Annotated in this window: 111 protein-coding genes, 2 tRNA genes and 6 pseudogenes (2 of these 119 cut by a window edge); 59 read left to right on the top strand and 60 right to left on the bottom strand. The window is 70.8% G+C overall.

Annotated features, from left to right (window positions below; all coding sequences use genetic code 11):
- The 3 genes in view from glp to AB0B14_RS04090 are tightly spaced (at most 9 nt apart) and all read right to left on the bottom strand, a layout consistent with a single transcriptional unit that may run on beyond the window.
- Positions 1-30: the 5' end (the start) of a gephyrin-like molybdotransferase Glp gene (gene glp, locus AB0B14_RS04100; RefSeq protein ID WP_357075735.1), read on the bottom strand. It extends 1,284 nt beyond the left edge of the window; only the first 30 of its 1,314 coding nucleotides appear in the window; the start codon lies at positions 28-30; the stop codon falls past the left edge of the window.
- Positions 27-989, bottom strand: coding sequence for a UTP--glucose-1-phosphate uridylyltransferase (locus tag AB0B14_RS04095; protein WP_357075738.1), 963 nt, complete (start codon positions 987-989; stop codon positions 27-29). Before AB0B14_RS04095 ends, glp begins: the two co-directional genes overlap by 4 nt.
- A 9-nt stretch (positions 990-998) precedes the next feature.
- Positions 999-3,311: a diguanylate cyclase gene (locus AB0B14_RS04090; protein ID WP_357521174.1), complete on the bottom strand. Its 2,313-nt coding sequence runs from the start codon at positions 3,309-3,311 to the stop codon at positions 999-1,001.
- Positions 3,312-3,396: 85 nt separating this feature from the next.
- Here AB0B14_RS04090 and AB0B14_RS04085 point away from each other — a divergent pair, with 85 nt between their 5' ends.
- Complete coding sequence (locus AB0B14_RS04085) at positions 3,397-4,074, top strand: 5-formyltetrahydrofolate cyclo-ligase (protein WP_357521172.1); 678 nt, start codon at positions 3,397-3,399, stop codon at positions 4,072-4,074.
- A pseudogene (locus AB0B14_RS04080) lies at positions 4,071-4,277 on the top strand (FmdB family zinc ribbon protein); the annotation flags it as partial. The gene AB0B14_RS04085 and the pseudogene AB0B14_RS04080, both read left to right, overlap by 4 nt.
- Positions 4,278-4,291: 14 nt before the next feature.
- Here AB0B14_RS04080 and AB0B14_RS04075 read toward each other — a convergent pair.
- Together AB0B14_RS04075 and AB0B14_RS04070 are read right to left on the bottom strand one after the other, a co-directional pair.
- Positions 4,292-4,525, bottom strand: coding sequence for a hypothetical protein (locus tag AB0B14_RS04075; protein WP_357521320.1), 234 nt, complete (start codon positions 4,523-4,525; stop codon positions 4,292-4,294).
- A gap of 378 nt (positions 4,526-4,903) precedes the next feature.
- Positions 4,904-5,086, bottom strand: a complete 183-nt coding sequence (locus AB0B14_RS04070) for a hypothetical protein (RefSeq protein ID WP_357521170.1) — start codon at positions 5,084-5,086, stop codon at positions 4,904-4,906.
- Between the two features lie 93 nt (positions 5,087-5,179).
- On the opposite strand from AB0B14_RS04070, the gene AB0B14_RS04065 reads away from it, so the two are divergent.
- Positions 5,180-5,512 carry a hypothetical protein gene (locus tag AB0B14_RS04065; protein ID WP_357075749.1) on the top strand — a complete coding sequence of 111 codons (333 nt, stop codon included), beginning with the start codon at positions 5,180-5,182 and terminating at the stop codon, positions 5,510-5,512.
- A 19-nt stretch (positions 5,513-5,531) separates the two neighbouring features.
- Here the strand turns inward: AB0B14_RS04065 and AB0B14_RS04060 are convergent, their stop codons facing one another.
- Positions 5,532-6,014, bottom strand: coding sequence for a DUF2231 domain-containing protein (locus tag AB0B14_RS04060; RefSeq protein WP_357075751.1), 483 nt, complete (start codon positions 6,012-6,014; stop codon positions 5,532-5,534).
- Between the two features lie 205 nt (positions 6,015-6,219).
- Here AB0B14_RS04060 and AB0B14_RS04055 point away from each other — a divergent pair, with 205 nt between their 5' ends.
- Together AB0B14_RS04055 and AB0B14_RS04050 are read left to right on the top strand one after the other, a co-directional pair.
- A complete protein-coding gene (locus AB0B14_RS04055) occupies positions 6,220-6,645 on the top strand; it encodes a Fur family transcriptional regulator (protein ID WP_357521168.1) in 426 nt (141 codons plus the stop codon).
- A gap of 72 nt (positions 6,646-6,717) precedes the next feature.
- Positions 6,718-7,581 (top strand): oxygenase MpaB family protein, encoded by an 864-nt coding sequence (locus tag AB0B14_RS04050; RefSeq protein WP_357521166.1) that lies wholly within the window; start codon positions 6,718-6,720, stop codon positions 7,579-7,581.
- Between the two features lie 21 nt (positions 7,582-7,602).
- Here the strand turns inward: AB0B14_RS04050 and AB0B14_RS04045 are convergent, their stop codons facing one another.
- The 11 genes from AB0B14_RS04045 to AB0B14_RS03995 form a co-directional block, all read right to left on the bottom strand.
- Entirely contained in the window at positions 7,603-8,523 is a 921-nt protein-coding gene (locus AB0B14_RS04045; protein ID WP_357521164.1) for a PD-(D/E)XK nuclease family protein, read from the bottom strand.
- Positions 8,524-8,567: 44 nt separating this feature from the next.
- Entirely contained in the window at positions 8,568-9,182 is a 615-nt protein-coding gene (locus AB0B14_RS04040) for a MarC family protein (protein WP_357521162.1), read from the bottom strand.
- A gap of 41 nt (positions 9,183-9,223) precedes the next feature.
- Positions 9,224-10,096 (bottom strand): PHP domain-containing protein, encoded by an 873-nt coding sequence (locus tag AB0B14_RS04035; protein WP_357521160.1) that lies wholly within the window; start codon positions 10,094-10,096, stop codon positions 9,224-9,226.
- A 61-nt stretch (positions 10,097-10,157) separates the two neighbouring features.
- Positions 10,158-11,420, bottom strand: coding sequence for a hypothetical protein (locus AB0B14_RS04030; protein ID WP_357521158.1), 1,263 nt, complete (start codon positions 11,418-11,420; stop codon positions 10,158-10,160).
- Complete coding sequence (locus tag AB0B14_RS04025) at positions 11,417-12,208, bottom strand: SigE family RNA polymerase sigma factor (protein WP_357521156.1); 792 nt, start codon at positions 12,206-12,208, stop codon at positions 11,417-11,419. The genes AB0B14_RS04030 and AB0B14_RS04025 overlap by 4 nt, the downstream gene beginning before the upstream one ends.
- Before the next feature lie 103 nt (positions 12,209-12,311).
- Complete coding sequence (locus tag AB0B14_RS04020) at positions 12,312-13,187, bottom strand: PH domain-containing protein (RefSeq protein WP_357075775.1); 876 nt, start codon at positions 13,185-13,187, stop codon at positions 12,312-12,314.
- A gap of 6 nt (positions 13,188-13,193) precedes the next feature.
- Positions 13,194-13,352, bottom strand: a complete 159-nt coding sequence (locus AB0B14_RS04015; protein ID WP_170285364.1) for a hypothetical protein — start codon at positions 13,350-13,352, stop codon at positions 13,194-13,196.
- Positions 13,353-13,468: 116 nt separating this feature from the next.
- Entirely contained in the window at positions 13,469-14,146 is a 678-nt protein-coding gene (locus AB0B14_RS04010) for a DUF6758 family protein (RefSeq protein WP_357521307.1), read from the bottom strand.
- 81 nt (positions 14,147-14,227) lie between these two features.
- The gene (locus tag AB0B14_RS04005; RefSeq protein ID WP_357075783.1) at positions 14,228-14,851 is read right to left on the bottom strand and encodes an RNA methyltransferase; all 624 of its coding nucleotides are present in this window, start codon (positions 14,849-14,851) and stop codon (positions 14,228-14,230) included.
- Positions 14,852-14,903: 52 nt separating this feature from the next.
- Entirely contained in the window at positions 14,904-15,440 is a 537-nt protein-coding gene (locus tag AB0B14_RS04000; protein WP_357075786.1) for a hypothetical protein, read from the bottom strand.
- 84 nt (positions 15,441-15,524) lie between these two features.
- On the bottom strand, positions 15,525-16,040 hold the full coding sequence (locus AB0B14_RS03995) for a MaoC family dehydratase (RefSeq protein WP_357075789.1): 516 nt from the start codon (positions 16,038-16,040) through the stop codon (positions 15,525-15,527).
- A gap of 547 nt (positions 16,041-16,587) precedes the next feature.
- Here AB0B14_RS03995 and trxA point away from each other — a divergent pair.
- The 3 genes from trxA to AB0B14_RS03980 all read left to right on the top strand — a co-directional run bounded on the left by trxA (position 16,588) and on the right by AB0B14_RS03980 (position 18,549).
- Positions 16,588-16,950, top strand: coding sequence for a thioredoxin (trxA, locus tag AB0B14_RS03990; RefSeq protein WP_030329190.1), 363 nt, complete (start codon positions 16,588-16,590; stop codon positions 16,948-16,950).
- A gap of 145 nt (positions 16,951-17,095) precedes the next feature.
- A complete protein-coding gene (locus tag AB0B14_RS03985) occupies positions 17,096-17,536 on the top strand; it encodes a hypothetical protein (RefSeq protein ID WP_357521154.1) in 441 nt (146 codons plus the stop codon).
- Complete coding sequence (locus AB0B14_RS03980) at positions 17,533-18,549, top strand: HTTM domain-containing protein (protein WP_357075795.1); 1,017 nt, start codon at positions 17,533-17,535, stop codon at positions 18,547-18,549. Before AB0B14_RS03985 ends, AB0B14_RS03980 begins: the two co-directional genes overlap by 4 nt.
- Here AB0B14_RS03980 and AB0B14_RS03975 read toward each other — a convergent pair.
- Complete coding sequence (locus AB0B14_RS03975) at positions 18,513-18,932, bottom strand: DUF393 domain-containing protein (RefSeq protein ID WP_357075965.1); 420 nt, start codon at positions 18,930-18,932, stop codon at positions 18,513-18,515. The two genes, AB0B14_RS03980 and AB0B14_RS03975, sit on opposite strands and share 37 nt — an antisense overlap.
- Positions 18,933-19,025: 93 nt before the next feature.
- On the opposite strand from AB0B14_RS03975, the gene AB0B14_RS03970 reads away from it, so the two are divergent.
- From AB0B14_RS03970 to AB0B14_RS03955, 4 genes are all read left to right on the top strand, one after another.
- A complete protein-coding gene (locus tag AB0B14_RS03970; RefSeq protein WP_357075798.1) occupies positions 19,026-21,092 on the top strand; it encodes an intein-containing Rv2578c family radical SAM protein in 2,067 nt (688 codons plus the stop codon).
- Positions 21,093-21,311: 219 nt separating this feature from the next.
- Positions 21,312-21,896 (top strand): sigma-70 family RNA polymerase sigma factor, encoded by a 585-nt coding sequence (locus tag AB0B14_RS03965; protein ID WP_357075801.1) that lies wholly within the window; start codon positions 21,312-21,314, stop codon positions 21,894-21,896.
- Positions 21,893-22,855, top strand: a complete 963-nt coding sequence (locus AB0B14_RS03960; protein WP_357075804.1) for a hypothetical protein — start codon at positions 21,893-21,895, stop codon at positions 22,853-22,855. The genes AB0B14_RS03965 and AB0B14_RS03960 overlap by 4 nt, the downstream gene beginning before the upstream one ends.
- Positions 22,856-22,916: 61 nt before the next feature.
- The gene (locus tag AB0B14_RS03955; protein ID WP_357075807.1) at positions 22,917-23,324 is read left to right on the top strand and encodes a CoA-binding protein; all 408 of its coding nucleotides are present in this window, start codon (positions 22,917-22,919) and stop codon (positions 23,322-23,324) included.
- Positions 23,325-23,485: 161 nt separating this feature from the next.
- Here the strand turns inward: AB0B14_RS03955 and AB0B14_RS03950 are convergent, their stop codons facing one another.
- Positions 23,486-24,682, bottom strand: a complete 1,197-nt coding sequence (locus AB0B14_RS03950; protein WP_357521152.1) for an acyl-CoA dehydrogenase family protein — start codon at positions 24,680-24,682, stop codon at positions 23,486-23,488.
- Between the two features lie 176 nt (positions 24,683-24,858).
- Here AB0B14_RS03950 and AB0B14_RS03945 point away from each other — a divergent pair, with 176 nt between their 5' ends.
- On the top strand, positions 24,859-25,344 hold the full coding sequence (locus AB0B14_RS03945; protein WP_357075813.1) for a DUF4190 domain-containing protein: 486 nt from the start codon (positions 24,859-24,861) through the stop codon (positions 25,342-25,344).
- A gap of 24 nt (positions 25,345-25,368) precedes the next feature.
- Here the strand turns inward: AB0B14_RS03945 and AB0B14_RS03940 are convergent, their stop codons facing one another.
- Positions 25,369-26,274, bottom strand: coding sequence for an SDR family NAD(P)-dependent oxidoreductase (locus AB0B14_RS03940; protein ID WP_357075816.1), 906 nt, complete (start codon positions 26,272-26,274; stop codon positions 25,369-25,371).
- 119 nt (positions 26,275-26,393) lie between these two features.
- Between AB0B14_RS03940 and AB0B14_RS03935 the strand changes: the two genes are divergently transcribed.
- Positions 26,394-26,918 carry a DUF4190 domain-containing protein gene (locus AB0B14_RS03935; protein WP_357521150.1) on the top strand — a complete coding sequence of 175 codons (525 nt, stop codon included), beginning with the start codon at positions 26,394-26,396 and terminating at the stop codon, positions 26,916-26,918.
- A 76-nt stretch (positions 26,919-26,994) separates the two neighbouring features.
- Here AB0B14_RS03935 and AB0B14_RS03930 read toward each other — a convergent pair whose 3' ends face one another.
- The gene (locus tag AB0B14_RS03930) at positions 26,995-27,951 is read right to left on the bottom strand and encodes a CoA ester lyase (RefSeq protein WP_357075821.1); all 957 of its coding nucleotides are present in this window, start codon (positions 27,949-27,951) and stop codon (positions 26,995-26,997) included.
- Positions 27,952-28,076: 125 nt separating this feature from the next.
- Here AB0B14_RS03930 and AB0B14_RS03925 point away from each other — a divergent pair, with 125 nt between their 5' ends.
- Together AB0B14_RS03925 and AB0B14_RS03920 are read left to right on the top strand one after the other, a co-directional pair.
- Positions 28,077-28,901, top strand: a complete 825-nt coding sequence (locus tag AB0B14_RS03925) for an SDR family NAD(P)-dependent oxidoreductase (protein ID WP_357521305.1) — start codon at positions 28,077-28,079, stop codon at positions 28,899-28,901.
- A gap of 10 nt (positions 28,902-28,911) precedes the next feature.
- Entirely contained in the window at positions 28,912-29,187 is a 276-nt protein-coding gene (locus AB0B14_RS03920; protein WP_357075824.1) for a hypothetical protein, read from the top strand.
- Between the two features lie 31 nt (positions 29,188-29,218).
- Here the strand turns inward: AB0B14_RS03920 and AB0B14_RS03915 are convergent, their stop codons facing one another.
- Entirely contained in the window at positions 29,219-30,175 is a 957-nt protein-coding gene (locus AB0B14_RS03915; protein ID WP_357521148.1) for a DMT family transporter, read from the bottom strand.
- Between the two features lie 105 nt (positions 30,176-30,280).
- Between AB0B14_RS03915 and AB0B14_RS03910 the strand changes: the two genes are divergently transcribed.
- A complete protein-coding gene (locus tag AB0B14_RS03910; RefSeq protein WP_357521146.1) occupies positions 30,281-31,000 on the top strand; it encodes an HAD family hydrolase in 720 nt (239 codons plus the stop codon).
- Between the two features lie 88 nt (positions 31,001-31,088).
- Here the strand turns inward: AB0B14_RS03910 and AB0B14_RS03905 are convergent, their stop codons facing one another.
- Positions 31,089-31,619, bottom strand: a complete 531-nt coding sequence (locus AB0B14_RS03905; protein WP_357521144.1) for a hypothetical protein — start codon at positions 31,617-31,619, stop codon at positions 31,089-31,091.
- A 12-nt stretch (positions 31,620-31,631) separates the two neighbouring features.
- Positions 31,632-32,501: a PhzF family phenazine biosynthesis protein gene (locus tag AB0B14_RS03900; protein ID WP_357521142.1), complete on the bottom strand. Its 870-nt coding sequence runs from the start codon at positions 32,499-32,501 to the stop codon at positions 31,632-31,634.
- 33 nt (positions 32,502-32,534) lie between these two features.
- Between AB0B14_RS03900 and AB0B14_RS03895 the strand changes: the two genes are divergently transcribed.
- From AB0B14_RS03895 to AB0B14_RS03885, 3 genes are all read left to right on the top strand, one after another.
- Positions 32,535-33,821, top strand: a complete 1,287-nt coding sequence (locus AB0B14_RS03895; protein WP_357521140.1) for a CBS domain-containing protein — start codon at positions 32,535-32,537, stop codon at positions 33,819-33,821.
- The gene (locus AB0B14_RS03890; RefSeq protein ID WP_357521138.1) at positions 33,814-34,464 is read left to right on the top strand and encodes a DUF1003 domain-containing protein; all 651 of its coding nucleotides are present in this window, start codon (positions 33,814-33,816) and stop codon (positions 34,462-34,464) included. The genes AB0B14_RS03895 and AB0B14_RS03890 overlap by 8 nt, the downstream gene beginning before the upstream one ends.
- Before the next feature lie 76 nt (positions 34,465-34,540).
- The gene (locus AB0B14_RS03885) at positions 34,541-35,689 is read left to right on the top strand and encodes an Mrp/NBP35 family ATP-binding protein (protein WP_357075846.1); all 1,149 of its coding nucleotides are present in this window, start codon (positions 34,541-34,543) and stop codon (positions 35,687-35,689) included.
- Between the two features lie 259 nt (positions 35,690-35,948).
- Here AB0B14_RS03885 and AB0B14_RS03880 read toward each other — a convergent pair whose 3' ends face one another.
- Both AB0B14_RS03880 and AB0B14_RS03875 read right to left on the bottom strand, forming a co-directional pair.
- On the bottom strand, positions 35,949-36,374 hold the full coding sequence (locus AB0B14_RS03880) for a preprotein translocase subunit TatB (RefSeq protein ID WP_357075849.1): 426 nt from the start codon (positions 36,372-36,374) through the stop codon (positions 35,949-35,951).
- A 76-nt stretch (positions 36,375-36,450) separates the two neighbouring features.
- Positions 36,451-37,710: a trypsin-like peptidase domain-containing protein gene (locus AB0B14_RS03875; RefSeq protein WP_357521303.1), complete on the bottom strand. Its 1,260-nt coding sequence runs from the start codon at positions 37,708-37,710 to the stop codon at positions 36,451-36,453.
- Positions 37,711-38,203: 493 nt separating this feature from the next.
- Between AB0B14_RS03875 and AB0B14_RS03870 the strand changes: the two genes are divergently transcribed.
- Positions 38,204-38,854 (top strand): O-methyltransferase, encoded by a 651-nt coding sequence (locus AB0B14_RS03870; RefSeq protein ID WP_357075974.1) that lies wholly within the window; start codon positions 38,204-38,206, stop codon positions 38,852-38,854.
- 59 nt (positions 38,855-38,913) lie between these two features.
- On the opposite strand, the gene AB0B14_RS03865 is transcribed toward AB0B14_RS03870, so the two are convergent.
- Together AB0B14_RS03865 and AB0B14_RS03860 are read right to left on the bottom strand one after the other, a co-directional pair.
- On the bottom strand, positions 38,914-40,386 hold the full coding sequence (locus AB0B14_RS03865) for a leucyl aminopeptidase family protein (RefSeq protein ID WP_357521136.1): 1,473 nt from the start codon (positions 40,384-40,386) through the stop codon (positions 38,914-38,916).
- A 146-nt stretch (positions 40,387-40,532) separates the two neighbouring features.
- Complete coding sequence (locus AB0B14_RS03860; protein ID WP_007455245.1) at positions 40,533-40,700, bottom strand: DUF3117 domain-containing protein; 168 nt, start codon at positions 40,698-40,700, stop codon at positions 40,533-40,535.
- A gap of 190 nt (positions 40,701-40,890) precedes the next feature.
- Between AB0B14_RS03860 and AB0B14_RS03855 the strand changes: the two genes are divergently transcribed.
- Genes AB0B14_RS03855 through AB0B14_RS03840 form a run of 4 tightly spaced genes read left to right on the top strand, consistent with a single transcriptional unit; the run spans position 40,891 to position 45,119 of the window.
- Positions 40,891-41,709, top strand: a complete 819-nt coding sequence (locus tag AB0B14_RS03855) for a PaaX family transcriptional regulator C-terminal domain-containing protein (protein ID WP_357075855.1) — start codon at positions 40,891-40,893, stop codon at positions 41,707-41,709.
- Between the two features lie 4 nt (positions 41,710-41,713).
- Complete coding sequence (locus AB0B14_RS03850) at positions 41,714-42,505, top strand: enoyl-CoA hydratase-related protein (RefSeq protein ID WP_357521134.1); 792 nt, start codon at positions 41,714-41,716, stop codon at positions 42,503-42,505.
- A gap of 59 nt (positions 42,506-42,564) precedes the next feature.
- The gene (locus AB0B14_RS03845) at positions 42,565-43,863 is read left to right on the top strand and encodes a DUF1800 domain-containing protein (RefSeq protein ID WP_357521132.1); all 1,299 of its coding nucleotides are present in this window, start codon (positions 42,565-42,567) and stop codon (positions 43,861-43,863) included.
- Between the two features lie 14 nt (positions 43,864-43,877).
- Positions 43,878-45,119 carry a DUF1501 domain-containing protein gene (locus AB0B14_RS03840; protein WP_357521130.1) on the top strand — a complete coding sequence of 414 codons (1,242 nt, stop codon included), beginning with the start codon at positions 43,878-43,880 and terminating at the stop codon, positions 45,117-45,119.
- Here AB0B14_RS03840 and AB0B14_RS03835 read toward each other — a convergent pair.
- From AB0B14_RS03835 to AB0B14_RS03820, 4 genes are all read right to left on the bottom strand, one after another.
- The gene (locus AB0B14_RS03835; protein ID WP_357075867.1) at positions 45,116-45,739 is read right to left on the bottom strand and encodes a hypothetical protein; all 624 of its coding nucleotides are present in this window, start codon (positions 45,737-45,739) and stop codon (positions 45,116-45,118) included. The two genes, AB0B14_RS03840 and AB0B14_RS03835, sit on opposite strands and share 4 nt — an antisense overlap.
- Positions 45,740-45,764: 25 nt before the next feature.
- A complete protein-coding gene (locus AB0B14_RS03830) occupies positions 45,765-46,334 on the bottom strand; it encodes a DNA-3-methyladenine glycosylase I (RefSeq protein ID WP_357075870.1) in 570 nt (189 codons plus the stop codon).
- A gap of 69 nt (positions 46,335-46,403) precedes the next feature.
- Positions 46,404-46,901 (bottom strand): SRPBCC family protein, encoded by a 498-nt coding sequence (locus AB0B14_RS03825; protein ID WP_357075872.1) that lies wholly within the window; start codon positions 46,899-46,901, stop codon positions 46,404-46,406.
- Positions 46,898-47,542 (bottom strand): DivIVA domain-containing protein, encoded by a 645-nt coding sequence (locus tag AB0B14_RS03820; RefSeq protein WP_357521127.1) that lies wholly within the window; start codon positions 47,540-47,542, stop codon positions 46,898-46,900. Before AB0B14_RS03820 ends, AB0B14_RS03825 begins: the two co-directional genes overlap by 4 nt.
- Before the next feature lie 153 nt (positions 47,543-47,695).
- On the opposite strand from AB0B14_RS03820, the gene folP reads away from it, so the two are divergent.
- Positions 47,696-48,565: a dihydropteroate synthase gene (folP, locus tag AB0B14_RS03815; RefSeq protein WP_357075878.1), complete on the top strand. Its 870-nt coding sequence runs from the start codon at positions 47,696-47,698 to the stop codon at positions 48,563-48,565.
- Between the two features lie 72 nt (positions 48,566-48,637).
- Here folP and ndhC read toward each other — a convergent pair whose 3' ends face one another.
- On the bottom strand, positions 48,638-49,015 hold the full coding sequence (ndhC, locus tag AB0B14_RS03810; RefSeq protein ID WP_088986508.1) for an NADH-quinone oxidoreductase subunit A: 378 nt from the start codon (positions 49,013-49,015) through the stop codon (positions 48,638-48,640).
- Between the two features lie 128 nt (positions 49,016-49,143).
- On the opposite strand from ndhC, the gene AB0B14_RS03805 reads away from it, so the two are divergent.
- The 3 genes from AB0B14_RS03805 (at position 49,144) to AB0B14_RS03795 (ending at position 53,826) form a co-directional block, all read left to right on the top strand.
- The gene (locus AB0B14_RS03805) at positions 49,144-50,589 is read left to right on the top strand and encodes a hypothetical protein (protein WP_357521125.1); all 1,446 of its coding nucleotides are present in this window, start codon (positions 49,144-49,146) and stop codon (positions 50,587-50,589) included.
- 362 nt (positions 50,590-50,951) lie between these two features.
- Entirely contained in the window at positions 50,952-52,799 is a 1,848-nt protein-coding gene (locus AB0B14_RS03800) for a 2-oxoacid:acceptor oxidoreductase subunit alpha (protein WP_357521123.1), read from the top strand.
- On the top strand, positions 52,792-53,826 hold the full coding sequence (locus AB0B14_RS03795) for a 2-oxoacid:ferredoxin oxidoreductase subunit beta (protein ID WP_357521121.1): 1,035 nt from the start codon (positions 52,792-52,794) through the stop codon (positions 53,824-53,826). Before AB0B14_RS03800 ends, AB0B14_RS03795 begins: the two co-directional genes overlap by 8 nt.
- Before the next feature lie 70 nt (positions 53,827-53,896).
- Here the strand turns inward: AB0B14_RS03795 and AB0B14_RS03790 are convergent, their stop codons facing one another.
- Entirely contained in the window at positions 53,897-54,541 is a 645-nt protein-coding gene (locus AB0B14_RS03790) for an NAD(P)H-dependent oxidoreductase (RefSeq protein WP_357075891.1), read from the bottom strand.
- Between the two features lie 82 nt (positions 54,542-54,623).
- On the opposite strand from AB0B14_RS03790, the gene AB0B14_RS03785 reads away from it, so the two are divergent.
- On the top strand, positions 54,624-55,103 hold the full coding sequence (locus AB0B14_RS03785) for a MarR family winged helix-turn-helix transcriptional regulator (protein ID WP_357075894.1): 480 nt from the start codon (positions 54,624-54,626) through the stop codon (positions 55,101-55,103).
- A 27-nt stretch (positions 55,104-55,130) separates the two neighbouring features.
- Here the strand turns inward: AB0B14_RS03785 and AB0B14_RS03780 are convergent, their stop codons facing one another.
- On the bottom strand, positions 55,131-56,144 hold the full coding sequence (locus tag AB0B14_RS03780) for a potassium channel family protein (protein ID WP_357075897.1): 1,014 nt from the start codon (positions 56,142-56,144) through the stop codon (positions 55,131-55,133).
- A gap of 187 nt (positions 56,145-56,331) precedes the next feature.
- Here AB0B14_RS03780 and AB0B14_RS03775 point away from each other — a divergent pair, with 187 nt between their 5' ends.
- From AB0B14_RS03775 to AB0B14_RS03760, 4 genes are all read left to right on the top strand, one after another.
- Entirely contained in the window at positions 56,332-56,817 is a 486-nt protein-coding gene (locus tag AB0B14_RS03775; RefSeq protein WP_357521119.1) for a helix-turn-helix transcriptional regulator, read from the top strand.
- 135 nt (positions 56,818-56,952) lie between these two features.
- A complete protein-coding gene (locus AB0B14_RS03770; RefSeq protein ID WP_357521117.1) occupies positions 56,953-57,552 on the top strand; it encodes an ATP-dependent Clp protease proteolytic subunit in 600 nt (199 codons plus the stop codon).
- Positions 57,553-57,635: 83 nt separating this feature from the next.
- Positions 57,636-58,403 carry a hypothetical protein gene (locus AB0B14_RS03765; protein WP_357075906.1) on the top strand — a complete coding sequence of 256 codons (768 nt, stop codon included), beginning with the start codon at positions 57,636-57,638 and terminating at the stop codon, positions 58,401-58,403.
- 173 nt (positions 58,404-58,576) lie between these two features.
- Entirely contained in the window at positions 58,577-58,927 is a 351-nt protein-coding gene (locus tag AB0B14_RS03760) for a DoxX family protein (protein ID WP_357075909.1), read from the top strand.
- 116 nt (positions 58,928-59,043) lie between these two features.
- Here AB0B14_RS03760 and AB0B14_RS03755 read toward each other — a convergent pair whose 3' ends face one another.
- A complete protein-coding gene (locus AB0B14_RS03755; protein WP_357521115.1) occupies positions 59,044-59,415 on the bottom strand; it encodes a helix-turn-helix domain-containing protein in 372 nt (123 codons plus the stop codon).
- Positions 59,416-59,450: 35 nt separating this feature from the next.
- Between AB0B14_RS03755 and AB0B14_RS03750 the strand changes: the two genes are divergently transcribed.
- The 3 genes from AB0B14_RS03750 to AB0B14_RS03740 all read left to right on the top strand — a co-directional run bounded on the left by AB0B14_RS03750 (position 59,451) and on the right by AB0B14_RS03740 (position 61,227).
- Entirely contained in the window at positions 59,451-60,335 is an 885-nt protein-coding gene (locus AB0B14_RS03750; protein ID WP_357521113.1) for an NAD(P)-binding domain-containing protein, read from the top strand.
- A gap of 63 nt (positions 60,336-60,398) precedes the next feature.
- Positions 60,399-60,737 carry a hypothetical protein gene (locus tag AB0B14_RS03745; RefSeq protein WP_357521111.1) on the top strand — a complete coding sequence of 113 codons (339 nt, stop codon included), beginning with the start codon at positions 60,399-60,401 and terminating at the stop codon, positions 60,735-60,737.
- 343 nt (positions 60,738-61,080) lie between these two features.
- The gene (locus AB0B14_RS03740; protein WP_357521109.1) at positions 61,081-61,227 is read left to right on the top strand and encodes a hypothetical protein; all 147 of its coding nucleotides are present in this window, start codon (positions 61,081-61,083) and stop codon (positions 61,225-61,227) included.
- A gap of 418 nt (positions 61,228-61,645) precedes the next feature.
- Here AB0B14_RS03740 and AB0B14_RS03735 read toward each other — a convergent pair whose 3' ends face one another.
- Positions 61,646-62,248 (bottom strand): TetR family transcriptional regulator, encoded by a 603-nt coding sequence (locus AB0B14_RS03735; RefSeq protein WP_357075924.1) that lies wholly within the window; start codon positions 62,246-62,248, stop codon positions 61,646-61,648.
- Positions 62,232-63,848: an MFS transporter gene (locus AB0B14_RS03730; protein WP_357521107.1), complete on the bottom strand. Its 1,617-nt coding sequence runs from the start codon at positions 63,846-63,848 to the stop codon at positions 62,232-62,234. The genes AB0B14_RS03735 and AB0B14_RS03730 overlap by 17 nt, the downstream gene beginning before the upstream one ends.
- A 118-nt stretch (positions 63,849-63,966) precedes the next feature.
- On the opposite strand from AB0B14_RS03730, the pseudogene AB0B14_RS03725 reads away from it, so the two are divergent.
- Positions 63,967-64,077: pseudogene (locus AB0B14_RS03725) on the top strand (site-specific integrase); the annotation flags it as partial.
- 536 nt (positions 64,078-64,613) lie between these two features.
- Here the strand turns inward: AB0B14_RS03725 and AB0B14_RS03720 are convergent.
- A complete protein-coding gene (locus AB0B14_RS03720; RefSeq protein WP_357075930.1) occupies positions 64,614-65,300 on the bottom strand; it encodes a helix-turn-helix domain-containing protein in 687 nt (228 codons plus the stop codon).
- Positions 65,301-65,423: 123 nt separating this feature from the next.
- On the opposite strand from AB0B14_RS03720, the gene AB0B14_RS03715 reads away from it, so the two are divergent.
- From AB0B14_RS03715 to AB0B14_RS03705, 3 genes are all read left to right on the top strand, one after another.
- Positions 65,424-66,059 carry an NAD(P)H-binding protein gene (locus AB0B14_RS03715; RefSeq protein ID WP_357521105.1) on the top strand — a complete coding sequence of 212 codons (636 nt, stop codon included), beginning with the start codon at positions 65,424-65,426 and terminating at the stop codon, positions 66,057-66,059.
- Positions 66,060-66,209: 150 nt separating this feature from the next.
- Positions 66,210-66,893, top strand: a complete 684-nt coding sequence (locus AB0B14_RS03710) for an SDR family NAD(P)-dependent oxidoreductase (protein WP_357075936.1) — start codon at positions 66,210-66,212, stop codon at positions 66,891-66,893.
- 6 nt (positions 66,894-66,899) lie between these two features.
- Positions 66,900-67,049, top strand: coding sequence for a VOC family protein (locus AB0B14_RS03705; RefSeq protein ID WP_357075939.1), 150 nt, complete (start codon positions 66,900-66,902; stop codon positions 67,047-67,049).
- A 190-nt stretch (positions 67,050-67,239) separates the two neighbouring features.
- Here the strand turns inward: AB0B14_RS03705 and AB0B14_RS03700 are convergent.
- Together AB0B14_RS03700 and AB0B14_RS03695 are read right to left on the bottom strand one after the other, a co-directional pair.
- Positions 67,240-67,312: transfer RNA gene (locus tag AB0B14_RS03700), tRNA-Arg, on the bottom strand.
- Positions 67,313-67,416: 104 nt separating this feature from the next.
- Positions 67,417-67,991 (bottom strand): annotated as a pseudogene (locus AB0B14_RS03695) (transposase); the annotation flags it as partial.
- Positions 67,992-68,272: 281 nt separating this feature from the next.
- Between AB0B14_RS03695 and AB0B14_RS03690 the strand changes: the two are divergent.
- Both AB0B14_RS03690 and AB0B14_RS03685 read left to right on the top strand, forming a co-directional pair.
- Complete coding sequence (locus AB0B14_RS03690) at positions 68,273-68,839, top strand: hypothetical protein (protein WP_357521103.1); 567 nt, start codon at positions 68,273-68,275, stop codon at positions 68,837-68,839.
- A gap of 2 nt (positions 68,840-68,841) precedes the next feature.
- Positions 68,842-69,483 (top strand): annotated as a pseudogene (locus tag AB0B14_RS03685) (nucleotidyl transferase AbiEii/AbiGii toxin family protein); the annotation flags it as partial.
- A 95-nt stretch (positions 69,484-69,578) separates the two neighbouring features.
- Here the strand turns inward: AB0B14_RS03685 and AB0B14_RS03680 are convergent.
- From AB0B14_RS03680 to AB0B14_RS03670, 3 genes are all read right to left on the bottom strand, one after another.
- Positions 69,579-69,702: transfer RNA gene (locus AB0B14_RS03680), tRNA-Arg, on the bottom strand.
- A 270-nt stretch (positions 69,703-69,972) separates the two neighbouring features.
- The gene (locus tag AB0B14_RS03675) at positions 69,973-70,329 is read right to left on the bottom strand and encodes a hypothetical protein (RefSeq protein ID WP_357521101.1); all 357 of its coding nucleotides are present in this window, start codon (positions 70,327-70,329) and stop codon (positions 69,973-69,975) included.
- Positions 70,330-70,369: 40 nt separating this feature from the next.
- The gene (locus tag AB0B14_RS03670; RefSeq protein ID WP_357075948.1) at positions 70,370-71,164 is read right to left on the bottom strand and encodes a MerR family transcriptional regulator; all 795 of its coding nucleotides are present in this window, start codon (positions 71,162-71,164) and stop codon (positions 70,370-70,372) included.
- Positions 71,165-71,242: 78 nt separating this feature from the next.
- Here AB0B14_RS03670 and AB0B14_RS03665 point away from each other — a divergent pair, with 78 nt between their 5' ends.
- The 9 genes from AB0B14_RS03665 to AB0B14_RS03625 all read left to right on the top strand — a co-directional run bounded on the left by AB0B14_RS03665 (position 71,243) and on the right by AB0B14_RS03625 (position 85,567).
- Positions 71,243-71,605: a nuclear transport factor 2 family protein gene (locus AB0B14_RS03665; protein ID WP_357075951.1), complete on the top strand. Its 363-nt coding sequence runs from the start codon at positions 71,243-71,245 to the stop codon at positions 71,603-71,605.
- A gap of 37 nt (positions 71,606-71,642) precedes the next feature.
- The gene (locus tag AB0B14_RS03660; RefSeq protein WP_357075954.1) at positions 71,643-72,431 is read left to right on the top strand and encodes an SDR family oxidoreductase; all 789 of its coding nucleotides are present in this window, start codon (positions 71,643-71,645) and stop codon (positions 72,429-72,431) included.
- A gap of 397 nt (positions 72,432-72,828) precedes the next feature.
- Positions 72,829-75,528: an RICIN domain-containing protein gene (locus AB0B14_RS03655; RefSeq protein ID WP_357521099.1), complete on the top strand. Its 2,700-nt coding sequence runs from the start codon at positions 72,829-72,831 to the stop codon at positions 75,526-75,528.
- 49 nt (positions 75,529-75,577) lie between these two features.
- Positions 75,578-78,469, top strand: coding sequence for a glycoside hydrolase N-terminal domain-containing protein (locus AB0B14_RS03650; protein WP_357521097.1), 2,892 nt, complete (start codon positions 75,578-75,580; stop codon positions 78,467-78,469).
- A 482-nt stretch (positions 78,470-78,951) separates the two neighbouring features.
- Complete coding sequence (locus AB0B14_RS03645) at positions 78,952-81,810, top strand: glycoside hydrolase N-terminal domain-containing protein (RefSeq protein WP_357521095.1); 2,859 nt, start codon at positions 78,952-78,954, stop codon at positions 81,808-81,810.
- Between the two features lie 952 nt (positions 81,811-82,762).
- Positions 82,763-83,071 (top strand): WD40 repeat domain-containing protein, encoded by a 309-nt coding sequence (locus tag AB0B14_RS03640; protein WP_357521093.1) that lies wholly within the window; start codon positions 82,763-82,765, stop codon positions 83,069-83,071.
- Positions 83,072-83,189: 118 nt separating this feature from the next.
- Positions 83,190-84,275 carry a sensor histidine kinase gene (locus AB0B14_RS03635; protein ID WP_357521091.1) on the top strand — a complete coding sequence of 362 codons (1,086 nt, stop codon included), beginning with the start codon at positions 83,190-83,192 and terminating at the stop codon, positions 84,273-84,275.
- Positions 84,272-84,928, top strand: a complete 657-nt coding sequence (locus AB0B14_RS03630) for a response regulator transcription factor (protein WP_357521089.1) — start codon at positions 84,272-84,274, stop codon at positions 84,926-84,928. Before AB0B14_RS03635 ends, AB0B14_RS03630 begins: the two co-directional genes overlap by 4 nt.
- 57 nt (positions 84,929-84,985) lie before the next feature.
- Entirely contained in the window at positions 84,986-85,567 is a 582-nt protein-coding gene (locus tag AB0B14_RS03625; RefSeq protein ID WP_357521087.1) for a hypothetical protein, read from the top strand.
- Between the two features lie 51 nt (positions 85,568-85,618).
- Here the strand turns inward: AB0B14_RS03625 and AB0B14_RS03620 are convergent, their stop codons facing one another.
- The 7 genes from AB0B14_RS03620 to AB0B14_RS03590 form a co-directional block, all read right to left on the bottom strand.
- Positions 85,619-89,974 (bottom strand): hypothetical protein, encoded by a 4,356-nt coding sequence (locus tag AB0B14_RS03620; RefSeq protein ID WP_357521085.1) that lies wholly within the window; start codon positions 89,972-89,974, stop codon positions 85,619-85,621.
- Between the two features lie 29 nt (positions 89,975-90,003).
- A complete protein-coding gene (locus AB0B14_RS03615; protein WP_357072251.1) occupies positions 90,004-91,086 on the bottom strand; it encodes a hypothetical protein in 1,083 nt (360 codons plus the stop codon).
- Positions 91,087-91,247: 161 nt separating this feature from the next.
- Complete coding sequence (locus AB0B14_RS03610; RefSeq protein ID WP_357521083.1) at positions 91,248-94,082, bottom strand: tetratricopeptide repeat protein; 2,835 nt, start codon at positions 94,080-94,082, stop codon at positions 91,248-91,250.
- A gap of 296 nt (positions 94,083-94,378) precedes the next feature.
- Positions 94,379-94,876 (bottom strand): hypothetical protein, encoded by a 498-nt coding sequence (locus tag AB0B14_RS03605; RefSeq protein ID WP_357521081.1) that lies wholly within the window; start codon positions 94,874-94,876, stop codon positions 94,379-94,381.
- Positions 94,876-95,394, bottom strand: a complete 519-nt coding sequence (locus AB0B14_RS03600) for a SigE family RNA polymerase sigma factor (protein ID WP_357072260.1) — start codon at positions 95,392-95,394, stop codon at positions 94,876-94,878. Before AB0B14_RS03600 ends, AB0B14_RS03605 begins: the two co-directional genes overlap by 1 nt.
- A 52-nt stretch (positions 95,395-95,446) precedes the next feature.
- Positions 95,447-95,959 carry a hypothetical protein gene (locus AB0B14_RS03595; protein WP_357072263.1) on the bottom strand — a complete coding sequence of 171 codons (513 nt, stop codon included), beginning with the start codon at positions 95,957-95,959 and terminating at the stop codon, positions 95,447-95,449.
- Between the two features lie 321 nt (positions 95,960-96,280).
- Positions 96,281-96,595, bottom strand: coding sequence for a hypothetical protein (locus AB0B14_RS03590; protein WP_357072266.1), 315 nt, complete (start codon positions 96,593-96,595; stop codon positions 96,281-96,283).
- A 252-nt stretch (positions 96,596-96,847) separates the two neighbouring features.
- Here AB0B14_RS03590 and AB0B14_RS03585 point away from each other — a divergent pair, with 252 nt between their 5' ends.
- Positions 96,848-98,284, top strand: coding sequence for a hypothetical protein (locus AB0B14_RS03585; protein WP_357072269.1), 1,437 nt, complete (start codon positions 96,848-96,850; stop codon positions 98,282-98,284).
- 84 nt (positions 98,285-98,368) lie between these two features.
- Here the strand turns inward: AB0B14_RS03585 and AB0B14_RS03580 are convergent, their stop codons facing one another.
- Complete coding sequence (locus AB0B14_RS03580; RefSeq protein ID WP_357521079.1) at positions 98,369-99,889, bottom strand: carboxylesterase family protein; 1,521 nt, start codon at positions 99,887-99,889, stop codon at positions 98,369-98,371.
- A gap of 222 nt (positions 99,890-100,111) precedes the next feature.
- Entirely contained in the window at positions 100,112-100,561 is a 450-nt protein-coding gene (locus AB0B14_RS03575; RefSeq protein WP_357521077.1) for a GMC oxidoreductase, read from the bottom strand.
- Between AB0B14_RS03575 and AB0B14_RS03570 the strand changes: the two are divergent.
- Both AB0B14_RS03570 and AB0B14_RS03565 read left to right on the top strand, forming a co-directional pair.
- A pseudogene (locus AB0B14_RS03570) lies at positions 100,487-100,789 on the top strand (hypothetical protein); the annotation flags it as partial. The gene AB0B14_RS03575 and the pseudogene AB0B14_RS03570 sit on opposite strands and share 75 nt — an antisense overlap.
- Before the next feature lie 21 nt (positions 100,790-100,810).
- Complete coding sequence (locus tag AB0B14_RS03565) at positions 100,811-100,933, top strand: hypothetical protein (RefSeq protein ID WP_357521318.1); 123 nt, start codon at positions 100,811-100,813, stop codon at positions 100,931-100,933.
- A gap of 146 nt (positions 100,934-101,079) precedes the next feature.
- On the opposite strand, the gene AB0B14_RS03560 is transcribed toward AB0B14_RS03565, so the two are convergent.
- Positions 101,080-102,423, bottom strand: a complete 1,344-nt coding sequence (locus tag AB0B14_RS03560; protein ID WP_357521075.1) for a glycoside hydrolase family 6 protein — start codon at positions 102,421-102,423, stop codon at positions 101,080-101,082.
- A gap of 303 nt (positions 102,424-102,726) precedes the next feature.
- Here AB0B14_RS03560 and AB0B14_RS03555 point away from each other — a divergent pair, with 303 nt between their 5' ends.
- The 4 genes from AB0B14_RS03555 (at position 102,727) to AB0B14_RS03540 (ending at position 108,098) form a co-directional block, all read left to right on the top strand.
- Positions 102,727-104,325 carry a hypothetical protein gene (locus tag AB0B14_RS03555; protein WP_357521073.1) on the top strand — a complete coding sequence of 533 codons (1,599 nt, stop codon included), beginning with the start codon at positions 102,727-102,729 and terminating at the stop codon, positions 104,323-104,325.
- Between the two features lie 153 nt (positions 104,326-104,478).
- Positions 104,479-105,030: a hypothetical protein gene (locus AB0B14_RS03550; RefSeq protein WP_357521071.1), complete on the top strand. Its 552-nt coding sequence runs from the start codon at positions 104,479-104,481 to the stop codon at positions 105,028-105,030.
- 318 nt (positions 105,031-105,348) lie between these two features.
- Complete coding sequence (locus AB0B14_RS03545) at positions 105,349-106,731, top strand: lectin (protein ID WP_357521069.1); 1,383 nt, start codon at positions 105,349-105,351, stop codon at positions 106,729-106,731.
- Between the two features lie 128 nt (positions 106,732-106,859).
- Complete coding sequence (locus AB0B14_RS03540; protein ID WP_357521067.1) at positions 106,860-108,098, top strand: PP2C family protein-serine/threonine phosphatase; 1,239 nt, start codon at positions 106,860-106,862, stop codon at positions 108,096-108,098.
- 16 nt (positions 108,099-108,114) lie between these two features.
- Here AB0B14_RS03540 and AB0B14_RS03535 read toward each other — a convergent pair whose 3' ends face one another.
- The 6 genes and pseudogenes from AB0B14_RS03535 to AB0B14_RS03510 form a co-directional block, all read right to left on the bottom strand.
- A complete protein-coding gene (locus AB0B14_RS03535; RefSeq protein ID WP_357072296.1) occupies positions 108,115-108,462 on the bottom strand; it encodes an STAS domain-containing protein in 348 nt (115 codons plus the stop codon).
- A gap of 103 nt (positions 108,463-108,565) precedes the next feature.
- Entirely contained in the window at positions 108,566-109,189 is a 624-nt protein-coding gene (locus AB0B14_RS03530; RefSeq protein WP_357521301.1) for a hypothetical protein, read from the bottom strand.
- Between the two features lie 8 nt (positions 109,190-109,197).
- Entirely contained in the window at positions 109,198-109,830 is a 633-nt protein-coding gene (locus AB0B14_RS03525) for a hypothetical protein (protein WP_357521065.1), read from the bottom strand.
- Positions 109,827-110,120, bottom strand: a complete 294-nt coding sequence (locus AB0B14_RS03520) for a DUF6406 domain-containing protein (protein ID WP_357521299.1) — start codon at positions 110,118-110,120, stop codon at positions 109,827-109,829. The genes AB0B14_RS03525 and AB0B14_RS03520 overlap by 4 nt, the downstream gene beginning before the upstream one ends.
- 105 nt (positions 110,121-110,225) lie before the next feature.
- Positions 110,226-111,356: pseudogene (locus AB0B14_RS03515) on the bottom strand (alanine racemase); the annotation flags it as partial.
- Positions 111,353-111,396: the final stretch of an IucA/IucC family protein gene (locus AB0B14_RS03510; protein WP_357521063.1), read on the bottom strand. Its footprint extends 1,555 nt past the window's final position; 44 of the gene's 1,599 nt are visible here — the last part of the coding sequence; its start codon lies beyond the right edge, outside the window; its stop codon occupies positions 111,353-111,355. The pseudogene AB0B14_RS03515 and the gene AB0B14_RS03510, both read right to left, overlap by 4 nt.

Here is a 111,396-nt window from a genome sequence, read left to right as displayed (position 1 = left end):
GGCCGCCTCGGCGTCGGCCGTCGCGGTCATGTACCAGATCCGCCTGCCGCGTCGGCCTTGACGAAGTCGGCCAGCCAGGACCGGAACTCGGTGCCCAGATCCTCGCGCTCGGCGGCGATCTGCACCACCGTCTGGAGGTAGCCCAGCGGCATGCCGGTGTCGTAGCGGGTGCCCCGGTAGACGATCGCGTGCACCGGAGTGCCCTCGGTGCGCAGCAACTCCATCGCGTCGGTCAGCTGGATCTCGCCGCCGCTGCCCGGCTTGGTCCGCCGGATCGCGTCGAAGATCTTGCCGGGCAGTACGTAACGGCCGAGCACCGCGAGGTTGCTCGGGGCGTCCTCCGGCTGCGGCTTCTCCACCATCCCGGTCACCTTGACGACCTCACCGATGTCGGTCAGCTCCGCCTCGGCGGGCTCGACGGAGGCGATGCCGTACCGCTTGGTCTCGGCCGGGTCGACCTCGAAGAACGCGAGCACCACACCGCCGGTGCGGGCCTGCAGCTCCAGCATCGCCGGCAGCAGCGGCTCCGACGGCTTGACGAACTCGTCGCCGAGCAGCACCGCGAAGGGCTGGTCGCCGACGTGGGACTCGGCGTACCCGATGGCGTGGCCGAGCCCGAGCTGCTCGGGCTGCCGCACGGTGTAGATCTCCGCCAGCTCGCTGGGCCGACGCACCGCGGCCAGCCGCTCGGTGTCGCCCTTCTCCTCCAGCCTGGTCTCCAGGTCGGGGCGACGGTCGAAGTGGTCCACCATCGACGTCTTACCCCGACCGGTGATCAGCAACACGTCACCGATGCCGGCCTGGGTGGCCTCCTCGACGATGTACTGCAGAACCGGCCGGTCCACCACCGGCAGCAGCTCCTTGGGCACCGCCTTGGTGGCCGGCAGGAACCGGGTGGCCAGTCCGGCGGCCGGGATGACGGCCTTGACCGCCAGGGGACGGCCGGTCGCGGCGGCCGTCGATGAGGGGTTCGCTGAGTGCTCCGACATGCCGCGAGACTATCGGCCACGGCTCTGCCGCGGCGGGTGTGGCCCAGAAGACGCGCCGCCACCCGGCCCCGGCCGCGCCGCGTCCGGCCCGGTTCGGGCCGCATCCGCGTCGATGTCCGCCGGGTCGTCGGCCGAGTCGGGCCAGGCGTGCCCGGGCGACCCCTCCGGTACGCCCACCGCCGGCTCCGACCGGGCGGGCCCGCCCGGCTCCCGGTTGACAGGCCCGGGCTGGCCGGCGCGCGGCAGCCCGTCGGGCGGGCTCACGGCCCCCGCGAGCACCGGTATCTCCCGCGTCGCCGCCTCCGGGCGTACCTCGGCGACCCGGTACGTGTCGCGGCCGGCGGCCTTGGCCGCGTAGAGCGCGTCGTCGGCGGCCTCCAGCACCTCCCGCCCGGTGCTGCCGTTGTCCGGGTAGACGGCGATGCCCACCGACACCGTCACCAGCACCGGCCCGGCGTACGCCTCGACGGCGATCGGCGTCTCGCGGATCGCCGCGCCGAGCCGCTCGGCCACGATCGCCGCACCTCGCGCGTCGGTCTCCGGCAGCAGCAGCACGAACTCCTCACCGCCCTGCCGGAAGGCCAGGTCGACCTCACGGATCTCGCCGCGCACCCGCCGGGCGAACTCGGCGAGCACGGTGTCCCCCGCGGCGTGCCCGTAGGTGTCGTTGACGTCCTTGAACCGGTCGAGGTCCAGGGCGAGGACGCTGAGCATCCGCCCGAAGCGGCTGGCCCGTTCCACCTCCCGTCGGATCGACTCGCGCAGGTAGCGGTAGTTCCACAGCCCGGTGAGCGGGTCGGTGAGGGAGAGCCGTTGGGCCTCCTCGTGCACCCGGACGTTGTCGACCGCCACCGCCGCGTGGCCGGCGAAGGTACGCAGGGTGACCAGGTCGTCGTCGTCGAACTCGTCGGCACCCAACCGGTCGTACAGGGCCAGCACCCCGAGCGCCGCCGCCACACCGGTCTCGTCGGCGGCGCATCCGCCGAGGGCGGCCGCGACAGCTCCCGGGGCCGCGAACGGAACCGCCACGTACGTGCGGCAGCGTGGCTCGACCGACGGGGCGTCGGTCGGCTCCGCCCTGCCCCGCTGCGGTTCCCCGGTGGCGGCGACGGCGCCGACCACGCCGACGCCCACCGGCACCCGGAGCGTCGGCGACCCGTCCGCGTCCACCTCCGGCCAGCGCCCCTCCAACCCCTCGGTGCACTGTGCGACGAGCACCCCGCCGGTCTCCACCAGCAGCACCGCGCCGGCACGCGCGCCGGTGGCGCCGATGGCGCTGCGCAGGATCACCCGCAGGATGCGTTGCAGGTCGTGCGTGCTGGCCAGGGTGTCGCCGAGCACCGCGAGGTGACCGCGGAGCTGGTCGCGGTTGCTGGTCAGCGCCGCGACGTAGGAGCCGGTCTCCCGGGTCATCCGGTTGAACGCGGCGGCCAGCCGGCCCAGCTCGTCGCGGCTGCGCACCGGCACGCGGGCGGTCAGGTCGCCGTGGGCCACCCGGTCGACCGCGCCGGCCAACTCCATCAGCGGCCGGGTGGTCACCCGGGCCAGCCGCCAGGCGGTCAGCACGGCGAGCAACGCGGCCACCACGACCACCCCGATCAGCGTGACGTACAGCCCCGGCGGTCGCTCGCTGGGCACGGAGACCACCAGGGGCAGCGGCTGCGCGTCCGACGGCCCGATCCGGCGCACGTACCGGCCCTGGCTGGTCTCGGTCACCCGCTCGCCGTCGGCGGTGCTGGCGGCGGCCAGCACCGCGTCGCGTACCTCGCGGGACTCGGTCGTGTGGGTGACCCGCGCGGCGCTCGCTCCGCTGTCGAGCAGGGTGACCGCCACCCCGGTCACCGCCGCCAGCCGGGCCACGAAGGCCGGGTCGACGAGCTGCGCGGCGGTCACCGTGCCCAGCAGCGCGCCGGCGCGGTCGCGGAGGTCGACGTGGGCGGCCAGCGCGCGGACCGGACTTGTCGCGTCCGTGGTCGGGCCGGAGCAGTCCCGCCACGGGGTCGACGGCGCGCCTGGCGAAACGTAGCTGACCTGGCCGGCCACGTCGGTGATCAGCACCGCGGTCACCAGGCCCCGGCCGACCAGTTGCGCGGCGGCGACGGCCGGATCGGTGGTGAGGGCCACCACGTCCGCGGCGGCCCGGAGCTGCTGGCAGAGCGCGTCGACCGAGGTCCGCACGGTGGACGCCGCCACCGCCAGGCGCTCGGTGGAGCGGCTGCGGTCGACGGCGGTGACGGTGGAGGCGACGAAGAGCGCGCCGAGCAGGACCGGGCCGAGCACCACCACGAGGAAGGCTGCCGTCAACCGCCCGCGTAGCGTCACTCGGTCCCCCCGGAAGTTCCGCCTCCGTTGCTTGCGATGCTGACACAGTGCAACCGTGGGAGAGGCGTTGCGTCAGGAGTGTTGCGTGGCGGAATTTTCTGATGAAGCGGAAGTGACACGTGCGGCGAAGCGGGACGCCCGGGTCGAGCTGCTCGCCCGCCGCCGGTCGCTGAGCGGTCCGGCCCGGGCCGTCGCCGCCGGGCGCGTGCAGGCCGAGCTGGTCACGCTGGTACGCCGGCTGCGCCCGCGCCGGCTGACGGCGTACGTGCCGGTCGGCTCCGAACCGGGTGGCGCGGACCTGCCGGAGGTGCTGCGGGCGGCACTTCCCGCCGACGCCGAGTTGCTGCTTCCGGTGCTCCTCGACGACCTGGATCTGGACTGGGCGGCCTATACCGGGCCGGGGGCCTTGATCGCCGCGGGTCGGGGTATCCGGGAGCCGTCCGGGGCCCGCCTCGGGGTGGCCGCCGTGGCGGAGGCGGAGCTGGTGGTCGTACCGGCTCTCGCGGTCGACCGCCTCGGTCGGCGACTCGGGCGCGGCGGCGGCTCGTACGACCGGGCACTCGCCCGGGTGCCCGAGGCGACGCTGACGGTGGTGCCCCTGCACGACGGTGAGCTGGTCGAGGCGCTGCCGGCGGAACCGCACGACCGTCGTGTCCGCGCGGTCGTCACCCCCGCCGACGGGGTGCGTACGCTTGACGCCGGCCCGGGTGCCCCGCACGGTGTCGCGCCCCACACGTCCGCTGGACGAACCCGGGGCGAATGACGCACCATTGGCACTCGAATACGTCGAGTGCCAACTGGCTGAGCCCAGATCCGGAGGAGAACGTGCCCACGTACCAGTACGCCTGCACCACGTGCGGTCACCAGCTCGAGGCGGTGCAGTCCTTCTCTGACGAGCCGCTGACCGAGTGCCCGGCGTGTCAGGGGCGGCTGCGCAAGGTCTTCAACTCGGTCGGCATCGTCTTCAAGGGCTCGGGCTTCTACCGCACCGACTCGCGGGCGTCCGGCTCCGAGGCGACCGCCGGCGGCGCGACCAGCAAGCCGGCGAAGTCCGAGTCGTCGTCCTCGGGCGGCGACTCCGGGTCGTCGGGTTCGTCCTCGTCGTCGGGGTCGTCCTCGTCGTCGGGTTCGTCCTCGTCCGGGTCGTCCTCGGGCTCGTCGTCCGGGTCGTCCTCGTCGGGGTCGTCCTCGTCCGGCGGGTCGAGCGGCGGCAAGGCACCGGCGGCCAGTTCCGCGTCCTGACCCGCCGTCCTGACCCGCCCGCCCCGCCTCGGTCGGCAGCAAGACCTTGATCAACTCGGGTTCATGAAAGTCGCGCTATCCACGCCGGGCGGACACCCCGGTTTCCGTGAAGCCGAGTTGATCAGCGGCGCGGCGGGCAGCAGCGCGGAAGGCCGGGCGGGCAAGCACCGCGGCAGGCGCGGCGGGCAAGCAGCGCGGAAGGCCGGGCGGGCAAGCAGCGCGGAAGGCCGGGCGGGCAAGCACCGCGGCGGGCAGCGGGCTGGTCGAGCCGCCCCGGGTCACCTCGCGAATCCTGCCGGAACGCCGGGCCGACCTGCGCACCGCTGCCGACCCGACCAAGGGGCGAGCGGTCAGCCCCAGTGCGGAGGGCGTTCGGCGAGCAGCCAGTCGTCGTTGCCGTCCGCCCGCTCGCCCCAGCCCCGGTCGGTGTCGTCGGAGGTCTGCTCGGGCAGCACCACGAGGTCTTCGCTCAGATCGACGGTGCGGTCGTCGTCGCCGCGCGCGGCCGGGGTGCCGGGGTCCATGGTGCTCACGAGCGGCAAGACTAGCGCAGCGGACCGTCGCCGACGGTGGCACGCCGTGCAGAAACGGACGGGCCGCCGGCCGCGTTGGTAGCGTCGGACGGCGTGACGACCCCCAGCGGTGGCAGCAACCCGGACGACTACTGGCGACGGCCCGGCACCGGTGACGACGCGGTGGCCGACCAGCCCCCCGCCCCGTCCACCAACCCCCCTGCGAGCGGGTATGCCGGCCCGCCGCCGAGTGTGCCGCCGCCCAGCGGTTGGCGACCACCCGTACACCTGCGGCCAGCACCGCCGCGACGGCTGCCGCCGCAGGACATGGCCGACCTGGACGTGGCTGAGCAGCGCTCGCAGCGGGTCACCTACGGCTTCGGTGTGGCGGCCGGCGTGGTGCTGGTGGTCGTGGTCTGCCTGCTCTGCTCGCGGATCATCTTCTGAGTCACGCCCTGCCCGCCGGTCAGAGGGTGGTGCCCCAGACGGCCTCGGCGCCGCTGTGGCCGGTCAGGTAGACGTAGACCAGGGCGGCGATGGACAGCGCCACGACCGCCACCGCCAGCACGGGGGTGACGAGCGCCGGCAGTTGCGGCACCCGGGGGTGCCCACTTGTCGCCACCAGCAGGAGGATGGCCACGATCCCGAGCGGCACCACGATGCGGAACAGGATGTCGCCGTAGCGGGAGTGCTCGAAGATCTGGTCGAGGATCTGCCCCTGGAAACCCCGGGCGACAAGCGCGTCGGTGAACGCCTCACCCGACTTGACGGCCACGAAGGCGGTCACCGGCGCGGCCACGGCGAGGAGGCCCAGGGCCCAGTCCAGCCGGTGCCGCCACCGCGGCAGCCCCACGTACGCGATGGCCAGCGCCGCCAGCAGCGGCACGAACACGACAACCGCATGGACCACCATCACGTGCGCCGGTAGACCCAGGATCTCCTCGAACATCGAACCCCTCCAGGTGGATCATGGTCAGGAGAGGGTCAGCGTACGGTCCGCCGGCCGCCCCCCAGGCTCTCGACCGGTCACACGCGCGCGGCGTCGATCGGGTTCATCCTTGGAGGGCCGCGCCCCTGACCTTCGTGGCTGTGTCGGTGAGCACCCGAGCCGGGCGACGGTTGTCGATGCTGGTCGCGCGTGCTGTCATTGGCGAATGTCCGCCGAGGAGCTGCTGCGATCGAAGGGCCTGCGTGTCACGCGGCCACGCCTCGCGGTGCTCGACGTGCTGGCCGGCGGGGGCCACCTGGAGGTCGACGAGATCAGCCGGCGCGTCCGGGAACGCCTCGACTCGGTCTCCACCCAGGCGGTGTACGACGTGCTGGGTGCCCTGTCCCGGGCCGGGCTGTCCCGCCGGATCGAGCCGGCCGGCGGTCCCGCCCGTTACGAGGCACGCGTCGGCGACAACCACCATCACGTGGTCTGCCGGAGCTGCGGCGAGATCGCCGACATCGACTGCGCGGTGGGCAGCGCGCCCTGTCTGGAGCCGAACGTGTCGCACGGGTTCGAGGTGAACGAGGCGGAAGTGACCTTCTGGGGTCTCTGCCCGGGCTGCCGGGCGCGCCGCTCCGCTGACGTGTGAGCCGACGACCGAGCCGACGGCATCGACGGGACGTGCCCGGCGGCGTCGGCCCGCGCGTGGCACTCTTGGGCGGTGGACTCCGATGACCTCGGCCTCTTCGGTCCGGGTTCGGTCACGTGGAAGGTGCACGAGGAGCCGATCCTGATCGTCGCCGGCCTGCGCTCGCTCTACCTGCAGGCGTTGCATCCCCGGGCGATGGCCGGGGTCGCGCAGAACAGCAACTACCGCACCGACGCCTGGGGTCGCCTGGTCCGCACCTCGACCTACGTCGCGACCACCATCTACGGGACCACCGCCGAGGCGGAGGCGGCCGGCGCCCGACTGCGTCGGCTGCACGACCGGCTGCGGGCCACCGACCCGTTCAGCGGTGCGGAGTTCCGCATCGACGAACCGGACCTGCTGCGTTGGGTGCACGTCACCGAGGTCGAGTCGTTCCTCAGCACCGCCCGGCGGGCCGGGCTGCCGCTCACCGACGACGAGGTGGACGGCTACTACACCGAGCAGCGCCGCGCGGCCGCCCTGGTCGGTCTGGACCCGGCCACCGTGCCCGGCACCGCGGCCGAGGTCGCGGACTACTACGAGGCGGTACGCCCGCAGTTGCGGATGACCAGGGAGGCCGCCGAGACGGCGCTCTTCCTCACCGCCCCGCCGCTGCCGTGGAAGCTCAGCCTGCCGGCCCGGTTGGGGCTCACCCTCGGTCCGCCGCGCTGGGCGTACCTGGGCATCGCCGGCACCGCCTTCGCGCTGCTGCCGGCCTGGGCGCGCCGAATGTACGGCGGGCTCGGTCTGCCCACCACTGCGGTGTCGGCGGACCTGACGGTGCGCGCACTGCGGCTCGCGTTCGCTGCCGTGCCCCGTCGCTATCTGGAGGGGCCGTTGATCCAGGCCGCCAAGGAGCGGGCCGCCCGCCATGCCGCCACCCCGTTGGCCGGCTGACCCGACCTCGGCGGTCGGAGGTCAACCGTCGGCGGGCCGGTCCATGGCCGCCCACGGCTCCTTGCCCGGCACCTGCGCGCCGGTCGGGCAGTGCCGCCGGAAGTCGCACCAGCCACAGCGGGGGCCTGGTGCCACCGGGAACGCCTCGTCCGCGTCGGCACCGTCCGCGACCGCCCGTTCGGCGGCCATGATGTCGCGGGCCGTCTCCTCCGCGCGGGTCAACTGCCGGGCCAGCGACTCGACGGTGTGCTCGTGGCCGGCGATCGTGCCGGTCGGCAGGTGGTGCAGCTCCACCCGACGGCACGGCTTGCGGAACACCCGCTCGGCCGCGTACGCGTAGAGCGCCAACGCCTGCGAACCCCGGGCGTCGTCCGTGTCCAGACCGGTGCGACCGGTCTTGTAGTCGACGATGACCAGCTCGGGCCCTTCTGGCCCGGGCCGTGAGTCGATCCGGTCGGCTCGACCGTTGAACGCCAGCACGGCGGTCTTGACCGCCACCACCCGCTCCACGCCGAGCGGGTCGGCATCCGGCTCCAGGGTCTCGACGTAGCCCTCCAACCAGCCCAACGCCCGCCGGTAGGCGGCCCGCTCCTGCTCGTCGTCGCGGTAACCCTCGCGGACCCAGGTGCCCTTGAGCAGGGTGGCCAACGCTTCGGGGCGGCGCCGGTCGGCGGGCAGCGCATACCAGTTTTTCAGGGCGGTGTGCACGCTGGCACCGAGCGAGTTGTGCGCCCACGGCGGGCCCTTGGGCGGGGCCGGCCGGTCGACGTAGGAGTAGCGGTAGCGGCGTGGGCAGTCCGCGTACGCCCCGAGTTTGCTCGGTGTGCAGACGAAGAGGCGCTCCGGCATGCCCTCGAAGCCAAGCTGCTCGGCGCCGCCGGCGCGCTGTCGGGGAGCCCGGCCACCGGCCGCCGGCCGTCCCGCTGAGGAGGATCGTCGCACGCCTGCGATCCTGCCACCCACCCCCGACACCGTGCGGGAGCCGGTCAGGTCATGTTCACGTACTGGGTGACGAAGGCGAACACCGCGTCGGCGATGAGCTGCACGGCGATGGCCGCCAGCAGCAGGCCGGCGATCCTGGTGAGCACCTCGATCCCGCCCGGGCGCAGGATCTTCACGATGCCGCCGGAGAAGCGGAGGACGATCCAGACCGCGAGCATCACGGCGAGGATCGCCACGGCGATGGCGGTGAAGTCGCCGAACCCGTCGGCCTGCTGGACGAAGAGCATTGTCGCCACGATGGCGCCCGGGCCGGCCAGCAGCGGGGTGCCCAGTGGCACCAGGGCGATGTTCGAGGTGGCCTCCGAGCTCGGGCCGTCGGTCTTGCCGGTGAGCAGCTCCAGTGCGACGAGCACGAGCAGCAACCCACCGGCCGCCTGCAACGCCGGCAGGTCCACGTGCAGGTAGTCCAGCAGGGTCTGCCCCGCCACCGCGAAGACCACGATCACGCCCAACGCCAGCGTGACGGCCTGCCAGGCGGCCCGGTTACGGTCGCGGGCCGGCAGCGGGCCGGTCAGCGCCAGGAAGATCGGCATCATGCCCGGCGGGTCGGTGATCACCAGCAGAGTCACGAAGACCTCGCCGAACAGCTTCAGATCCACGTGATCAACCTAGCCGCGCCGCAGTGGGCAAAATACCCGGATCACCCCGAAGCGACCTCGGTCACCCCGGCGGCGACGATGCGCTCGTACGCATCGGCGCCCGTCGTGAACGCGCCGAGCTGGACGGTCTTGTGGGTGCCGTGGAAATCCGACGAGCCGGTGACGAACAGGCCCAGCTCGGCGGCGAGCGCCCGGACGTGCTCCCGTTCGGCCGGGCTGTGGTCCTCGTGGTCGGCCTCGAGCCCGGCCAGCCCGGCGGCGGCCAGCTCGGCGATCAACTCGTCGGGCACCACCCGACCGCGCCGGGTGGCCTGGGGATGGGCGAAGACCGGCACGCCGCCGGCCGACCGGACCAGGTGGATCGCCCGGAACACGTCGATGTCGTCCTTGGGCAGCCGGTAGCGTTCGCCCAGCCAGTCCGGGCCGAATGCCTCCCGGGTGCTGCCGACCAGGCCGGCCCGGATCAACGCCTGCGCGATGTGCGGGCGGCCCACGGTGCCGCCGCCGGCACCCGCCAGGATGTCCGGCCAGCTCACGTCGATGCCGTCGGCGCGCAGCAGCGCGACGATCCGCTCACCGCGCTCCTCCCGGGCGGCCCGCACCCGGCCCAGCTCGGCCACCAGCTCCGGGTGCTCCGGGTCGAACAGGTACGCGAGCAGGTGCAGCGGCACCGCCGGCCGGGTGCCGGACCAACGGCAGGACAGCTCCGCGCCCCGGATCAGGCGCAGCCCCGGCGGTAGCGCGTCCACGGCCGGCGCCCAGCCGGCGGTGGTGTCGTGGTCGGTGATCGCGAGCACGTCCAGCCCCGCCGTGGCGGCAGCGCGTACCAGGTCAGCCGGGGGCAGCGTGCCGTCGCTGGCCGTCGAGTGGGCGTGCAGGTCGATACGCGGGGCGGAGCCGGTACGCGAGGTCACCGCCCGACGCTACCGAGGAACAACCGAGCCCGGCTCACGGAGGCCACCTCGACCGCGCGGATCAGAAGTCGGCCACCAGGACCGGCTGGTCCCCGGCCGACACACCGGGCACGGCGGCGGGGCTGGCGGGTGTTCCGGCCCGCGCCTGGCCGACGTCGACCCGGACCAGCGCGCCGGAACCATCGAGGTAGGAGGCGTGGGACTCGTCGCTCCAGACGATCGCGCCGGTCATCGGCGGCCCGGCCGGGACGGCTGTCGTGTTCGGCCCGAGCCGCCGCAGGTCGACAAGCAGCGCCCGGGTGGCCTCGCCGACCCGCCCGTTCACCAGCAGCCACCGCCCCTCGGCGGAGACCGCGCCGACGCCGTCCTGGCTGAGGTTCGGCCCGCAGCCGGTCTGGACCGGGTTCAGCTGACGTGTCGGGTCGAGCAGGGCCAGGCAGGACCGGCCCGGGTCGGCCGTGGAGATCTGCCCGACGAGCCGCCCGTCGGGCAGCCGGCCGTAGACGTTGAGGCTTTCCTGGTCGACGGCCTCGGTCAACTGCCCCACGCCGGGCCGCCACAGGGTGTGGCCGGCCTCCGCCGGGTCGGGTCGGACCAGCACACTGTCGCCGACGAACCGGACGGGCACCGCCCCGGCGGGCACCGGGGTGCGCGCCGCCCCGATGAGCTGATTGCCGACCACGCCCGCCACCAACAGGTCGCTACCGTCTCGCCAGGCGACCTGACCGCTGTCCGCTGCCAGGACGATCGGACCGGCTCCGGCCAGCAGCACCTGCACGAGACCGTCGCCCTGCACCGTCCAGAGGGAGCGGCCGGCGGCGGTCGGCGTGCCGACCACCAGCCAACCGTTGCCACCGGGCAGGAGCTGGGCGCGTTCGGCCGGCCCGACGTCGTGCAGCACCAGCCGTCGACCGTCGGCGCTGACAAGCGTCTCGCTCCCGAGCAGACCCGCCGACGGCCCGGGTGCGGGATCGGTGCCGGGCACACTGGCCGTCGGGATGGGCCGGCTGGACGGATCCGGGTCACCGATCACCACGATGGGTGTCCCGTCGCGCCCGGTCTCGGCACCGAGCCGCGCCATGCCGGCGCTGAGCAGGACGGTGACGACCGCCGCGACGGCGACACCAGCCGCGGTACGCCGACGCCGGATCCGGTTCGCCCGGCGGATGGCCTGGCCCGCCGGGTCGACGCCCAGGGGGCGGGCAAGGGCGACCTGGTGCGAGAGGGTCTCCCGCACCGCATCTTCCAGCTCGTCCGGCCGCACCTGGTAAGAACGCCGCGGCCCGTCCGTCAGGTTGTCGGACTCGCCGGGAAAAACGCTCACTGCGGCTCCCCGGAGCCCGTGCCGACGGGCACGGCCGCCGGGGCGGAGGGGAGCACGACCTGCGGACCGATCGGCTGCGGCGCGGCCGGACGGGGCGCGGGTCGGTCGACCGCCTGCCGGGCTGTCGGCGTGGCGGCGGCACCGGCGGCCGGAACCCGACCGCTCGGGGCAGCCGAGCCACCGGACCGGGCGGCGCCGGCTGCCGACCGACCAGCACTGGCTGACGCCGCCCGAGGGGCGTTACCGGCGGTGGCCGACCGACCGGCGCTGCCGGCGGTGGCGGTCAGGTCCGGTGTGTCGGCGCCCATCCGACGACGCAGCGTGGCCAGCGCTCGGGACGCCTGGCTCTTCACCGTGCCCGGGGAGATGTCCAGCATCGCGGCGGTCTGCGCCTCCGACATGTCCTCGTAGTAGCGGAGCACCAGCACCGCCCGCTGCCGTTGGGGCAACAGCCGGAGATGCCGCCAGAGCAGATCCCGGTCGAGTTGCTGCGAGATCTCGTCGACGCCGGCCCGCTCCGGCAGCACCTCGGTGGGGCGTTCACCGTGCCAGCGTCGGCGCCACCAACTCGTCGATGTGTTGACCATCACACGTCGGGCGTACGGCTCGACGGCCTCGATCCCCCCGAGCCGCTTCCACGCCAGGTAGGTCTTGGTCAGTGCCGTCTGGAGCAGATCCTCGGCCGTGGCCCAGTCGCCGGTGAGCAGATAGGCGGTGCGCAGGAGCGCGGCGGAGCGGGCCGCGACGAACTCGCGGAACTGCTCCTCCAACGAGTCCCTGCTCGCCACCGCCCACCTCCACACCCCAGCCGTCCTGGCAGAGTGCCACGTCAGAGGCGGTCTGGTCCATGACGAAAGGTGCGCACTTGCTCCGATGTTCGGTCGAAAACCTTCACGCCCCGTCGTCGGCCTTGGCCTCGTCGGCCTCCTTGCCGAGCCGGGCCTCGACCGCCTGCGGCTCGTACATCTCCTCGACCACACGCAGGTAGAGCTCGTTCGGGTTGGGCAGATTCTTGATCTCGCGGAGCGCCTGCTCCTGACCGGCGGACTCCAGCACGAAGGTGCCGTAGTTGAGCGCGCGACCAGTCGGCGTCTGCTCATACTTCATGTCGGTGACCCGGACCAGCGGCATCATCGCCACCTTGCGGGTGACGATGCCGTTGACCACCATGACCCGCTTGTTGGTCAGGATGAAACGGTCATACCACCAGTCGGCGACCTTCCACGCCACCCAGCCCATCACCCCGAACCAGAGCAGCACGGCGATGGTGGTCAGCGCGCCGACGTCGTTGCCGGCGAGGAAGCCGGAGAGATAGCCGAGCACGAAGGTCGCCGCGACGCCGATGAGCAGCGGGTTGGTGAGGTGGATCCAGTGCCGCTTCCACTCACCCCGGTAGCGCTCGGTGGGGAAGAGGTAGCGGGCGACGAGCGAGCTGGGCTCGTCTTCCAGGGGCAGCACCCGCCGTGGAGTCGCACCTGTCGCGTCGGCGCGCAACCCGGCCAGCTCGTCCTCGGAGATCTGCGGCTGCTGGTAGCCGGCCTCCGGATCACGAACCCACGCTCGACCCGACCGGCCCTGGCCGGCATAGCCGGGCCCGTCGCCATAGCCGACGTCGTCCGAAAGGGACGGACCGTCGGACAGGCCGGGACCGGCCCCGTAACCCGGGCCGTCATCAGGCCCGATCCGCGGGATCGGCTCGGTGTCGCGCTCGCGACGCTCCCGGTCGGGGTCGTCCGGGTCGAAGGGTGGTCCGGAGGGGCTGCCCATCGGCGGTTAAGCGACGAGGCTGGTGAAGAAGTCGCCGAACCCTTGAGCAATATCCATGATCCCGCCGCCGAGCGACTTGAACACGTCTGCCGCAGAGTTTGGCCGGTAGGCGACGAAGAAGATCAAGAATGCAACTCCGGCCCAGGTGAGGACCTTCTTGACCATGGCGGGCCATCCTCTCGCGCGGCGCCGGGTCCCATTACCGCAGCGGCACCCAGAGTATCAGTGTGGTGTCGTACAGTGAATATCTGCGTCCGTTCTCCGTCAATCCGGATGGGTTGTCAAGCCCTACCGGGTAAGTACGGGGACGGTGCGCCGTACACGAGCTCGGGCGGAGTCCACTCGGTCAGGTCGTGTAACACGACATCTTCCGCGAGCAGATGACCCGCACTCGCCGGCCAGGCTATCGCATGGAGCCACATTCCCCGAGCCTCGCCGGCGTACGCGCTTCGATCTGTCGGAGAATTCACCAACCACAGTGGAGTAGGGTGCCCGCCGACCCTGATCCTGGCCTGGCCCACATGGTCGGGGTGACCCGGCCCCGGGTCGGTCAACGCGCCGGCCAACTCCGGCCCCGGATCCGGGCCGGCCAGTCCGGCGAGCCGGGTGCCCAGGCCGACGCCCGGCTCCTCGGCCACGAAGACCAGATCGGCCGGGCCGCCGCCGAGTGGCGCCGGGCCCGCGCACGCCACCGCGGTCGCCCGCACACCCGTCCGCTCGTCCCCGGCATACGCCACACCGGTGAGAGTCCAGCCGGTGGGCAGCGGCCACGGGCACCACAACGGTGTCACCGGCGGATCCGCGGCGGTGGTGATCCGTTCCACCACGCTCGCCACGATCTCCGCTCCGATGTGCTCGGGCACGTGCAGCGGCGGCACCGGGCCGCACCGCAGACACCTCGAGTCGGTGTGCATCAGATCCGGCGCCCGGACCGGGCCCCCGCATCTCGGACAACTCACCGCGACACTCACAACTCCACCGTCACCCCGCAGCGCCGGCACGTCAAGCCGGAACGTCCGATTCGGTCGCTGGGGCGAGGGTCAGTCCGGCGGCGCGCCGGCGTGCGCACGGATCCAGGCGTGCATGGCGATGCCGCTGGCCACGCCCGCGTTGATCGACCTCGTCGAGCCGTACTGGGCGATGGAGTAGAGCCTGTCGCACGCGGCCCGGGCGGGCGCGGAGAGACCGGGCCCCTCCTGGCCGAACAGCAGCACACAGTCCCGGGGCAGGGTGCCGGTTTCCAGCGGGCGCGACCCCGGCAGGTTGTCGATGCCGAACACCGGCAGCCGGCGCTCCCCCGCCCAGGCCACGAACTCCTCGATCGTCTCGTGGTGCCGCACGTGCTGGTAGCGATCGGTCACCATGGCGCCGCGCCGGTTCCACCGACGCCGCCCGACGATGTGCACCTCGGCGGCGTTGAACGCGTTGGCGTTGCGGACCACCGTGCCGATGTTGAAGTCGTGCTGCCAGTTCTCGATCGCGACGTGGAAGCCGTGCCGGTGCCGGTCCAGGTCGGCGACTATCGCCTCGTGCCGCCAGTAGCGGTAGCGGTCGACGACGTTGCGCCGGTCCCCCTCCGCCAGCAACTGCGGGTCGTACCGTGGGTCGTCCGGTGGGTCCCCCGGCCAGGGGCCCACACCCACCTCAGGCTGGTCGTCGGTCACGGTCATCAGAGGGTACGGACCGGGCCGGGGCGCGGTGCGACGGCCCGCCGGATCAGCCCAGCCCGAGCGCCGCACCGAGGTGGTCCAGGAAGCGCCGGTCCGCCGGGGTGGTGGGTTGGTCCTCCCGGCGCTCGCCGGGGCCGGGCACCGCCCGGCAGACCCGGGCCGCGACCGACTGCACCCACTGGCGGTACGCGGCCGAGTCCGCCGGGTCGGCGCGCCGCCTGAGGACCCGGCTCGCGGCCCGACAGGCGGCCAGCAGGTCCACCAGGTCGGTGAGGCGTTCGGCGGGCGGTGGGGTGCCGTCCGGACGGGCGTAGATCGCGGCGACCACCGCGCGGACCAGATCGCTGTCGAAGGCTCGGCCCGCGGCCACGGCGTCCAGGCCGGCCAGACCCGCCAGGACCCCCCGGTCCGTGCGACCGGGACCGGAAGCCGCCGCGGTCACGAGGACCCGACCGGGCAGGCTGATGAGCAGATCCCACTCGGTGGCCGAGTAGACAGCGGTGGTCAGGGGTGCGGCTCGGCGGCCGGCAGAGGGCGGCTCTCCGGCGACGGAGTGGCTCATCGGAACCTCCGGCGCCAGCATATGTCCCCCGCGACCCGGACAGCGCCCCTTCCCGGCAGACCCGCTGTCGGCAGAGGGCACCTGGAGTGCGGCGGCCCGGGCCGTTCAGCGTGGCTCGGGGAAGCTGGGCCGCTCCGGGTCCACTCCCTCGGGGACGGCGCTGGCCGCGTACTCCCGTTTGGGGACCATGACCTTGCGCCGGAAGACGCAGACCATCGTGCCGTCCTGGTTGTAGCCACGGGTCTCCACCGACACCACGCCCCGATCGGGCTTCGAGCCGGACTCACGCTTGTCCAGCACGGTGGTCTCGCCGTAGATGGTGTCGCCGTGGAAGGTCGGCGCGACGTGCCGCAGCGACTCGACCTCGAGGTTGGCGATCGCCTTCCCGCTCACGTCGGGCACCGACATGCCGAGCAGCAGCGAGTAGATGTAGTTGCCGACCACGACGTTGCGCTTGAACTGGCTGGCCGTCGCCGCGTAGTGCGCGTCCATGTGCAGCGGGTGGTGGTTCATGGTGAGCAGGCAGAAGAGGTGGTCGTCGTACTCGGTCACGGTCTTGCCCGGCCAGTGCCGGTAGACCGCGCCGACCTCGAACTCCTCGTAGTAGCGGCCGAACTGCATCCTGGTCCCCTTCGACGGGCGGCGATGGAGTTCGGCACAGCATGCCTTACCGAAGGTTAAGGAAACTGGCCGGGAGCGGCGCCGGCGGAAATGTCACACCGGTCACTCACCAGGGGGGAGACGCAATGAGCGGCGGGGCCCTCCCCGGCACCCGCCGCCCACGCTCTGATGGGGAGAATTCTGCCCTACGGAAGCGTAGGTCCGACAGAGATCGAGGTCACATTTATCTTTTTGTAACACTACTCTCGGTGACGAACCGGAGGTTGATCGGCGATCTTCGCAGGCCGGATACCTCCTCGTCAGGTGCCAAGTTACCGATTCGTAGTGCTCGAATGGGTGGATCTCCCTGGAACCGCTCCCATCACCGCAGGTCACGCAAGTGCGTCATGCATTTGCGTTCCTCAGATCGAGATGAACAGACGTGGGTCGATGACCCCCGGCGCCCACCGGCAGGCTGGGCACGTTTCGGGCCTGAGCGCCCGGGAATTCGATACGGTCAGCCCTGGTTCTACGGGACGTAGACAAACCGCGGTGATCGGAGAGTGCAATGGCAACCGTTGAGCTGACCTCGGCGAACTTCGACGAGGTGACCGGCAACGACGGCATCGTCCTGGTCGACTTCTGGGCCGACTGGTGTGGTCCGTGCAAGCGGTTCGCCCCGGTCTACGAGCGCTCCTCGGAGAAGCACCAGAACATCGTCTTCGGCAAGGTCGACACCGAGGCTCAGCAGGAGCTGGGCGCCAAGTTCGACATCCGGTCGATCCCGACGATCATGGCGATCCGCGACGGCGTGATCGTCTTCGCCCAGCCGGGTGCCCTTCCGGAGTCCGCTCTGGAAAACCTGATCGAGCAGGTCGAGGCCCTGGACATGGACGACGTTCGTAAGCAGTTGGCCGAGCACAATCACTGAGTCGTCGCCACGACGACATCCGAAGGCCGGGCCCCGACGCGGGCCCGGCCTTCGTCGTACCCCCTCCGATCACCTGCCTGGGCAGGCCCAACTGACCGTCGGAGGGACCCGACGCGGCCGGTACATCCCGTATCGTCACGACCTGATGGAGACCCTGACCGCCCGCGGGCGCGTGACCCGGCTGGGCGCGACCGCACTCGCTCTCGTCCTGCTGCTGGTCGGCACCTTCTGGGGCAGCGACGACGACTTCCCGTTCGGCCCGTTCCGGATGTACTCCACCTCCAACCCGCCGAACGCACCCGCCCCGGACACCCGCGTCGAGGGGGTGAACAGCACGGGCGCCGTGGTCGACCTCGACCAGGCCGCGACCGGCATCCGCCGCGCCGAGATCGAGGGGCAGCAGAGCCGGTACGCCGCCGATCCGGCACTGCTCGCCGAGGTCGCCGACGCGTACGCCGAACGTCACCCGGATGCCGCCGCGCTGGTCGAGGTCCGCATCGTCATCCGCTGGCACGGCATCCGGGCCGGCCGGCCAACCGGCCAGCACACCGACGAGACAGTGGTCCGCTGGCAGGCCCCGCGATGAGCCGTTGGCTGACCGAGGCCGTGCCGCGCGGTCGCATCGCCGCGTTCCGCACCGTGATCTACCTCTTCGTCGCCGCCGACCTGGTGATCTTCACTCCCTGGGTGCGCACCCGGGTCAGCGTGCCCGGCGACCTGTACCAGCCGCTCCTGATCGGCCGCCTGCTCCCCCTGCCGACGCCAACCGAGACGCTGGTGACGGTGATCTTCTGGGCGTTGCTGTTGCTGGCCCTTCTCGCCGCGACCGGACGGGCGCCCCGACTGCTCGGCTGGACGGTCTGCGCGCTGTACCTGCAATGGATGATCATCGCGATGAGCTACGGGAAGGTCGACCACGACCGGATCGGGCTGCTCGTCGCACTGGCCGTGCTGCCCACCGCCGGTCGAGCCCGGCACGGCGACACCACCCGCACCGAGGCCGGCGGCTGGGCGCTGCGTGCCACCCAGATCGCGGTGATCTGCACGTACTTCCTGGCCGCCTTCGCCAAGCTGCGCTACGGCGGCCTGGACTGGCTGACCGGCTCGGTGCTGGCCCGCGCGATCATCCGGCGCGGCACCGACCTGGCCGACCTGATCGCCCAGGTGCCGCACCTGCTGATCGTCGCCCAGTTCGGCATCGTGGCGTTCGAGCTGCTCAGCCCGGTGGTCTTCCTGCTACCGGCCCGCTGGCGACTCGCCATGGTCGGTTTCTTCTACTCGTTCCACGTGGTCACCATCGCGACCATCACGATCTCGTTCGCGCCGCACCTGGCCGCGATGACCAGCTTCCTGCCGCTGGAACGGGTGCGCCCGGTGGTGTGGGCCCGCCGACTCCTCGGCCGCGACCCCGCCGGGACAGCGACGGAAACCCCGGCCCCGACACACGCCGACACGGCAGCGCGCCTCGGCGACCAGGCCACGGGGCGGGCCGGCGCGGACGTCGCTCCGCCCGGAGATCAGGCGCCGGTGCGAGCCGGTGCCGATTTGGTGCCGCTCGGCGATCAGGCTCCGGTGGTCGGGCGTCCCGCCGGGCCGTAGAGCCGCTCCCGCGCCTCCTGCGGCAGCGAGCAGGCCGCCGTGCCGCCCGGCAGGCGGTGCCGGTTACGCGCCACCCAGCGGTACACCGGCCAGGCAGCCGCACGCACCGGCGGGAACCGCAGGCCCGCACCGGCGATCCGCCAGAGCGGGCCACTGTCGGCGAGCAGCTTCGCGATGGCATCCGGGCCGGCAGCACGCGCGCCGTCCGCACCGACCCACTGCACGGCCTCCTCGCACTCGGCCACGGTGAGGCCGAGCGCGTCCAGGTCGGAGAACTGCCAGGGCACCACCCGCGCGCCCGTGGGGATCCGGCGAGCGATGAACTCGGCGCACTGCGTGCAGAACGCGCAGTCCCCGTCGTAGACGAAGGTCGACGTCTCCATGGAGTCCATCCTCCCCTCCCCGACCACCAGAACCACCACCGGTGTACGGCGGGTCACTTGCACTCCACTCGTACGCGTGTTCGAATAGTGGTCATGCGCTGGGACAACCTCACCGCTCCCCCGATCGAGGGAGATCCCGAGCGGGCAGCGCCAGCGACGCCACCCCTGCCGCTGGCGCTGCCCGGCGCCGTCGCCCGCACCTTCGACACCCCCGAGTTCGCCGGGATGACCTTCTACGAGGTGCAGGCCAAGTCCATCCTCAACCGGGTGCCCGGCCAGTCCCGCGTCCCGTTCGAGTGGACCATCAACCCGTACCGTGGCTGTTCTCATGCGTGTGTTTACTGCGTCTCCGGTGACACCCCGATCCTGATGGCGGACGGCCGCACGAAGCCGATCAGCGAACTGGAGCCGGGTAACCGCATCTATGGGACCGAGCAACGAGGTAACTATCGTCGATACGTGATCACTACCGTCCTCGACAAGTGGTCCACGGTGAAGCCGGCCTACCGGGTCACTCTGGAGGACGGCACGACCCTCATCGCCAGCGGCGACCACCGGTTCCTGACGGATCGAGGCTGGAAGCACGTCACCGGCAGCATGTTCGGCACCGACCAGCGCCCCTATCTCACCACCAACAATCGCCTCATTGGCACTGGGGCCTTCGCGGCTACTCCGAAACAATCTCACGACTACCGTCGTGGCTACCTCTGCGGCATGGCTCGTGGCGACGGAACCATAGGCAGCTATGCCTCAGGCAAGAGCTGGAGTCATCAGTTCCGCTTGGCGCTCGCAGACAGCGAGGCCCTTGATCGGACCCAGCAGTTCCTGAGAGAGGCGGGCGTCGAGACAAGCCGCACCTCCTTCGGGCAGGCGAGGCCCGACCGACGGGCGATGGAGGCGATCCGCGCGTCGGGGAAGCGGAAGGTCGATGCCATCAGGGAACTGATCCGATGGCCGCAGCAAGCTACTTCCGAGTGGCAGAGAGGATTCATCGCTGGCATTTTCGATGCTGAAGGAAGTTGCAGCCAGGGGATCCTCAGGATCGCCAACTGCAACGATCAGATTCTTATCCACGCCGCCGAGGCACTACGCGCCCTTGGCTTCAGCACCGTTCTCGAGGATCGAGGGCGAACAAATCGACTGCGCTACATACGAGTGACCGGGGGCCTTCCCGCCCGGCTCAGGTTCTTCCACCTGACCGACCCGGCCATCACCAGGAAGCGTTCGATCGAGGGCGCCGCACTGAAGTGCAAGGCTGACCTAAGGGTTGTCGGCATCGAGGAACTCGGGCTGGAGTTGCCGCTCTGGGACATCACCACTGGCACCGGGGACTTCATCGCCAACGGAGTGGTCAGCCACAACTGTTTCGCGAGAAATACTCACACTTATCTCGATCTCGATGCTGGTGCGGACTTCGACCGGAAGGTGATCGTCAAGGTCAACGCCGGTGAGTTGGTCCGACGCGAGTTGGCCGCGCCGAAGTGGCGGGGCGCGCACGTGGCGATGGGCACCAACGTCGACTGCTACCAGCGGGCCGAGGGGCGCTACCGGCTGATGCCGCAGATCATCGGCGCCTTGCGAGACTTCGCCAACCCGTTCTCGATCCTCACCAAGGGCACGCTGATCCTGCGCGACCTGCCGCTGCTGCGCCAGGCCGCCGAGGTCACCACCGTGGGCATCTCCTTCTCGGTGGGGTTCGTCGACGAGCAGCTCTGGCGTTCCGTCGAGCCGGGCACGCCGCACCCACGCCGCCGACTGGACGCGGTCCGGGCGCTCACCGACGCCGGCTTCTCGGTCGGGGTGCTGATGGCCCCGATCCTGCCCGGCCTCAGCGACGGCGACGAGTCCATCGACGCCACGGTGTCGGCGATCGCCGCCGCCGGGGCGACAAGCGTGACCGCGCTGCCCCTGCACCTGCGTCCCGGCGCCCGGGAGTGGTACGCGCACTGGCTCGCCCAGGAGCACCCGCACCTCGTGCCCCGCTACCGCGAGCTCTACCGGGCCGGTGCGTACGCGCCGCAGGCGTACCAGCGGGAGTTGACCGCGCGGGTGCGGATCGCGGCCCGCCGGCACGGGCTGCACCGCGCCGAGGTGGGCGACAACCGCCAACTGCCCGAGCCGCCCCCTGCGCCGACCGCCGAGCAGCTGACCCTGCTCTAGCCTTGCGTGCCGGGCAGGGACGCCTCTACCTGCAGGAACGCTGATCGGTCGCACCTGCTTCGCGCGCCCGCGGCACGTGGCGGTCAACGGACAGTGGTCGGCGCGACACGCGGCGCCCGCCTCGGCCTCGGGCCGGAGGAAACGGGAACCTGGCGTCGGCTCCAGACAAGAACCAGGTATGAACACACCGTCGAACCAGGGGGCCGCCGGGACATGACTGTGACCGAGCGCTCTGACGCGCTGTTGGTAACGGGGGCGCCTGAACTGTTCGGGGAGCTGTACGAGCGGTACGGCGGCTGGCTGTACGACTTCAGCGCCCGGCGGGTCGGGCGGCAACTCGCCGAGGATCTGGTCGCCGAGACATTCCTGGTGGCGTTCTCGCGACGCGACAGGTACGACACGTCGGTGGCCAACGCGCGCCCGTGGCTGTTCGGCATCCTGAGCAACCTGCTGCGCAACTACCACCGTGCCGAGGTGCGGTGGCTGCGGGCACTGGAGAAGTCGGGTTCGGACCCGCTCGGCGGTTCCGGTCAGCACAACTTCGCCGACCGGGCCAACGAACGGCTCGACGCCAAGGCCGCCACGCAGGCACTGGCCGGCGCGCTCGCCGCGATGCCGCACGACCAACGCGATCTGCTCCTGCTGCATGTCTGGGCCGGCCTGGACTATCCGGAGCTGGCCTCCGCGCTCGGCCTGGCACCGGGCACCGTCCGGTCCCGCCTCCATCGGGCCAAGGCACGCCTGCGCCTCGCGATGCCCGCGCACTACGCACCGTCCACGTCTGCGAACGAGGGAACCGCATGACCATCAATTCTGACTCAGACAATTCGGGCGTCGACCTGCTTGTCGGCTTCCGGGAGAACCTGACCGGCGCTCCGGCGGACGCCACCGACCGGATGCGGCACGCGATCCTCAACGGGTCGGTGTACCGGCGCCCGGCCCCGAAGCGCTGGTTTCTGCGCCGGCCAGTGATGGCGACCGCGACCGCTTTCGCTCTGGCGGGTCTCGCCGTCGGTGGTGTCGCGCTGAGCACGCTTGACGGCGGCACCGGTCAACCGGGCGGAGCCTCCGCCAGCTCGACGGACACGTCCCGCCAGTCGCAGTTGCGCGACGTCGTCTACGTCAGCGCGCAGACCCAGGCCGCGCTTGGCGACGCGGACGACTACGTCGTGAAGGTGCGGGACGCCTACCCGGGCGGCCGGATCGACTACTGGACGGACAAGCAGACCGGAAGCTCCCGGGTCGACATGTACCGGGGCGACGGCAGCCCGGACTCCTCCCTGGTGACGGTCATCGCCGACGGGAAACAGCGCGGCACCCAGATCAGCCACCTCGAGCGGACGTACTTCGAGTTCGTCGGTTCCGCGAAGGACGCGACAGGCACGGTCTTCGTGCCGAACGACCCGGCGACCATCAGGGACTGGCTCGCCAAGGGGAGCCTGGAGATCGTGGGCCAGGAGAAGGTGGACGGGCACGACACCGTGCACCTGCGGTTGAAGCCGGGAACGGCGACCTACACCGCCGAGCTCTGGGTGGACGAGACCTCGTTCCTGCCGTACAAGACGGTCGCCGACAAGAGCGGAAAGGTGACAGGCAAGGCAGAGGTCAGCACCTTCGAGTGGTTGCCCCGCACGGCCGAGAACCTGAGCCATTTCGACCTGACGCCGCCCGCCGGTTACACGAAGTTCGAGGGCAGGACCAAGGGCGACTCGACGAGCACCACTGGCGCCGCCCCGACCCTTCCCGGCGGGCCGACCAACTGACGGTCCGGCCTGATCGGTTCTGCGTCTGCCTCCGGCGGGCGGACGGCGCTACATTCGGCGGGTGCGTACCGCTCAGCAGATCCTCGCCGAAGCCGCCGTGATCGCCGTCGTGGGCGCGTCCCGCGACCCCGGCAAGGCCGCGCACGGCGTGCCGTTGCAGATGCAGCGGTACGGCTGGCGCATCATCCCGGTCAACCCGACCGTCGACGAACTGTTCGGGGAACGGGCGTACAGGTCGCTGGCCGACATCCCGCACCCGGTCGACCTGGTGGACGTGTTCCGGCCGGCGGCCGACGCCGTGCAGGTGGTCCGGGACGCGGCGGCGATCGGCGCCCCGGCGGTCTGGCTGCAGTTGGGCATCGTCTCGGCCGAGGCGCGAAAGATCGCCGAAGAGGCCGGCATGGACTACGTCGAGGACCGGTGCCTGATAGTCGAACGCGCCGCCGCCAACCTGACCCGCCTCACCTAACCAGAAGCGGAGACGAGTGGTCCGTCGGCGCGGACAGCCTCGGTCAGGAGCGTGATGCCCGTGAGTCATCTTGATGCCTCACAGTCATCACGCTCCTGACCGACCGCGCGGCCAGACCGATCGGAGGACGACGGCACGGGCGACCGATCAGCAGGCGCTGATCAGAGCTTGTACTCCTTGAGCAGACCCCGGGAGATGATTGTCTTCTGGATCTCCGAGGTGCCCTCGCCGATGAGTAGGAACGGGGCTTCCCGCATCAGCCGCTCGATCTCGTACTCCTTGGAGTAGCCGTAGCCGCCGTGGATGCGGAACGCCTCCTGGACGACCTCGGCGCAGTATTCGGAGGCGAGCAGCTTGGCCATCCCGGCCTCGACGTCGTTGCGCTGGCCGGCGTCCTTGAGGCGGGCGGCGTTGACCATGAGGGCGTGCGCGGCCTCGATCTTCGTGCCCATCTCGGCGAGCTTGAAGGCGATCGCCTGGTGCTTGGCGAGCGGCTGACCGAACGTCTTGCGCTGCTGGGCGTAGCTGACGGCCAACTCGAAGGCGCGGATGGAGATGCCGCAGGCGCGGGCGGCCACGTTGACCCGGCCCACCTCGATGCCGTCCATCATCTGGTAGAAACCCCGGCCCACCCGGTCGGCCCCACCGAGGATGGCCGAGTCGGGCACGGTCACCCCGTCGAGGACCATCTCGGTGGTCTCGACGCCCTTGTAACCCATCTTCTCGATCTTGCCGGGGATGGTCAGGCCGGGGGCGGTCTCGCCGAAGCCCGGCTCCTTCTCCAGCAGGAAGGTGCTCATGTTGCCGTAGACGGACTCGGCGCCGGTGTCGGTCTTGACCAGGGTGGCCACCACCGAGGAGTACGCCCCGTTGGTCAGCCACATCTTCTGGCCGTTGAGCACGTAGTGGTCGCCCTCCCGTACGGCGCGGGACCCGATCGCCGCGACGTCCGAACCGCAACCGGGTTCTGACATGGAGAACGCGCCGCGCACCTCGCCGGTGGCCATCCTCGGCAGGAGGCGGGTCTTCTGCTCGGCGGAGCCGTGCTGGGAGATCAGGTACGCCACGATGAAGTGGGTGTTGACGATGCCGGAGATCGACATCCAGCCCCGGGACAGTTGCTCCACCACCAGCGCGTAGGTGAGCAGGGACTCGCCCAGCCCGCCGTACTCCTCGTCGATGGTGAGGCCGAACAGCCCCATCTCGCGCATCCCGTCGAGGATGTCGGTGGGGTACTCGTCGGCGTGCTCCAGCCGTTGCGCCTGCGGGATGATCTCCTTGTCGGCGAACTCCCGAACGGTCTCCAGGATCGCCTGTTGCACGTCGGTCAGGCCGGGTGTCTGGGCGAGTCGGGCCATCTCAGCCTCCGGGGATCCGCGCACTACTCGTGGGTAACTGGACGCTGGGTCAGTATCGGTCTCCGCGCCGACCGGGCCAAGGTGACCAGTCCTCACAACCGCTGTGAAAAGGTTCACCGCTGCGGGTAGCGTCCGGCAAGAGGGACTTTTCCGGCACCGGCAGGAGGAGTACAGCTGTGAGCCACCCGCCGCCGTCGGGACCGCCGGCAGACGACCAACCGCCGTCACCCTACGAGCCGCCTCGGGACCAGTCACCGTACGCGCCACCGCAGGGCGGCCAGCCACCGTACGGGCCACCAGCGGACGAATCGTCGCCGTACGGGCAGCAGGGTCCGCAGCAGTCGGCGCACTGGAGCCAACAGCCGTCGTACCCTCCGCAGGGCCCCTACGGCCAGTACGGCCCACCCCCGTCCGGCCCCGGCCGGGGCACCAACGTCCTGGCGATCCTGTCGCTGGTGTTCGCCTTCGTGTTCCCGCCGGCCGGCGCCGTCCTCGGCCACGTGGCGAAGCGGCAGATCCGCACCAGCGGCGAGGAGGGCGACCAGCTCGCCACCTGGGGGCTGATCCTCGGGTACGTGTTCACCGGGCTCACCCTGCTGGCCTGCTGCGGTTGGCTGGCCCTGGTGGCGCTGAGCAACAACGGCGACAGCGGCGGGTACTGACCGCCGGCAACACCCGGATCGCGGTCAGCGGAAGCGGGCCTCGCGGACGCTGTTGCCGCCGTCCACCACAAGCATCTGACCGGTGATGTACGAGGCGGCCGGCGAGCAGAGGAAGCTGATCGCGGCGGCTACCTCGTCCGGAGTGCCCGGTCGACCCACCGGCGTACCCAGCCCCTGCTTGATCTCGGCCATGGTGGACGCCGCGGTGTAGATGGTGCCGGGCGCCACCGCGTTGACGGTCACCCCGTCGGCGATCATCTCCATGGCCAGTGCCCGGGTCAGCCCGACCACCCCGGCCTTCGCCGCCGCGTACGCGGCCTCGGTGGGCAGGGCGTTGACCGGGCCGGCCGTGGCCGCCAGGTTGACGATTCGACCCCAGCCGCGCTCGGCCATTCCACCGATGAACGCCCGACTGCACAGGAAGGCGGTGGACAGGTTGCGGTCGATCTCGCCGCGCCACTCGTCGTAGGTCAACTGGGCGACCGGCCGGAGCACCCCCTGGCTGGCTCGACTGGCGAGGCCGGCGTTGTTGACAAGCACCTCGACGTCGCCCAACTGCTCGGCGACCGCGTCGGCCAGCGCGCCGACCTCGGACTCGTCGGTCAGGTCCGCGACGAAGCCGGTCACGCCCAGTTCGCCGGCCCGCTCGTGGATGCGCCGGGTGGTGGAGACGATGGCCACTCGCGCGCCCAGGTCGACGAGGCGCCGGGCGGTGGCGTACCCGATGCCGTCCGGGCTGCCCGCCCCGGTCACCAGGGCGACCCGCCCGTCGAGCCGCATGGTCACCGGGTCGGTGAGGGCGACCGGCTCGTCCGGGCCGGGGCTGCCCGCCGGCGTGGCCGCGCGGGCACGTCGGGCCCCACCCGGGCGGCTGACGTCCCGTCTGGGTCGGCTGCCGGAACGGTCCGCGGCGCGCGCGTCGAATGCCATGCCAGGATCCTGCCTGTTAGGACCGGCCCGAGCAACGCGGCACCCGGTAGTGGGGGCGTCGGGTTTGCGGTGTGCTGGCTACCCTGACAGCGCATCCCGACCTGACGAAGAGAGCTCGCATGACCAATCCCCCGCCACCCGGCAACTGGTCCGATCCCACGTGGCCGGCTCAGCCGTCGAGCCCCACACCGGATCCGACCCTCGTGGCCGGTCAGTCGGTGCCCGCCCAACCCGGCCCGGCCGACCCGTACGCGCCGGTCGACCCGTACGCCGGGGGCCAGCCGCCGTTCGGTGAGCCGATGAAGGGTTACGCCCCGCCCGCCTACGGCCCGCCCGGCTATCCCCCGCAGTATCCCGGCTACGGCTACCCGGCCGCGCAGAAGACCAACGGGATGGCGATCGCGGCGCTGGTCCTCGCGCTTGTCGGCATCGCGTCCTGCATCACCGCGCCGGTCGGCGCGATCCTCGGGCACGTGGCGCAGAAACAGATCCGGCTCAGCGGCGAGGGCGGTGCGGGGATGGCGAAGGCCGCCATCATCGTCGGCTGGATCCTCACCGGGCTGCTCGGGCTGCTGATCCTCTTCTACGTTGGCGCGATCATCCTCGCGGTCACCACGGGCGCGAGCAACGACAGCAGCTACTGACCCACGGGCGGGGTCGGCGTACCGCCGGGTTTCGGGCCAGGTCGACAGCCGGCGGCGGTCGTCCCGGCCCGACCGGTCACTCGGCCGGTGGGGTGAACGACGAGGTACGGGTCATCCCGGCGGCCCGGCCCTTCGCGGCGACGACGAGCGCCATCTTGCGCGACGCCTCGTCGATCATCTCGTCGCCGAGCATCACCGCGCCGAGCCTGCCGCCGGCCTCCGAGGTGTAGTGCTCGTACGCGTCGAGGATCAACTCGGCGTGGTCGTAGTCGGCCTGCGCCGGTTGGTAGACCTCGTTGGCGGCGTCGATCTGACCCGGGTGCAGCACCCACTTGCCGTCGAAGCCCAGCGCCGCCGAGCGCTTGGCCACCGCACGGAAACCGTCGACGTCCCGGATCTGCAGGAAGGGGCCGTCGATGGCCTGCAGGGCGTGCATCCGGGCGGCCATCAGGATCCGCATCAGGATGTAGTGGTACGGGTCGCCCGGGTAGTCCGGGATCAACGCGCCGACCACCAACGACCTCATGTTGATCGACGCCATGAAGTCGGCCGGGCCGAAGATGATGGTCTCCAGCCGCGGCGAGGCGGCGGCGATGGCGTCCACGTTGACCAGGCCGGCCGCGTTCTCGATCTGCGCCTCGATGCCGATCCGGCCGACCTCCAGGCCGAGCGTCTTCTCGATCTGGGTGAGCAGCAGAGCCAGCCAGTGCACCTGCTCGGCGTTCTGCACCTTCGGCAGCATCAGGCAGTCCAGGTTCCCGCCGGCGCCCTCGACGACCTCGATGACGTCCCGGTAGGTCCACGGGGTGGTCAGGTCGTTGACCCGCACGACCCGGGTCTTGCCGGCCCAGTCACCCTCGTTGAGCGCGGCCACGATGTTCTTGCGCGCGTCCGGCTTCGCCAGTGGGGCGACGGCGTCCTCCAGGTCCAGGAAGACCTGGTCGGCCGGGAGCCCCTGGGCCTTGCCGAGCATCTTGACGCTGGAACCCGGCACGGCGAGGCACGACCGGCGGGGACGACCGACTGCGGCCATGGATGCGCTCCTTCCAGCGTCCGGCGGGCATGCCGACGCCACCTGACTTCGCGGGAAACTTAACGATCCCAAAGGGCGTTGTGACGTCACGGTAACCTCGCGCCATGACCGGGGTGAATGGACCTGTGGAAGATCTCACTGGGCGTCGACTGGTGGTGGTGACCGGGGCCAGCTCCGGCATCGGCCTGGCCGCCGCGGTGCACCTGGCCTGCCGGGGTGACCGGGTGGTGCTGGTCGGGCGGGACCCGGCCCGCCTGCAGGCCGCGGCGGAACGGGTACGGGAGAACTCCGGTGAACGCCCCGAGCTGTTCCGGGCCGACTTCGCGATCCTCGACGACGTACGCCGACTGGCCGAGCAGCTCCGGGCCGCGTACGACCGGATCGACGTGCTCGCCAACAACGCCGGGGCGATCGCACTGCAACCACTGCGCACCGTCGACGGCTTCGAGATGTCGATCCAGGCCAACCACCTGGCCCCGTTCCTGCTGACCAACCTGCTCGCCGACCGGGTGGGCCGGATCGTGGTGACCGCCTCCGGCGCACACCGCTTCGGCTCGCTCGACCCGGACGACCTGAACGCCCCGCTGCGCGGTTACCTGTCGATAAGCGCGTACGGCACCAGCAAGCAGGCGAACATCCTGTTCACCGCCGAGGCGGCGCGGCGCTGGCCGGGCATTCCCGCGTACAGCTTCCACCCCGGGACGGTGCGCACCCGGTTCGCGAACGACAGCAAATTCGTGGCGTTCGGCATGCGGGTCATGCCGTTCCGCAGCCCGGAGAAGGCCGCCGAGACCCTGGTGTGGCTGGCCAACCAGGACCGCTCCCGGCTTGTCGACGGCGGCTACTACAGCGACCGTCGGCTGCGTCGGCCGTACCGGAAGGCCGCCGATCCACAGCTCGCCGCCCGGCTCTGGGCGGCCAGCGCCAAGGCCGTCGGTCTCGACGCCTAACCTGGCCGGCATGCTGACTCTTGTCGCGCTCGTCGAGTTTCCGGTCGGGGCCGAGGCTGCCGGGCAGCGTTACGAGGACACCGTGTTGGCCCTGCTCGGGCGGCACGGCGGCCACCTGGACCGCCGGTTGCGCGGCACCGACGGGCAGACCGAGGTGCACGTGATCCACTTCGAGGGTCGGGCCGGCTACGAGTCGTTCCTCGCCGACCCGGAGCGGGCCGCGCTGCGTACCGCCCTCGGCGAAGCCGCTCCGACGACCCGGGTCATCGAGGTCCACGAGGTCTGAGCGCCCACCGCAACCCGGCTGGGCCGTGCGGTCAGCCGTCCAACGGGGTCGGGTCGGCGGGCAGCGCGGTCGGTGTGCCCCGGCGAGCGGCCCGGCCACCGCCGAGCACCACCACCGCCACCCCGACCAGCAGCAGCGCCATCCCGACCAGCGCGTACGGGCGGGGCAGTTGACCCAGCCAGGCCCAGCCGAGCAGAGCCGCGCCGGGCGCCTCCAGCAGGATCAGCACGCTCACCGTGGTCGCGGAGATCTTCCGCAGGGCGTAGTTGAACATCGAGTGCCCGAGCAGTTGGGCGCCGGCTACCAGGGCCAGGATGGCCAGCCAGGTGTGCCCGTCGAACCCGGTCAGCCGTACGCCGCCGACCAGGCACACCACCAGCAGGATCAGCGCGCAGATCCCGTAACAGATGGTGGTGTAGGTGGTGGTGCTGATGCTGGCGCGCGCCCGCTCACCGAAGGCGGTGTAGACGGCCGCGAACAGCCCGCCGGCCAGCGCCAACACGTCGCCGAGGACGGCGCTGCCGGAGACACCCACGTCGGTCCCGGTGGCGATCGCCGCGCCGCCGACCGCCACCGCGATGCCGATCCACACCACCCGGGGCAGTCGACGCCCCTGGGCGCGGGCGATCAGCCCCTGCCAGACCGGCTGCGTGGCGACCAGGGCGGTGGACGTGGCGACGGAGGTGAGCTGGGCGCTGGGCACCCAGGTGGCGAAGTGGCCCGCCAACGCGACCCCGGACAGGACGCAGAACAGGCCCTCCCGCCGTCGGACGCCTCGGGTCAGCCCGCGGAACTCGGCGCGGCGCCGGGCCAGCGCGAAGGGGCTCAGCACGGCCACCGCGAGCAGGTTGCGCCAGAACGCGATGGCCAGCGCGGGGGCGGCCGCGTACGCGATGAGCGGCGCGGACGACGACACGGCGACCACGGCCAGGCCGACCGCGCCGGTGGTCAGCAGGTCCGGGGACGGGCGGTGTGGAGGTGGGGACACGGGACGTAATCCTCACACGTATGACGGTCAGCACGGAGGGTCAGCACTCCGTTACGATCACGCGGGTCCCGCCGGTGACCCTCTACCGCCCGGAGAGGCGTTCCCATGCCCAGCTACCAGGCGGTGCTGTTCGACTTCTTCGGCACCCTGACCCGTCCGGTGCAGCGTGGTGTCGCGCACGTCGGCACCGCCGAGCTGCTCGGGTGCCCCACCGACACCCTGACCGAGGTGCTGGACCGCACCTACTACGAGCGGGCCACCGGCCGGCTGGGCGACGCGGAGGCGACCCTGCGCTGGGTGTGCGCCCAGGCCGGCGTACACCCGAGTGACCATGCGGTGCGGGCGGCGGTGGCGTCGCGGCACCGGGCCGTCCGCGCGGACACCTGGCTGCGGGCCGACGCGGTGTCCGTCCTGGCCGCCCTGCGCCAGCGTGGCCTGCACACCGGTGTGATCAGCGACTGTACGCACGAACTGCCGGCCTTCCTGCCACAGCTCGCGGTGGCCCCACTGCTCGACGTGCGGGTCTTCTCGGTGCAGGTAGGACGGTGCAAGCCGGATCCGGTGCTGTACCTGACCGCCTGCCAACGGCTCGGGCTCACGCCCGCCGACTGCCTGTACGTCGGTGACGGCGGCAGCCAGGAGCTGACCGGCGCCGAGCGGGCCGGGATGACCGCCGTCCGACTGGCCGCGCCGGACCTGGCCACGCACCTGGTGTTCAACGCCGATCTGGACTGGCGAGGGCCCACCCTCGGCGCACTGGGTGAGGTGCTCACCCTCGTCGACGACTACGTCGAGGTGGTGGGCGTCGGCGGCCGGGCCGGCTGATTCCGCCAGCGGCGGCTCCGGTGCGGGCCAGCTCAGGCAGCGGCGGACCCGGTCAGCGGCGGCGGACCCGGTGCGGGCGGGCGCGCGGTCAGCGGCGGCGGACCCGGTGCAGGCGGAACGGTTTGCGGGTGGCCCGGACCGCCGGGGTGGCCCGGGGTGCCTCGGCCTGCGCGTCGGCCGGCAGGTCCGCGCCGGCCAACGGCGGACCCGCCGGGCTGAGTCGGTTCACCGCGCACCCGTCCGCGGCCCAGCGGGCCACCAGGTCGGCAGTCGGGCCCGGCGCGTTGAGGCGCTTCGCCGCCACCAGGGGCGCGGCGGTGTCCCACGCCTCGGTGCCCGGCAGCACCCGGCTCACCCGGGCCGGCCAGGTGACGATCCGACCGCCGTGGTCACCGCGCAGGGTGACCTGCGCCTCGGTCGCCTCGGCGAGGCCCGGCGCGGCCTGCTCGCCCGGCCCGGAAACCACCAGCAGCGCGCCCTCGAGCGGGGCGCACCAGAGCGCGAGCGCCGGCCCGCCGGACACACTGACCCAGGCCACGGCGGCCTTCTTCATCGCCTCGTCGACAAGTGGCGTGCCGCCGGGGGCGTCCTCGTCCGTCACACCCGCATCCTCCCGCATCGGTGCCTCCGCTCAACCCACGAAGGGCGGAACGCTGATCTCGCCCCGGGCCACCGGCATCACCTGGCCGGCGACCGTCGCCCCGACCGCCACCCCGTTCGCCGCGGTGACCGTGCAGGTCAGCGCGGACGGGCGGTTCATCTCCACACCCTGGCGGACCGCGTACTCCGACAACCCCTCGCCGGGCAGCAGCCCGGTCGCCACCAGCCACACACCGAGGCCGAGCGCGGCCGAGCCGGTAGCCGGATCCTCCGGGACGCCCATCCCCGGCACGAACACCCGGGCGTGCGCGCTTCGCGCGGCGGCGTCCCAGGAGAAGACGCTGACCTGCGACACCCCGTACCGCTGCGCCGCCGCCGGCTGCACGCGGGCGCGGGCCACCGACTCCGGTCGCACCGGCAGGTACGGGAACTCCAGCCCGCAGCCGGCGACGCGTGGGGCGGGCCCGACGTGGTCGTCCAAGGTCAACCCGGCGATCTCCAGCAACGGCTCCGGGTCCAACTCCGGCCCGAGGGTCGGTGCGCCACCGGTCAGCGTCGCCCCGGTCGGGGTCACCTCGATCGGCAGCACCCCGGCCCCACATTCCTGAGTGACCTGCCCCACACCGAAGATGCCCCGCCGGCTCGCGGTGACCGCCGCACCGACGCTGGGGTGCCCGGCGAACGGCAACTCCTCGACCGGGGTGAAGATCCTGGCCCGGTAGGTGGCTCCGACCTGGGTCGGCGGCAGCACGAACACCGTTTCGGAGAGGTTGAACTCCAGCGCGAGCGCCTGCATCTGCTCGGCGGCCAGCCCCTCCGCGCCGAACACCACGGCCAGCGGGTTGCCGGCGAAGGGGCGGTCGGTGAAGACGTCCACGATCTCGTAGGCCAAGGTCGACATGTTGATAAACACTAGGCGCTTAGGCTGGTGCCCGTGAGCACGCCGACCCGGGTCTACATCGCCCGTCTCGCCGGAGTCGCCGTCTTCGACCCGAACGGCGACCAGGTGGGCCGGGTTCGCGACGCCGTGGCACGGCTACGGGCGACCAAACGACCGCCGGAGGTGGTCGGCCTCGTGGCCGAGATGCCGATGCGTCGTCGGATCTTCCTGTCCATCAACCGGATCACCTCCATCGACGCGGACGCCGTCGTGCTCGGCTCCGGCACCCTGAACCTGCGCCGGTTCGAGAAGCGCGGCAACGAGCTGCTGGTCCTCCAGGAGCTGCTCGACCGGCGGGTGCAACTCGACCCGGGTGGCCAGCCCGGCACGGTCGTGGACGTCGCGATGGAGTGCACGCGGGGCGGCGAGTGGTCCCTGACCCGTGTCGCCGTGCGCGAGCAGACCGGTCGGCTCAGCCGCCGCGGCCACCTGCACCAGGTCGAGTGGGACCGGGTGCGCGGCCTCAGCGGCATCGCCGACAACCGGGGTACGGCGAATCTGCTCGCCGTCCTGGAGGACATGCGACCGGCCGACCTGGCCAACGCGCTTCAGGACCTGCCCGACGCACGGCGCAACGAGGTCGCGGCGGCGTTGGACGACGAGCGGCTGGCCGACGTGCTCAGCGAGCTGCCGGAGCACGACCAGGTGGAGATCCTCGCCGCGCTGGACCGGGAACGGGCCGCGGACGTGCTGGAGGAGATGGACCCGGACGACGCCGCCGACCTGCTCAACGAGCTGCCCCCACCGGAGCAGGACGTGCTGCTGGACCTGATGGAGCCGGACGAGGCCGACCCGGTGCGTCAGCTCCTGAAGTACACGCCCGGAACGGCGGGCAGTGTGATGACCTCGGAGCCGGTCATCCTGCCGCCGGACGCCACAGTCGCCGAGGCGCTGGCCCGGATCCGGGAGCCACAACTGTCCCCCGCCGTCGCCGCGCAGGTCTTCGTGACCCGGGCACCACAGAACACCCCGACCGGCCGCTACCTGGGCATGGTGCACTTCCAGGCGCTGCTGCGCGAGCCGCCTGCCGACCTGCTGGGCAAGGTGGTGGTCAACGACATCGACCCCCTGCGCCCGACCACCCCGCTGCCGGAGATCACCCGCCGGATGGCCACCTACGACCTCGTCGCCATGCCGGTGATCGATCGGAGCAACCGGCTGGTCGGCGCGGTGACCGTGGACGACGTGCTGGACCACTCGCTACCCCGGGACTGGCGGGACCGAGACGCCCTGACCGCCCCGGGCACCACCGACGCGGCGCTGGACGGCGCGGATGGCTGAGCAGCGGCGTAACGAACGGCTCGACCAGCCGCGTGAGCCCCGGGGCATCAAGCTGCCCCGGTTCGACGCGGAGGCGTTCGGCAGGTGGTCGGAGGGCATCGCCCGGGGCATGGGGACTGCGAACTTCATCGTCGTCATGACGGTGGTGATCACGATCTGGTTCGTCTGGAACACGGTGGCCCCGGCGAACCTGCGCTTCGACCCGTACACCTTCACGTTCTTGACCCTGGTGTTGTCGTTGCAGGCCAGCTACGCGGCCCCGCTGATCCTGCTGGCACAGAACCGGCAGGCCGACCGGGACCGGGTGGCCCTGGAGGAGGACCGGCGGCGAGCCACCGCGCAGAAGGCGGACACCGAGTACCTGGCCCGGGAGATCGCGGCACTGCGGATCGCGCTGGGTGAGGTGGCCACCCGCGACTTCCTCCGCTCCGAGCTGGCCCGACTGGCCGAGGAACTCGACGAGATGGGGCAGCGTCGGCAGCGGCTGGAACGCCGCCAACAGGAGAAGGACAGCCGGCAGGAGAAGCGCGGCCAACGACCGACCGACGGTGTCGGCCTGGACGAGCCACGCGACGACCTGGACGGCGACTTCGTCCGCGACGCCCGGCCGGACGGCACCGGGCCGCGCCGGTCCGACAGCTGATCGGTGGGTCATCGATTGGCTCACACCGCACCGGGCAGCGGCGGCAACGGATGCCCCGCGACGTAGCATTGCGGGCATGTCAGCACCCGTGAGCACCGTCGAGGACGCGATCCAGGCCGCCCTGGCCACCGTCAACGACCCGGAGATCCGCCGGCCCATCACCGAGCTGGGCATGGTCCGCTCCGCCACGATCGCTGCCAACGGCGTCGTCCGCGTCGAGCTGCTGCTGACCGTCGCCGGCTGCCCGCTCAAGGACAAGCTGCGTACGGACATCACCACCGCGGTCGCCGCGGTGCCCGGCGTCACCGGCGTGGAGATCGACTTTGGTGTGATGACCCCCGAGCAGCGGCAGTCGTTGCAGTCGCAGCTGCGCGGCGGAGGCGCCACCGAGGAGCCGGTCATCCCGTTCGCCCAGCCCGGCTCGCGCACCCGGGTGTACGCGGTGGCCAGCGGCAAGGGCGGCGTCGGCAAGTCCAGCGTGACGGTCAACCTGGCGGCGGCGCTCGCCGCCCGCGGGCTCTCCGTCGGCGTGGTCGACGCGGACATCTACGGCCACTCGGTGCCCCGGATGCTCGGCACGGAGGCCCGGCCCACCCGCGTCGAGGACATGATCATGCCGCCGCAGGCGCACGGCGTGAAGGTGATTTCCATCGGCATGTTCACCTCCGGCAACGCCGCGGTGGTGTGGCGCGGCCCGATGCTGCACCGGGCGTTGCAGCAGTTCCTGGCCGACGTCTACTGGGGCGACCTGGACGTGCTCCTGCTCGACCTGCCGCCGGGCACGGGTGACGTGGCCATCTCACTGGCCCAGTTGCTGCCCAACTCGGAGATCCTGATCGTCACCACCCCGCAGACCGCCGCCGCCGAGGTGGCCGAGCGAGCCGGTGCGATCGCCCTGCAGACCCACCAGCGGGTGGTCGGCGTCATCGAGAACATGTCCTGGCTGGAGCTGCCGGACGGCTCCCGGATGGAGATCTTCGGTGCCGGCGGCGGCACGGCCGTCGCCGAGTCGCTGAGCCGGACCATCGGCGCCCAGGTGCCGCTGCTCGGTCAGATCCCGCTGGACACCCGCGTCCGCGAGGCCGGCGACGCCGGCAACCCGATCGTGCTGGCCGAGCCGGAGTCCCCGGCCGCACAGGCCCTCGGCACGATCGCCGACCGGCTCGCGCTACGCCGCGAGTCGCTGCTCGGCAAGCCGCTCGGCCTCAAGCCCGCCGGTCGCTGATTGCTGACCGCCAGCGGGTGCTGCCCGCCCCGTCGCTGGGCGCTGGCGCTGCCTGCCCCGTCGCTGGGCGCTGGCGCTGCCTGCCCCGTCGCTGGGCGGCGGGCGCGGGCTGGTCGTCTGGCGCGGGCTGGTCTGCGGGCGCTCGGCGGCATGATCGACTCGACTTTCAGGAAACCGGGGCATCTCGCGCCCGTTAACTGGCCGACATCCTGAAAACCGAGTTGATCTTTGCTGCACCCGCGGGTGGGATGGCTGGCGGTCAGGTGGCGTCGTCGTAGCTGACGCGGGGTGCCGGGGCCGGGGTGCTGCTGCTGGTGGCGGTGCCGGGCCCGGTGCCGTTCGACCGCAGGTCCGCGGCACTGGCCACGTCCTTCAGGTCGTCGTGCACGCTGCTGACGTCCGCACGCAGGTTGTCGTAGACGCCCTGCAACGGCTTGCGGATCGCCGCCTCGTCCTCCTCGCTGAGGAGGTGCTTGCGGATGAACGCCTTGGGGTGCAGGTCCTCAAGCTGGATATCGGTGCCCAGCTCGCGACTCAGGTCGCCGGTGGCATTGCGGGCCATGTTGCGCAGGTTGCGCACCAGCCGCAGGCCGTCGTTGATGACCGTGGGCAGCTTGTCACCGAAGATCAACAGCGCCAGGAGCAGCAGCGCACCGATCTCCCACCAGTTCAGGTTGTCGAGCATCCCGCGGGCCTCCTCTCGGCGTCAGCAGCAAGACTACGCACGCCGCCCGACTTTCGGGCAAGGGGTGAGCCGCTGTTCACTTCGCGTCCGCGGTGAGAGTTACCGAGGTGTTCTGCCGGGCGGAGCCCCGTCGAAACTCGACAGACACCACCGAGCCGGGCGCGAACTTGCGGACCAACGCGGTCAGGTCCGTCGGCTCGGTCATCGGCCGTCCGTTGATCTTGAGGATGACGTCACCGACCTTCAACCCGGCACTGTCCGCCGGGCCGGACGGCTCGACCTCCGCCAGCCGAAGGCCACCCCCGGGCGCCCCGGTCGGGCCTTCCGCCCGGGCGCCGATCACCGTACGCCGGGCCTTGCCGGTGCCGATGATGTCCTGGGTCACCCGCTTGGCCTGGTTGATCGGGATGGCGAAGGCGAGCCCGATGTTGCCCGCCTCCTGCCCCTCGGCGACAAGTGACTTGATCGTCGAGTTCACCCCGACCACCCGTCCGGCGCCGTCGACCAACGGCCCGCCCGAGTTGCCGTGGTTGACCGCGGCGTCGGTCTGGATGGCCGCGTAGTAGCGCATCGGGCCACCCGGCTCACCGGCCTGCATCGTCCGGTCCACGGCGCTCACGATGCCGGCGGTGACCGTGTTGGCGAGCGACAGCGGCGAGCCGATGGCGAGCACCGGGTCACCGACCGCCAACGAGTCGGAATCGCCGAACTCCACAGGTCGCAACCCGGTACGACTCACCTTGATCACCGCGATGTCCGACTCCGGATCCTGACCGACGATGGTCGCCGGCGCGGTGCTGCCGTCGTTGAAGACCACCGACGCCTTACCGCTGCCGCCGGCCACCACGTGGTCGTTGGTGATCACATGGCCGTCGGCGGTGGCAATGAACCCGGAGCCCTCGCTGGTCCCGCCGAGGCTGCTCACCCGGACGGTGACCACGCTGGGCAGGACACGTTCGGCGACACCGGCCAGCGACTCCGGCTTGCGCTGGGCCAGCGCTGGCACCTCCGCTGGCGCACCGCCGAGCACCACCCCACCACCAACCCCACCGCGTACCGCGAACGCGTAGCCCAACGCCCCACCGAGGGCGCCGGCCAGCAGCGCGGTGAGCACGGGAATGAGCAACAGGTGTCGTAGCTTCGGCCGACCCGGCGCGTCCGGATCGGAGACCGGCTCGGGCTCGGTGCCGGCCGCCACCACCCCCGGCACCACCACCGCGGCCGGCGCCGCCGGGTCCCGCCAGGGATCGGCGAGCGCGTCCGACCACCAGGGCGACGCACCGGCCGTGCCGGTCGCGCCGGCGGTCGGCACCGGCCAGCCCGCCGACGGCCCCACGGCCGGCCCACCCCTCACCGGCGACACCGGCGGGTACCCGTATGCCGACCCGCCGGTCAGCGGCACAGCCGGCACACCACCCGGCGGCACAGCCGACCCGCCACCCGGCGGCCCAGCGGGCGCACTGCCCGGCGGCACGGCAGCGGGCGTACTGCCGACGCCCGGCGTGGTCGGCAGTCCCGCCGGTGGGGCCCCTGCCCCGGGCGGTCGCGCCGGAGCCGGAGTCTCACCGCCCCGGCGCCAGTCCCAGCCGTCGGTCACGTTGGTGCCTCCCAGTCCGTCCCCGGATCCCGCGCCGCGTCGCCCGGCCACGGGCCGTTTGGTCGCGGCTGACGGGATACCGCTTCCAGGATTGCACGGATGCACGCGGTGGGGTCAGCGGTTGACCCGGTGATCGCTTCAGCCGGAGGCCCGACTGCGCCCCACGACGGTCGCCTCTACGCTCACAGTGCCAACCCGCCCCCGCACCACGCACCGCCCCCGGAGGTGCCCCATCGCCACGGTCGCCGGTACCGGCAGTTCGACGGCCCAAGCTCAGCAGTTCGCCGAGTCTTACGTCACCGAGGATCTCGTCCTGCGCACCGCCCGCAGCCTGGCCCTGGAGGTGGGCCTCGACGCGGTCACGCCCGGCGCGGGCGCGGCGTTACGACTGTTGGCCGCCGCCGGCAACGCCCGCGCGGTGGTGGAGATCGGCACCGGCACCGGGGTGAGTGGGGTCTGGTTGCTGCGCGGCATGCGCGCCGACGGCGTGCTCACCACCATCGACGTGGAGGTGGAGCATCAGCGGATCGCGCGGCGGATCTTCGCCGAGGCGGGCTTCGCGGCCGGCCGCACGCGGATCATCACCGGTCGGGCGCTCGACGTGCTGCCCCGGCTGGCCGACGGCGCGTACGACCTGGTCTTCGTGGACGCGGAGGCGACCGGCTTCCACGCCTGTGTGGAGGCCGCGCTGCGGCTGTTGCGCCCGGGCGGCGTGCTCGCGCTCAACGGCGTGCTGGCCAGCGGCCGGATCGGTGACCCGGCCGCCCGGGACGCGGAGACGGTGACGGTCCGCGAGACGATCAAAGCGGTCCGCGAGTCGGAACACTGGATCCCCGCGCTACTCCCGGTCGGTCACGGTGTGCTCGCCGCGGTGAAGTGCTGATCCAGGCCATCCCGCCGATCTGGCGGTTGCCGCGCGGGGAGCCGTGGCGCGCGGGGGGCCTAGACGCTGGCCAGCCAGCGCAGCAGCCACCGCACGCCCCAGCCGGTGGCGCCGCGGCTGACCTCGGCGGCGTCGCCGTCCGCCCAGGACGGGGCCGACATGTCCAGGTGCAGCCAGCGGTCCCGTAGTTCGCCGGTGAACTCGCGCAGGTAGAGGGCGGCCAGCACCGAGCCGGCGCCCTGTGCCGGCGCGCTGTAGAGATCGGCGATGTCGCTGCCCAGGTATTCGGCGTAGTCGTTGTGCAGCGGCATCCGCCACGCGGACTCGCCGGCCGCCTCGGTCGCGGCCAGCACGTCGGCGGCCAGTTGGTCGTTCTCGCTGTAGAGGGCGGCGGTGCGCTTGCCCAGGGCGACGGCGTTGGCACCGGTGAGGGTGGCCAGGTCGATCAGCAGGTCCGGTTTGAGCTGCTGCACCGCGTACGCCAGGGCGTCGGCGAGGACCAGACGGCCCTCGGCGTCGGAGTTCGTCGTCTCGCTCGTCGTGCCGCCGTAGTGCCGGATGACGTCGCCGGGGCGGAACGCCGAGCCGCTGACCATGTTCTCGGCGAGCGGGGCCAGCGTGGTGATCCGGACCGGCAACCGCAGCGCGGCGGCGCCGAGGGTGGCGGCGACGACCGCGGCGGCGCCGGCCATGTCCTTGCGCATCAGTTTCATCGCCGGCACCGGCTTGATCGAGATGCCGCCGGTGTCGAAGGTGATGCCCTTGCCGACCAGCACCACGTGCGTACGCGCGTTGGCGGGGTGCCAGTCCAGCTCGACCAGTCGGGGGCCGCTGGCCGAGCCACCGCCCACCGCGAGGATCCCGCCGAAGCCCTCGGCGACCAGCTCGGCCGGGCCGCGGACCCGCAGTCGCAGGTCCGGCAGGTCGGCGGCGGCGGACGTCACCTGGTCGGCGAACCACTGCGGGGTCTTCACCGACGAGGGGGTGTTGGTCAGGTCACGGGCGAGATGGGTCATCGCCGCGGTGGTCCGGGCGGTGGCGACGGTGGCCTCGAACGTGGCCGGGTCGGCGAGCAGCAGGTCGACGGCGCTGAGCGTCGGGGGGTCGCCCGCCTCGGTCAGCCGGTACCGGTACGGGGCGAGCAGCAGCCCCTCGGTCAGCCCCCGCACCGCGGCCGGAGTGACCTCGGCCGGCAGCGCGATAGTGATATGCGTCTCATCCGCGGCGGAGCGGGCCAGGGCCGCGCCTGCCGTCCGCCAGGCCGCCTCGCCACCGTCGCCGATGCCGAGCAGCAGGAGCCGGCCCGGGGTACGACCGGGGCGAAGCTGGGTGTGGATCTCGCCGGCTCGGCCGGTCAGTCGGGCCGCCGGCACCAGCGCGGCTGCCTCTCCGGCCGTGTCGTCCGGGGGCGTCGTGGCGGTCGACACGGGCTCGACCGAGGCACCTCCGTCCACCGCCGGATCGACGGGACGGACAGGCAGGACGAGGACGTCGAGCCGGTCGGGCTCGGCGGTCAGACGGATGGCGAGCACGCGGAACCGTACCTCCAGGAAAGTGTCGCGGAGCGGGACTGAGCCGCCTGCCCGCGCCGATGAAGACCCTGAGCCACCGGCGATACCGGTGGCTCAGGGTCCGAAGAACGCTCCGGGCGGCGCAAGCCGCCCGGACCACTCCTTACTCAGCCGGCCGCCGCCTTCAACGCGTCACCGAGCGCGTTGGCCTCGTCGGGAGTCATCTCGACGACGAGCCGGCCACCACCCTCCAGCGGGACCCGCATGACGATGCCCCGCCCCTCCTTGGTGACTTCCAGCGGACCGTCGCCCGTCCGCGGCTTCATCGCCGCCATGTTGTCTCCCCTCAGACCTACACCAGGGTCGGTGGGTTGCCCCACAGCCACTTCGTCACGACCACCCGCAACGGTCGCGGGGGTGTCGACAGACGATTTTCCCTGATGAACACCGCCGGACCCAAACCGGAGCAGCATTGATGTAACAGCATCTAGCTTATCTTGAGAAGGCCTGTCACAATGTGCGGTCATGCAGGCACGGTCGGCACTCTTCGACCTGTACGGCGACCACCTCCGACCCCGGGGTGGCCGCGCACCGGTTGCTGCCCTGGTCAAGCTGCTGGCGCCGCTGGGAATTGCACCGCCAGCCGTTCGCACCGCCGTGTCCCGGATGGTGCGCCAGGGCTGGCTCGAACCGCTGCGGTTGATCTCCGGACCGGGCTATTCGATCACACCGAAAGCCGCCCGGCGACTCGACGAGGCAGCGTCGCGGATCTACCGGACCGGCCGGGTCACCTGGGACGGTCGGTTCGATCTGCTGGTGTTGGAGGCCCCCGGCTCCCGACGGGACCGGCAGCGGCTCGCCGCCAACCTGAGTTTCCTCGGCTACGGCACGCTCGACGAGCAGACCTGGGTCGCGACCCGCCCCGCCGACGACGTCGACCTGATCCTCGCCGAGGCCGGCATCCGGTTCGAGCGGTTCACCGCCTCGCACTTCTCGGGCACCCCTGGCGCCATGGGTGTGGTCCGGCGCGCATGGAACCTGACCGAGATCGGCCGCGCCTACGAGCGGTTCGTCGCCGACCAGCGCCCACTCCTCTCCGCCGTCACCGTGCGCAGCAGCGACGAGGAGGCGTACGCGACCCGGTTCCGGCTCGTGCACGCCTGGCGTACGTTCCTCTTCCGGGACCCGCAGCTGCCCCCGGCGCTGCTGCCCGAACGCTGGCCCGGCACCGCCGCGGCCAGTTTCTTCGACCGGCACGCGGCCCGCCTGCGTCCGGCCGCGGACCGGTACGTCGAACAGTGCCTCGATGCCGGCAACCGCCTCGTCCGACAGAAGGGTCGTTAGACACGTGACCGAGCCGCTGCTGGTCGACCGGACCGACGCCGTCGTCACCCTCACGCTGAACCGGCCGAACGCGATGAACGCGCTCGACGTGGCGCTGAAGGAGGCGCTGCGGGACGCCCTGGCGGAGCTGGAGACCGACCGGTCCTGCCGGGCCGTCGTGCTGGCCGGGGCCGGCAGCTCGTTCAGCGCCGGTCAGGATCTGCGCGAACACGTGTCGACCCTGGAAAACTCCGCAAATGATCCGCTGGGCACCGTGCGGGCGCACTACAACCCGATCGCCGCTCGGCTCGCCAACCTGCCCAAGCCGGTGATCGCCGCGGTTCGTGGCATGGCCGCCGGCGCGGGCGCGTCGTTGGCGTTCCTCGCCGACATCCGCATCGGTGGCCCGACCACCAGCTTCCTGATGGCCTTCGCCAAGGTGGGCCTCGCCGCCGACACCGGCGCCTCCTGGACCCTGCCCCGGCTGGTCGGCCACGCCAAGGCGGTGGAACTGCTGCTGCTGGCGGAGCCCGTCCGCGCCGAGGAGGCCTGCCGGCTGGGCCTGCTCAACCGGCTGGTGGATGACGACGAGAAGGTGTTGCCGACCGCCCAGGAGCTGGCCGCTCGCCTCGCCGCCGGTCCGACCATCGCCTACGGGGCGATCAAGCGGCAGCTCTCCATCGCCGACGCCGGCACCCTCGCCGACGCCCTCGCGGCCGAGGCGCAGGCCCAGTCGATCTGCGGTGCCACCGCCGATCACCGGGCCGCCACGCTCGCCTTCGTCGCCAAGCAGAAACCGGTCTTCGAGGGACGCTGAACGCAATTCACACGCCGCCCTTACCGTCCTCGAACACCGGCCGCCTAACGTCGGCGTCCATGAGCGATCGTGAAGCGGTGGCGCACCTGCTGCGCCGGGCCACCTTCGGGCCGACCGCAGACGAGGTGGACGCCGCCGAGCGGGCCGGTCCGGCGGCCACCCTGGACAGCCTGCTCACCCCGACCCGCGCCGATCGTGGCGCGGCGGCCACTCCGCCGCCGGTGCTGGCCACCGACCCGTACGCCCAGCTGAGCGGCAAATCCACCCGCGAGCAGCGGCAGCAGGCCAACGCGGAGCGTCGCAAGCAGCTCCAGCAGATCACCGGCTGGTGGCTGGACCGGATGGTGGCCGCCGAGGACGGGCTGACCGAGAAGCTGCTCTTCTTCTGGCACGGGCACTGGGCGACGAGCGCGCAGAAGGTCAAGTCGGCCCGGGTGATGCAGGGCCAACTGGACACGCTGCGCCGGCACGGACGGGGGCCGCTGGCCCCCCTCGTCGCCGCGATGGTGCGCGACCCCGCCCTGATCATCTGGCTGGACGGGCAGAAGAACACCCGCAAGGCGCCGAACGAGAACCTGGCCCGCGAGCTGATGGAATTGTTCACCCTCGGCATCGGCACCTACTCCGAGGCGGACGTGAAGGCCGGCGCGCGTGCCCTGACGGGCTGGGTGGTCGACAGGCGTACCGGGGTGGCCCACTTCGAGGCCAAACGACACGACCCCGGCGCGAAGACCATCCTCGGCCAGAGCGGCCAGTTCGACGCCGAGTCGTACGCCGCTCTGCTGGCCGCCCAACCCGCGGCGGCGACCTTCGTGGCCGGCCGGCTCTGGTTCCGCTACGCCGGCACCGACGTCCCGGCACCGCAGGGCCTGGCCGGCGCGGACACCATCGCGACCCTGCGGGCGATCCTCTCGTCGCCGGCCTTCGCACAGACCCGGGGCACGCTCGTCAAGCAGCCGGTGGAGTGGCTGGTCGGCGCACTGCGGCAGTTGGGCATCCGACCCTCCGCCCTACCCGAGCAGCAACACAAACAACTACTGGCCGGCCTGAACGCGCTGGACCAGGTGCCGCTGCGACCGCCGAGCGTGGGCGGCTGGCCGGCCGGGGCCGCCTGGCTGACCACCTCGTCGCTGCAGGCCCGGCTGCGCACGGCCGGGATGCTCGCCGCCGCGGTGGCACCGGCGGTGCTGGCCCGGCTGACCGCCGCGCCCACCGCCGGTCGGCCGGACGCGCTGGCCCGGCTGCTGGTGGTCGACGGCTGGAGCGCGCGCACCCGCGCCGCCCTCACCCCGCTGGCCGGCGACCCCCGCAAGCTGCTGGCCGCCGGCCTGGTCAGCCCCGAATACACAGTCAGCTGAGCGGAGGAGTCGACATGGACACCCAGACCCGACGCAGGTTCCTGCTGACCAGCGGGGTGGTCGGCGCGGGCGCGCTGGCCGCCGGCGCCGGCGCGTACGGCCTGCGGGACCTGCTGGACACCAGCGGGGACCGTGATCCGCAGGCCCGCACGCTGGTGCTGGTGACCCTCTACGGCGGCAACGACGGGCTCAACACGGTCATCCCGTACGCCGATCCGGCCTACCGGGCGGCCCGCCCCGAGCTGGCGTACCCGGACGGCGAGGTGCTGCGGTTGGACGACGGCTTCGGCCTCAACCCGGCACTGGCCGGCCTGCACCGGCGCTGGTCCGACGGTGGGCTGGCGATCGTGCGCGGGGTCGGCTACCCGAAGCCGGACCGCAGCCACTTCCGGTCGATGGACATCTGGCACACCGCGCAGCCGGACCGGCCGAGCAACACCGGTTGGCTGGGTCGTTGGCTGGACTCCGCCGGTGGGGACCCCCGGCTGGCGGTCTCCTTCGAGCCGGCGCTGCCGCCACTGCTGGCCGGGGAGCGGAGCGCGGGCGCGGCCGTGCCGGTGGCCGACCGGAAGGCCGCCAAGGGGCTGCCCGCCGAGACGCTGGCCGCGCTCGCCGCCGCCGAGGCGGGTGAGTCGGCGGCCCGGGGCCGGGCCGCCGCCTGCTTCGCCGACCTGCGGTCGGTGGACGAGATGATCCGCCAGGTACGCGACTCCGTCGACCCGGACGCGGCGGACCCGGACGGCGAGCAGGCGCCCGCCACGGCGACCGGCGGGGCACGCACCCCACTCGACGCGCAGCTCGACCTGGTCGCCCAGTGCGTCGAGGCGGGAGTGTCCACCCGGGCCTTCTCGGTGTCGCTCGGCGGCTTCGACACGCACGCCGACGAGAAGCAGTTGCAGGCCGTCCTGCTGGGTCAGGTGGACCGGGCGTTGACCGGGTTCGCCGACCGGATGAGTCGCACCGAGGCGGGCCGCAAGGTGGTGGTGGCGGTCTACTCCGAGTTCGGCCGTCGCGTCCGGGCCAACGCCTCGGACGGCACCGACCACGGCACCGCCTCGGACGTGCTGCTGCTCGGTGCGGGTGTCCGGGGTGGCTGGCACGGTGCGCCGCCGAGCCTCACCGATCTCGACGACGGCGACCTGAAATACACCACCGACTTCCGGGATGTCTACGCCACGCTGCTGGAACGGGTGCTGGACACCGACCCGGGCCCGATCCTCGCCGACTGGCGGGGACGAGTGGACAAGCTCTTCTAGTCGTCCTCTTCCGGGTCCTGGTTGGCCTGCTCGCCCAGCACGAACGCCTGCATGGCCAGCTCGTCGCCGGACGGCGAGACGAAGGTGGGCAGCTCACGCGGGCCCAGCTCCTGCACGTACGACCAGAACAGTCGGACCGCCTCGGCCCGCGTGGCGGCCTCGATCGGCAGGTCGAGGCTGACCAGCCAGGTGCGCCGGGCCGGGGGTGGGCCGAGCTGGTCGGCCAGCGCCCGGAAGGCCGCCGGGTCCAGGGCGGTGACCGGCCCGTCGAGCGTCAGCAGGTCGGCCGGCACCGGTTCGTCGAAGGACCGCCGGGTGTACGCCACGACGACGGTCTCCGGCTCGACCGGCGACTGGGGGTCGTCCGGGTCGTCCCGGTGGCGCTGACCCGCCGTGCTGACCCGACCGAGCGCGACCAGCCGTGGTGGCGCGTCGACGAGCACCGCCACCCGGTCTCCCGGCCCCGGCCGGGCGATGCCGGCCAGGCCGGTCAGCTCCAACGTGTCGTGGTGCACGAGCCGCTCGGCCTCGTACCGCTCGGCGGGCAGCAGCACCGCCCAGGTGCCCACGCCGTCGGCACGGCCGGATCCACCGGCCCGGTACGCGGTCTCGGTCGTCATACCCGCCATCCCATCATGTCGCCGGTCAGCGGGTGACGTGACAGCCGACGATGTGATCGTCGACCATGCCGGTGGCCTGCATCAGCGCGTACGCGGTGGTCGGGCCGACGAACCGGAAGCCGCGCTTCTTGAGTGCCTTGGCCATCGCCGTCGACTCCGCGGTGATCGGCGCCAGCTCGGCGAATGAGGTGAGGCGGGCGGGCCGGGGCGCCGGGGCGAAGGACCAGAGCAGCGCGGACAGCCCTTCCGGCACCTCCAGGGCGGCGCGGGCATTGGCGATCGCCGCCTCGATCTTGGCCCGGTTGCGGACGATGCCGGCGTCGGCGAGCAGCCGGGTCACGTCGGCGTCGGAGTAGCCGGCGACCGTCGGAATGTGGAACTCGTCGAAGGCCAGCCGGAACGCCGGGCGCTTGCGCAGGATCGTCAGCCAGGACAACCCGGACTGGAACGCCTCAAGCGTCATCCGCTCGTACAGTGCGTCGTCGCCGTGCAGCGGCCGCCCCCACTCGGTGTCGTGGTAGACGGCGTAGTCGGGGGTGCTCGACCCCCAGGCGCAACGGGGCAGCCCGTCGGCACCGATCACCAGGTCAGTCACGTCGTACACGCTAGGGCATCGCTCCGACACCCCGTCGCCACCGCCGGGTTGGCAGGGTGCCGGTCGCGCTCAGGGCAGCCGGCCCTGCTCCACCAGACGGGCGAACCTCTTCAGCGCCTGGGTGAGGCCGAGCTTGGAGCCCGGCCAGAGCACCGGCCACGCCAGTCGACCGGCCCGGCCGCCCGGCAGGTGGAACCACTCGTGCCAGACGACCTGGGTGCGGTCCCGGCCCAACTGCGTGCAGCGCAGCACACCCGGGCCGCGCAGCAACTGGCCGTAGTGCACCACGCCGATCTCGTACGGCTCGTCGACGCGGGTCACCCGCATCTCGTCGCGCAGCACGGCCCGGCCGATCGCGGTCACGGCCTCGATCCGGCTGCCCTCGCGCCCGTCGCCCTCGACCACGCGGACGCGGGTGAACGGGATCCAGTCGGACTGACGCTCCCAGGCGAGCAGGGCGGCGAAGACCCGCTCGGCCGGGGCGTCGACGATCACGGTGGCGGTTACCTCACCAGCACCGGGGTGGGCGGCCTCACGAAGATCGTCCGCCCCGCCCGGCCCGGTCACGCCGACTCCGACCGAACCGTCGCGCCGTGTTGCCCGGTGCCGGCGGCGGGCGCGCCGTCGGTCTGCTCACGATCGGCCGGCTCGTCGCTCGGGGGAACGACGGCCACGCCGTCGGAATCCGCAGGTGACGAGGTGGCGGTGGGCAGCGGACCCGTGCCGGTCGCGCCGACCGGCGCAGCTCCGGAGCCCGCCTCGTCGGTCGACGAGACCGTCGCGACGTCGGACTCCGCGACGTCGGGCTGGGCCGCGTCGGGCTGGGCCGTGTCCGCGGACGCCGCCTTGCTGGCGGACTGTTCGCGGGCGTCACGCAGCACGTCCGCGTCGTCGGTGCGGCCCTCACGCAACGCGGCGACCTCCGCCTCCAGTACGCCGATCAGCTCCGACTTGTAGCCGATGTCGTAGGCGGCACGGCGCATCGCCTGATCGACCTGGGACATCCGGTACCCGCGCAGAGCGGTGTCGAAACGGACCGCGCCCACGTCGGACTCACGCAGTGGTCGAGTGCCGGGCAACGCCACGGCCTGCGAATCCGGCTCGGCGGGCACCAGACCGGGATCACGGCCGCTGACCAGCACCGTCACGCCGAATACGACCGCCGCGACCGTCAACGCCACGACCAGGAGGAGCAGAAGCTGACCCATGTACTGATCGTGGCACGGCAGCCGGCCGGTAGCGACCCCGCCACCCGTCCCGATCACGATCCGTACCGACGCCGCCCACGGTCGCGGCCCGGCTACCAGCTAGCGTCGGGGTCGGCCGACGCGGCGGCGACGGCGGACTCTCGGGAGGCGGGCATGGCCGGGGCGCTTCGGCTGGGCGGGCGCACGTTCGCCCCCGACGAGCTGGTGGTGATGGCGATCATCAACCGCACACCGGACTCGTTCTTCGACCGGGGGGCCACCTTCGCCGCCGACAGCGCTCTGCGTGCGGTGGAGCGGGCCGTGGCCGAGGGCGCGGCGATCATCGACATCGGCGGGGTCAAGGCGGGCCCCGGCGTGGAGGTGGACGTCGTCGAGGAGATCCGCCGCACGGTGGACACCATCGCCACCGTCCGGGCCGCGTTCCCCGAGGTGGTGATCTCGATCGACACCTGGCGCGCCGAGGTGGCGACGGAGGCCGTGGCGGCCGGCGCCGACCTGCTCAACGACACCTGGTCGGGTGCCGACCCGGCCCTGGCCCGGGTGGCCGCGCGGACCGGCGCGGGCCTGGTCTGCGCGCACGCCGGCGGCCTGGTCCCCCGGACCAGACCGCACCGCGCCGCCTTCACCGACGTGGTCGCCGACGTCGTCGCGACGGTGACCGGCCTCGCTGAGCGCGCGGTGGCGGCCGGGGTACGCCCCGACGGCATCCTCATCGACCCGGCGCACGACTTCGGCAAGAACACCCGGCACTCCCTGGAGATCACTCGCCGACTGGGCGAGCTGACCGGCACCGGCTGGCCGGTGCTGGTGGCGCTCTCCAACAAGGACTTCATCGGTGAGTCGCTGGACCTGCCGGTGCCCGAACGGCTGGAGGGGACGCTCGCCGCGACGGCGGTCTCGGCCTGGTTGGGCGCCCGGGTGTTCCGGGCCCACCAGGTCGGCCCGACCCGCCGGGTGCTGGACATGGTGGCCTCGATCCGGGGCGACCGCCCGCCGGCGGCGACCCGCCGCGGCCTGGCCTGACTGTCCGGTCGTCGCCGCACCCGACCGCCGACAGTCGGGCCGACCCGGCACGATCGCCGCAGGTCGGGGCGCTCAGGTCCAGCGGAGGATGTTCCGGCGCCAGGCGTAGAGGATGCCGAGCGCGAGCACCGCCACGAACACCGCCATCTCCACCACCGTCACCAGACCGAAGCCCGGCCGGTCGAAGACCACCGCCCACGGGAAGAGGAACACCGCCTCGACCGCGAACAGCACGTACAGGTACGCGTACACGTAGTAGCGGATCTGCATCTGTGCCCAGTCCGCGCCGACCGGGTCGAGCCCGCACTCGTAGCTGGCCCGCTTGCCGGGCGGGTCGGCCGGACGCGCGGGGCGTAACACCCGGTTGGCCGAGAACGCCGTAACAAAGAACAGAACGCTGGCGAGCAGCAAGAGACCGAGCGTCGCGTACGAGCCCAGGTATCCGGTCACAGTCGGGAGCCTACCGCCCGCCCGGAGTGGCCGTCCCAAACACGTTACGGATTTGTTTCCACACGGGACTAGTGCACCGGGGCAACTGTTACGGATATTGGACCCCCACCCATGTCACCGGAGGACAGATGGCCCGCCTGAAGGCATCGCCCGGTACGCGGGCGGTTGGGCCGCGCCCCACGTCCCTGCTGGCGGTCTCGCTCGCGCTCGGTCTGCTCGCGGCGCTCGCCGTTGGGCCGGCCTGGGCCAGCGCGGCGGCACCGGACGCGGTCCCGGTCGTGTTGTCGACCGACCCGGTCAACGAACCGGGGGGCGACCCCGGGGCCACCCCGACGCAGGACCCGCCGCCGACCGAGGAGCCGAGCGGGGACCCGGTGCCGACCAACCCGGCGCCGGAGACCACCGCGGCGCCACCGGAGACGACGCCGCCGGCGCCGGAGACCACCGCGCCGGAGGTGCCGCCGGCACCGAGCAACGCCGCGCCCGGGCCGGGCGGAGCACCCACACCGGTGCCCCCGGTGCCGCCGGCTCCCCCGGTCCCGTCGGTCCGCCCGCCGGCCCCGGGTCCGGAGGCACCGCCGCCGAACCCGCTCGGCGTGCAGGTCACCACCCAGGACGTCACCCTCACCGAGGCGTACTGGAACGCGGCCAGCTCGGCCGCCACCCTCCAGGTGACTGTCAACAACACCGGCACGACGGCACAACGCATCCGCCTCTCGTACACGCTGCCGGCCGGGCTGACCGACGCCGGGACGAAGGGCTGCGCCGCCGCCGGCGGCGGCGCGTACTCCTGTGGGGCCTGGACGACCGGAGCCGGCGCCCGGTTCAGCGCCCTGCTCCGACTGCGGGTCGACGGCACCGCGTGGCAGAGGATGCCTCTCGCCGGCTCCGTCCGGGTCGTCGCGGACGCGCCGGGCGTGCCCGGGGAAGCGGTCGACGACCAGGGTTTCGCGGTGCTCTTCCCGCCCGGCCCGCCGGTGCCCGGGATCACGCTGGCCGCCGACGAGGTCGCCTTCGACATCAGCGGCGCCGCCAGTGCCCTCGCGCTCCGGCTGGGCAACACCGGCACGGTGGACGCCGCCGGTCAGGTCGAGGTCGTCCTGCCGGCCGGGGTGACCGTCCCGGCCCCGCCGCCCGGCTGCGTGGCGGTCGACGAGACCAGGACCCGGTGCGACGCGGGCCCGGTGCCAGCGGGCGAGACCGTCGAGTTGCGGCTGCCGGTGGAGGCGACGCCGCAGGCCCAGCGGGAAGCGCCGTCGTCCGGTGCCCTGATCGGTCGACTCGACCCGCGCAGCGGCCCGACCCGGCAGGTGCAGATGAGCTTCCGGATCACCGCGGCGGCCGCGCTGGCCACACCGGTGGTCTCACCACCCGCGCCGACCGGCTCCCAGGGCGTACTCCCCGGGGGTGTCGCCGCCGGCGACGACGGGATGACCTCGGTGCAGCGCACCGCGGTCCTCCTGATCGTGGTGTCCGGCCTGCTGGTGGTGCTGGCTCTCACGCTGGCCACCACGGCGCTGCGCCGCCGGTTCTCCGGCTCCAGGCCCGAGCCCGCGCCCCACGCCGCCGACTGATCGACGGGCGACCCCGACCGCGCGTGCTCGGGGTCGCCGGGGTCGCCGAGTGGTGATCTGAATTACGGCGGGCGGTGCGTAAGACCGCAAACCAGGGCATTCCCTAGCCCAGGGTGGTCCCAGTCGGCGGACCTCCGGCAGTGGTTAGGGCCCCCTTAGACGTAGGCTCTCGGGTGAGGGTACGACAGCGGCCGGACTCGCCTGAGGCGGTGCGGTGAAACGTCGCGTCAAGGAGGTTCCGTGGCCGGGCAAGGCGAGGTCACCATCATGTTCAGCCGCCCGTGCGCCCGCGCGCAGCGAGGCGTGAGTGCGAGGAGTGAGCCGGTCTTGCCAGCCCCGCAGTCGCGAACGAAGGTGGCACAGTGACCAAGCAGATCCGTCAGCTCGACCGGGTCGTCATCCGGTTCGCCGGTGACTCCGGCGACGGCATGCAGTTGACCGGCGACCGGTTCACCTCGGAGACGGCGCAGCTCGGCAACGACATCTCCACGCTGCCCAACTTCCCCGCCGAGATCCGGGCTCCCGCCGGCACCCTGCCCGGTGTGTCGAGCTTCCAGGTGCACTTCGCCGACTACGACATCCTCACCCCGGGCGACGCGCCCAACGTGCTGGTGGCGATGAACCCGGCGGCCCTCAAGGCCAACCTGGCCGACCTACCGCGCGGCGCGGACATCATCGTCAACACCGACGAGTTCACCAGGCGCAACCTCGCCAAGGTCGGCTACCAGGCCAGCCCGTTGGACGACGACTCGCTGGCCGGTTACGTCGTGCACCCGGTGGCGCTGACCTCGATGACGGTCGGCGCGCTCGCCGACTACCAGGTGTCCAAGAAGGACGCCGAGCGGTCGAAGAACATGTTCGCCCTCGGCCTGCTCTCCTGGATGTACTCGCGACCGTACGAGTCGACGCTACGCTTCCTGGAGCGCAAGTTCGCGTCCCGCCCGGAGCTGGTCGCGGCGAACGTCGCCGCCTTCAAGGCCGGCTGGAACTTCGGCGAGACCACCGAGGACTTCGGGGTCCGCTACGAGGTCAAGCCGGCCAAGATGAAGCCGGGCACCTACCGCAACATCACCGGCAACGCGGCGCTCTCGCTGGGGCTGGTCGCCGCCGGGGTCCGCTCCGGGCTGCCGGTCTTCCTCGGCGCGTACCCGATCACTCCGGCGTCGGACATCCTGCACGAGCTGAGCAAGCACAAGCGCTTCGGCGTGCTCACCGTGCAGGCCGAAGACGAGATCGCCGCGGTCGGCGCGGCGCTTGGCGCGTCGTACGGCGGGTCGCTCGGCGTGACCACCACCAGCGGCCCGGGTGTGGCACTCAAGAGCGAGACGATCTCGCTGGCGGTGGCGCTGGAGCTGCCGCTGGTGATCGTGGACGTGCAGCGCGCCGGCCCGTCGACCGGCATGCCGACCAAGACCGAGCAGGCCGACCTCAACATGGCGCTCTACGGTCGGCACGGAGAGGCACCGGTCGCGGTGATCGCGCCCCGGTCACCATCGGACTGCTTCTTCGCGGCGTTGGAGGCGGCCCGGATCGCGCTGACCTACCGCACGCCGGTGATCCTGCTGTCCGACAACTACGTGGCCAACGGCTCGGAGCCGTGGCTGCTGCCCGACGTGGAGTCGCTGCCCGACCTGCGGGTCGAGTTCGCCACCGAGCCCAACGGCGACGACGGCACCACCTTCCTGCCCTACCTGCGCGACCCAGAGACCCTGGCCCGCCCGTGGGCGATCCCCGGCACCGCCGGGCTGGAGCACCGCATCGGCGGCCTGGAGAAGGCCGACAAGACCGGTGACATCTCCTACGACCCGGCCAACCACGACTTCATGGTGCGCACCCGCGCCGCCCGGATCGAGGCGATCGGAGTGCCGGACATCGAGGTGGAGGACCCGGACGGCGACGCCCGGGTGCTGGTCCTCGGCTGGGGCTCGACGTACGGGCCGATCGGCGCGGCCTGCCGTGGGGTGCGCCAGCGCGGCCTGTCCATCGCCCAGGCGCACCTGCGGCACCTGGCCCCGATGCCGGCCAACCTCGGTGCGGTGCTGCGCTCGTACGACAAGGTGGTCATCCCGGAGATGAACCTGGGCCAGCTCGCCCACGTCATCCGGGCCCGCTACCTGGTCGACGCGATCAGCTACAACCAGGTCCGTGGCCTGCCGTTCACGGCCGCCGAGCTGGAGACGACGCTGGAAGAGGTCCTGAAGAATGTCTGAGCCCGTCGCCCTCAAGCTCACCGCGAAGGACTTCAAGTCCGACCAGGAGGTGCGTTGGTGCCCCGGCTGTGGTGACTACGCCATCCTGGCGGCCATCCAGCAGTTCATGCCGGAGCTGAACATCCCGCGGGAGCGCACCGTCTTCGTCTCCGGGATCGGCTGCTCGTCCCGCTTCCCGTACTACATGAACACGTACGGGATGCACTCGATCCACGGCCGTGCCCCGGCGATCGCGACCGGCCTGTCGGTGTCCCGACCGGACCTGTCGGTCTGGGTGGTCACCGGTGACGGCGACGCGCTGTCCATCGGCGGCAACCACCTGATCCACGCGTTGCGGCGCAACGTCAACCTCAAGATCCTGCTGTTCAACAACCGGATCTACGGTCTGACCAAGGGTCAGTACTCGCCGACCTCCGAGGTCGGCAAGGTCACCAAGTCGACCCCGGCCGGCTCGGCGGACGCCCCGTTCAACCCGCTCTCGCTCGCCCTCGGCGCGGAGGCCAGCTTCGTCGGCCGAACCATCGACTCGGACCGCAAGCACCTGCAGTCGGTGCTGCGGGCCGCCGCCGAGCACGAGGGTTCGGCGTTCGTGGAGATCTACCAGAACTGCAACATCTTCAACGACGGGGCGTTCGAGCAGCTCAAGGACCCGTCCACCCGGGACGACTACCTGATCCGCCTGGAGCACGGCCAGCCGATCACCTTCGGCGCCGACGGGCAGTTCTGCGTGGTGCACCCGCCGGGTGGCTTCGGCCTGGAGGTCCGGGAGACCAGTTCGGTCCGCCCGGAGGAGATCGTCGTGCACGACGCGACGGTGACCGACCCGGCGTACGCCTTCGCGCTGTCCCGGTTGCCCGGCCTGGACCTGCGCAACACCCCGATCGGGGTGTTCCGCTCGGTGGACCGACCGTCCTACGACAGCGTGGTGCAGGGTCAGCTCGCGGCCGCCAGGGCGACGGTCACCGAGACCCCCGAGCAGCAGCTCGCCGGCCTGCTGGGCAGCGGCGACACCTGGACCATTCTCTGACCCGTCCGACCTGACGAGAGCGGCCGTCCCCGATCCGGGGGCGGCCGCTCTCGTTCGTACCGGTGCTGGCTCAGCGCTGGGCGGCGGCCGGCGTCCAGAGGTTGTCGATCTCCTTCTCGGTGGCCGCGAGGCTCGCCTCGTGCAGCGGGATCAGCTCGGCCATCGCCGGCACCGAGGGCGCCAGGGTCAGCTCGGTGCTGATGAAGCGCGGCTCCAGCCCGGTCATCGACAGGCCGTGCGGGAGCCACTGCTCGGCGTGGTCCCAGCCGTGCCGTGGGGTGCCCTCGCCGTAGCCGCCACCCCGGGTGGCCAGCACCACGAACTCGCGGCCGCCGAGCAGGCCCTCCTGCGTCGTCGGGTCGTAGGTGAGCCCGGCGACGATCAGGTGGTCGACCCAGGACTTGACGCTGCTGGGTGCGCCGTAGTTGTAGAGCGGCAGGCCGAGCAGCACCACGTCGGCCTGCTTCACCTCGTCGACCAGCCGCTCGCTGAGCTCCCAGGACTCGCGCTGTGCCGGGGTGTGCTGGTCCGCGGGCGTCATCCGGGCCAGGCCGCCCGCCGCGTCCAGGTGGGGCAGCGGATCCGCGCCCAGGTCCCGGTAGGTCACCGTGCCGTCCGGATGGGCCGCACGCCACGTGGCGACCGCGCGGGCGGTGAGCCGGCGGCTGACCGACCAGTCACCCCGAATGCTCGAGTCGATATGCAGCAAATGCATTATTCCTCCTCCAAGGATCGTCTGTGCAGCACCAACTATTTATAGCAGGCCGATGTTCCGTCGGGTCGGTAGACTGGGTCACATGTCCGCGCAGCCGCTCGACTCCGCAGAGCACCGCTCGGGCGCCCTCCTGGACCATCTGGCCCGACGGATGCGACTGCGGTCGGAGTCGGTGCTGGCACCGCTGGGGCTACGCCCCCGGCACCTGGTCGCGCTCACCGTGCTGCGCGCTGGCGGCGGCACCGGCCAACAGGCGCTCGCCACCATCCTGGAAATGGACAGCACCAACATCGTCGGGCTGCTCAACGACCTGGAGGCGGAGCAGCTGGTGGAGCGTCGGCGCTCCCCCGAGGATCGCCGCCGGCACGTCGTCGAGCTCACCGAAAACGGGGCGAAACGCCTCAACGAGGCCGAATGTGCCCTGGCCAGTGCCGAGGACGAGGTGCTGGGCGCTCTGGATCCCGCCGAGCGGGAGACGCTCTACAAGCTGCTGAGCCGGGCCTCCAGCGGCACGTCGGTCAGCTGCACCGAGGTGCTCAGCGGCACCGACGACACCTGCTGACCAGCCGCCACCACAGCCGCCCGACGATCAGGCGGTCGTCGCCGACTGCGGGCGGTCGTCGCGTACGTGCACCAGCATGTCGCCGGTCTCGATCACCGCGCCGGCCCGGTCGGCCAGGGTCACCACCTTGCCGCGGCGCACCAGAGCGATCACCAACGATTCCAGTTCGCGTGGTGAACGGCCCACCTCGTCCCGCTCCGCCGAGCGCATCGCCAACGCCATGCCCTGACCCGGAGTGAGCAGATCCTCCACCACGTCGATCAGCGGCGGGGCCGAGGTGGACAGGCCGAGCAGCCGGCCCGCGGTGGCCGACGAGACGATCACGTGATGCGCGCCACTCTGCTTGAGCAGGGGCGCGTTCTCCGCCTCGCGGGCCGCCGCGATGATCCGGACCTGCCCGGCGGTGAGCTGCCGTACGGTGAGCGCGACGAGCACCGACGCGTCGTCACTGTCGGTCGCGATGATCACGGCCTTGGCGTTCTTGACGTGCGCCTCGTTCAGCACCGACGAGCGGGTCGCCGAGCCCTCGATCGCCACCAGACCGGCGGAGGTGGCCTGCCGCAGGGCGGCCGCGCTGCGCTCCACCACCACGATCCGCGACCGGTCCAGACCATTCTCCAGCAGCGCGGAGACCGCGCTCCGCCCCTTCGTGCCGTAGCCGCAGATGATGACGTGGTCCTTCACGCTTCTCCTCCACCGCGACAGGCGACGGCCGGTCCGGTACTGCTCGGTCAGAACTTCCAGGGTGGTGCCGACCAGGATGATCAGGAAGATCACTCGGGCCGGAGTGATGAAGAGGACGTTGACCAGCCGGGCCGACGGCGCGGCCGGCGTGATGTCGCCGTAGCCGGTGGTGGAGAGCGACACGACCGCGTAGTAGAAGCAGTCGAGCAGGGTGAGGCCGTCCTCGTTGACATCGCGGTAGCCGTCCCGGCCCAGATAGACCGCGGCGACCACGGCGAAGACCAGGCCCAGGGCGGCGGCGAGCCGCAGGCTCAGCGCGCTCAGCGGGCCCCGGCGCTGCGCGGGAAAATGGATCACCGTCGAACCTGCCCCGCCACCGTCGCCTGCACGAGCACAACATAGCGGGTACGCCGTGCCCGGCACGTCCGGGTTGCGCAGCGGACCAGCGTCGTCGAGCGGCGCGGGCCCGGACGGGTCGGCCCGGACGGCCGGAGACGGGCATGATGAGGGTGTTCCCGACGACGACCGCGAAAGTGAGGCCGGCATGTCGTTGCTGCGACGAGTCATCGGCGGAGTGCTCCGCCGACTGCGCCAGAGCCAGGGCCGAACGCTGCGTGAGGTGGCCGCGTCCGCCGGTGTCTCCGTGCCCTACCTGTCCGAGGTCGAGCGCGGTCGCAAGGAGGCCTCCTCGGAGGTGCTCGCGGCGATCTGCCGGGCGCTCGGCATCCGCCTCTCCGACCTGTTGGAGGCGGCCCGCGACGACCTGCGCCGGGTGGAGCCTCGGGTCCCGGCCGGGCCACGGGCGCAACTCCCCCGGCTCAACCGCGCCGAGGCGGCTCGGCACGACACGGGCCAGCACGCCCTGCGGACGAGCCGGCCGGTCCTGCACCGGGCGCCCGGGGCGAGCGGCCCGACCCTCTGCGTCGGGGCGATGGCCTCCGCTGGTGGCTCGCGCTCCGGTCCGCGTACCGCCGCTCTGCGTGCCTGTGCGGGAGCCCGGGCGGGCGCGCGGCGGGTGATCGCCGCGTAGGCCGCGCGGGTTCTGCCGTCGGCGGATCTGCCGGCGGCAGAATCACTGGGCCAACGACCACTGTCGCCGCACGCTGGAGGGGCCGGTCCACCGGGCGGTCCCACCGCTCGCCGGCACGGTGGAAGGCGGCGACCCATGATCTCCCACGGCGTGCGGATGGTGGACGGCGCGCAGCCGTCCTTCGGCGACCAGGTGTTCGAGCGGCTGCTGCGGGAACGGATCGTCTTCCTCGGCACCGAGGTGACCGAGGAGTCGGCCAACCAGATCTGCGCGCAGATCCTGCTGCTCGCCGCGGAGGACGCCGACCGCGACATCTTCCTCTACATCAACTCGCCGGGCGGGTCGGTGAGCGCGGGGATGGCGGTCTACGACACGATGCGCTACGTCCGCAACGACGTGGCCACCCTGGCGCTCGGGTTCGCCGGCTCGATGGGGCAGTTCCTGCTCTGCGCGGGCGCGGCCGGCAAACGCTACGCGCTGCCGCACTCGCGGATCATGATGCACCAGCCGTCCGGTGGAATGGGCGGCACCGCCTCGGACATCAGGATCCAGGCGGAGAACATGCTGTACGTGAAGCGGACGATGCAGGAGCTGATCGCCCAACACAGTGGACGGACGCTTGAGGAAATCCAGCGGGACTGGGACCGGGACCGGTGGTACACCGCCGAACAGGCCCGGGACTACGGCCTCATCGACCAGGTGCTCAGCCGGGCCGAGCAGCTGCCGACAGCCTGATCCCCGCGACTGGACCCACCCTGACCTGCGGCGCCGCCACCACGGGCAAAACCGGGTAGCGGCCGCCCATTAGGGTCACGTCTATGCGCCGATTGATACCCACCCTTTCGATAGCCCTCGCCGTCGCCCTCGTTGGCGGCTGCGGCACCAACTCCGACAAGCCGGCGACGCCCGGTGGGTCGGCCGCCCCGGCGACGTCCAAAGCCGACCCCGTTGCCGCCGTCAAGCAGGGCATGGACCGCAGCCTCGCTGGCGCGCTCAGCATGCAGGCCTCGGTCAAGGCCGGCGCCCAGTCGATCACCCTTAGCGGAAAGATGGACCCGGCCGCCCGCGCGGTCCAGATCAGCGGTAAGGCTCCGGAGCCGATCGAGGTGCGGATGATCGGCGACGCCGCCTACCTCAAGTCGGACTCGCTCGAAGGCAAGAAGCCCTGGATGAAGATCGACCTCAGCAAGCTCAAGCCGAGCAGCACGCTGCGCCAGTCGTTCGACTTCAAGTCGCAGACCGGCCTCATCGGCGGCACCGTGTCCGCCCAGGAGACCGGCGAGGGCCGCTACACCGGCGTCGCCGATCTCAACAAGGCCGCCGCGGCGGCCAGCACCGAGGCCGGAATGAAGGACGGCATCGAGGCGTCCGCCAAGTTGGCGAAGGACCCGACGGCGATCCCGTTCGAGGCGACCCTCGACGCCGACGGGCGCATGACCATGCTCTCCTACACGATTGCCACGAAGTCGCTGGGTGACCTCGTCACCGAGATGCGGATGAGCGACTTCGGCAAGCCGGTCACTGTGGAAGCTCCGCCGGCCGGCGAGACCGAGGCGGCCTCCGCCGAGATGTACGCGTTCCTCTGACCGGCCGACACATCGTCGGCACAGGCGTGGGCTGCGGGTCTCCCGCAGCCCACGCTGCGTCCGACGCCCGACCCGAGCCCGCGTGGCACCCGCTGTGCCGCAGGTCACAGCGCTGCCGGTAACAGACCGCGGCACCGATCCGTCCCTGAGGCAGACAACCACAGGGAGGGCACATGTTCGCCGCTTACGTCACGGTCACGATTCTCGCCTCGGTCTTCACCGGCATCGCCGCCGTCACCTACCTGATCGGCCACGCCTATCCGAAGGCCCAGGCCGACATGAAGCGCCTGCCACACTCGTGGCTGCCCCGGCTGGGCCTGACGCTGGCGGCGGGCTCCCTGGGGCTGCTGGCCGGGTTCGCCGTACCGCTGCTGGGCACACTCGCCGCCGCCGGCCTCGTGCTGTACTTCGTGGGCGCGCTCATCGCCCACCTGCGGGTGGGTTCCCGCCACCTCGTGGGGTGGGCGGTCTTCTTCTTCACCACTGTGGCCGCGCTGACGGTGAACCTGGCCTACCACTGGTGAACCGTGCCGCCGGGCCGCCCGGGCCACGGTTCACCAGCGGTAGCCACTTTTTTGTGGGTACTTGTCGGCGCGTCGAGTGCGGGTGAGTCTGGTTGTGGGTGGTCGCAGGGCCGGGTCTACGGGGAGGCGGGCGACGGTGCGGGAGGTCCCTCGGCCACGGTGAGCTTCTCCAGGCGACGGTGGCCCCAGTCGGAAACGGGAGCCAACGCCTCGGCGAGATCCCGGCCGAACACGGTCAGGGAGTAGACGGTCTTCAGCGGCAGCACCTCGTGCACCTCCCGGTGCACCAGTCCGTCGGCCTCCATCTCGCGGAGCGCCTGAGTCAACACCTTCTCGGTGAGGCCCGGCAGTTGCCGGCGCAGCTCGCCGGGACGGTGCGGACCGGATTCCAGCAGCCAGAGCAGAGACGTCTTCCACTTGCCGTCGATCACGGCGATCGCGGCGGTCACTCCGCAAACGTTGAGGTCCTGCGCACGACTGCGCGTCATCTTCGCTGTCTTCCTACACCTCTGGGAGTTGAAGCATGCCCTCGTACTCCGAAAAGTCTGTCACGGTGCTCGGCCTGGGGCCGATGGGGCGGGCCCTGGCCGGCGCGTTCCTGGACGCCGGCCTGCCGACCACGGTCTGGAACCGGACCCCGGGCCGAGGTCGCGACCTGGTCGAGCGAGGCGCCACCGCCGCCCGATCGGCCGAGGAGGCGGTCGCCGCGAGTGGGCTGACCGTGGTCTGCGTGGTCAACTACGACGCGTCGGACGCCATCCTGAGACGCGACGCGGTCACCGCCGCGCTCCAGGGACGCACGGTGGCGAACCTGACCGCGGACACTCCCGACCGGGCCCGGGACACCGCGCAGTGGGCGGCCGGGCACGACATCGGGTACCTGGACGGCGCCATCATGACGCCGACCACCACCATCGGAACGCCGGCCGGCGTGTTCATCCACAGTGGCCCGACAGCGCTCTACCAGGAGCACCGGCCGGTGCTGGACGCGCTGGACGGCACCCATACCCACCTCGGCGAGGACATCGGCCGGGCCGCGGCGTACGACGTCGCGTTGCTCGACATCTTCTGGACCGCGATGGCGGGCTACGCGCACGCGCTGGCGGTGGCCCGGGCGGAGGGTGTGACCGCGCGGGAGTTGGCACCGTTCGCCATGGGCATCGGCGCGATCCTTCCGCCCATCTTCGAGCAGACCGCCGAGGAGGTGGAGAGCGGCAGCTTCTCCGGCGAGGACAACCCGATCACCTCCGCCGTCTCGTCCATGGCCCACATCGTCCACACCTCCGAGGCGCACGGCATCGACGCGGGCGTGATGCGTGCGGCCGAGGGCATGGCCCGCCGCGCGATCGGGCTGGGCCACGGCACCGACGGCTTCATCCGGGTCGCCGAGGTGCTGGGGCGGCGCTGAGGGTCGGCCACCATCCCGCGGTGGGCCTCCCTGGTGGGCGGCTGCAATCCCTAGACTCGCCGGATGGGTGTCGATGTCGAGCTGATCCGAATCGAGCAGCAGGGCACCAGCCCGCGCAGACGTCACGAGTCGCAGGTAGCGGCGATCGGCGACGTGGACTTTCACCTCGCCGCGGTGCTGGAGCGGGTCCAGCGTCAGGGGAGGACGCCGATGCTGGACCGGATCGACCCCTACGGCCTGCTGGAACTCACGTCGGTGGAGATGCCGCAGTTCCTCAGTGAGCTGGGTGTCCTTGTCGAGTCGGAGGGTGCGGGTGAGGAGAAGATCCTCGATGCCGTACGACGCCTGGCCGAGAGGTGTCGGGACAGTGCGACTCTGTGCCTGCGCTTCGTCGGTGACTAGATCATCGGCATTGTTTCGCCGCGCCGGCTTAGGGGTGGGCAGCGGGCGGAGTGCGTACGACGGCCTCCGACTCTTCGACGTCTCGTAGCTTTCGGCAATGCCCTTGGTGCGGCTGACCGGCGCCACACGGCTTTCCGCCCACGGACCTCTCGGGCCGGAGGCAGCTTCGCGTGGCGTCGGCATTCCGCGGCGCCCGAGTCCCCGCAGCCGACCAACCGCCCTCGTTCGTTCCGCTGCGCTGATCGGGTACAACTTCCGACAGTGCCGACACCGGATCTTCGGTACCGTCCGCCTCGTGAACCCTGCTTCGAGTCGCGCGTCCAAGAATCGCACGCTCGGAAACGTGGTCCTTGGCTCCGGCCTCCTGGTCTCGGCCATCACCCTGTCGACCGACACCGTGGCCACCGAGCCGCACATCCTCGCGGGCCTCCTCGTAGCCACCGGGATCGGGCTACGCGTCGAAGCAGCGATCATCGAATCCCGGTCATGACGACAGGCCCAGATCCTGGTACGCGCGAACAAGCTTTCGCCTCAGCGGCGGCCCACTGAGCCTTCACGGTCCGGTGCCGTGGGCGACCACTCCGGGCGGCGGGGGGCGCCAGTCGACCGGTTCGGCGTTGACGTCGACGGGCAGCTGTTCCGCAGCGACCGGGCAACGCCGTGGTGGTGTCGCCGACGTACCCCCGGGCCTGGGAGGAGGTGCGGACGCTGAGCCTGACCCGGACCGGGAGGCGTCTGCCCTGGTTGGGGCGGCCTTACGGTCTGCCAGACCTCACGTCGGTGGAGATGCCTCAGTTCCTCGGTGAGCTGAGTGTCCTTGTCGAACAGGCGGAGGGTGCGGGTGTGAAGGGTTGCGCCGTCGGTGCGGGATGGAGCGCCAGATATTCAGCGATCGTGAGATGGCTTGTTCATAGCGAGAGTCCAGCCTCCAGGTGTTCGAAAGCCTGGTCCATGGTCGTGGGCAGGTCGGCGGTCGGGTTGTCGGCGAGGGTGGCGAGGGTGGCCATCATGGCGCCGATGGCGGCGCCGGCGATGGTGCGGACGGCGAGGTCGTCGCGTGCGCGTCCGGTGCGTTCGGCGATGGCGTCAGCGAGGAGTTGCAGCGCCTGGGAGTACTGGTCGAGCATGGCGGCTCGCAGCGCGGGTTCGACGGTGATGAGGGAGACCCGATCGCGCATCTGCTGGTGTTGCTCAGGTGGGAGCTGAGTGAAGTGCTGGCGGAATGTGGCGCGGATGGCCTGGATGGGTGAGAGTTCGCTCGGTTGGTCGAGGAGGATCTGGGCGATCAGTGGGTCGAAATCGTCTTGGAGTACGACGTCTTCCTTGGTGGGGAAGTATCGGAAGAAGGTTGTCTCGGAGACCTCGGCGGCGTTGATGATCTGTTCGATCGTGGTGTCCTGGTAGCCGTGTTGGCGAAACAGCCGTAGAGCGTGGGACTGAATGGCGGCGCGGGTCCTGGCTTTCTTGCGTTCGCGCAGGCCCGGCGTTGGGTAGTTAGCCCGCGATGGCATGTGCGGAAGCCTCCTTCGACGTCCGGCCAGCGCCGGTGCTCTGGTCGGAATCCCGGTGGGGAAGAAATGCTGCGGCGGCGACCGCGCCGACGACAGCGATGCCCGCGCAGACCAGCAGCGAGACGCTCAGCCCGTCCACAAAGGCGACGCGGGATGCGTGTTCGAGGGTGGGTGAGCCGATCTCGCGAGCGACCGCGATGCCTTCGGACAGGCTCCGGCGGGCTGCCTGTGCGGCAGGTGCGGGGACGCCGTCGAAGTCGGCGCTGTCGAGGCGTGCGTGGTAGACGGCGACGAGCACGCTGCCCATGATGGCAGTGCCGAGCGGACCGCTGGTCTTGTTGAACGCCTGGACCACCGCGGACTCGGTTCCGCTGCGTTCCACCGACAAGCCGGACAGCGCGGCGGCCGTCGCGGCGACCAGCGCCAGGCCGGTGCCCAGGCCGACGACGGCCGTCCAGCCCGCGACGAACCCGATGCCCGCGGTGAGGCTGGTCCCGGCGCCCACTCCCAGACCAACGGCGAGGAGTACGAAGCCTGCGGTGGCAGTAATCCGTGCGCCGAAGGCGCGGGTGAGCCGGCTCGCCAGCCCCGCGCCGAGAACCATCCCCCCGATAAGGGGAAGCAGGCGCAGTCCGGAGCCGAGGGTGTCGACGCCTCGGATGTCCTGGAAGTACTGGGGCATGGTGAACAGCACTCCGATCATGGCCAGACCCGCGACCGCGGTGAGGACGGCGCCCCACACGAACGAAGCGGACCCGAACAGCGCCGAGTCGATCAACGGCTGACCACCGGGCTGATGTCCGAGCCGGCGTTCCCATGCGGCGAACCCAGCGAGGACAGCGGCGCCGGCGACGATCGACACCAGCACGACAGGGTTGCGCCAACTCTTCTCGGCAGCTTCGACGAGGCCGTAGATCACTAGCGCCAGTCCCAGCGTCGAGCCGACCGTACCGAGTGGGTCCAGTCCGGGCCGCTGTGCCGCTCGTGACTCTGGAACGAGTGCGGCGCCCACCGCCACGGCGAGCAGGACGACCGGCACGTTGATCAGGAAGACCCACCCCCACCAGAAACTTGACAGCATCCAGCCACCCAGGATCGGGCCGAGTGGCAGGGCGATGAAGTTGGCTGCCTGGTAGATGCCGACGGCTTTGGGGCGCTCCTGCTCGTCGAACAGGACGATCAGGGCGGACAGCGCCATGACCGTGATTCCGGCACCGGCCAGGCCCTGCAGGAGCCGGCCGGCCAGGAAGACGCCCACCGACGTGGCGTACGCGCAGATCGCCGAGCCCAGCCCGAAGGCGAGCAGTGACGAGAGCATGACCTTCTTGCGGCCGAAGCGGTCACCAACCAGACCGGCCGGCAGCACGGCCGCGGCCAGGACGAGCAGGTAGCCCGCCGAGAACCAGACCAGATCGGCCTGCGAGGCATCGAGTTCCTCCGCCAGTGTCGGCAGCGCCACCGACAGGACTGTGCCGTCCAGACTCACCGTGAGCACGCTCAAGCTGACGGCTCCCAGCGCCAACCATCGGCTCGACCCGGCCTTCTTCATGGGTGCCACCCTCCTACAAGTGCTACCTCCAAATAAAGGTAACCTCCACATTGCGGAAGTCAAGCCAGGAACGCATCGCAAGCGGCGGATGGGTTCCGACTGCGAGACGCTGACGCATCGGCACGGACAACGTCATCACGTCGGGCAGGGCTGAGCCGACACCGGGCGCACGCCGCACACCTCCCGCAAGACGATCGCCACCCTGATCGACAAGGAGGCTGGCGCCAAGCACGCAGCAGCCCAGTTCGGGCACGCCACCGAGCAGGTCACCGCCAGGCACGAGGGTCGCTCTCGTGACGTCGCCGGACCGCATAGACACACAGCGAACCGTCCCCGACATGCCGCAGCGCGGACCCGACCGCCCACTAGCGTGACCGCTGGTTCTTGGGGGTGATTCACATTGCATAGATGAGCATCAAGTCCCTGGCCCGCTTGTCGCCGGCAACTGGGCGGCCTTACGACCCGCGGCAGGCCGGGTGACGCCTGAGCTGGCGACCGGGCGTTTTGCTGCCCCCGCCAACACGCCCGGGACGACCTCCAAGGGGAGCTCGTGCACCCACCGTGCACCCAAAGCCGCCGAGCCCATGATCAAGGATCTCTGTTTTGCCTGGCGCCCCCGGCTGGAGACAAGCCTGCAGGGCTTGCCCGTGGCGTCGCCCGCGTTGAGCTGGGCCGATGCGCGGTCTGACCTCGTGTTCGAGCTGCCAAGACGGTTGCAGGTTGGCGGTTCCGGAGGGGCGCTTCGTGCGCTGACGGCCAGGCGTTGGGAACGCACTCGTCCGGCATGACGGTCACCGGCTCGGCGCGTCCGGGTAGTCAGTCGGTGCCGCCGAGGCGGAGCATGGCGCGGTAGAGCTGTGTGGGGGTCAGGGGCGGTTCGGGGAGCGGGTGGGCGCGCTCGGCGCGGAAGCCGTCGAGCATCAGGTACAGGTGGCGGCGCCAGGCGTGCGGGGCGATCCCGTCGGTCGCCTCGATGATCCGGCTGTGGGACCAGATGACGAAGGCGAGGTCCTCGGGTACCAGGTCGGGCCGGAGGTGGCCCTGCTCTCGCGCCCGTTCGACGATGCGCACGCCGAGGTCATGGATCCGGGTCTGCTGGCCGGCCAGGCAGGCGTTCTCTGGCAGCCGGATCGAGGCGAAGTCGTTGAAGCCTCGGTCGCGGGCCTGGAGTTCGCACATGGTTTCCAGGAACAGGCACAGCCCTTCCCATGCGTCGTCCATGCTCAGGGCCTGCTCGGCGGCGGCGACCCAGATCGCGAGCTTGCCGGCGAAGACCTCCTGCACTAGGTCCAGCCGGGCGGGGAAGTGGTTGTAGAGCGTGCCGATGGCCACCCCGGCGCGCTTGGCGACCTGCTCCAGCGACGCCTGCATCCCGTGCTCGGCGAACACGGCCCGGGCGGCGGCCAGCAGCAAATCGCGATTGCGCTGAGCGTCGCGGCGCAGCCGCCGGGCGGGAGCGGAGGCCGCGGTCGCGGTCGCGACTGGTGCGCGTTCAGGGGGCATGCTCCACAGCCTACCAACTTGAGGGATGCCTCGACTTCCGTGCTACGCTCGCCACAAGGTGAGGCCATCCTCATTTTGTGGAGTCGTGCCGCGATTCGGCTCTGACCAGGCTCGGGAGACTTGATGAAACTGACCATCTTCGGTGCCAGCGGTCGCACCGGCATGCACCTGGCCGAGCAGGCACTCGCCGCCGGGCACGACGTGGTGGCGCTGATGCGCAATCCGGCGAAACTGACCCTGCGCCACGAACGGCTGCGGGTCGCGCAGGGCGAGCTGACCGACGAGGCGGCCGTCGCCGACGCCGTCCTCGCCGCCCTGAGCCCCAAGATCTTCGGCGGGCCCCGGGACCTGCCCCTCGCGTCGGGAACGGGCACCATCCTGGCCGCGATGCGCACCTACGGCATCAGCAGGCTCATCTATAGCTGGGGACCAAGCATCATGATTCCCCGCAACCCGCTGCTGGGCGCGGTGCGCAGCGCGAGCTTCGCCCTGCTCGGGCGGCTACCCGCCACCCGCTCCATGGTCAACGAGACGGTCAAGGTGGGCCAGGCCATTCGCGGCTCGGATCGAGACTGGACCATCGTGGTCGTCACCGCGCCCCACGACGAGCCCGGCTCGGGAAGGGTCAAGGTGCGCACCGGGACCGGAACCGGAGACCGGGTCGGCTCACGCATCTCTCGGGCCGACCTCGCGCAGTTCATGCTCACTCAGGCCGACGACCTGCGATACGCGCAGCAGGAGCTGCGGATCAGCAACTGACACCAGCACGGCACGCCGCCGCCGCGCAGTTATCCGCGGCGCCCCGCCTGCACCTCGTGCGCCTCCCCAACTCGAGCGGCACGCGGTCCCGACCGAATCCCGCTGTTCACCACCCTTGTTCACCACGCTGTTGTCACCGAAGGAGAAGTTGTGCCTACCATCGCCATCATGGGTGCCGGTCCCGGAATGGGGCTCGCCATCGCCCAGACCTTCGGCAAGGAAGGCCACCAGGTCGCGCTGCTGTCGCGTACCCCGGCCAAGCTGGACCCGGTCGTGGCCGAACTGACCGGCCAGGGCGTCGAAGCGGCGGCCTTCGCCGCCGACGTGCTTGACCGGCCATCGATCGTCTCCGGCCTCGCGGCGGTCAAGCAGCAATTCGGGCAGATCGACGTCCTCGAATACTCGCCGGCCAACTCGGCGCTGCCGATGGCTTCCTCCACCGAGCTGACCCACGACAACGTGCAGATCCAGCTCGACTTCTACGTGCACGGCGCCGTGGCGGCGGTCAACGAGGTGTTGCCGGAGATGCTCGCCCGAGGCTCGGGCACGATCCTGTTCACCACCGGCGCCTCGTCCGTGCGCCCGGAGATGGGTCACGACATGTTCGGCAACGTCGCCCCGGCGGCGGCGTGGCTGCGCAACTGGGCCCACGGCCTGCACGCCGCCACCGCTCCCCGAGGAGTACAGGTCGGCCACATAGCGATCGGCGCGTGGATCGGCCGCCAACCGGGTGCCACCGCACCGGAAGAGATCGCGCCGCTTTACTGGGAACTGCACACCCAACACGACCAGATCGAAAAGATCTTCTTCCCCAGCGACCAACCCGCCTCCTGAGCGCACATGGTTGAGCCGTCCGCCCCTCGACGGGCCGCAGCGCGCCGGCCGCATGATGCGGCCGGCGCGACGGTGATCCGCGAGGAGCGGTACGGCGACGTCCTCGGCCACGTCGTCATGCAGGACCCGGAAGGCAACGAGTTCCGCGTCGCTTGAGCGGTGGTTGGCGCCGCATCCAGCATCCGGAAGCAGCGATCCGGGCGCGCGCGGGGGCCCGTGCATCGAGCCAAGGCAAGGATGCCCCGGCCACTCGGCCGAGGCATCCTTGATCGTCTACACGAATGCGAAAACAGCCTCCACTGTCAGTGGTCGGTGGGTCGCGTTGCGCGTTTGCAGTTCTGTGACGTGCCCCCGGCAGGATTCGAACCTGCGACACACGGTTTAGGAAACCGATGCTCTATCCCCTGAGCTACGGGGGCGCGAGTGGTCAGTGTAACGACCTGCGGGTTCACCTGGGGTGGCAGGGAGTAGCCCGCGTTCACCCGCGTCACCCGGACCCCTGTTCGCCCAGCCCAGGGAGTCTCTACGCGAGTTCGCACGGCGCTACCTCTGCTGATCTTGTTTGTTTCGCCTGGTAGGGGGTCTTGTCGCGAATGCAGGCCCAGAGGACGTTGAGGCGTTGTCTGGACAGGGGGCGGTGGCTTGGCGGTGGGTCTTTCCCTCGGCCCTCTTCTTGTCGTAGTAGGCGCGTGACCGTGGACAGTGGGTCAGCGCGGTGAAACTGGACATGCTGAACACCCGGCGTAGGCCCCGGTGGTAGCGGTGGGGCCGAACCTGATGACCCTGCCTGCGGCCGGAGTCGCGTGAGATCGGCGCGAGCCCGGCGTGCGCGGCGAGCGCCGCAGCGCTCGGGTAGGTGGTGAGGGTGCCAGCGTGGGCGAGGAACTCGGCGGCGAGGGTGGTGCCGATACCGGGCAGGCTGGTGACGATCTCTCCCAACTCGTCGGCCGTCGGGGTGGACGCGTCGGTGGGATGGGCGTCGCGGTAGCGGCGCAGCAGTCGGTTACGTAGGTGGCTGTCGCCGCCGGTGATCAGATTGGTCAAGATGGCGTCCTTGTCCCGGGCGGGTAGCCCGACGACCCAGGTGCGTAGTTGCGCGGCGGTCACTCCCACGCCGCATGCCCGGATACCGGGCGCTCGGCTTCACCAGAACATGAGCGCATCCGATCGCGATCATCACTGCGTGGTAGAACGAGTAACAGGGAGCGGTAAGCCGCCGGCTGATCCGCCTCGCTCAGTACCAACGCGGCGGGCCTCCCATGCCCACGTAGAGCGCCCGTCACCACCAACACGATCGGGATCAGTAGCTTTACCCGCTGGTTGCAAGGATGCGGGGGAAGAAGCCAAGCGTGCTGGGCCTAGCGTAGTAGGCTGTTGGCATGGGTCGGTTCTCCGAGGATGAGCTGCATGCGGTTGTCTCCAGGTACGAGGCGACTCGCGCGGCCGCGTTGACCGAGCGGGACGAGCAGCTGCGGGCGTTCCACGCGGCCGGCTGGCGGCCGGTGGATCTGCAGCGGGTCACCGGGTACAGCCGGGAGACGATCCGTCAGGCGCTACGACCGGAAGTCCGGCGGGCGACCAACATCAGCCGGCGCCGGACGTCACCCCAGCCGCCGGCGGACTACCGGCCCTACGGTGACCGGAGGCCCTACGTGGTGGCCGAAACCCTTGCGCAACTGCAGGGCCCGACCGAAGGCGCGGTGACGCTGCCGCGTCATCTGGACTGGTCCGGGCACGCCGAGTACGACCTGAACCGGCCCGCACGCCTGGCCAGCATGTACAAGGTGGTGCTCACCGAAGCCAGCACGGTCGAGGATCTGAACACCTGGCTCGATGCCGACCTCCTCCGTCGGCTCTGGCCCACCCTCTGGCTGCCGCCCCAGCTCCGCCAGCGCTGGGAGGAAACCTTTCCCGAACTCGCCGCGACCCGCAGCGACGCGGCGTAGCGGTGGACCCCTTCCACGAACGCCTCGCCCGTACCGGGCTCGGGGCGGCCGATCGATACGGCTTCGCTCTGGCCGGCGGTTACGCGGTTCAGGCCGCCGGGCTTGTCGAGCGGCCCAGTGAGGACATCGACCTGTTCACCGCCTGGGGCCGCCGCAACGAGTTCACCGCCGCGGTCACCGCCGTCGTGCACGCCTACCGAGACGACGGCCTGACCGTCGAGACCGAGCGCCAGTACGACACCTTCGCTCGGCTGGCGGTCACCGACGGTGTGCGGGTTTCCAAGGTCGAACTCGGCGTGGACTGGCGTGCCAACGAACCGATCCTCATGGCGATCGGACCGGTGCTGCACCCGGACGACGCGGTCGCGAACAAGATGAGTGCCCTCTACGGGCGGGCGTTCGCCCGGGACTTCATCGACATCGACGCCGCGCTCCGATCCGGTCGCTACACCCGCGAAGCCCTCCTCGCCCTCGCGCAGCGCGCCGACCGTGGCTTCGACCGGCACGTCTTCGCCGACGCTCTCGGACAAGCCGCCCTGCTCGATCCGGACGACTTCGCCCAGTACGGCATCGCCGACCGAGCGCTTGACGATCTCCGCAACCGATTCGCCGAATGGCGCCGTGAACTGCTCGACGAGGAGAAACCCGCCGAGGATGAGCCGCTCCCGACTCGCCGCGGCGATGACTCTGTAACGCTGGACCCGCACCGATCCAGCTGATCTTCGGCAAGCGATCGCAGCAACGCCGCACAGCAATCGGCACGCACGGCCAGCAGACAGAAGACCGCAGGCCATCGACCTGTGGACACCTGCGACACACGGTTCAGGAAACCGATGCTCTATCCCCTGAGCTACGGGGGCGCGAGTGGTCGGTGTAACGACCTGCGGGTCCACCCGCGTTGGCAGGGAGTGACCCCCGTTGAGACCCGGCGGGCTGGCCGGACCGACGACCACAGGACCCAACCGTCGCCGGCCCCGCCACCGTTCGAGCGGACGGCATCACCTACGCGTACTGCCGGCATCGTCGGCGCGAAGGCCGCTGCTCGCACCGAACACATCACTACGCGCCGCTGGATGCCGCGCCTCGGCAGTCCCGTCCAATCCATGTGGTCGGGTCCAGTTGGAGACCGATGTTCAGCCCAGGTGAGTTTCGTCGGTGCCCATGCGGGTGTTCGTCCAGACGATCAGCGACGCGATCAGCAGGAGGAAGGAGCCGACCAGGAAGGCGTGGGTGACTCCTTCGGTGAAGGTGGCCTGCAACAGCGCCCGCTGTACGCCCCCGGGGTCGCCCGGAAGCGCTGTGGTGATCGGTTCGATCACCTGCTCGTTGCGCTGCCCGGCGAAGTGCGGAGACACCGTGCCGAGTACGGCGAGGCCGACTGATCCGCCGAGTTGTTGTGCGGCGTTGAACAGGCCGGAGCGTTCGGGACACTCGACGGTGACGGGGCCGAGTTCCTCAGCCTGTTCGGCCAGCAGGGTGAGCAGGTCCACTTCCGCGCGAGGCCGAAGACGCTGGTGTGAGCCGACCCACTCAGGTCACTCGGAACACCGGCCACCCGATCTCGGTGCGCCACGCGGCCGGATCGCTGACGTCTCGCGGTCCGACGAGGTAGACCTCCCGCACGGGCCCCGCCACCGACATCGCGTTCTTCACGACCCAGGTACCGAGCTCGCCGTAGGTGACCTCGATGCCATCGTGCTCGCCAACGTGGGTGGCCACTGCCAGTTCCGCGGCGGGTAGGGTCGCGGCGTGCACCCGCCCGGCACGAGGCGGAGCGGCCGTCGGTAGGTAGACCAACACGTGACCGCGGCCCTGCTCGAACAGGGAGTTGTCGTAGGTGCCACCCGGTGGACCGGTCACCGCGTCGCCAACGGCCACCTCCAACTCGGCCATTGCGCCCGCGAACCAGGCTTCGACCTCGCCCTCGTCGACCACGGCCGCCACCGCCGCGACCGTGCGGGCGGGCTCGGCACGCAGCTCCACCTTGATCGGCGCGGGGTCGGGCCGGAGCAGGCGGCGCAGCGACGCGACCGCGGCTCGGGTGCGGTCGAGTTCGGCCTCCAGGCGTTGGAGGTGGTCGGCGATCAGGGTCGCGCGGACACCGGGGTCCGGGGACCGCAGGATCCGCTGCACGTCGGCCAGGGGGACGTCGAGTTCGCGGAGCCGGTTGATGACCTGAGCGGTCGGGATCTGCTCGATGGCGTAGTAGCGGTAGCCGGAGGTCTCGTCCACTACGGCGGGTTCCAGCAGGTCGCCCTCGTGGTATCGACGCAGGGTCCGCACGCTCAGGTGGGTCAGGCGCGAGAACTCCCCGATCGTCAGCACCCCCGCAGTATGAAGGCTCCCCCAGGGGGAGAGTCCACCGTTTGACCCTCCTGCACCGCGAGGCCACACGGTGGGTTCATGACACACCGCAACGACCTCCGGTCCGATCCACTCCCAACCACCGTCCGTGGTTTCCTCGCCGCTCACGTCGTCCGCGACGCCGACGCAGCATCGTCGTTCTTCGCCGAGGACGCGGTGGCCGTGGATCAGGGCGAGTCCTTCCGCGGCCGAGAGCAGATCTACGCGTTCCTGCGGGACGCCGGCTCCGAGTTCGAGTACACGACCGAGCAGATCGGTGCTGCCCGCATCGACGACGGCCACTGGGTGGTGACCCTGCGGCTTGCGGGAACCTTCCCGGGCGGTGTCGCCGAGCTCGACTACCGGTTCACGATCCGTGAGGACGTCGTCACCGAACTCGTTATCGCCAACCACGGATCCTGACGAGACCCGTACCACGTCAATCTTCAGAGGAGAGAGAATGCCTACGTCAGATCGCGATCGTCTCGATGGACGACGTGCGTTGGTCACGGGCGGTTCGAAGGGCTCAGGCAAGGCCGTCGTCGAGAGACTGCGGGAGATGGGCGCCGACGTCTACGTGACGGCCCGGACGATGCCCGAGGGGTACGAGCACCCCGACCGGTTCATCGAGGCGGACACCTCGACGGTCGAGGGCGCGAAGGCGGTGGCCAACCGGATCGCCGAGACCGGCGGGGCACTGGACATCCTGGTGCACGTCGTCGGAGGTGCCTCGACGCCGTCCGGTGGGTTCGCGGTCATCACCGACGAGCAGTGGATGATCGAGCTGAACGTGAACCTCCTGGGAGCGGTGCGGCTCGATCGAGCTCTCCTCCCGGCGATGATCGAGTCCGGGTCGGCGGTCGTGCTGCACTTCACCTCGATCCAGCGTGAACTTCCTCAGTACGAGGCGTCCCTGGCCTACGCGGCAGCGAAAGCCGCGTTGCGCACCTACAGCAAGGGGCTCGCCAACGAGCTCGCCCCGCGCGGCGTCCGCGTCAACGCGATCAGCCCCGGCGGGATCGAAACGGAGGCCTACGAGAGGTTCGTGGACCGAATCGCCGAGGGCAACGGGATCAGCCGCGAACAGGCCAAGCAGAGCATCTACGACTCCCTCGGAGGCGTACCCCTGGGACGGTTTGCCAACACTGAGGAGATCGCCGACCTGGTCGGCTTCCTGGTCTCGGACCGCGCCTCGGCCATCGTGGGCGCCGAGTACGTGATCGATGGCGGAACAGTCCCTACCGTCTGAGCCCGCAAACGGGTTCGAGCAGTCACGTGCGAGCGCTTCGATTCGACGTCCCAGGAGACCGTCGGGAACGCGGGGCCGCCTGATCACAGAGCCAGGATGCCGAGGTCGCCACAGGCACCTCGGTCGGAGGCCCGGTGCGTCGACGGGCCTTTCATCCTACCTTTGCTGCGGCTTTTATAAGCATTGATGGGATTTCAGACCCCGCCAGAAGATAGATGGGTGGAAATGCTTGACTCAGCGCCCCATGTTGCCGGTTAATCACATCTACATGTCGGCTGTGTTCACCCGCCCGGGTGGTCGACGACACCGGCGCATCGTCGAATCGATTCGACTACAGCCGGTACGTACACCTTGACTTGACGTCATGAGGCTGTCGGGTGAGCCGTAGGAGGTTTCCGTGCATCGTGCGAACGTCCGCTGGGGCGGCAGATTGTCGGCGTCAGCCAGAGGGCTGACCGCGACCGTGGCGCTCGCCCTGCCCCTGACGCTGGGTGGTCTGACCGTGGCACCCCCCGGGTCGGCCCTGGCCGCGCCGGTCGCGACGCAGGGTGTCGCGGCCGCCGGACTTGACGGTGTGGCGGCCGGTAACGCCGCGATCGCCTCGGTCGACCTGAGCGGGACGTGGAGCTTCACGCCCGCGGGTCGGGCAACGACCTCGATCGCGGTGCCCGGTGGCGGTTGGTACAAGCAGGGCTTCACCGACGTGACCGAGGCGGTGTACTCGCGCAGCATCACCGTGCCGGACTCGGGGCAGCCGCAGTCGACCTGGATCGAGTTCGGCGCCGTGAACCACCAGGCGACGCTCTCCGTCGACGGCCGGGTGGTGGCGACCCAGACGACCGCGTTCACCCCGTCGAACTTCGACATCAGCAGCTACGCCGCACCGGGCACCACCCACACGGTCAGTGTGCAGGTGAAGGGCCGCGGTGCGTTGCGGTCGTCCGACGGCAAGTACCTGGTCCCCATCGCGGCCGACTGGTCCGAGGCGGTACCGCAGGGCATCTACCGGTCCGCGTCCCTGCGGGTGTATCCGGCGGTGTACGTCAGCGACGCGTTCGTCCGTACCTCGGTGGCGAACCGCACCCTCAGCTACGACGTGTCGGTGACCAACTCCTCGTCCTCTACCAGAACTGTCACCCTGGGCGGGTCGATCACGTCCGACGGCGCGGGCTCTTTCAGCTACCCGCAGTTGCCGCAGCAGACCGTGACGGTGGCGGCCCGTTCGACGGCGAAGGTCACGGTGGGCCCCGTGGCGTGGGACCTCGGCGTCACCTCGTACTGGTGGCCCAACGTGCCGTACCGGTCCGGGTACCGGGCCCAACTGCACCGCCTGGCGATCCACGCCACCGCTGACGACGGCCGCACCAGTGACGCCACGTACCGCTTCGGGTTCCGGGAGAGCACGCAGAACGGCGAGTACTACTACCTCAACGGCGTGCGGGTGAACTTCCGTGGCGACAGCCTGCAGGGCGCCAACTACGACCGGATCAACAACGGCGGCAAGAGCGACGCGTTCGACACCCTGCCCGGTTTCCTGCCGCCGTCGTCCGGCAACGGCGGTTGGCCGCAGGCGGTGGACAACTACCAGCGTCTCAACTACAACGTGGTACGCATACACATGGAGCCGGCCAGCCCGTACATGCTCGACGTGGCCGACGAGATGGGCCTGATGGTCATCGACGAGACCGCCATCCGCAGTGGTTCCCAGGACTTCGTGTCCGGACGCACCAACATGGTGGCCCACGCTCGGGCGCTGACCCTGCGCGACCGCAACCATCCGGCGATCATCCGCTGGAGCCAGATCAACGAGCCCAGCTCCAACAACAACGACTCACAGTCGTTCCAACAGGACCTGTACGCGGCGATGAACGGCAACGACGGCACCCGGCCGATCAGCATCGACGCCGGCCCGGGCGCGGATTCGCCCAGCCGGTACCCGGCCATGAACTACTCCAACTTCGCCATCTTCGGGCACTACCTGGACGGCGTCGGCCGCTACGGCGAGGCCCTGAATCGCCATTCCGGGCGCCCGGACGGCGAAGGCGAGTACATCTGGCCTGCCTGCAGCACCAGGCAGGGCTTCGAGTGGTTCGCCACCGCGACTGCTGCCAAGCGCGGCAAGGACGCCAGCGACCTGCGTCCGTACACGCTGCTGTCCGCCTGGGCCAGCGTCGTGCCGGGCGTGCGAACCACCGACTTCACCACGGAGGAGAACACTCGCCCGGTCTACGGCGCGGACAATCTGCCCGATCCGTGGAGCAACCCGCAGATCCAGCGCGTGCAGGCGGCGTTCAACCCGGTGGCCGCGATCGACCTCCCCTACTGGTCCGCCTCCGGCAATTCGGACTCGAACGGCACCTTCCCGCTGGCGCAGGCGGTGCCCAGCTACGCCCGCAACGCCACGGTGACCCGCAACATCACCGTGTTTAACGACGACCTCACCAACACCTCGGTGAACCTGGCCTGGACCGCCCGGATCGACAGCCCGACCGGTACGGTCGTCGCGTCCGGCAACAGCAACCTGACCGTTCCGCTCGGCTCGCGGGTGACCCAACCGGTGTCCTTCACCGCCCCCGCCACCGGCAGCCGCGTGTACCTGCAGCTGTCGACCGCCAAGTCCGGCAGCACCCTCTTCACCGACTCGGCCGAATACCTGAACCTCGGCGGAGGCGGCGGAACCGGGCCCGCAGCCGGCACCTACCGCATCGTCAACCGCAACAGCGGCAAGCCCCTCGCCATCGCCGGCAACTCCACCGCCGACGGTGCCAAGGCGGTCCAGCAGAGCGGCTCCCCCACCTGGACGATCAGCACCACGCAGGACGCGTACACCCTGCGCTACACCGCCTCGGGGAAGATGCTCGACGTCAACGGCGGCAGCACCACGCAGGGCCTGCAACTGCAGCAGTGGTCGGCGAACGGCGGCGCCAACCAGTCGTGGTACCTGCGGCCCACCGGTGACGGCTACTACACCATCGTCAGCCAGGCCAGCGGACTCGCGGCCGACGTCTACGCCGCCTCGACCAGTGACGGGGCACAGGTCGTGCAGTGGACCGCCAACAACGGGACCAACCAACAGTGGCAGTTCGTACGCGTCTGACCACGACATGACGCACCACCCTTCAGCCTCGGTGTCGAGAGGAACTTTGATGTCAGACCTGCCCGTGAGCCGTAGGTGCCTGCTCGTCACCACCGCGCTGACCGCCGGATCGGCGGCCCTGATCCCGACCGTGGGCGCCGGACGGGCCGCCGCCGTCGCGCCTCAGGTCGCGCTGCCCGAGCGCGGGATCTACGACACCGCCGCGGCGACGACCTGGACGGACGGGTTCCTCACCGGCAACGGCGAGTACGGCGCCGTCCTGTACGGAACGCCGACCCTCGAGAAGGTGATCTTCAATCACCACCGCTTCGTGCTGCCCAACGGCAGCCGGGGCGTGACCCCGCCGGTAATCTCCGGGCGGCTGGCCGGCGTGCGAGACAAGGCGCTGGCCGGGAACTACGCCGGAGCCAACTCGGACTTCGCGGCCGGCTGGAGCCTGCGCTGGACCCAGACCTACCACCCCGGCTTCGAGGTGCAGATCAGCACGCCAGGCATGACCACCGCCAACGGGTACGCCCGCAGCACCGACTTCCGAACCGGGGAGGTCACCTCCACCTGGACCGACAGCTACGGCACCTGGACTCGCCGCGCCTTCGCCTCCCGGGCCGACAACGTCGTCGTACACGAACTGACCCCGGCATCCGGCCGAACGATCGACGCGACGCTGAGCGTCAACACCTCCCTCGCGGGCGTCCCCGGCTCGGTCCGTTTCACCACCCTGGCCAGCGTCACTGACGGCTCCGGCTACCTGAACCTGCGCGGCACCTACCCGTCCGGGCAGGGCGCGTTCGGCTTCGAGGGCGTCACCCGGGTCGTCGCCACCGGTGGCACGGTAGCCGCGAACGGGTCGAGCATCGTCGTCACCGCGGCAACCAGGCTCGTCCTGCTGACCAAACTCGACAGGTACGAGTCATCGACGGCCTGGGACAGCAAGCCGTTGCACGCGGCGCTGGCCGCGGTTCGCGCCGACCATGCCGAACTGCGTGCCCGGCACGTCACCCTGCACTCGGCGATGTTCGATCGCTCCCGCCTGGACCTGAACGTCTCCGCCGCCGACCGGCAGCTGTCGACCACCGCGCTGATCGCCCGGCAGAACGCCAACCGCAACACCATCGATCTGGCCCTGCTGGAGCGCCTCTACGACAGCGGCCGTTACCTGTTCATCAGCTCCAGCGGCGTACTGCCGCCGCGGTTGACCGGAATCTGGGCCGGCACCTGGAATGGCGCCTGGGCCGACGATTTCACCACCGACGCCAACATCAACCTGCAGGTCGCCGGCGGCAACATTCTCGACCTCACCGATGCCATGCAGGGCTACTTCAACCTGATCCTCGGCCAGCTCGCGCACTGGCGCACCAACGCTCGCAACCTGTATGGAGCCCGCGGCTTCCTGGCCCCGTCGCGAACCGACGGCGAGTACGGGTACATGCTGCACTTCGACCCCGGCTTCCCCGGCCAGTGCTGGACCGGTGGCGCGGACTGGTTGCTCTACCCGTTGCTGGAGTATTACCAGGTCACCGGGGACCGGACGTTCCTGGCTGAGAAGCTGGGACCGGCGCTGATGGAGCTGGCGCTGTTCTACGAGGACTTCCTGACCCGCACCGACTCGGCCGGCCGTGTGGTGTTCGTGCCGTCGTTCTCGATGGAGAACTCGCCGGCCAGCACGAACGTCCTGCTGGCGATCAACGCCACCGGCGACATCCAGGCCGGCAGACACGCCCTGCGGGCGGCCGTCGAGGCTGCCAACGCGCTCGGTGTCGAACAGGGCGCCGGCCAGGGTGTCGCACGCTGGACGGCCCTGCTGGCGAAGCTTCCGCCCTACACGGTCAACGGGAGCGGCGCCCTCGCCGAATGGTCCTGGCCGGGCCTGACGGATCGCTACAACCATCGGCACGTGCATCACCTGTACAGCGCGTGGCCCCTGCACGAGATCAATCCCGAGGAGGCTCCCGGGCTGGTCACCGCCGCGCTCAGGGCCCTGGCGCTGCGCGGTGACGAGAACACCTCCGCGCACGGCAGCCTGCATCGAGCCCTCGCCTCCGCTCGGCTGAAGGACGGTGCCGGCGTCTACAGCAACCTCCGGAAGATCATCGGTAACAACATGATCTTCCGGTCGCTGATGACGGCGCACAACCCGAATCTGGAGACCTACAACGCCGATGCCGCCAACACGCTGCCGGCCGTGCTCAGCGAAGCGCTCGTGTACACCAGGCCCGGCATCATCGAGCTGCTGCCCGCCGTGCCCGGCCAGCTCGCCAGGGGCACCATCACCGGGGTCCGCGGACGCAACCAGGTCCGCATTCACAGCCTCACCTGGGATCTGCCTGGTCGCTCGGTAACCGTGGCACTCACCTCGACGATCACCCAGGCGATCACCCTCCTCAGCCGGCGCGGGATGGCATCCATCACCACGTCCGCGACGGTCACCCCCTCGCCGCTCGGCCCGCATGCCCGGGTGATCTCGTTGACGGCCGGGCAACAGGTACAGGTCGTCGTAGGTCTGCCCGCCGCTTCGGCCGGCGGCGTCGTTCGACTTGTCAACCGGCGCAGCGCAAAGGTCCTGGACGTCAACGGCGGCTCCACCACGGACGGGGCAACTGTCATCCAGTGGCCATGGACCGGCGCGACCAACCAGCAGTGGCGGCTGCTGCCCAACAGCGATGGCTCATTCCGGCTGGCCGGGGTCAAAAGCGGGAAGGTCCTGGACAGTCCAGGTGGCTCGGGCCAGGGCGCGGCACTCGTGCAATGGGCCGACAACGGCGGACGTAACCAGTGGTGGAATCTTGTCCCGGCGACGACCAGCGGGTACCACCGGCTCGTCAACGTGAGCAATGGCTGGTGTGTCGGGGTCGAGGGCGGCTCCACCGCGGACGGCGCCAGGGTGGTCCAGCAACCGGTCAGCGGCGAGATCAGCCAGGAATGGCAGATCCTTGATGCCTGAGACAGAGGGGCAGAGGCACCGGTCGCGGCGGCTCCGGGCGATGGACCGCCAGGGCCTGCGCCACGGCAAGCGCCGCCACGCCGGGTGGGTCTCGGCCACCGGCGTGCGTGGTGCCGGGCACGGCGGCGGCGCCGGGCCGACTGCGGGGACCGACCCGGCCCGGAGGGTACGTCTGACCTTTAGGGAAGCACCCGTCAGTCGATCGCCTCGTGCACGCCGACTCCGCAGGGCGATGGCGCGAACGGTGTGGGCTGGGTGGACGGTCGGGACGACAGCATCGCGTGTGGTCCTGCGGTTACGCATTGACCGTCTCCGATTTGTGTAGTTAACATGTGACGTCTGACGAATGTTGGACGCCGCGACACCCACGAAGGACTCAGGCGACGTCCTCGTCGACGTTCCGCTTCTCCTGCCCTGGGGTCGTCACCACCGGGGGCGGCTGGGGCCGCCGCTGCGTCGCTCGGCTGCGCGAAGGAGACAAGATGTCTGAAGTGACACGTAGGAAACTTCTCGGCGCCGGGGCGGCTGGGGCTGGTGCCATGCTGCTGCCGGGGGGTTGGACCGCAGCCGCTCGGGCCGGGTCGACCGCACCCCCAAACGTGCTGGCCGCCAACGACATGGCGTTGTGGTACGACGAGGCGGCGGGTACGGATTGGTTACGGGCTCTGCCGATTGGTAACGGCCGGTTGGGCGCGATGGTGTTCGGGAATGTCGACACCGAGCGGCTGCAGCTCAACGAGGACACCGTGTGGGCCGGTGGCCCGTATGACTCGGCCAACACCCGTGGTGCGGCCAACCTGGCGGAGATTCGGCGGCGGGTCTTCGCCGATCAGTGGACGCAGGCGCAGGATCTGATCAACCAGACCATGCTGGGCAGTCCGGTCGGGCAGTTGGCCTACCAGCCGGTCGGCGACCTGCGGCTGGCTTTTGGCAGTGCCAGCGGGGCGTCGCAGTACCAGCGGACCCTCGATCTGACCACGGCCACCACTACCACCAGCTACGTGCTCAACGGGGTGCGCTTTCAACGTGAGGTCTTCGCCAGCGCACCGGACCAGGTGATCGTGATCCGGTTGACCGCTGACCGGGCAAACGCGATCACGTTCACCGCCACGTTCAGCAGCCCGCAACGGACGACCGTGTCCAGCCCGGACGCCGCCACGATCGGCCTCGACGGAGTTTCCGGCAACATGGAGGGCATCACCGGGCAGGTCCGCTTCCTTGCTCTGGCCAATGCCTCCGTGAGCGGCGGCACGGTCAGCAGTTCCGGCGGCACGCTGCGGGTCTCCGGCGCGACAAGCGTCACCCTGTTGGTGTCGATCGGATCCAGCTACGTCAACTACCGGACCGTCAACGGCGACTACCAGGGCATCGCGCGGCGGCACCTCGACGCGGCCCGCGCCGTCGGCTTCGACCAGTTGCGCAGCCGACATGTGGCCGACTACCAGGCGCTGTTCAACCGGGTGTCGATCGATCTGGGACGCACGACGGCGGCCGACCAGACGACCGACGTGCGGATCGCGCAGCACGCGAGCGTCAACGATCCGCAGTTTTCCGCGCTGCTGTTCCAGTACGGTCGCTACCTGCTGATCTCCTCCTCGCGGCCGGGCAGCCAACCGGCGAACCTGCAGGGGATCTGGAATGACCAGATGGCCCCGTCCTGGGACTCGAAGTACACAATCAACGCGAACCTGCCGATGAACTACTGGCCGGCCGACACCACCAACCTGGCCGAGTGTTACCTGCCGGTCTTCGACATGATCAAAGATCTGACGGTGACCGGCGCCCGCACCGCTCAGGTGCAGTACGGCGCAGGGGGTTGGGTCACCCACCACAACACCGACGCGTGGCGCGGCTCCTCGGTGGTCGACGAAGCCCTGTGGGGAATGTGGCAGACCGGCGGGGCCTGGCTGGCCACCATGATCTGGGACCACTACCAGTTCACCGGGGACGTCGAGTTCCTGCGCGCCAACTACCCGGCCATGAAGGGCGCTGCCCAGTTCTTCCTCGACACGCTGGTCAGCCACCCGACGCTCGGCTACCTCGTCACCAATCCGTCGAACTCGCCCGAGCTGCGTCACCACACGAACGCCAGCGTGTGCGCGGGGCCGACGATGGACAACCAGATCCTGCGTGACCTGTTCAACGGCGTCGCACGGGCCGCCGAAGTCCTCAACGTGGATGCCACCTACCGCACCCAGGTACTGACGGCCCGGGACCGGCTACCCCCGACGCGGGTCGGGTCCCGCGGCAACGTCCAGGAATGGCTCGCCGACTGGGTGGAGACCGAGCGGACCCACCGGCACGTCTCCCACCTGTACGGGCTGCACCCCAGCAACCAGATCACCAAACGCGGCACACCACAACTGCACCAGGCCGCACGACAGACCCTGGAACTGCGCGGCGACGACGGCACCGGCTGGTCACTCGCCTGGAAGATCAACTATTGGGCTCGGCTGGAAGACGGCACCCGCGCCCACAAGCTCCTCCGCGACCTGGTACGCACCGACCGGCTCGCACCGAACATGTTCGACCTGCACCCGCCCTTCCAGATCGACGGCAACTTCGGCGCCACCTCCGGCATCGCCGAAATGCTGCTCCAAAGCCACGCCGGCGAACTGCACCTCCTGCCCGCCCTACCATCCGCCTGGTCGGCCGGTCAGGTCACCGGGCTCCGGGGCCGCGGCGGACACACCGTCGGCGCCACCTGGAGCAGCAGCCGAATCGAGCTCGTCGTCACTCCCGACCGCGCCGGCCCCATCCGCGTTCGCAACCGGATCTTCGCCGGCACCTTCGAACTGCGCGACGAGACGAGCGGCAGCACCGTCCAGCCGACGCGGATCGAGACCGATCTCGTGGAGTTCACCGGCCAGGCCGGCCACACCTACCGCGCGTCCGGGGTCAACTCGGGGCCGGTCGAGGCCGGTGCGTACTACCGGCTCGTGGCCCAGCACAGCGGCAAGGCCGCCGACATCAACGGTGCGTCCACCGCCGCCGGCGGATTGCTGATCCAGTGGCAAAGCGGCAGCGGACAGAACCAGCAGTTCGAGTTCGTGTCGGCGGACGGGGGCCACTTCCGGATCAGGGTGCGGCACAGCGGCCTGTTCCTGCAGGCGGCCAGCAACAGCACTGGCGCCGACATCACCCAGCAACCCGACGCTCCCAACGCCGCGAGCCAACAATGGCGGGTCGACGACCAGGGCGCCGGGGTGGTCAGGCTCATCAACCGGCAAAGCGGTCTGGCAATGGACGTTTGGCAGGCTTCGACCGCCGACGGGGCCCGCATCTCCCAGTGGACACCCGGCACCGGTGCCAACCAGCGATTCAAACTCCAACGAATCTAGAGGGTTGACGGGTTGACGTCGCAACGGCCGGGTGGCCCAGCCACCCGGCCGTCGTGACACGCCGGCCGGCAACCGGCGTGCAGCAGTGCGGAACTGGACCGACCACGCCTGGTGTCCCAGCCCAACAACTGCTTACCCGAGCACTCCTGGCCAACCCGCAGTGGCCCTGCGCGACCCGACCTACTTCACGGTGCTCACGCCCGATGTGTGGCGTAGGCCGATGCCTGAATCCGACCGTTTCTGCGGATAGTGCAGGCCAACGGGCAGGCCGACGTCGGCGATACTGACGGAGTGAGATCGGACCGGTCGCCGAGGGTCGCGGTGGGTCTGTGCCGACCGGGCTGGCCGCTGGATCGCGTTTTTGATCCGGCGTCTGACGGCGGGACCGGCAGACCCCAACCTGCACTGGTGGCGGCTGGGGTCAGCGCTACCCCGCTGGCTACTGATCGCATCGATCACCCGGTCCTCGGCCTGCTCTACGCCGGTGCCGTGACCTCCCGCGCGGACGTAGGCGAGGCAGGCAGCGTGGTCGCCATGAGCCCAGATGGACAGATACTGGCTCTCGACTCTGTTGAGGATGGGTTGCGACTGTTCAACCCCTTCACCCGGTGGTCTGCCGTTCTTGACGACGGCCCCCGCCGAAAAGAGGCATCGGTCTGGTCCGCGGGCTCCTTCAGCCCTGACGGCAGAACCCTGGTCACGGAGGGCAGAGAAAGCTGGCAGCTCTGGGATGTCCAGAGCCGCCAGACCATTGGACCTCCGCAGCCGACCAACGGCATCAGAGAGCTGTTGTTCAGCGCCGACGGGCACGTACTGCTCGCCTCCGAGTACAGCGAGCCGGTCCTCTCCGAGCATATGAAGTATTCGGCATCACTGTGGGACACACGCACGGGAGCCGAGATCGGCCGGATCGATTCCGACCGAACCCGTCCGGCGGTTGCGGTCAGCTCTGATGGGCAACTGGTGGCCATCGCAGGTCTCGGTGAGAACGTCCGGCTCTGGAACTCCTCGGCCAGCCGGTTCGTCGTCACGATCGAGGCGATCGCCGGGGGGCGACGTCGCCTTCCGGCCCGATGGACAGACCCTGGCCGTTGCCGATGGGGACGACCGTGTGCGGTTCTACAAAATCGATGGAACCCAGGTCCCAGAACCATGGATCAATCGGGCCATCAATGGAATGACCTTCAGCCCCGACGGAAGCCGTCTCCTCACTCAGGACAGCACAGGAAGGGTGCGTCTGTGGCACCTGACGTCACAGTAGTAACCATACGCGGAGGTCTTCGCCAAGGCGTCCTGTTCTGCCGGTAACCGGCTCACCCGAGGCGGATACGACGTTCGTGGTATGTCGATGGGTCCGGCAGTCCGTACTGTCTGGCGGTATGCGGCGTTGGGTCGTGGAGACGATGATCGTGGCGGCCGTGGGCGTGTTGACCGCGTACCGGCTCGCGACGACGCCGGTCGCGCTGGGTGACCGAGTGCCGGACCTGTGGGCGTACGCTGCCGCCGCCGTGATGGTGTTCGTGCTGTTCGTTCGACGGCGGTGGCCGGTCGGTGTGCTGGCCCTGGTGGGCGGGCTCTACCTGGCCTACCACATCTACCACTACCCCGGTGGCGCGACGGCGGTGCCCGCGTGGGTCGCGCTGTACTCCGTCGGTGCGGCGTCGCGGCAGCGCGTGGGTCTCATCGTCGCGGCCCTGTTCGTGCTCCTGGATGCCCAGGGGCGGGTGGCGGTGGCCGGCGCGCGGCCGTTCGACACGTCGCTGGACAGCTCGACTGTGGTGTTCGTGGCGGCGTTGCTGCTCGGCGAGGTGGTGCGCGGGCGCCGGACCCAGCTGGCGTTGCTGGCGGCCGACCAGAGCCGGGCCGCCGAGCAGCGGGTCGTCGAGGAGCGTATCCGCATCGCCCGGGAGCTCCACGACGTCACGGCGCACACCTTGGCCGTGGTGTCGGTGCAGGCGGGCGTCGCGGCCGACGTGCTGGACGAGGATCCCGCCCAGGCCCGAGCCGCGCTGCGCGAGGTGCGCCGGGCCAGCCGCGAGGCGATGGTGGAGTTACGCGCGGCGGTGGGCGTGCTGCGCGACGGCACCCCGGCGGCCGGGCCGGAGCCGCCGACGCCCACGCTCGATCGGCTGCCCGCGCTGGCCGAGTCGACAGGTGCGGTCGTGACCTGCGATGGCGAGCCGCGGGCGTTGCCGCGGGCCGTGGAAACCACCGCTTACCGCATCGTCCAAGAGGCGGTGACGAACGCGTTGCGGCACGCCGGTGCGGCCCGGATCGAGGTACGTGTCGGATACCGTCCCGACGGACTGTCGGTCACGGTGCGCGACAACGGGCGGGGTGGCGTCCCGGTAGCCGGCAACGGGCTGCGTGGCATGGCCGAGCGCGCCGGTGGGCTGGGTGGGTGGCTTCGAGCGGGGCCGGCCGACGGCGGCGGCTTCGAGGTGCGGGGGTGGTTGCCGGTATGACGGTTCGGGTCCTGCTGGCCGACGACCAGACCCTCGTCCGCGCGGGCTTCCGGGTCCTGCTGGAGCGGGCGCCGGACATCGAGGTTGTCGCGGAGGCAACCGATGGGGAGGAGGCGATCGCTCTCACCCGGGCGCACCGGCCGGATGTCGTGTTGATGGACATCCGGATGCCGGGCACTGACGGTTTGACGGCCGCCCGGCGCATCCTCGCCGATGCCAGGTTGCCCGACGTACGTGTTGTGGTGCTGACCACCTTCGAGTTGGACGAGTACGTCTTCGCGGCGCTGCAGGCCGGCGCGAGCGGGTTCCTGCTCAAGGATCTGGAGCCGGACGAGCTGCGGCGGGCGGTACGCTTGGTCGCCGCCGGTGACGCGCTGCTGGCGCCCGCCGTGACCAGACGGCTGATCGCCGCCTTCGCCAGCGGTCCAGAAGTCCCCGGCCTCGACAGCCTGACCTCGCGGGAGCGGGAGGTGGTCGGCCTCGTCGCCGACGGCCTGTCGACAGTGGAGGTGGCGGACCGGCTGAGGATGAGCCCGGCCACGGCGAAGACCCACACCAACCGGGCGATGACGAAGCTCGGGGCGCGCGATCGGGCCCAGCTGGTCGTGTTCGCGTACCGCAGCGGGCTTGCCGGCCTACCGCGACTGCGGTAGGCCGACGCCCACCGATGGCAGATCCGGTACGGGTACGCCGCTCGTAGCGTTCCGGTCATGTTTCTCATCTTGGGTCCGGCGTTGAATCTGCTCGCCGGCTTCTTCTGGCAGAACGACACTCAGGGCAGCACCGCCGGCACGATCATCGTGTTGTCGACCGCGTGCTGGCTCATCGGGCTGATCGGGTTGTTCGAGCGGCTGCGGCCCATCACGCCGAGGTACGTCGCGGTCGGGTTGCCGGTAACGGTGTTCGGCGCGATCGGCGGGGTGGCCTACGGCGTACAGAGTATTCACGAGGGCCTGTTCGCCGTCTCCCACGCCGATGCGGTCGAACGACTCGGCGAGCACCCGTTCGCCGCGTTCGCGGTGTACTGGACGTGCGGACCGCTGTTTCCCATCAGCCTGTTCGTCCTGGGCCTCGTGCTGGCGAGGACGCGCGTGGCGCCACTTCCGGTCGGCATCATGGTCAGCCTGGGCGCGGTCGTGTTCCCGCTGAGCCGCATCACCCGGGAGGCGTCCATCGCGCACCTGGCCGACCTATTCCTGCTGTTGCCGTTCCTCTACCTGGGACTGCGGTCGATGTCGCAGTCCCAGGGCGTACCAGGCCCCCGCCGCCACCGCGACGCCGTGGATTCCTAGCACAGCGATCGCCACGGCAGCCGAATCCCCGGGTCCCCCCGAACCCGTCCGTCAACCTCCGTAACTGCTGTGCCCGGGATCGCTGGGCAGCGTCGTGTTGAGGCAGAAATGCGCCCGGTCCGGGTTCGCGGCAGGAGGTGCCGGGATCGGCTGCTCCAGCGACGGGAACGGGGACATGTCCCACGGGTTCCCGGACTGGCCGGTCAATTCGGTGCACTGACCGAACGGGCTGGGTGACCAGGGGTTGCCCGGCAGGTCGGGCAGCTTGCTGAACATCTGGAAGTCGCCCCGGGTGACCGGGAGGCTGCTGGCGGAGGCCTGGCCGTCGTGGTTGATGGCGGAGCCGTTGCGGTACAGGTACTGGTCCGGCATCCAACTCGACCGCAGCAGCGGTAGGTTTTCGATCCGCTGCATCGTCCCGTTCGCGCAGGCCTTGAAGTGCAACTCCTGCCAGATCGGAGGCGCGTGGACGAAGCTGCTCGCGTCGGCGCCCGGTGCGAGACCCGCGTCGAAGAAGAGCCGCCGGATGTCGTCGGCGAGGTCCCGGACCGACTGCGCGGCGACCGGGTGGGCGTTGATCTGGCCCACCCAGTCGGCCATCGCCGTCGGAGGCCCGGACGTGCCGAGCATCGGCCGATAGCCGATCGACCCGCCGCCGACGGTGAGGGCGACGACGCAGGTTGCCTGCGCGTCCGAGCGGGCGCCGGTGGCGTCGACCAGAGCGGGCGCTCGGCCGGCGAAGGCGTAGGCCCGGCCGGGCAGTTTCCCGTCGACGGCCGGATTCGCCGTCGTCAGGCCTCCGTCGTGGGCGTTGAGGTCCGGCAACGTGTACTGCAGATTCGGCGGCTGGATCCCGAAGCTGTGCCGCATCGACTCGAACAGGTCCCGGACGAACCGCGGCAGGTGGGTGTTGCCGGTGCGATGCTCGTACGTCGCGGACTCGCTGCCCGGGATCACGAAGCCGTCCGGACCGACGACGAACGAGACAGTCGCCTTCACCCGATTCTTGATCCGGTCGTCGTCGTCGAAGTGGGCAGGTCGTTGACTGCTCGTCGGCCGATCGGTGTACGGCTGGGCGATTCCGAGCCAGCGGCCGACGCTGTTGCCGGGCGGGTGGTTCACCGGGTCGGTACCGGCCGCCAGCACCTCGTCCCGCCACCTCTGGGCGAACTGGCGCAGTTGCGTGGTCACGCACTGTCCGAGCGGCGGCGTCGAACAGATCGGCAGGGCCAGGAGGTCCCCGCTGCGATGCAGCGCCCAGTCGTAGAGCGCCTGTTGGCCCGCCATCGGACCGGAGATCCAGGAGGCCGGGGCGGACACGTCGACGTTCTGGTTCTCGTCGAAGACGGCGACCGCCTCGATGGACTCCTCGCGGTAGGTGCCGCTGACCGGCACGAAGGCCACCGCGTCGAAGGCGATGTTGTCGCTGCCGTCGCCGTCCGGGGTGACCGAGCTCAGGGTCACCTCGGGTACGCCGTTGAACAGATAGGTGCCCAGCGGAACCCACCGGTTGGCGCTGCCCTGCTGCTTGAGCGTCCGGGTGCGGTTCCCCTGCGCGGTCCGGATGGTGTAGCGCGCCTGGGCGGTGTGCGCGCCGTGGTCCGGCAACGCGACCATGATCCGCATCGGCCCGTTGTGCGACGTGCTGAGCCGCCACTTCGCCGTGACCGCGAGCTTGCCGTCCTCGTCGTCGGCGGTCCTGGTGTGGGTGAACCAAAAGTGCCCGCCGAATCCGCCGCCGAGCTGATGTGTGTCTATCTTGCCGGGATACTGGCCGGCGGCGTCCGCCGGAAAGGTGAGGCTGAACGTGCCGGCGTTGTTCCATGGACGCCCGCAGTTGGGCCGGACCGCGGGTGTCCCGTCCGGCACGTCGTCGACGATCCGCGCATTGGCCGGCAGCCCGTCCAGGGTGCACGTCGGCGGATAGGCCGTGCCGTCCTCCTGGTACGCGTACCCGGGGTCGAAGCGCAGCAGTTCGTTGCCGCAACTGTACGAGCAGTCCCACTTCCAGGTGCTGGACTGGTGGTACCAGCAGCGCAGGTCGATCCGGCCGGCGCTGTCCCGGTGGGCGCACGGTCCCGCCGGCTCACCGATGACGTCCGGGGCGTCGGGCGGGTACGCCTGCCCAGGTTGGCACTGGTTGGAGGCGTTGCAGAACTGGTTCACCGGCGGCTTCACCGCGCTGCGGTTCTGCGGGGCGGTCGTCGCGGTGCCGTTCCACCAGGCGGGGCGGAATCCGGCGACCAGGGTGTTCGGCGCGTCCAGCACCTCTACCGGGTGGCCGGCCCAGCCCATGATCTTTTCCGGGTACGGCCAGTGCTGAGGATGCGCGGCGTCGGCGTAGGACACGTCCAGGAACGCGGTGCGGTTCGCGGGGTAGCGCGGGTTGGCCGGGTTGTTCGCCCAGCCGAGCCCCCAGGGCGACCCGTCGCCCCTGTCCGGGTAGAAGCCTGAGTTGTACGCCCACACGGCGTAGAACCAGTTTTCGAGCTTGGCCGGGTCGCCGTTGTTGAGTGTCATTCCCGCGGATCTGACCTGGTTCCACTTCTGCTGGAGGATTTGCAGCCCGGCCGCGATGTTGGCGGCGAAGTCGAGCGCCACCGCCCTCTGCTTCTGATACGGCAGCGCGGTCTCCCCCGGTCGTTCCCGCCCGGCCAGGCGCATGCCGTCGGTCACCTGCGTCACGCCGTAGCCGCAGTCGGCCTCGGACCAGTTGATCGTCCAGTCGTCGGACTCGTCGCTGTTGTAGATGTCGACGCCGAAGTAGTTTCCGATGAGCGGATTCGCCGTCACGCCCGGTACGACGAAGCGCGGCGCCTGCCACAGGTTGGACTCCTGCGCCGCCACCCCGAGCATCACCTGGGCGGGTACGTAACCACCCCCGACCAGTGACACCGGCGGAAAGAGCCCCTGCGGGGTGTACGCCGGCATGCCCAGGTTCTTCCAGTTGGCCGGTCGCTGCACCGTCAACGCGTGCCGGACGGCCTGGTCGACGGCCCACTCCACCTGCCGGGGCCGCGGTTGCACCGCCTGGTTCGCGGGGTCGTTGCGGGCAACCGCGCACACCCGTTCGGCGAGCGCACCCGGATCGTTCGGGTCCCCCGCCAGCCGCCGGGTCGCCGGTGATGCCGAGGTCCGCACCGCTGGGCTGAGCTGCCGGCCGCCGTCGGCTGTCCGGCCGGCTGCCGGCTCCTGCGCCGACACGAGGAAGCTCGCGGCGCGGCCGGTGGTCAGCGACGTGGCCGCGATCGTCAACGGTTGCCGCCCCGGTGCGTGGCCCGGCCGGGTCGAGTCCATCTCGGGGGTCAGCTTGACCTGCCCGGCCGAACCGGCCTCGGCGCTCGCGGTGCCGGCCGGCAGCACCGAGGTGATCGCGAGTTCGCCGGAGAGGGAGAGCTGCGCGCCGGCCGGCACGTCCACCAGGGACACGCCGGGTACACCGGTGTCGGCCCGCAGCCCCCGGTCGAGCTTGCCGACGCCAGCGACGAACACCCGCCCGCCGCGGCCACTTGTCACGTTCAGGTCGGTGAGCCGGCCGGTCGCCAGCGTCGCGGCGACCGCCCGCCCGGTGGTCACCGCACGGGTCGGAGCCCGCCGCACCAGAACCCGGTCCGTACCGGCGCGCTCCATGAACACCACACCGCCGTCCGCGTCGGCGGCGAGGCGGAACGGAACGCCGGTGGCGGCGGTCAGCACCCGGCGACGTCCCGCGCCGTCCACCCGGACCACCGCCCCCGCGTCGGCGGCGACGATCCCGCCCGCTGTCGGTACCGGCGACGTCAGCTCGCCGGGGACCTCGACGGGAGTGCCGAGCGCGGAGGTGACCGTGTCGACCTCGATCAGCCGGGTCCGGTCCAGCTCGTCGCCGCCGGCCTGGGTGAGGACGGCCTTCTCCCCTGCCCCGCAGCCAGGATTGAAGTAGGCGAGGCTGGAGGTGACAGGAAGTTTGCGCACTGCTCCGCTGTGGAGGTCGACGACGGCGGTGAACCCGCCCCGGTCGAACAGGTCCGCCCGGTTGGTGAAGGTTCGCGGCGCGTAGACCACCACCGCGCTCCGGCCGGAGCCGGTCACACAGACGTTGCCGATCCACCGGTCGGTGTCCAGTCCCGGTTCGGAGAGGGTGGCCAGCGTCGACCAGCCGTACCCCTGGGCGGCGTCGGCGACGAGGAGGTGGAACCCGTCCGCGTCGCCGGAGCCGACCACGGCGCGGTCGGTGGAGCCGCGCCATCCGGGGCCCAGCACCGCGGCCCGGTCCCGCTCGGGGACGTGCGGCGTGGAAGCCGGCCGCCCGGCTGGCGCGGGTACGGCACCGGGCCGCGCCTGGGCCGGGGTGGCCGACGGGCCGAGCAGTGCGGCGACGGCCAGGGCGGTGAGCGCCCGCACCTGGCGACTACGACGGATGTGCACGCCAACTCCTCTTTGCACGCGATCCGGAATCAGCAGCAGATCCAGTTGCTCTTGGCCAGCCTGTCGTCCGGGGTGATGACGAACATGTCCAACCGGTTCCCGTCGCTGCGCCAGGACGCGGCGGGCGCCTTGCCCCACTCCATCTGACCGCCCAGGTTGAACCAGCCACTCCAGCCGCCGGCCGCCGTCCAGAACTTCTGGTACAGGTAACCGTCGGTGCCGCGGGCGAAGACGTCGAGCCGGCTGCCGTTCGGCACCCAGGTGGCGGTCGGCGGAGAGGTGATGTTTCCGCCGAGGGAGACCCGCTGCTGCCAGCCGCCGTTCTCCAGGTGGTACACCTGCCACACCGCGTTGTCGCCACCCTGGTAGAACACGTCGATGCGGTTCCCGTTGGCGTGCGCGGCGACGCTCGGTTCGCTGTTGAGGTTGGCGTCGACCTTGACCCAGTTCTCCCAGCCGGCGGCGGTGTACTTCGTGTAGTGCAGCTTGTAGTCGGGGCCCCGTCCGAAGACGTGCAACTGGCTGCCGTTGCGAGTCCAGGTGGCGGCCGGGCCGCTGGTGAGAACCTCGTGGTAACCGGATGGCTTGGGGGCACCGTGGTCGTAGAAGCCGAACCAGTCGGGGTTTTGCCAGCCCCACTGGAGCAGCCGGGAGTCGGTGCTCTGGCCGAAGATGTCGAGCCGGTCCTGGTTCGCGAAGGTGGCGCTCGGCCCACTCGTGCCGAGGTAGCCGTACGACGGAGTCATAATCCCGTACCACCCGTGCCAGGTGTTACCGATGAGGACAGCCTGGAAGGTGTAGGCCTGAGCGGTGTTCGGGATGTCGCAGAAGAGGTGCACGAACACGTCCAGCCGGTTGTTCTCCGGCATACGGGCCACCGACACGCTCTGGTACTTGCATCGACTGTCATTGAACGGCTTGTTGAAGTAGCTCCAGTTCGAGAACCCACCGGCCGCCGTCATGCGCCCCGTCCCGCCCGCCGCGCCGGAAACCACAAGCGGGGTCGACGGAGTGCCAGTCATCGGCAACGTGGCGTCCGGCCCGCTCACCGTCACGAGACCGGCCGCATCGGCCGGCGGGACACCACCGGCCACGGCCAGCAGACCGCACATCGCGATAATGGCGGCAGCCCTACCAACCCAACTCACTGGTAACCGAAACACCGCATCCCCCACCCTGCGCCGCGTCGATGCCGGCGGAAGCGACCGGCCCGAGGTGATGATTGACCGCCGCTGTGGAAACTGGGTGGAAGCCCTTCAGCGAGGGCCGGGATTCAGCTCACCGGCGGTACGTCCAGCCGGGTCTGCAGTTCGTCGGCCTCGGGATGACCGAGTTCGTCGAGGATTCGCCACGCCTGCGACCAGGACCGGACGGCCGCCGCCCGGTCTCCGACACCGGCCTGGAGGTCGCCCAGATCGCGACCGGTCTCGGCCATGCCGAAACGGTCACCGAGATCCTCGTAGAGCGCCAGGGCCCGCTGGTAGCAGGTGATCGCCCGCCGATGCTGACCCAGCCGGTGCTGGATGTAGCCGAGGCTGTCCCAGGTGGCGGCCTCGGCGTGGCGCTCACCGACCTCCTGCAGCGCGGCGAGAGCCTGTCGGCAGTACGTCAGGGCCGACGGGAACTCACCCCGCTGGGCGAGCAGCCACCCGATGTTGTTCAACGCCATCCCCTGCCCGGCCTGGTGACCCACGTCGCGGTACAGGTCGAGTGCCCGGCGGACGTGGCCCAGCGCCTCCTGAGCGCGGCCTTCCCGCTGGAACAGCCCGCCCAGGCCCCGGTGCGTGTGCGCCTCGTGGACACGGTTGCCGACCGCGGCGAATCCGGTCAGCGCGGACCGGTAGTGGTCGTGGGCGTCGTCATGTCGGCCGAGTCGCTGGCAGGCGCGGGCGAGGTGGTAGTGAACTCCGGCCTCAGCCGCCGGATCGGCCGAGCGCCGTACTGCCGTCAACGCGAACTGCTGGGTGGTGGCCCAGTCGGACCAGTGGCCCTGATCCTCCAGATAGGTCGACAGGGCCCGGGCGAGCTGCCACGCATGGGTGTCGAAACCGGCCCGGCCCGCCCAGTCGCACGCGTGGACGAGCGTCGCGTGCTCGGCCGTGAGCCAGGCCAGGGCCTGCTGGTTGTCGCCGAGTGGCTCCGCGGTCACCCCGGGGGCCAGCGGGCCCGGTGGCGGCGCGATCGGGTCCTGGGCCGGCACCAGGAGCCGGTCGGCGGCGACGGCGCTGTGCAGGTAGTGGTCGAGCACCCGACGCAGCGCCGCGTGCCGGTGTGCGGCGGGGTCGGCCGCGACCAGCTCGGCGGCGTAACCGCGCAGCAGGTCATGCACCAGGTAGCGGCCTTTCCCGGGCACGGTGACCAGGTGCGCCTGAACCAGGACGGCCAGGTGTTCCGTGGCCACCTCCGGCGGCAGGCCGGCCAGGCTCGCCGCGGCGCAGGCGGTCACCCCCGCGCTGGGATGCAGCCCGAGCAACCGGAACAACCGCGCAGGTCCGGCATCCAACGTGCGGTAGGACCAGGAGAACACCGACCGCGCGTCGGCGGCGGCGTCGGCACTGGCAAATTCGGTGAGGCCGCCCCGTGCCGCCCGCAACCGGCGGGCGAGCGTACTCAGCGCGACGTCGGGGTTGGCGGCGACGCGGCCGGCCACGATGGCCAGCGCCAACGGTAGCCCGCCGCACGAGGCGACGATCTGGTCGGTCGCCTCCGGTTCGGCGTCGAGCACCGCCGTTCCGAGGCGGCGGCGGATCAGCTCCCGGGAGCCGGCGGCCGACAGCACGCCCAGGGCGATCGGCCGGGCGCAGTCGACGGTGACCAGGCTGGCCAGCTGGTCACGGCTGGTCACCACCACCGCGCAGCCGGTCGCGCCGGGCAGCAACGGCCGGACGTGATCCGCGTTCCGGGCGTTGTCCAGCACGACCACCATGCGCCGGTCGGCCAACAGCCGGCGGTACAGTCCGGCTCGCGCTTCGATGGTCGCGGGCAGCCGGTGTACGGGCACGCCCAGCGCGTCCAGGAAGCAACGCAACGCCTCGGCGGTGGTCATGACCGGCCCGTTCGGGTCGAAGCCACGCAGGTCGACGTAGAGGTTTCCGTCTGGGAACCGGTCCGCGAGGGCGTGTCCCAGCCGAACGGCGAAGGTCGTCTTGCCCACCCCGGCCGGCCCGGTCACCACGACCGTGGCAGGGCTCTCCCCCACACGGATCGCCTGCTCCGCGTGGGCCAACTCGGCGGCCCGGGCGGCAAACCGCGGCGGATCGGGCGGCAGCAGGCAGACGACCCGCGCGGCGCGGGCCGGACCGGCGTCGGTGGCAGGTCGCCCGGTGGCCGTCAGCGGTGCCTCGCCGTCGAGAATCGAGCGCAGCAGCTGCTGTAGCGCCGGCGCGTCCAGGCCACGGCCCCGCAGCACCGTCAACCCGGTGCGACAGACCCGGACGGCCTCATCCGTACGTCGCAGGCCGTGCAGCACCGAGGCGAGCAGCCGCCGGGCGCCTTCGTCGTACGGCTCCTCCTCAACCAGCCGGGTCAGGTCTCCGACGGCCTCCGTGTACCGACCCAGCGCGATCAGGGCCTCGGCATGGCCATTGCGGGCCGAGCGGCGCAGTGCCTCCAGCCGGGCCACCTCGGGCAACGCGAACGGCCGGTCCGCCACCTCCGGATACGCCGGTCCGCGCCACAGGGCCAGGGCCGCGCCGATCAGCCCGGCCGCCCGTTCGGCCTGCGCAGGGCCACCGTCCACGAGCAGACGCCGACCCTGCGCACAGGCCTCCTCGAAGCGGTGCACGTCGACCTGTTCGGCCGCCAGGTCGAGTCGGTAGGCCAGACCTCGGCCGCTGCCGACCGTGACGAGGACGCCTCCCCCGCTCGGCGGCCGCTGTGGCGTCAGCGCCCGCCGCAGGTGCGACACGTGGCTGCGCAGCGTAACTGGCGCACTGTCCGATGGCGACGAGTCCCACAGCAGGTCGATCAGGCGCTGCGCCGGGACGGGCTTGCCGGCCTCGAGCAAGAGCACCGACAGCAGCGCCGCGAGCCGGGGCCCGATCCGCACCGTCGCCTGGCCGACCTGGATCCGTAGTGGCCCCAGCACCGCGATGTACAACTCGCTCAACTGCGCCTCCCGGTGCGTAAGCGGCGTCGATGGCAGGTGTGCTTCCTGGCTCTCTTGACCTGCGTGGCCGGACCTGCGGTGAGTGGAAGCGGGATGCCTGGGACCTGCGCCTCAGGCAGGCGGGGCGTCTGAGAACGGCGAATCCGTCATCGCGGATAGGGTGCGCCAAGCGGGCTTGCGTCGGCAAGGCATTCGAGTTGTGTCGAACAGTCCCGAACACCTGCGACGGCGTTGAGCCTGGCCAACTGATGCTCAGACCCGTGGGCGACGTCCGCCGGGGATTCCCAGCCAGGCGGTCAGGACGTGCAGAACGACGCCGGCTGGGTCAGGCCGAGTTCCGTGCAGTTCCACCCGCCGCCCTGATCGTGGTATCGCCAGCCCACGCCGGCCGTGTGGTGGAACAGGTAGATCACGCCCGTGGTGTCCGGGCGCCGCACGTCGGCCGCGGCCCACGTCTCGACGCACTCCACCCCGGTGGGGGCGAAGGACCAGCCCGGCGGCAGCTCGACCAGGGTCCCGAGGGTCTGCGTCGACGGACAACCGGGATCCTGGGATCGGTCACCGGTGGGAGTGGCTGCCGGCGGCGTCGACGGGCCGGGGCGGTGGCCGGTCGCGACGGCGACCGTAGCGCCGATGGCGAACACCACCACCGCGGCCGCGGCGGCGGTGCCGACCGCCATCCGCCGTTGCGACTGCCGCGACTTACGCAGGGCACGCTCGTACAGGTCGGCGGTGCCGCCGTACTCGCTCAGCTCGGACATGGCCTGACGCAGCGGCCCAAGGTCGTCGGTCATCAGGCCTCCTCCAGCACGGCCGAGAGCAACTCCGGCGCGATCTGCCGCATACGGGCCAGCGCCTTGCTGGTCTGACTCTTGATCGTGCCGACCGAGCACTGCAGCAGCTCCGCGGCCTCAGCCTCACTACGGTCCTCGAAGAACCGCACCACCAGCACCGCCCGTTGCCGCCTGGTGAGCTGGGCAAGAGCCTGGTACAGGACAACCTTGAGATCCGTACGCCGAGCATGATCACCGCCCGGCTGCACCACGTCAGCCAACTCCCCGGGCAGGGACTCGACGATCCTGCGGCGCCGCCACCAACTCACATGCAGGTGATACATCGCGGTACGGGTGTACGCCTCGAAGTGCCCCGGATCATCCAGCCGACGCCGACCCCGATGGGTACGCGCCAACGCATCCTGCACCAGATCCTCAGCCAGATGCCGATCACCGGTCAACAGGAACGCCGTCCGCAACAACGCCGACGAACGGGCCCGAACGAACTCGCAGAAAAGATCGTCTATGGCATCCGCCATACCCCCACCGTACGGGGTGTGCGCCGCAGGCAGTCGACCGAGGTCACCCCGGTCAGGAGATGCAGAACGGCGCCGGCTCGGCGAGGCCGAGATCCTTGCAGTCATACCCGCTGCCGTCGCCGTAGTACTTCCAACCCGTACCCACCACGAAGCGGAACAGGTACACGCCGTCGCCGGGGTTGGGGCCCTGCGGATCGGCACCCGCCCAGTCCTGCACACACTCGACACTGCCGAAGGTCCAACCCTTCGGCAGCTCGACCAACTTCTCCAGAGTCTTCGCCGAAGGGCACTTGGCAACCGTGGCCGCACCGTTCGCCGGCCTGGTCGCCGGCACCGGATCCGAGATGCAGAACGGCGCCGACGCGGTGAGGCCGAGATCCTCGCAGTCCCATCCGCTGCCCTGGTCGTAGTACTTCCAGCCCGCGCCGGCCACGTAGTGGAACAGGTACACGCCGTCCCCGGCCGTCGGGCCCTGCGGATCGGCACCCGCCCAGTCCTGCACACACCGGACACCGCCGAAGGTCCAACCCTTCGGCAGCTCGACCAGCTTCTGCAGGGTCGCCACCGACGGACAGTCGGCGCTCCCGGCCGCCGGGGCAGCCACCGTGGGCGAGGCGCCGACGGTGCCGGTGGTCGCGGCAGCCGACGTCGGGGCAGGTGCGGTTGGGCTCGGCCCGGGCGACGCCGTGGAGCTGCAACCAGCGAGCCCGACCAGGGCGGCGACAACGGAAGGCAGCAGGAGGTGACGTGAAGACATTCCGGGCCCCTATGGATCGTGGCGATCGTCGCTTACACCCGGGTACATGCGATCCGTCGCCCACAGGTTGCCGTCGACCAGAAAGTTTTTCCGACATTGTCCAGCGACCCTGCTCAGGCGGTGCTCGCCTCAGCCGACCGGGATTCCGACGAGGTTGTAGGTGAAGGCCACCGTCAGGTAGCTGATGGCCGCGAGGGCCGTGATCGTGTACGCCACTCGGCCCCGCACGGTCCACCAGCGCCTGGCCCACGCGGCTCCCGTGCCGGCGATCATCACCGCCGTCGTCGCCACCGCGATTCCGTTCAGGGTCAGCAGGGCCGTCAGCGCCACCGAGCCGAGGACCACCGTCTCGGTGAGGGCGTTCAGGTCCGACGCCAGCAGGGCCAACCAGCCGGTGAAGACCGTCGTGAGTCCGCTGGTGCGGGTTCGATCGCGAACCTCCACGGCGAGCGCACCGTGCGCGGGGCCACGAGCATCGGCTTCGGGGTGGTGGCGCTCCTCGTCTAGGAGATCCCCGTTCTTCGCGGCGGGGGCACACCGAAGTCCCATTCGACCACGAGATGCCGTCGCCGGCCGTAACGAAGAGTGTTGGCTTGAACACATAGCGATCAATATGGTTGATCGGGTCTGCTGCAACCGGCGGGTCGAAACCCCGACGACACGCCACGGTAACGACCTACGCGAGGGAGAATGTGCATGCTTGGCAACGGGCGCCGGATTCGGCGCGGTCACCGTCTGGGGCTGGCCTCCCTGCTCGTGAGCGTGTTGGTGGTGGTGTCGTCCGGGCAACCGGTCTACGCCGCCAACCTCGGCAGCGAGCCGACCCTGCCCTACGCGCAGCCGAACAACACCAACCTGCCCAGGGCTGGCTGCGACACGACCGCCACCGACCCGAAGAATCCGCCGGTCAACAGTCCGGCGGCCCTGCAGGTGATCTACGCGTGGAACGACTCGACCGGCAACCAGTACTCGACGAACGTCGAGCACGCCGCCCGCGTCATGGACCGCGTCGACTGGCTGCTCGACCAGGCCAGCAACTACGACCAGCACTTCAAGTTCAGCTGCCGATCGACGACCACCAGCACGTACAACCAGTACGCGCAGGCGATCGTCACGCCGGAGAAGATCGACACTCCGAACACCGACTACTGGTCGATCGCGAACGAGCTCACGGCCAAGGGGTACGACGACAGCAACCGCTGGTACGTGCTCCTGACGGAGTTCGCGGCGCCATCCGCCTCGGCATACTGGTGTCCGACCAGTGGCGGTGGAGGCTGCGTCTCCATCGTTGAGGTGTGGGACAGCGGCGTCGTCGGGCACGAGGTGACGCACCTGCTCGGCGCCGGCCACGCCTACATGTCCGAGCACGTCTGGCAGGACTCCAACGGTAACTGGCAGTTCGAGCAGTACTGCCCCGACATCACCATGTGCTGGAGCGACTGGTGGGCCTACGATATGGGCTACCGCCAGAACTACGACCCGAGCGAGACCAGCGCGTCCTTCTATGTGGACAACTACCCGTCGACGACGACGAGGAACACAGCGGTGCATCCGCTGCTCACCTCGCCGGTCTGCTGCGACGTCGGCGCCAACAACGACCTGCTGACCGCGCAGGAGCGGACCATCGAGGCGCAGGCGCCGGGCACCGCGAACCCCACCGGGTTCACCACCTCCGGTTCCGGGGCCGCCATCTCGGTGACGCCGCAGGGCTCGTATGCCGGCATCTCCGCCCGCTACTTCGACAACCGCCGCTCGCTGCAGTTCGTCAGCTCACCGCAGTCGGCGGAGAAGTCGGTGCTGGTGAGCCGTAAGCCGTCGGTGACGGTCGGGCACAACTACAAGTTCTTCGTCCGGCTGCGCGCCGACTCCGGCACCGCCGCGCTGCGCCTGCGGTGGTACAACTCCGGCGGCACGCTGCTGTCCACGTCGACAAGCAGCTCGTTCGCCCTGACGTCGAACTGGCTTGAGTGGTCCCACCAAGCGGTCGCACCGTCGAACGCGGCGACCGTACAGATCTCCGTGGTGGCACCGTCCGGTGGGTCGCAACCGGCGACCCTGACCATGAACGTGGACACCCTGCAACTGACCGACTGCAGCGCCAACGAGAACTCGCTGTGCCGCCCCACCACCTGATCCCACCCGGATGATCCGGTCTTTCCCCACGTCGCGCGAGCGCGACGTGGGGAAAGACGTGGCAGACCCCGAACCGCCGACGGGTCAGCCGGGAACGCTCGACCAGAACCCGCACTGGTGCTCGGCGGCCAGGTCCACGTTGCCGCTCCGGTCATCGGCGAAGGTCTGCACGTAGGGCATGCGGGGCCAGCCGGGTGTGCCGGTGGCGGCGAAACGCGACCACGCGGTCACGAATCGGGACCGCAGTTCGGGCTGCGTCTGGTCGGTCAGGAAATCCATGTCGAACAGGTAGGCCAGTTCGAGACCGTGCGCGGCGCCCCAGGAATAGCGTGGGTCCAGGACCGGGCCGTCGCGTTCGGCAAATTCATAGCCGTAGACGCGGTTGCGCTCGGCGAGCAGGCGGGTCTGTTCCAGAGTCGGGCAGGCCCAGATGCGGTCCGTGGCGACGGCCGCCCAGGCCAGGCCGGGCGTGCCCCACTCGGCGATCGGATAGCGGGCCTCGACCTGGCCGGCCCGGTCACCGAATGCCGTGCGCAGCGCGGCCCGGTAGTCGTCCGGCGTGTACGGCTTGGGGACCGGGTACAACTCGGTGAAGCCGAGGAAGGCGCGATGCTCGTCGAGGTTGCCGCCCTCCAGCACCGGCATGTGCTGGTACCGGCCGGCGCGCAGGGCGTCGGCCGGGCGGGACGGCAGGAGCGGGGTGCCGTACGCGGGTGTCGCGAACGCCGCCAGGCCGGCGCCCTGGGTCTGGTGAAGAAGATCGGTGTACGAGGCGGCGCGCAGGCAGGCCACGGTGGCGCAGCCCAACCGATCCCGAAGCTGCGTGCCCTGGGCCTGCACCGCGGCCAGGCTGCTGAACTGCGAACCCGCCCGGCTGCCGGGCAGGAACAGCCCGTCCGGCCAGTCGGTGAGACACGATCCGGACTGGATGATCGCCGTGCCGAACAGGCCCACCGCCGACGGCGCGGTCAGCTGGGCGCACACGCTCATGCCGCCGCTGGACTCGCCGGCGAGTGTCACGTTGCGGGGGTCTCCGCCGAACGCGGCGATGTTGCGGTGCACCCAGCGCAGTGCGGCCTGCTGGTCCTGGAGGCCGAAGGTGCCGGAGCCGGGCAGGTCGGGCAGGCCGAGATAGCCGAAGACGCCGAGCCGGTAGTTGACCGTGACCACGACCAGGTTGCCGTCGGCGGCAAGGCGGTGCGGGTCGTACTGGTTCGCGGAACCCGCGGTGAACGCGCCGCCGTGCAGGAAGACCAGCACCGGGTGTCGGCCGGTGCGGGCGGGGGGCGCCGTCACGTTGACGTGGAGGCAGTCCTCGGCACCGGTGACCGGGCCTCCCACGCCTATCGGGTTCTGGGCACACTCGGCGGGCAGCGCGGTCGCGGCCCGGACGCCGTGCCAGTCCGCTGCCGGCTGCGGTGCGCGCCAGCGGTTCGGGCCGGTGGGTGGTGCCGCGTACGGCACGCCGTTGAAAACCCGGTAGCCGGCTCCGCTCGCGCCCTCGACCAGGCCGTTCTCCGTGTGGGCGAGCGCACGGGCCGGCGTGTCGGCCGCCGGACTCGGGGGCTGCTGACTGCCGGCGGATGCGGGAGTCGCCGCAAGCACCACGGACAGGGCCGCGACCGCGGCTGGCAGCAGTGTCGCAGGTGTTCTTCTTCGACAGTGCCGGCCTCGATCGTCTCGTCGACAGCGCGGACGGGGGACGAAGCGCCGGGTGACTCCGCATGGCTGTGTCGCATCGGCAATCATGCGGTCCACGCTAGGAACACGGGGAGGATGCCTGCAGAGCCACGGATACCCGGTCCGGGGTGACAAATGTACCGGCGGCTACGGCAACGCCCCGTCCCGAGCGGTCAACCACAGCTCGTACCACTCGTCGTGGGTCAGATCGGGCGCCCGGGTCGCCGCATCGCGGCAGGCGCGGATGCGGTCGGGACGTGCGGTGCCGAGCGGCATAGCGCGCTGCACGCGCCCGTCGGCACCCGCCACCGCCGCGGGATCGCTGTCCGGTCCCTTCGCACAGGTGCCGACGGGATGCCAGTACCCACCGGGCATGTCGGCAATCGCCTCACGCTGCGCCGGTGACCACGGGGTGAGCGTGGCCATCTCGCTCACCGGAAGGGTCTCGGCGAGCTTGTGGGCCAGGTCGACGCCGTCCAGGGCCACCTGACGGTCGTAGCCCTCCGGGTTGGAGAAGTAGGCGTGGTCGATGAGTGGCTCGGCCAGCGGATCCAGCGCCCGGGCCCGCACGTGGCCCCGGGGCCGGGGCGAGAGCACGAACACGTACAGCGCGACCGCCGCGCCTGGGAGTTCCCCCAGGGCAGTTGGGGTGTCGGCAACGGCGGAGACCAGCTCGCACTGGCCCGCCAGGAACTTGCCGAGGAGACCGGTCTGCAGGCGAGGGAGATGCGCCGCCACCTCGGGCACCTGTTCGCGGCCTACGGCTTTCTCGAACCAGGGCTTCGACATCTACCTGGCCACCGGGTTGACCGAGGGCGAGCCCGACGCGAGGTCACCGAGCAGGGGATGCGCCACCAGGGGTTCACCGATGACGAGGTCGCGGAGTTGATACTCGCGAAGCAGCTCGTCGACGCGCCGTCCCTGGCCGCGCTGACGCTCTACCATCTGTGCTCCGCTGTGGCCGACTGAGCAGGTGACCGGAGGAGCCGTGAGCGGCTGAGTCCGACCAGTCGACAGTCGTGGGGCGGTCAGGTTCGTCCGGCCGTACCCGCAGAACGGGGCCGGGCCCGGCGCGGAGGTGGTCCTCCGCGCCGGGCCTCGGCATCGGGTGGGTGTCAGCTGGCCGCGCAGGTGGCCGTCGCGCTCGGGCCGGTGCCGGAACCCTGGAAACCGAAGTTGGTCGACTGCCCGGCGCCGACGTGTCCGTTGTAGCCCACGTTGGTGAACCGGACGGTGCCGCTGGTGCCGCTGGCCTGGGCACTCCAGGTGCCGGTGACCGAGGCGCCGCCGGGCAGCGTGACGGTCACGGTCCAGCCGTTGATGTCCGCGGAGCCGGCGGTGACCGTCACGCTCGCGGTGAAGCCGCCGGTCCACTGGTTGATCACCACGGACGCGAGGCAGCCGTTACCGGTCGGCGGCGGGGTCGTCGGCGGGGCGGTGGTCGGCGGTGCGGTCGTCGGCGGTGCGGTGGTGGGCGGGTTGGGCGCGCCGTTGGCCAGGCTGAAGGCCAGGTCGGGCTGGAACGAACCGGCCGTGTAGCGGCAACCGTCCGCCTCCCCCGGCGGCTTCACCCAGAGGTACGCGTCGATGTTGCTGTCGCCGGTGTTGGTCGTCGGGTACTGCCCGATGCGCCGGTCGGTGTTGTCGTCACCGCACCAGTCCCCGCTGGCGCCCCCGTTGCGGCTGGTGTCGATGACCTGGCGCTTACCCGAGATGCCCATGCCGTTGAGGGCGGAGATGACCGCCCGGCCGAAGTTGGCCTCACTGGAGGTGGAGTTGTAGTTCGACACGTTGGTGAAGAAGCCGTCGGCGTACTGCACGCCGGCCGCCCGAAGCCGGTTGGCCGTCTCACCCGCGCTGTTCCAGGTGGAGTGGCCGGCGTCGAGGTACACCTTGGCGTTGGGGTTGCCCGACTTGATGGTCCGGGTGGCGGTCGAGATCGCCTGGTTGCGGGCGTTGATCTCGCTGCTGCTCAGGCACGTCAGCAGGGCGAGTGAGTCGGTTTCCAGGATGATGATGACGGTCTGGTTGCCCAGCCCTCTGGCGAAGTTGGACACCCACGTCTGGTACTGGTTGAGGTCCGGCGCCCCACCGGCGCTGGCCCCGCCGCAGTCCCGGTTGGTGATCTCGTACACCGCCAGCACCGGAATCTGCTGCGCCGCGTTGGCGGCGCCGACGAACCCGGAGACCTCGGACTGCACTGTCGACGGGTTGAAGTTGGCAAACCAGCGGGCCTGCGGCTGACTCGCGATCTTGTCGCGGATGACCGCGGTACGCGAGTCGCCGGGGTTGGCGGCCACCCAGCGGATGACTGCCGAACTCGGGTCGCGGTAGAGCGATCCGGACAGCGCGCCGGCGGAGGCACTGCCGACGGCGAGGCAGACGCCGACGGCGGTGGCACCCGCGACGGCCGCCACGCCGGCCGCCGATCTGCGGCGGAGCGAGGAGAGGATAGCCACGACGTGTTGCCTCCTGATCACATTGATGTTTCTAAGTTTATGGGAGCGTTCCCATGGACGGTAGCGGAGGCACGGGCCGCTGCCAAGGTGTGCGGACCCGCCATTGAGGCAACGGCCTGAATCTATGCGTCACGGCTCGCGCGGAGGATTCGCGTACCGAATATGGGTGTTTTTCGCATAAGACCGGTTAATGCGAGGAAGGCTCAACTACCGTCACCCTTGGCGACGATAACCGATTTGTCGCCTTCTGCACCACATGGTACGTGCAGAGACACGGTGTACGGAGAAGGGCGAGGTAGCTCGATGTCCAACTATCTACACCCGAACATGAGCGAGGCGGCGGCAGCCCAGCCGCGTCGACCGAAGGGGCGGCGGTCGCGCTGGCTCGTCGCCGGGGTCGCCGGCCTGACCGGAATGGCTGGCCTGGCCGCCTTCACGCCGGGGGTGAGCGGGGCGTTCGGGAAGAGCGGCAGCAGCCTGTCGAATACCGCGACCCAGCTCCTCGCCGAGGGCAGCCGGACCAGCGGCGACGACCACGGCGGCCAGGACCCGGGCGGCCGCGACGGCAAGGACCGCCAGCGGGGCGACGACCACCAGAAAGACAACGACCACCGCGACGGCAGGGGCGACGACGTCCGGGCCGTACCCTGCGGCTCCGACGAGTTGATCGCGGCGATCGTCCGCGCGAATGCCGGTCAGGGGGCGAAACTCAGGCTCGCCGAGAGGTGCACCTACACGCTCACCCGGTCCGCGCCTCTCCCGCCCGTGCCCTTCGGCGCCGTCGGCCTGCCGATCATCACTCAGACGGTGACCATCGACGGCAACGGGTCCACCATCGTCCGCGCGGCCAACGCCACACCGTTCCGGATCCTCGAGGTGGGATCCGGCGGAGACCTGACGCTGCGCGACGTCACCATCAAGGGCGGTCAGGCCGACAGTGGGGTCGGCGGCGGGGGCGGCGGCATCCGGGTCGACGCCGGTGGCAGGGCCACCATCGAGAACACCGACGTGGTCTACAACCACACAAACGGTACGGGTGGCGGCATCGCCAACTTCGGCGTCACGAAGATCCTCGGCAGGAGCGACCACGGCGAGGGCTGGGACAGCAAGGACAAAGACAAAGACAAGGACAAAGACAAGGACAAGCACGGGGACGGCCGCAGCGACATCAGCAACAACAGCGCCGTGTACGACGGCGGAGGCGTCCACAACAACGGCACCCTCACCGTGGAGAACACCCGGCTGAGTTACAACAACACGATCGGGGTCTTCACCATCCTGCCGCTCGGCGGGGCGGGTGGCGGGCTGTCGAACAGCCGGAGCGCCGTACTCCACAACGTCCAGTTGGACAACAACACCGCGGGCTTCCGCGGCGGTGGTATTCGCGGCGGGATCAACTCCACCACCGAGGTCACGAACGCCGAGATCAACAACAACAGGGCCGGCAGCGAGGGCGGCGGAATCTTCACCGACGGCACCTTCCACCTCACACACGGCAAGGTCCACCACAACGAAGCCGGCCAACGCGGCGGCGGCATCTACAACCAGATCGGCCAGTTCACGGCCGACCAGAGCCGGATCAACGAGAACACCGCCAGCACGAACAGCGGCATCGAACACGGCGGCGGCATCTACAACGGCAGTGGCACCGTCGTCCTGCGCCGCACGGAGGTCGACCGGAACCGGGCCGTGGGTTCGAGTTCGCAGGCCGGCGGCATCTACAACAACGCCACACTCAACCTCACCGAAACCAGGGTCACGGAGAACATCTCCACCCTGGCACCCGGCGGGATCTTCAACGACGGCGGCCAGGTCACCGTCGACCAGAAGTCGGCCATCACCGGCAACCGGCCCACCAACTGCACACCCAGCGCGCCCGCCGTCCCCAACTGCTTCGGCTGATCATCGATCATCCCCGTAGTCGGATCGCCAGAGGTAACGCGACAGGTCGCAGCGTCCGGTCCCGTACAGGTTCGATCACCACGATCGGACCGGTGCGGGACCGGATGCCCATCTACCCGCGCCAACCGGCGCGGTATCGACTTGAATGGTGGGGTGCGGGTCAGCAGGGACGGGCGGAGTTGGCGCATCGGCACGGACGCCGACGTGGGATGGATCGCCGGTCAGACCACCGCCGGCTTCTCGATCACCACCGCCATCCCACCGATCTTCGCCGCGTACGCCACGACGTACCAGGCCGACGACGTCACCGCCGCCGACTACGAGCGGGCCCTGGTCGAGGACCTCAACACGCACACGCCCGAACAGCCCTGGTGGCTGGCCTACCTCGACACCGGCGCCCACGACGTCGTCTTTCCCCACGCCCCCCGGGTGTCGCTCTACTGGAACTGGCCGTACGTGCTTGTCGAGGCCGGCCCCGAGCAGTCCCTCACCTGGCGGACCGGCCACCTGCGACACGGCTGCGGATCGCTACCCGACCTGTTCTTCCCCGCCGACCGCTCATGGCTGGTCTCCGCGCTCTGGGACGACACCTGGACCTGCGTCGGCGGCCCGGAGCCACTGATCGACACCCTGCGCGGCGACCCGCTGACCAACGGCCGTCGGGTTCGACCCGACGAGGACGCGCTGCCACCGGGACTGACCTGAGAGTGACAGCAAACATCTGACCTAATCAGGTCGGACTCTCGCCGGACCGCAACCTGCCGGACACGGCATTGACATCATTCACTGTGCGTTCTAGCGTCGGGACGAATCGATTCGGCGTCGAGCTGGGTGCTCCGGCGCCGTCCGGCGGTCGGTCACGTGGTTTCGGGCACGCACGGTGTGGGCCACCAATGATCCGACGACCGACTGGTCCCGCGTGGGCGGCGAGACCGGTGGCAGCAGCCTGCGGCGACGAGCCGGTCGGGGCGTCGCGGGCACATCGCACCCGAGTCAGATCGTGTCGAGTGGCGGGAGCCCATCATGACAAGACGTAGACCCATTCTTGGATTACTCGCGACGGCGGCGGCTGTCGTCCTGACCGTGAGCGCGGGAGCACTGGCCGGCGGCCTGGGCACCACCGCGTCGGCCGCCGACATCGCACCGGCCGCGGCGACCGCCGGGTGCGGCAAGGCACCCACGTTGACGAGCGGTCAGCGGACCATCCAGAGCAGCGGCCAGAACCGTAACTTCATCCTGCGGATCCCGGACAACTACGACCGGAACCACCCGTACCGGTTGATCTTCGGATTCCACTGGAACGGCGGCACCATGAACGACGTCGACGGTGGCGGCTCGGACGGGGCGGCCTGGTCCTACTACGGGCTGCGGCAGCAGGCGAACAACAGCACCATTTTCGTCGCCCCCCAGGGCAACGGCAACGGCTGGGCCAACCCCAACGGCCAGGACGTCACCTTCGTCGACAACATGATCAGCCTGATCGAGGCGGACCTGTGCGTCGACACGACGCAGCTCTTCGCGCTCGGCTTCAGCTACGGCGGAGGCATGAGCTACTCGCTGGCCTGTTCCCGGCCGACCGTCTTCCGCGCCGTCGCGGTCTACTCCGGCGGGCAGCTCAGCGGGTGCAGCGGCGGCACCCAACCCATCGCGTACATGGGGATCCACGGCATCGGGGATCCGGTGCTCAACATCTCCGCCGGGCGGTCCCTGCGGGACAGGTTCGTCCGCAACAACGGGTGCACCGCGCAGAACCCGCCCGAGCCACGAGCGGGCAGCCTGACCCACATCACCACCACCTACTCCGGCTGCCGGTCCGGCTATCCGGTGGTGTGGGCCGCCTTCGACGGTGGGCACGGCCCCGGCCCGGTGGACGGCGGCGGCGACAGCGGCGCCCGGACCTGGACCAAGGGCGAGGTGTGGAGGTTCTTCACCCAGTTCGGCAGCACCGATCCGACCCCGACCCCGACCACGTCACCCACCACGTCGCCCACCTCCAGCCCGACGACTCCGCCACCGGGCGGCACGTCGGCCCTGCGGAACGCGTCCTCCGGACGGTGCCTGGACGTCAACGGCGCCTCGCAGGCCAACGGCTCGGCGGCGATCATCTGGGATTGCCACGGCCAGAGCAACCAGAGCTGGACCTCGACCGCCGCCGGCGAGCTGCGCGTCTTCGGGGGCAAGTGTCTCGACGTCAACGGCGCCGGCACCGCGAACGGCAGCTCGGTGATCATTTGGGACTGCAACGGCCAGTCCAACCAGCGGTGGACGGTCAACGCCAACGGCTCGATCACCGGCGTTGGCTCGGGCCGATGCCTGGACGTGGTCAGCAGCGGCACGGCCAACGGCACACGCGTCCAGATCTGGGACTGCAACGGCGCGGCCAACCAACGATGGAGCCGCAGCTAACCCCGACGAACGTCGCGGGCCGGCAACGGTAGGTCCGGTTCGGCGGCGGAACCACCCGGTTCCGCCGCCGGGCCACCCGACCGGCCTGGACCATGCCGGCACATCCGCTGATTGCCTATGCTCGGTGAGTGGAGGACAACGATCAGGCCGTGCTGGCCGGGATGCTCCAGTCGGCCGAGGAGGCCGCTCCGGTCGAGGCGGTCCAGGCCGTCACCGGCACCATCGCCACCGCGTTGGACGCGCTCGGCGTCTCGCTGCTCATCGCCGACCTCAGCGGCCGGGCACTTGTCCGGCTGACCCACCAGTCGGCCATCGGCCGTACCGGCCGACGTCAGGGCGCGGAGACCGCCGAGGTCTTTCCCTTCGACGGCGGGCCGTACGAGCGCACACTGCGCCACCAGACCACCCTGTTGCTCCCCGGCGACGGCCACTGGACGGTGCTCGCGCCCGTCACCGAACGCGGCGAGTCCATCGGCCTGCTGGAGATCGACCTGCCCGACGAGCCGGACACCACCACGATCGCGGAGATCGCCCGCACCGCGCACGCGCTGGCGTTCGTGGTCATCGCCAACCGCCGGCACACCGACCTGTTCGAATGGGGGCAACGCAGCACCCCGTTCACGCTCTCCGCCGAGATCCAACGCCGCCTGCTGCCCGCCTCGTTCACCTGCGAAGCCGGCGCGTTCGCCCTCTCCGGCTGGCTGGAGCCCGCCGCGAGCGTCGGCGGGGACACCTTCGACTACAGCGTGGCCCGCGACACGCTGCACGTCAGCGTCACCGACGCGATGGGTCACGGCGTGGCCAGCGCGCTGACCGCCACCCTCGGGGTGGGCAGCCTGCGCAACACCCGCCGCCGGGGCGAGAGTCTGGTCAGACAGGCCGAGGAAGCCAACCGAGCCGTCGCCGAGCACGCCAACGTACGCGGCGCCTACCTGACCGCCGTGCTGGGCCGCATCGACCTGGCCACCGGGCGGTGCGAGTTGCTCAACGCCGGGCACGTGCCGCCGATGCTGGTCCGGGACGGCCGGGCCACGCCACTGGACCTGCCCGCCAACTTCCCGCTGGGCATGTTTCCCGACGAGGGCTACCGCAGTGGCCAGGTGCCCCTGCGGCCCGGTGACCGGCTGGTCATCGTCACCGACGGGATGCGCGAACGCAACGCCGCCGACCTGGACCTGCCCGCCGCCCTGCTCCGCATCGCCCACCTGCATCCCCGCGAGGCCGTCCGGGCGCTGTCCGACGCGGTGCTGGCGACCGCCGGGCCGGTCCTGGCCGACGACGCCACCCTGCTCATCGTCGACTGGTACGGCGGCCAGGAGCGACGGTCGAGCACCGCTGGCGCGGACACCGCCCGCGCCAGCAGCTAGACCCCAGGGTGGATGGTCACGACACCCGGGCCGCCTCCTCGGCGTCGTCCACCGAGTCGAAGACGTCGATGACCCGGTCCACCGAGGTGATCGACAACACCGTACGCACCGGAGGAGCGACGCCGGCCAGGGCGAGTGAGCCGCCCCGCTCCCGCAGATCCTTGTAGGCGACCACGAGGATGCCCAGGCCACTGGAGTCCATGAACCCGACGCCGCTCAGGTCGACCACCACCGACTGGGCACCGCTCCGCACCACCTCGCGTAACCGGTCCCGTAGCTCCGGCGTGGTGCTCATGTCCAGGTCGCCGGCGACCTCGACCACGGTGCCGATCCGCCCCTGCCGCGTCGACAGCGTGAAGTCCACGTAACCCCCTCGATACGGCCGTCACCGGCACGCGGCGACACGTCGCGCCGTACTCACGGTGCCAGAAACTGGCCACGATCGCTCGTCGACGCTGCGGCGGCCCTCACCGACGGGCCTCGTCTAGGCAGGCGGCGTTCGCGCCGACCAGCAGGGGCAGCGCGGCCAGGAACTCACGCAGCACGTGCCGGGGGTCGTGCTCGCGGGTGTCCGTCACCTCGGCCTGCGCGCCGGCGTCGGCGACAACCTGGCCGACGTCCCACAGGCTGGCGCCCACGCTGCTCCACTGCCACACGTCGTGCGTCAGCGCCGGCAGCCGCAGCACCGGGGCGGCACCGAAGACACCGATGCCGTAGCGCAGCGGATCGTTCGGGGTGTTGCCCAGCGACACCATCAGCGGATGCACCCGGTAGGCGCGGGCGAAGTCCGCCACGTCCGGCGTCATCTCCACCAGCAGGCCGTCCTCCAGGAACTCCGCGACGATCCGGGCCGGGTCGGCCACGCCGAGCTGCCCGGCGGCCTCGATGACCGCTGCCCTGTCCCAGGTCGCGTCGGGCCGGTCGATGGGGCGGTGCGCCGCGGTCCAGACCGCGAAGACCTGCGGGTCCTCGATGGTCACCGAGAGGCGGCCGATGCTCAGCGAGTGGTACTTCACCGGGGCACCGACGGCCGGGTGGAACGTCCCGGCGTATCGCCCCACCGGCAGGATCAGCGGCGCGGGGTTCCTCATCGGGTCGGTCACGGCAGCGGCTCCAGGTAGACGACGCCGGCCGTGAGTAGGAGGCGGGCGGTGCCGAGAAACGCGGTGAGCAGCTGTTCCGGGTCGACCAGGCCCGGTTCGGTGCCGCCTGCCTCCCGTTCCTCGTCGGCGAGCGCCTGGCACATCGTCCACAGGCTCTCCCCGGACGGGCACCACTCCCACAGGTCGTAGACCGTGCGGGTGACCCTCACCACCGGGTGCCCGAAAAAGCCGATCGACCAGAGCCAGGGTTGCTCGGCGCTGTTGCCCAACCCGAGCATGCGGGTGCCGACCCGGTGCCGGCGAGCGAACTCCACCGCCTCACCGGGGGCGACCTCGACGGCCAGCCCTTCGGCCAGCAGCCCGTGCAGCAACGACGCACTGTCGACGCCGGGCAGTTGGCTTGCCGCCGCGTCGCATGCCGCCGACACCGTCCAGGGCTGCTCGGCCGGCCGGTCGCCGGTGCCGTGCGCCAACGCCCACAGGATGAAGCGCTCGTCGTCCAGCTCCCACACCTCGTCGCCGAGGCGGACCCGGTGATAACGCTCGGTCGAACCGGCCACCGGATAGAAGGTGCCGAAGAACTGCCCGACGGGCAGCAGCACGGCCCGCACGGTTTGCGCCGTGGTCATCGCGGCTGGTCCTCGTGCGGGAAGTGGCCGGCCGCACCCGGCCGGCCGGTCGGTGGTGCCATCACCTCGTCGACCCGTCGGACGATCACCCGCCACTCGTCCGCGTTCTTCACGTCGACGTCCGCGAAGCGCCAGGTCTCGTCGCCCACCGGGAAGGTCCCGCCCAGGGTGACCTCGTAGCCGTCCCCGTCCCCGTCGTTCCGGGGCATGACGACGATCTCCGCCCGGGCCGGAGGGCCCTCGTCGATCCACCGAACGCCGAGCCGGGCCGGGCCGATGTCCGACGGCACGTTGTTGCGGATGGACACGACATCCGGGTACGAGCGCAACGGCTCTCCTCCCCGATCTCGTGTCGGCACGGTCACCCGTCCAGCATGTCGTACGACGTCGCCTCGTCGGGCCGCCCACTCGGCGGCCACCTTCTGCGGGTCACCGGTGCGGAACAGCGGCGGTTCGTGCAGCAGGAAGTCGCGGTGGCTGATGTTCCAGGCGTACGCGCCGGCCATGGCGAAGGCCAGCACGTCACCCACGCCGATCGGCCCGGCGGTGGTCGAGAAGGACAGCACGTCCTTCGGGGTGCAGAGTTGCCCGACCACGGTGACCGGCCCGCCGTCGGTGCGTACCGCGTCGAGCCCGTGCCGCCGGTGCACGGTGAACGGCTGCGGGTGCCCCTTCGCCGCCGGTGTGCGCAGGTGGTGGGTGCCGCCGGCCACCACCACGAACCACTCGCCGTAGGAGCGCTTCACGTCGACGACCTCGGTGAGGTACGCCCCGCAGTAGGCGGTGACCGCCCGACCCGGCTCGATGCGCAGTCGCACCGTCGGGTGCGCGTCGACGACGTCGGCCAGGGCCCGGCCGTAGCCGGCCCAGTCGAACCGTGCCGTCGGGTCGGCGTAGTCGACGGCCATGCCTCCGCCGACGTCGACCTCGACCGCACCGACCTCGTCCGCCGCCCAGCGGACCACGGCGGCGGCGACGGTGGCGGCGAGCGGGGCGTCCAGCCCGCTGGCCAGGTGGGCGTGGACTCCGCGGACGTCGATGCCGGCGGGCGGGCGGCGGGCACACTCGACGACGTCGGCCGGGTCCATGCCGAACGGGCTGGGCCCGCCACCCATGAGCAGGCTCGCGCCGGGCGCGTCGACCGGCAGGTTCACCCGCAGCAGCACCGGGGCCGACCGACCCGAGGCGACGGCCAGCGCGCCGAGTCGCCGCAACTCGGCTGGCGACTCGACGTGGATGCGGTGCACCCCCGCGGCGAGGGCGGCGGCGAGGTCCGCGTCGGTCTTGCCCGGTCCGGCGTACGCGGCCGGGGCACGCCCCGGCAACACCTCGGCCAGTCTGCGCAGCTCACCACGGCTCGCGGCCTCGAACCCGTCGACCACCGGGGCGAGGGTCCGCAGCACGCCGGGCTCCGGGTTGGCCTTGACCGCGTAGAGCAGCTCGACCGGGCTGGGCAGCGCCGCCCGGATGGCGCCGACGTGTGCGGCCAGCGCGTCGAGGTCGTGGACGTAGACCGGTCGCGTCACCGTGGCCCGCCCATCGGGTTGGGCACCGGCACGAACGGCG

Origin of the sequence: Micromonospora sp. NPDC049171 (genome assembly GCF_040648275.1) — a bacterium.
GTDB lineage: Bacteria > Actinomycetota > Actinomycetes > Mycobacteriales > Micromonosporaceae > Micromonospora.
Note: the sequence above shows the minus strand (reverse complement) of the source record. Positions and strands in the feature narration are given on the sequence as shown.

Excerpts from the sequence above, each read along its gene's own strand:
- AB0B14_RS03585 (WP_357072269.1), top strand. The coding sequence starts at position 96,848 with ATGCTTGGCAACGGGCGCCGGATTCGGCGCGGTCACCGTCTGGGGCTG.
- AB0B14_RS03950 (WP_357521152.1), bottom strand. The coding sequence starts at position 24,682 with ATGGCCCGACTCGCCCAGACACCCGGCCTGACCGACGTGCAACAGGCG.
- AB0B14_RS03795 (WP_357521121.1), top strand. The coding sequence starts at position 52,792 with ATGTCTGAGCCCGTCGCCCTCAAGCTCACCGCGAAGGACTTCAAGTCC.
- AB0B14_RS03775 (WP_357521119.1), top strand. The coding sequence starts at position 56,332 with ATGTCGTTGCTGCGACGAGTCATCGGCGGAGTGCTCCGCCGACTGCGC.
- AB0B14_RS03785 (WP_357075894.1), top strand. The coding sequence starts at position 54,624 with ATGTCCGCGCAGCCGCTCGACTCCGCAGAGCACCGCTCGGGCGCCCTC.
- AB0B14_RS03930 (WP_357075821.1), bottom strand. The coding sequence starts at position 27,951 with ATGGCCGCAGTCGGTCGTCCCCGCCGGTCGTGCCTCGCCGTGCCGGGT.
- AB0B14_RS03995 (WP_357075789.1), bottom strand. The coding sequence starts at position 16,040 with ATGCAGTTCGGCCGCTACTACGAGGAGTTCGAGGTCGGCGCGGTCTAC.
- AB0B14_RS04015 (WP_170285364.1), bottom strand. The coding sequence starts at position 13,352 with ATGGTCAAGAAGGTCCTCACCTGGGCCGGAGTTGCATTCTTGATCTTC.
- AB0B14_RS03905 (WP_357521144.1), bottom strand. The coding sequence starts at position 31,619 with ATGCGGGAGGATGCGGGTGTGACGGACGAGGACGCCCCCGGCGGCACG.
- AB0B14_RS03970 (WP_357075798.1), top strand. The coding sequence starts at position 19,026 with ATGCGCTGGGACAACCTCACCGCTCCCCCGATCGAGGGAGATCCCGAG.
- AB0B14_RS03600 (WP_357072260.1), bottom strand. The coding sequence starts at position 95,394 with ATGGCGGATGCCATAGACGATCTTTTCTGCGAGTTCGTTCGGGCCCGT.
- AB0B14_RS03755 (WP_357521115.1), bottom strand. The coding sequence starts at position 59,415 with ATGACGCGCAGTCGTGCGCAGGACCTCAACGTTTGCGGAGTGACCGCC.
- AB0B14_RS03855 (WP_357075855.1), top strand. The coding sequence starts at position 40,891 with ATGCAGGCACGGTCGGCACTCTTCGACCTGTACGGCGACCACCTCCGA.
- AB0B14_RS03805 (WP_357521125.1), top strand. The coding sequence starts at position 49,144 with ATGGCCCGCCTGAAGGCATCGCCCGGTACGCGGGCGGTTGGGCCGCGC.
- AB0B14_RS03820 (WP_357521127.1), bottom strand. The coding sequence starts at position 47,542 with ATGGGTCAGCTTCTGCTCCTCCTGGTCGTGGCGTTGACGGTCGCGGCG.
- AB0B14_RS03645 (WP_357521095.1), top strand. The coding sequence starts at position 78,952 with ATGTCTGAAGTGACACGTAGGAAACTTCTCGGCGCCGGGGCGGCTGGG.
- AB0B14_RS03565 (WP_357521318.1), top strand. The coding sequence starts at position 100,811 with ATGCGCCACCAGGGGTTCACCGATGACGAGGTCGCGGAGTTGATACTC.
- AB0B14_RS04095 (WP_357075738.1), bottom strand. The coding sequence starts at position 989 with ATGTCGGAGCACTCAGCGAACCCCTCATCGACGGCCGCCGCGACCGGC.
- AB0B14_RS03835 (WP_357075867.1), bottom strand. The coding sequence starts at position 45,739 with ATGACGACCGAGACCGCGTACCGGGCCGGTGGATCCGGCCGTGCCGAC.
- AB0B14_RS03640 (WP_357521093.1), top strand. The coding sequence starts at position 82,763 with ATGGGCAACTGGTGGCCATCGCAGGTCTCGGTGAGAACGTCCGGCTCT.
- AB0B14_RS03625 (WP_357521087.1), top strand. The coding sequence starts at position 84,986 with ATGTTTCTCATCTTGGGTCCGGCGTTGAATCTGCTCGCCGGCTTCTTC.
- AB0B14_RS03845 (WP_357521132.1), top strand. The coding sequence starts at position 42,565 with ATGAGCGATCGTGAAGCGGTGGCGCACCTGCTGCGCCGGGCCACCTTC.
- trxA (WP_030329190.1), top strand. The coding sequence starts at position 16,588 with ATGGCAACCGTTGAGCTGACCTCGGCGAACTTCGACGAGGTGACCGGC.
- AB0B14_RS03790 (WP_357075891.1), bottom strand. The coding sequence starts at position 54,541 with ATGCATTTGCTGCATATCGACTCGAGCATTCGGGGTGACTGGTCGGTC.
- AB0B14_RS03665 (WP_357075951.1), top strand. The coding sequence starts at position 71,243 with ATGACACACCGCAACGACCTCCGGTCCGATCCACTCCCAACCACCGTC.
- AB0B14_RS04000 (WP_357075786.1), bottom strand. The coding sequence starts at position 15,440 with ATGCTGGCGCCGGAGGTTCCGATGAGCCACTCCGTCGCCGGAGAGCCG.
- AB0B14_RS03920 (WP_357075824.1), top strand. The coding sequence starts at position 28,912 with ATGCTGACTCTTGTCGCGCTCGTCGAGTTTCCGGTCGGGGCCGAGGCT.
- AB0B14_RS03635 (WP_357521091.1), top strand. The coding sequence starts at position 83,190 with ATGCGGCGTTGGGTCGTGGAGACGATGATCGTGGCGGCCGTGGGCGTG.
- AB0B14_RS03860 (WP_007455245.1), bottom strand. The coding sequence starts at position 40,700 with ATGGCGGCGATGAAGCCGCGGACGGGCGACGGTCCGCTGGAAGTCACC.
- AB0B14_RS03765 (WP_357075906.1), top strand. The coding sequence starts at position 57,636 with ATGCGCCGATTGATACCCACCCTTTCGATAGCCCTCGCCGTCGCCCTC.
- AB0B14_RS03900 (WP_357521142.1), bottom strand. The coding sequence starts at position 32,501 with ATGTCGACCTTGGCCTACGAGATCGTGGACGTCTTCACCGACCGCCCC.
- AB0B14_RS03715 (WP_357521105.1), top strand. The coding sequence starts at position 65,424 with ATGAAACTGACCATCTTCGGTGCCAGCGGTCGCACCGGCATGCACCTG.
- AB0B14_RS03720 (WP_357075930.1), bottom strand. The coding sequence starts at position 65,300 with ATGCCCCCTGAACGCGCACCAGTCGCGACCGCGACCGCGGCCTCCGCT.
- AB0B14_RS03745 (WP_357521111.1), top strand. The coding sequence starts at position 60,399 with ATGGGTGTCGATGTCGAGCTGATCCGAATCGAGCAGCAGGGCACCAGC.
- AB0B14_RS03840 (WP_357521130.1), top strand. The coding sequence starts at position 43,878 with ATGGACACCCAGACCCGACGCAGGTTCCTGCTGACCAGCGGGGTGGTC.
- AB0B14_RS04055 (WP_357521168.1), top strand. The coding sequence starts at position 6,220 with ATGTCCGCCGAGGAGCTGCTGCGATCGAAGGGCCTGCGTGTCACGCGG.
- AB0B14_RS03985 (WP_357521154.1), top strand. The coding sequence starts at position 17,096 with ATGGAGACCCTGACCGCCCGCGGGCGCGTGACCCGGCTGGGCGCGACC.
- AB0B14_RS03630 (WP_357521089.1), top strand. The coding sequence starts at position 84,272 with ATGACGGTTCGGGTCCTGCTGGCCGACGACCAGACCCTCGTCCGCGCG.
- AB0B14_RS03980 (WP_357075795.1), top strand. The coding sequence starts at position 17,533 with ATGAGCCGTTGGCTGACCGAGGCCGTGCCGCGCGGTCGCATCGCCGCG.
- AB0B14_RS03885 (WP_357075846.1), top strand. The coding sequence starts at position 34,541 with ATGTCAGCACCCGTGAGCACCGTCGAGGACGCGATCCAGGCCGCCCTG.
- AB0B14_RS03735 (WP_357075924.1), bottom strand. The coding sequence starts at position 62,248 with ATGCCATCGCGGGCTAACTACCCAACGCCGGGCCTGCGCGAACGCAAG.
- AB0B14_RS03605 (WP_357521081.1), bottom strand. The coding sequence starts at position 94,876 with ATGACCGACGACCTTGGGCCGCTGCGTCAGGCCATGTCCGAGCTGAGC.
- AB0B14_RS04060 (WP_357075751.1), bottom strand. The coding sequence starts at position 6,014 with ATGTTCGAGGAGATCCTGGGTCTACCGGCGCACGTGATGGTGGTCCAT.
- AB0B14_RS03960 (WP_357075804.1), top strand. The coding sequence starts at position 21,893 with ATGACCATCAATTCTGACTCAGACAATTCGGGCGTCGACCTGCTTGTC.
- AB0B14_RS03555 (WP_357521073.1), top strand. The coding sequence starts at position 102,727 with ATGTCCAACTATCTACACCCGAACATGAGCGAGGCGGCGGCAGCCCAG.
- AB0B14_RS03530 (WP_357521301.1), bottom strand. The coding sequence starts at position 109,189 with ATGAGGAACCCCGCGCCGCTGATCCTGCCGGTGGGGCGATACGCCGGG.
- AB0B14_RS03705 (WP_357075939.1), top strand. The coding sequence starts at position 66,900 with ATGGTTGAGCCGTCCGCCCCTCGACGGGCCGCAGCGCGCCGGCCGCAT.
- AB0B14_RS03525 (WP_357521065.1), bottom strand. The coding sequence starts at position 109,830 with ATGACCACGGCGCAAACCGTGCGGGCCGTGCTGCTGCCCGTCGGGCAG.
- AB0B14_RS03910 (WP_357521146.1), top strand. The coding sequence starts at position 30,281 with ATGCCCAGCTACCAGGCGGTGCTGTTCGACTTCTTCGGCACCCTGACC.
- AB0B14_RS03750 (WP_357521113.1), top strand. The coding sequence starts at position 59,451 with ATGCCCTCGTACTCCGAAAAGTCTGTCACGGTGCTCGGCCTGGGGCCG.
- AB0B14_RS03690 (WP_357521103.1), top strand. The coding sequence starts at position 68,273 with ATGGGTCGGTTCTCCGAGGATGAGCTGCATGCGGTTGTCTCCAGGTAC.
- AB0B14_RS03890 (WP_357521138.1), top strand. The coding sequence starts at position 33,814 with ATGGCTGAGCAGCGGCGTAACGAACGGCTCGACCAGCCGCGTGAGCCC.
- AB0B14_RS03935 (WP_357521150.1), top strand. The coding sequence starts at position 26,394 with ATGACCAATCCCCCGCCACCCGGCAACTGGTCCGATCCCACGTGGCCG.
- AB0B14_RS03975 (WP_357075965.1), bottom strand. The coding sequence starts at position 18,932 with ATGGAGACGTCGACCTTCGTCTACGACGGGGACTGCGCGTTCTGCACG.
- AB0B14_RS03660 (WP_357075954.1), top strand. The coding sequence starts at position 71,643 with ATGCCTACGTCAGATCGCGATCGTCTCGATGGACGACGTGCGTTGGTC.
- AB0B14_RS03545 (WP_357521069.1), top strand. The coding sequence starts at position 105,349 with ATGACAAGACGTAGACCCATTCTTGGATTACTCGCGACGGCGGCGGCT.
- AB0B14_RS04020 (WP_357075775.1), bottom strand. The coding sequence starts at position 13,187 with ATGGGCAGCCCCTCCGGACCACCCTTCGACCCGGACGACCCCGACCGG.
- AB0B14_RS03730 (WP_357521107.1), bottom strand. The coding sequence starts at position 63,848 with ATGTGGAGGTTACCTTTATTTGGAGGTAGCACTTGTAGGAGGGTGGCA.
- AB0B14_RS03615 (WP_357072251.1), bottom strand. The coding sequence starts at position 91,086 with ATGTGCGGTCTGCTGGCCGTGGCCGGTGGTGTCCCGCCGGCCGATGCG.
- AB0B14_RS03880 (WP_357075849.1), bottom strand. The coding sequence starts at position 36,374 with ATGCTCGACAACCTGAACTGGTGGGAGATCGGTGCGCTGCTGCTCCTG.
- AB0B14_RS03760 (WP_357075909.1), top strand. The coding sequence starts at position 58,577 with ATGTTCGCCGCTTACGTCACGGTCACGATTCTCGCCTCGGTCTTCACC.
- AB0B14_RS03650 (WP_357521097.1), top strand. The coding sequence starts at position 75,578 with ATGTCAGACCTGCCCGTGAGCCGTAGGTGCCTGCTCGTCACCACCGCG.
- folP (WP_357075878.1), top strand. The coding sequence starts at position 47,696 with ATGGCCGGGGCGCTTCGGCTGGGCGGGCGCACGTTCGCCCCCGACGAG.
- AB0B14_RS03940 (WP_357075816.1), bottom strand. The coding sequence starts at position 26,274 with ATGGCATTCGACGCGCGCGCCGCGGACCGTTCCGGCAGCCGACCCAGA.
- AB0B14_RS03770 (WP_357521117.1), top strand. The coding sequence starts at position 56,953 with ATGATCTCCCACGGCGTGCGGATGGTGGACGGCGCGCAGCCGTCCTTC.